Here is a 115,343-nt window from a genome sequence, read left to right on the forward strand (position 1 = left end):
GTGCGTGGCCTCTCCGTGCTCGCCGTCGGCACGCTCGGCGGGCGCGAGATCGGCTACGGCTCGGACCTCGACGTCCTCTTCCTCTTCGACCCGGAGAAGGCCCCTCCTGGCGCGGATCCCGACGCGTTTTTCGCCCGCTCGGCGCGCCGCGTGATCCGCTTGATCTCGATCCTGCACCCGGCCGGGCCCGGCTACGAGCTCGACACGCGCCTCCGGCCCTCGGGCAACCAGGGCTTGCTCGTCACGTCGATCGACGCCTTCGCGCGCTACCACGCGAAGGGGCCGGACACGCCGCACGTCGAGGCCGCGGCCTGGGAGCGCCTCGCGCTCTTGCGCGCGCGCGCCGTCGCGGGGGACGTCGAGCTCGGGGCGCGGGCGATCGAGATCGCGCACGCGGCGGCCTACGCGATGCCGGGTGATCCCGCGCGTGTCGCCGAGGAACTCCGCCGGCTCCGGGGTCGCATGGAGCAAGAGCTCTCGCTGGAGCGGCGCGGCCGGTACGACCTCAAGCTCGGGCGCGGCGGGCTCTTCGAGATCGAGCTTTGCGTGCAGTTCTTGCAGATGCTCAGCGGCGTGGATCCGGGCGTTCGCACGACGGAGACGGCGCTCGCGATCGAGGCGCTCGCGGCGTCGGGCAAGCTCACGCCGGAGCAGGCCGAGGCGCTGCGGGATGGATATGCGTTCCTGCGCAAGCTCGGCGGCCGCATCCGTATCGTGCACGCCGACGCGTCGCACCTGCTCGAAGAGAGCGCGCCGGGTCTCTGGCCTCTGGCGCGGCGGATGGGCATTCGTGATCGCCCGGGCGCGCAGGCCGCCGGGGAGCTGCTCGCGCGGTACCGAGAGGTGACGGGCCGCGTGCGCGAGGTCTACGAGGTCGTGCTGCGCGGGAGCTAGCGCGGCAGCCGAGGAGCGGCTCCGCATCGCTCCGCTCGCTTCCGCGGCGGTCGGGTCGCCGCTCCGGTTTGTTCCCATCGCCTCCGCGGCGGTCGGGGGGCCGCTCCGTACATTACGGAGCGCCTCCGCGGCAGTCGGGACGCCGCTCCGTTATTTACGGAGCGCCTCCGCGGCGGCCGGGGGGCCGCTCTGCTTCGTGCGGATCGCCTCCCCGGAGGTCGCTCGGGGGCCGATCCGTATCGTTCGGGCTTGCGGACGAGATACTCTCCCGTCGATGGGTCTCGTCTACCTCTTCTCCCTGGTCGTGGGCTTGGGCATCTTGCTCGTGCAGATCGCCTCGGGGGGCAAGGGCGACGCCGATGGCGGTGACGGGCACGACGCGGGCGAAGGCGGGGGCAAGGATCTCGCGAAGGACGTCTCCGGCAAGGCGCTCGCCACGACGTCCGCGGGCACCGGCGCGAGCGACCTCGTGGCCTTTTTCCTCTCGCTCCGGTTCTGGGTGTTCACGTTGCTCGGCTTCGGCATGTCGGGCTCGCTGCTGCACTTCTTCGCGCTCGCGGGGCCCGTCGTGATCTTCGTGCTCGCGGCCGGCTCCGGCCTCTCGTCGGGCCTCTTCGCGCAGCTCGCGTTTCGTTTTGTGGCCCAAGGTTCGGCGTCGACGTCGGCGGACGTCAACCACGCCGGCGGCTCGGTCGGGCGTGTGCTCGTGCCCGTCGGCAAGGACAAGGTCGGCAAGATTCGTATCGTCTTGAAGGGTCAGAGCGTCGACCTGCTCGCCCGCAGCGACGGCGAGGACATCGCGCGCGGCGACCACGTCCTCGTGGAGGACGTGGAAGGGGACGTGGCGCGCGTGTCGCGGCGCCCCTCCGAGCTCGCGTAGCCGGAGGCTGAAATCGCGTGATCGCGTGTCCGATCACGCACCGGGCGTGCCGGCTTGCCTGCTACGCTCGCCGCATGGGGTATCATCATCTCGGCAGTGTCCTCTTCGCGTCCATCGACGCGCAGCGGCGCACGCGCCCTTCGACCGACGTGGCCTCGGGTGTGGGGACGCCCGACCTCGATCAAGCCGTCTTCGTGCTGCTCGCCGCGGGCGGCATCATCCTGCTCTTCGGGATCTTCGTGGCGATCCTGCGGCAGTTCTTGTTCATCTGCCGGCCGAACGAGATCCTGGTCTTCAGCGGCCGCAAGCACGTCCTGCCCGACGGCACCGTGAGCGGCTACAAGATCCTGCACGGCGGCCGCGGCTTCCGCGTGCCCTTCCTCGAGAGCGTGGCCCGCATGGACATGCGGCTCTTCCCCGTCGAGGTCCAGGTGCACAACGCGTACTCGAAGGGCGGCATCCCGCTCAGCGTGCACGCGATCGCGAACGTGAAGATCGCGAGCAACGACACCGCCGTGCGGAACGCCGTCGAGCGTTTCCTCGGCACCACGCCCACGCAGATCGCCATCGCCGCGCAGCAGACGCTCGAAGGCGTGCTCCGCGAGGTCATCTCCCAGCTCACGCCCGAGGAGGTGAACGAGGATCGGCTGAAGTTCGCCGAGACGCTCGTGGAGAACGCGCGCGACGACTTCGACAAGCTGGGGCTCGAGCTCGACGTGCTCAAGGTCCAGCACGTCTCCGATGATCAGCACTACCTCGCGAACCTCGGCCGCGGCCGGATCGCGACGATGCTGCGCGACGCGGCGAACGCCGAGAACGCGGCGAACCAGGCCGTGGCCGAGGCGCAGGCGGCGGCGCGGCAGGGGGCCGAGACGGCGGCGAAGCGCGCCGAGACGGTGATCGTGCAGAGCCGCAACAACTACCGCGCCGAAGGCGCGAAGCTCGAAGCAGAGGCCAAGCAGATCGAGAACGAGGCCGAGATCGCGGCCGAGACCGAGCGCGCCGTGGCCGAGCAGGAGCTGCAGGCGCTACGCGCCGAGCTCGAAAAGCTCCGCCTCAACTGCGACGTCATCCTGCCGGCCGAGGCGAACCGCAAGGCGCAGGAGCTCAAGGCGCGCGGCGAGGCGGCGCCCACGGTGGAGAACGGCAAGGCGACAGCCGAGGCGCTCCGCCTCGTGGCGCAGGAGTGGGCGGCCGCGGGGCAGCTCGCGAAGGACGCGTACGTGCTCCAGCAGCTCCGGCAGCTCGTCACGGCCGCGGCGGCGCGCGTGGCGCAGACGCAGATCGGTGAGGTCAACGTGGTGGCGGGCAACGACGTCGAGGCCTTCAGCGCGCTCGTCGCGGCGTACCCGGCCGCGGTGACGCGGGTCCTTCAGGAGACGGGGCGCGCGATGGGCATCGACATCCAGCAGATCCTCGGATCGCACGGGAGGGCTTCGTGATCCCGATCATCATGGTCCTCGGCCTCACCGCGCTCGTCGTGGTGGGCTTCGTCGTCTACACGCTGAAGAACCTGCTGCTCGTGAGCTCGCCGAACGAGGTGCTCATCCTCTCGGGCGGGTCGCATCAGGTGGGCTCGCGCGCGGTCGGTTATCGCTCCGTGCGTGGCGGCCGCGCCGTGCGCATCCCGCTGCTCGAGCGCGTCGACCGCATGGATCTCAACAACATCCCGGTCGACATCTCCGTGAAGGGCGCCTACTCGAAGGGCGGCATCCCGCTCAACGTGCAAGGCGTCGCGCACGTAAAACTCCCCGGCGAGGAGCCGCGGCTCTCGAACGCGGTCGAGCGCTTCCTCGGCAAGTCGCGCGACGAGATCGCGGCGATCGCGCGCGAGACGCTGGAAGGCAACGTCCGCGGCGTGCTCGCGCAGCTCACGCCCGAGCAGGTGAACCAGGACAAGACCGCGTTCGCCGACAAGCTGCTCGAAGAGGCAGAGCACGACATGCAGCGCATGGGCCTCGTGCTCGACACGCTGAAGATCCAGAACGTCGCCGACGACGCAAACTACCTGAACTCGATCGGCCGCATGCGCGGCGCGAGCGTCCGCATGGATGCGAGCATCGTCGAGGCCAGGACGCAGGCCGAGTCGGCCGAGCAGAAGGCCGAGAACTGGGCGAAGAGCGAGGTCGCCAAGATCGACGCGGACCTCGCGATCGCGCGGCAGGAGACGCAGAAGCGCGTCAAGGACGCGTTGAGCCGTCGCGAGGCCATGATCCAGGAGGCGAAGGGCCAAGTCCTCGCGCAGATCGCGCAGGTCAAGGCGGAGATCAACCGCCAGAAGGCCCGCGCGCTCCAGGTCGAGCGGCAGCTCCAGGCCGACGTGATCCAGCCGCACGACGCCGAGCGGCGGAACCTCGAAGAGCAAGCGCGCGGCGAAGCAGCGAAGATCATCGAGCTCGGCAAGGCCGAGGCCGAGGCGTTGCACCGCATCGTCGACGAGATCCGCAAGGCCGGGCCAGGCGCGCTGGAGATCCTCGCACTCCAGCAGATGATGCCGCTCCTGCCGCACATCGCAGGCGCCCGCACGCCGACGAAGATCGGCACGCTCTCGGTGCTCCCGTCAGGCGACGACGCCTCGCTCGCACGCAAGGCGATCGCCGTGACCGAGCAGATCCGCGCGGCCACAGGGCTCGATCTCACGGACGTCGCGCGCCGTCTCGGCACGAGCGCGCCTGCACCCGCGCTCGCAGCCCCGTCCGCGCAGCCGCCCCAGCAGGTCCCCTCGCGAAGCACGCCTCCGCCCCGCCCGCCGCGCGCCTGATCCCCCCCGCAGCCGTTGCGCCGGGGCGCTGCCCCGGACCCCGCGGGGGGCTGTCCGCCCCCTCGACCCCGGACCAGGCACGGCCTGGACCGGTGATGGAAGAACTGCGCGATGCGCAGTTCTTCCAACGGGTCGGTGGCAAGACCATCGAGGTGGGTTCCAAGCTGGCAACGGGTACGTTGCTGGTTGAACCCGCAACGCTGCGGTCTCTGCTGACAAGGTCGTCGCTGGTCTTGACCCTGGCTGTTCGATGAACTGCGCATCGCGCAGTTCATCGACCTGGGTCCAGCGCCTCGCTGGTCCGGGTCCCGGGGCGGACAGCCCCGGGTGGGGCCTGGGGCAAAGCCCCAGCGCAACGCCTCCACGAAGAGACCCTTCCGCGTTGCTGCGCGTTCCGAAACCATGCAACCTGCGGCGCATGCAGGCAGTGGAGCCCGGTCGTGTCGTCTCGAAGGTTCGATCGCTCGACGAGCTCGTCGGCGCGCATCCCGAGTCGCTCCGCCGCATCTATGCGGCCGGGAGCGCCCTCGATCCCTCGTCCATCGGGGAAGGCCGCGGCCGCGTCCTCGCGCTCGTCGCGGCGCCCGGCGCGTTCCTCGCGGTCCGGAGCCTCGTTCGCCTTCTCGCGACGGATCTCTTGCCGTGGGAGGGCAAGGCCATCGAGAGCGAGATCGGGTGGAACCTCCTCAAGGGGGGCCGCCGCGTCGCGCCGTTCCGCGTCGAGCGCGCCGAGTCGTCGCTCGATGGCGGGCCGACGCTCGTGTTCCGGTACGACGATCCTGCGCAGGGGCACGCGTGGCCCGTGCGAGCGCTCCGCGACGAGCTGCGCTCCATCACGCCCGGTCTCGGCATCGGCCCGGTGATCTTCGATCAGGGCGGCGCGCCGCGCGTGATCGCGTGGTGGGGGCTCTCGTTCTCCCGGTAGCTAGAAGTCCCAGTCGAAGCCCAAGCGTCCGCCGCCTTTGATCACGGTGACCGTCCCGCGCACGTCGTTCGCCGGGTAAAGCTCGGCGGAGAGGTGCAGGCCGGCCCACGGCATGATGCGGCGGATGCGCAACGTCGAGACGCCGATCGACACGCCCACGCGGCCGCCGGCGCTCGGCCTTAGATCCGACTGCGTGAGGAACGCGACGGGGGCGAGCTCCAGGTCGAACTGCCACGTCTCGCGCACGTGGCGCACGATGAGCGGCACGGCGCCGATGAACTCGAGCGGGATGTTCGTCGCCTCTTCGCTCTGCTCGATGATGGCCCAGCCGCCGAACTCCAGGCCGAAGAGCATCGACCATTGGTGGGAGAAGCCGCGGCCGAGGAGCAGCCGCCCGCCGGCGCCTGCGCCGGGGAGGAACGTGCCTTCCGTTCGTCGCAGCAGAAAGATCCCGTCGGTTTCGAGGTTCAGCGTGAAGCGATAGGCGTCCGTCTGCACGCCGCGGAACGCGGGGCTCGGCGTGATCCAGAACGGGCACTCGGCGGGCGCGCGCTGGAGCGCCTCGGTGAGCAGCGCGTGCACCCGCGTGGCTGCGAGCAGATCCGAGAGCCCGCTGAGCTTCCCGCCGTTCTTCCGATACGCCTCGGTGATCGACCCGCCGAGGGACTCCACCGTGCGCGCCTGCCTCGCGAGCGCGGCGAGCCGCACCTTCTCCGGCGTGCCGCAGACGCTCTCCAGCGCGTCCGGCATCATCGTCTCGAACTCGTACCGATCGATCTTCCAGCCCGCGTTGGCCTTCGACTCGACGATCTTCACGAGGTCGTGGAGGAGCGCGGACTCCGCGCGGGAAGGCGGCTCGGCCGCGGCGTTTCCCGCGTGGAGAAGCGAGACGAAGAGGGAAAACGCCGCGGCGATGCGGGCAGGCAGGGCCGGCACCACTAGAAGCAGGTGCCCTGGCCGCAGTTCGAGCCGAGGCAGACGAGGAGCTGCACGGCTTGCGGGCTGTTCACGCACTGGAAGAAGCACGGGCCCGGGCTTGATCCGCCGGCCACGCACGTGAGGAAGCACTGCACGTTGTTCTGGCAGGTGGGGTTGTTGATGCAGTTCTGGAGCTGGTTGCAGCAGCTCTGGGCCACGCAGTTGCCGCACACGCTGCCGTCCGACGGGCAGGCTGGCGCGCCGCAGACGCCGTTCGTGCACTGCCCGGAGCAGCACGCGGCGCCGTTCATGCACATGCTGCCGTCGGGCTGGCACTGCGGCGGGCCGCAAACGCCGTCCGAGCAGAGGCCCGAGCAGCAATCGCTCGGCACGTTGCAGGGAACGCCGTCCATCTGGCAGACGGGTTTGCCGCAGACGCCGTTCGTGCAGACGCCCGTGCAGCAGTCGCCGGCCGTCATGCAGGCGTTGCCGTCGGGCTGGCACTTGGGCGGGCCGCAGACGCCGTCCGAGCAGAGGCCCGTGCAGCACTCGCCGGCGCCCGCGCACATCTGGCCGTCGGCCTTGCAGACCGGCGGACCGCAGACGCCGTTCGAGCACTGGTTCGTGCAGCACTCGCCGGCGATCATGCAGGGCACGCCGTTCGGCTTGCAGGCCGGCGGACCACAGACGCCGCTCGAACATTGCCCGGAGCAGCACTCGGCGCCGGTCTGGCAGAGCTTGCCGTCGGGCGCGCAGACGAGCGGGCCGCAGGTCCCGTTCGCGTTGCAGACCTGCGAGCAGCACGAATCCCCCGACATGCAGGGCAGGCCATCCTCCGTGCACTCGCCGCATTTCAGCCCGCAGACCGAGTCCACGGCGTTCACGCAGAGCCCGTCCCAGATCCCGTTGCAGCAGAACGGGTCGAGCTGGCAGATCGACGCGGCGCAAGGCCCGCAGCCGGGATCGAGCGCGGTTCCGACTACGCAGACGTCGTGCGTGCAGGGCTTGCCGAGGCAAACGCCGTTCGAGCAGAGGCCGGAGCAGCACTCGTCGGGCGAGCTGCACATGAGGCCGTTGCCCGTGCACTGCCCGATGCCGCAGACCCCGTTGCTGCACGAGCCGTTGCAGCAATCGAAGCTCGACATGCAGCCCCCGCCGTCGGGCACGCACTGGTTGAACCCGCACACGCCGCCGTTGCAGGCGGCGCTGCAACACTGGACGTTGTCGAAGCAGGACGAGCCGTCGGGCAGGCACGTGTCGCTGCAGAGGCCCTCGAAGCAGCCGCCGCTGCAGCACTGGCTGCCTTCGCTGCAGCTCGCGTTGTTCGGCAAACACGGGCCGAACCCGCAGACGCCGTTTTGACAGATGCCGTTGCAGCATTCGAGCCCCGAGACGCAGCCGAAGCCGTCGGGGGAACACGTGGTGAAGCCGCAGCGCTCGTTCGCGCAGATGCCGGCGCAGCACTCGCTCGGGTCCGTGCAAGGCGCCTGGTCGGGCAGGCAGGTCGACGGGCCGCAAACGCCGTTCTGGCAGGTGCCGCTGCAACAGGGGCTCCCGTCCTGGCAGGGGACCCCGTCTTCGAGGCAGGGAATGCCTCCGCCCTGGCCGCCCTGGCCGCCCTGGCCGTCCTCGCCTTGTCCTGGCCCGAGCAGCTCCGCCCGCCCCCCGCATCCGAGGGCCACGAGCGACAGCACGAACCAAAGCATCCTTATGGAATAAGTGCCCCGCGACATCGCCCGAGAGCGTATCACAGGCGCTGTCCTGGACGCCCAATTCGCCGCTGGATCGCGCCGTTCACGGAGTGCTTGCATCGAGCGCGCGTGAGCGACCCGACGATCGAGCGCGCGGGCGGAGCGACGCGGGCATGCGTGGACCAGGCTGGACGTGCGGGGAACGTGCTTGGCGGCCGCGCAGTTCGTCGGGCAGAAAGAGCCTCCCTTGGATCGGATCTGCTACACTTCCGAGGTGTCGCTGAAGATCGACCAGGACCACGGCCGTTTTCGCCAGATCGTCCGCGGGAGGATCCGGCAGAACCTGCGCAAGTACATCTCGCAAGGCGAGCTCGTCGGGCGCAAGGGCAAGGATCTCGTATCGATCCCGATCCCGCATATCGACATCCCGCGGTTCCGGTACGGGGACAAGCAGCGGGGGGGCGTGGGGCAGGGGGATGGCAATCCCGGCGACCCGATCCACGGCGGGGACGAGAAGCAGCCCGGGCAAGGGCAAGCTGGCAGCGACGCGGGGGATCACATCCTCGAGGTCGACGTCACGCTCGACGAGCTGGCGGCCATCCTGGGCGAAGAGCTCGAACTGCCGGACATCCAGGACAAGGGCAAGAACAAGATCTCGAATGCGCACGATCGGTATTCGGGGATCCGGCGCGTCGGCCCCGAGTCCTTGCGCCATTTCAAGCGCACGTACCGCGAGGCGCTGAAGCGCATGATCGCGAGCGGCACATTCCAGCACGACAAACCCGTCGTGGTGCCCGTCCCGGACGACAAACGATATCGATCGTGGAAGACGGTCACCGAGCCCGTCGCGAACGCGGTCATCATTTACATGATGGACGTCTCGGGCTCGATGGGCGACGAGCAGAAGGAGATCGTTCGTATCGAGTCGTTCTGGATCGACGCGTGGCTGACGAAGCAATACAAAGGGCTCGAATCGCGGTTCATCATTCACGACGCGGTCGCGCGCGAGGTCGATCGGGATACGTTTTTCCACACGCGCGAGTCGGGCGGCACGATGATCTCGAGCGCGTACAAGCTCTGCTCGCAGATCATCGACGCCGATTATCCGCCGGACGAGTGGAACATCTATCCGTTCCATTTCTCGGACGGGGACAACTGGTCGATGGATGACACGCTCGCGTGCGTGGACGTCCTGAAGAACAAGGTTTTGCCGCGCGCGAACATGTTCGCGTACGGCCAGGTGGAGAGCCCGTACGGCTCGGGCCAGTTCATCAAGGATCTGCGCGAGCATTTCGGGCGGGATGAGCGCGTCGTCACGAGCGAGATCCGGGACAAGGACGGGATCGTGGGGAGCATCAAGGATTTCCTGGGCAAGGGGAAGTGAGAGGGGGCGTAGAGGCGAGATGAGCAAGTTTGCGCTGAACACCGCGCTCCCCCGCTACCTGCGGGCCGAGCAGGAGCGCGTCGAGGCCGTTGCGCGCGAGTATGGCCTCGACTTCTTCCCCGTGATCTTCGAGATCCTGACGTACGACCAGATGAACGAGATCGCCGCGTACGGCGGTTTCCCGAGCCGGTATCCGCACTGGCGGTACGGCATGGAGTACGAGCAGCTCTCGAAGAGCTACGAATATGGCCTCTCGAAGATCTACGAGATGGTCATCAACAACAACCCCTCGTACGCCTATTTGCTCGAAGGGAACTCGCTCACGGATCAGAAGCTCGTGATGGCCCACGTGTATGCACACGTGGACTTCTTCAAGAACAACTTCTGCTTCCGCTCGACCGACCTTGATCAAAAGGGAAACATCATCGATCCGGTGCGCAAGACGAGCCCCTACGATCCTGATCGGCGCTGGATCGACAAGATGGCGAACCACGGTTCGCGCGTCGCGCGGCACATCGAGCGGCACGGCATCAACAAGGTCGAGGATTTCATCGATCGATGCCTCTCGCTGGAGAACCTCATCGACCCGTGGCAGCCGTTTTCGGGCCGCGGCACGACGAAGAAGGGCGACGAGGAGGAGGACGAGAAGCCGATCGAGGTGCCGCGGCTCCGGGCGAAGGAATACATGGAATCCTTCATCAACCCGGAGGAGTACATCGAGGCCAAGAAGAAGCAGCTCGCGAAGGACAAACCCGAGCGCAAGGTCCCCGAGCGGCCGGAGCGGGACGTGCTCGGCTTTTTGCTCGATCACGCGCCTCTGGAGCGCTGGGAGCGCGACGTTCTGGAGGTCATCCGCGACGAGGCCCTTTATTTCGTGCCGCAGCGCCAGACCAAGATCATGAACGAGGGGTGGGCGGCGTACTGGCATTCGAAGATCCTCACGGAGAAGATCCTCGATGCCTCGGAGATCATCGATTACGCCGACAACAACGCGGGCGTGATGGCCACGGCGCCGGGCCGGCTGAACCCGTACAAGGTCGGGGTCGAGCTTTTCCGGTACATCGAGGACCGCTGGAACAAGGGGCGCTTCGGCCGCGAGTGGGAGGAGTGCAACGACCTCGACGCGAAGCGGAGTTGGGACATGCGCCTCGGCCTCGGCCGCCAGAAGATCTTCCAGGTCCGCGCGCTCTACAATGACGTCACGTTCATCGACGAGTTCTTGACCCCCGATTTCGTGCTGGAGCAGAAGCTCTACACGTTCGGTTTTTCGGGGCGAAACGATCGGTTCGAGATCGAGAGCCGTCAGTTCCGCGACGTGAAGGAGAAGCTCCTCTTTTCGCTCACGAACTTCGGCGATCCCTACATCCGCGTGATCGACGCGAACCACCAGAACCGCGGCGAGCTGCTCCTCGAGCACCAGCACGGCGGCGTGGACCTCCGGGCCGATTACGCGCGCGAGACGCTCGTCTCGCTCGTCCGCTGCTGGAAACGACCCGTGTCCGTGGCGACGCGGCTCGACAACAAGCCCGTGCTCCTGCGTTACGACGGCAAAGAGCATTCGATGACCCCGTACAAGTTGTGATGAAGATCCGAAGATGCCGCGGCGGCGTGATCACGCTCGTGATCCTCGCCGCCTGCGGCCCCGCCACGCCGCCCCCTCTGCCGCCTCCCGAGCCGTTGCCGCCTGTCGCTTTGGGAAGCGCTTCCGGAGTCGCTTCCGCACCCACGTCCGCACCCACGCCCGCGCCTGCACCCACGCCCGCGCCCGCGGCGCCGCCTCCGGGCTCCGGCGTCCCGCTCGACGCGCCCATTTCCAGCGAGGAGGCCCCGCAGCCGCCGCCGGCGAAGCTCGCGCGCGGGACGGGGACGCCCGCGGACAAGGCGCTCGCCGAGGGCGACGAGGCGCACGCGCGGGGGGATTTTTCAGCGGCGGAGAAGGCGTACAAGAAGGCGAAGACGCTCGCGCCGAAGGATCCCGCGCCGATCGTCGGCCTCGTCCGCACGCGCCTCTCCGCCGAGGACGCGCCCGTCGATTACGGCGCCGCGCCCACGCACCCCGGATTGATCCAGGCGGTGAAGGACCTCGAAGGCATCCTTCAAAAAGAGCCCTCCTACGCGCCCGCGCACCTCGAGCTCGGCCGCGCGCACCTCGTCCTCGGCCGCGCGGAGGCCGCGCTCGCCGCCTTGCGCAAGGCCACCGAGCTCGCGCCGAACGACGCCGAGGCGCACTCCGCGCTCGGGGTCGGGCTCGTCGCCACGGGGCAACTCGACCCGGCGGTCCGCGAGCTCGAACGCGCCGCCGAAATCGAGCCCGGCGTGGCCGAACGACAGACGAACCTCGGCACCGCGCTGCTCGCGCTCGGCCGTCGGGAGCAGGCTGTCCGCGCGTACGAGCGCGCGGCGCGCCTCGCGCCGAACGACGCCCGCGTGCAGAACGACCTCGGCACCGCGCTGCTCACCCTGAACGACACGGATCGCGCGATCCGGTGCCTGGAGACGGCCGTCGCGCGGGATCCGCGTCGCGCCACGTACCGTTCGAACCTCGGGTATGCGACGGCGCAGAAGGGCGACCTCGAACGCGCGAAGGTCATCTACCGCGAGGCGCTCGCGCTCGATCCGGCGCTCGTGAGCGCGTGGGTGAACCTCGGCAATGCCCTCGCCAAGCAGCGCAAGCTCGCGGAGGCGCGCGAGGCGTACGAAAAAGCCCAGGCCCTCGATCCCGAGGATCCGCGCGTCAAGGCCGTGCTCCTCGAGCTCTCGGCGATCGAAAAAGGCAGCGGCGCCGGTTCGCCGGACAAACGCTGACGGGGGGGTTTGGGGGCACAGCTCCGCTTGCGGAGCTGTGCCCCCAACGTCGAAGGCTCAACCCTCGCAGGCTTTTTTCGTCACGGCGTGGCGGTATTCGAACATCTTTTCGAGCTTCCGTCGCGCGAACGCGCCGCCGAACAGGGCGCCGAGCGGGCCGAGCGGCAGCGCGTACTCGATATGGTCGATGAGGAACGTCCCGCCTTCTCCGTCCGGCTCCATCGTGTGCGTGTGAACCCACCGGGCGAACGGTCCTTCGATCACCGTATCCTGGAACATCCGCCCGGGTTCGAATGCCGTGTGAACGGCCACGAGGCGCTGCTTCACTGGCCCGATGTACGTCTCGATCACGGTCCGCGCGCCCTTCTCCAGGCCTCCGCTCCGTTCGAGGACGCGGGCATGTTCCCACGGCGGCAGGAGGAGGTTCAGCGCGTCCGGGCGCTCGTGGAAGGCGAAGACCACCTCGGGCGGGGCTTGGATCCGGGTACGTTTCTCGAAGACGGGCACGATGCTGGCCTATAAGCTGGATTTGGCCGGTGGCAAAGGCTTGACCCGCGGGGGGTTTGGCGCTTGGATGGCCCGCGTCCTGGAAGACCGAGCATGAGCATCGACGCCGACGACATCGTGGCCGTGGGCGGCAGCTTGGAGCCGCGTGTGCTCGTCGAGGCGTACCGGCGCGGGGTTTTTCCCTGGCCGATCGACGGGCTTGAGGTCCTGCCCTGGTTTTGCCCGAAAGAACGGGCGGTCCTCGATTTCTCCTTCCTCCACCTCTCGCGCAGCCTCCGCCGCGAGCTCCGGAAGACCCCGCTCCGCTGCACGGTGAACCGAGGATTCGACGCGGTCATCGAGCGTTGCGCCGAGGTCCCGCGGCCTGGGCAGGATGGCACGTGGATCACGGAGGAGCTCATGGACGCCTACAAGGAGATGCACCGGCTCGGCTTCGCGCACAGCGTCGAGGTATGGGACGCGGAGGACGTGCTCGTGGGGGGCATTTATGGCGTCTGCGTCGAGGGGTATTTCTCCGCGGAGAGCATGTTTCACCTCACGCCGAATGCGTCGAAGATCGCGCTTTTGTATCTCGTGGATCACCTCCGCGAGGCGGGCTGCGATTGGATCGACATCCAGGTGATGACGCCGCACATGAAGGCGCTCGGCGCCATCGTCCTCACCCGCAAGCAGTTCCTCGATCGGCTCGCCCGGACGCGGGCGCAGGGGCTTCGTCCGTTCGGGTCGTGAGCGCGCTTGCTAAAACTCCACCCTTGACAAGTGGCCGCTCCGCGAATATTTCGTACACGAAACATCCGTGGCGGCCTCCCTCCCTCCCGACACCAAGCCCGAGGTGGATGCGATCGTCGAGACGATCATCTACCTCTATACCGAGTCGCGCCGCCTGACGAAGGGCCTGGCGGCGCAGTTTGGGCTCACAGGCCCGCAGCTCACCGTCATCAAGCTCTTGCAGGAGCTCGGCGATCTGTCCTTGTCGTCCCTGTCCGAGCGCATCCGCGCGCAGAACAGCACGGTGACGGGGATCATCGACCGCATGGAGCGCGAGGGGCTCGTCAAGCGCGAGCGCTCGACCACGGATCGGCGCGTCGTTTACATCCGGCTGAGCGAAAAGGGCCAGAAGCTCGCGCGTGAGATTCAGGTCGAGCCCATGGAGATCTTCCGGAGCGCGCTCACGGATCTGTCGCAGAGCGATCTCGAACATTTGCTCCGGGTCCTGACCAAGCTGCAAAAGCGCGTCGTCTCGCACGTCGAGGGCCGCGTATCCGAGGCGCAAGGCGCTCCCCGCGCGGGAGAGGAGGAGGACAAGCCATGAAATCGTTCACAGGCGAGACCAAGAAGCCCGGCGTGCGTGATCCCGACATCTGTGTCGTCACCTGCGCCGTCACGGGCGTCCTCGCCAATCGCAGGCAAAACCCGGGCATCCCGTACACGCCGGCGGAGATCGCCGACGAATGCAAGCGGGCCTATGACGCGGGCGCCTCGGTCGTGCACATCCACGCCCGCAACGACGACGGCGGCCCGACGTTCTCCCCGGCCGTCTTCGCACGCATCAAGGAGGAAGTCCGGGCTCGCTGTCCGATCATCCTCAATTTCTCGACGGGCACGATCCTCGACGACGTGACCGATCAATGCACGTACGTCCGCGAGAGCAAGCCCGAGATCGCTGCCCTCAACATGGGCACGATGAACTACGCGAAGTACTCGCCCAAGCGCAAGCAATTCGATTTCGACATGGTGTTTCCGAACACCTATTCGAAGATCATCAAGCTCTTGGAGGTGATGAACGAGGTCGGCGTGAAGCCCGAGCTCGAGTGCTTCGACACGGGGCACACGAACGGGATCGCGCCGCTGCTCGACATGGGCGTGCTCCGGCCGCCGCTCCAGTTCTCGTTCATCATGAACGTGCTCGGCGGCATTCCGGGGCACGTCGAGTCGCTCCAGCTCCAGACGAAGATCATGCCTGCCGGATCGGAGTGGGAGGTCATCGGGATCAGCCACGGCGCCTGGCGTATGATCGCCGCGGCGCTCGTGCTCGGCGGCAACATCCGCTGCGGGCTCGAAGATCATCTTTATCTGCCGAACGGCGAGATGGCGACCTCGAACGGCCCGCTCGTCGAGACCGCGGTGCGCCTCGTGCGCGACGTGGGCCGGCGGCCGGCGACGGTCGAGGAGGCCCGGGAGATCCTCTCGCTCGGAGCACCCCGATGATGACGCGCGCGTATGGATTCCTGGAGGTCGCGCCGAAGGAAAACGGCGCCCTCTGGATCTCCCTGAAGAACCCGCCCAAGAAAAACGCCATTGGCCCGGCCATGGTGAACGAGCTGCTCTGGGCGCTCGAAGACGCGGCGAACGACGATTCGGTGCGCTCGATCGTCCTGACCGGCGCGGGCGACGCGTTCTGCGCGGGCGGTGATTTCACGCAGATGAGCTCGTCCGGTCCCTCGGCGGAGTTGCCGCCGAAGGGGGATTATGCCGATCTCCTGCTCGCGCTCACGGGTTCGCCGAAGCCGCTCGTCGCGCGGGTGAACGGGGTCGCGATGGGCGGCGGCGTCGGGCTCGTGGCAGCTTGCCATTTCGCGGTCGCCGCGCGTGGGGTCAAGCTCGGCACGCCCGAGATCAACCGGGGCCTCTTCCCGATGATGATCATGGCCGTGCTCGCGCGCGTCGTGCCGCAGCGGCGCCTGCTCGAAATGATGCTCTTCGGCGACAAACTCGACGCCGACGAGGCAGCGGCGATCGGCCTCGTCGGAAAGGCCGTCGACGCGGACGGGCTCGACGCCGAGGTCGCGCGGATCACGGGGCAGATCGCGCAGAAGAGCCCGATCACCGTGAAGCTCGGGCTCGAAGCGTTCGCGGCGCAGGCCGATCTCTCGCTCGAACAAGCCTTGCCGTTTCTGCGCGAGCGGCTCGGCGCCGTGCTCTCGACGGACGACGCGCGGGAAGGCCTGATGGCGTTCCTGGAAAAACGCACCCCCAAATGGACGGGTAAATGACCCATGGACATGCGTGAGCTCTTGAAGGACCTCGAGGCCCGGCGCGCCGAGGTGCGCAAGATGGGCGGCGAGGACAAGGTCGCCAAGCAACATTCGCGCGGCAAGCTGACCGCCCGCGAGAGGCTCGCCGCGTTCTTCGACGACGGCGTCCATTTCGAGGTCGGCATGCACGGTACGCAGATGGGCCTCGCCGCGGGCGACGGCAAGGATCGGCCGGCCGCCGACGCCGTCGTCTGCGCCTTCGGCAAGGTCGACGGCCGCATGGTCTGCGCCGCCGCCTACGATTTCACGGTCAAAGGCGGCAGCATCGGGCATACCGGCGAGGAAAAGGTCACGCGCCTCCGCCAGATGGCCCTGCGCGGCCGCTGGCCCATCGTGTGGTTCATCGATTCGGCCGGCGCGCGTATCGACCCGGGAGCGAGCCACCCGGACTCGATTTCGCTCTTCGCGGGCAGCGGCCACCTCTTCCGCGAGCAGGTCATCATGAGCGGCGTCGTCCCGCAGGTCGCGGCCATGGTCGGCCCCGGCGCCGCGGGCACGGCCTACATCCCGGGCCTCGCCGATTTCGTGCCGATGGTGAAGGACATCGGCTCGATGGCCCTCGGCGGCCCGCCGCTCGTCAAGGCCATGACCGGCGAGGACATCTCCGAGCAGGAGCTCGGCGGCTCGAAGATCCATTCCACGAAGAGCGGCGTCGGCGACGGCGAATACAAAAACGACGCCGACTGCATCGCGGCCATCAAAAGATACCTCTCGTTCTTCCCGTCCCATTGCGAGGAAGAGCCGCCGCGCATCGCCGCCACGGATCCCACGGATCGGCGCGAGGAATCGCTGCTCGACCTGCTCCCCGAGAACCCGCGCAAGGCGTACGACATGTACAAGCTCATCGCGGCGATCGTGGACCACGGCGAGTATTTCGACATCAAGCCCCGCTTCGCGCGGCAGATCATCACCTGCCTCGCGCGTATCGGCGGCCAGAGCGTCGGCATCGTGGCGAACCAGCCCAATCACATGGGCGGCGTGCTCGACGTCGACTCCTCGGACAAGGCCGCGCGGTTCATGCAGATCTGCGACGCCTTCAACATCCCGCTCGTGTTCCTCCAGGACGTACCCGGCTTCATGATCGGGTCGAAGGTCGAGCACGAGGGCATCATCCGGCACGGCGCGAAGATGCTGCACGTGATGAGCGCCGCGACCGTCCCCAAGGTCACGGTCGTCGTGCGCAAGGCGTATGGCGCCGGTTATTACGTGATGTGCGGTCGCGCCTACGAGCCGGATCTCATTGTCGGATGGCCGACCGGCGAGATCAGCGTGATGGGCCCCGAGGGCATGCTCGGCATCGCCGCGCGCAAGCTCTTCGGCGACGCGCCGCCGCCGCCGGAGCTCAAGCAGCAGATGGTCGACATGCTCCAGAAGAACATCGACATCATGAAGGTCGCTGGCTGGGGCCTCATCGACGACGTCATCGATCCTCGGGACACGCGGCGCGCCGTCGCGTGGGGCCTCGAGCTCGCGCGGCACAAGCGCATCGAGCGGCCCTTCAAGAAGCGCGGCATCATCCCCGTCTGAACCCCCGCACCCCCTCGATCCTGCGCCGCGTTTCCGTCCTCGGACCGACAACCATGTCGTTCGGGTGCAAACGTTGCGGGCTTCTCGTCGGGGCGCTGCCGATGCATCACGGACACCACGCGCTTGGCGTCCCCGCAACAAATACTGTCGGTACGCGCCCGACCCATGCTAGGGTGAAACGTCGGCGCAGATCTTGGATAGAGGTCTTCGCTGCTGGTGGTCGCCGAAGCATCTCTCCGCCCGGATAACAGGGCTGGCCGTGAGGAAACGATGAACAACGAGCAGAAGCTTCTGGTCCAGAAGACCTTCGAGATGGTCGCTCCGATCGCGGACGTGGCCGCCGGACTGTTTTATGGTCGGCTCTTCGAGGTCGATCCGTCACTCAAGCCCCTCTTCCGGGGCGACATGAAGGACCAGGGCAAGAAGCTCATGTCCACGCTGAAGGTCGCGGTTCAGGCGCTCGATCGTCTCGATGCGCTGATCCCGACCGTCCAGGCGCTCGGTCGCCGCCACCTCGCGTACGGTGTTCGCGACGATCACTACGACACGGTCGGCGCGGCGCTCCTGTGGACGCTGGAAAAGGGCCTCGGCGAGGCGTTCACGCCCGAGGTCAAGGAAGCGTGGGCCACGGTCTACGGCATCCTCGCGAAGGTCATGAAAGACGCGGCGAACGAGGTCGCGCCGCTCTCGCTCCGCACGCCGCTCTCGCGTCGCGGCAGCGCGCACCGCCTGCCTGCGGTCAAGCGTCCCTCGTACCGCCCGCCGATGGGCCGCCCGTCCATGCCGCCCGGCTCGCGCATGCCGGCCTCGATTCAGGCGCTCTACGGCGGCGCGAGCTCGCAGTCGGCGCCCTCCTCGAAGAGCGGCGCGTCGCCGAGCACCCGCCTGCCCCGCATCTCGAACCCGCCCACGATCTCCTGAGTTCGCGCGCGTCTCGTCTCCGCGCCCATGCCGCCTTTGCCTTGCGCGGCGTGGGCCTCGCCGTCGGCCTTCTCGCCCTCATGAACCTCGCGGGCGAGGCCGTGCGGCCTCCCTTCGATTCCACACACACCTGGCTCGGCGACGCGGATCTTCCGCGGCCGATCTTCCGCGCCCTGGAGCTTGTCTCGGCCGTCACGCTCCTCTGGCATGCGGCGCGGCCGATCCGCCCGGCGTGGGCGCGCCTTGGCGGGGCGATCGTCCTCGGGATCGGGGCCCTGCTCGCCGCGCTCGACGTCGCCACGTTTTACGGCGTCCTCGCGCGCGGCGCGATCCACGGCCCGGCGTTTGTCCCGGCTTCCCTGGTCGTCCTGGTTTGTCTCGGCGCGCTCGCAGCGAACGTCGCGACGGATCGCACAGAGCGTCCTCGATGGACGCTCGGGCGCGCGGCCGTGTGTGCGGCCGTGACGGCGGCGAGCTTCGTGGCCATGCCGCTCCTGCTCATGGTCACCCTAGGGCCGACGCGGTACGAGCGTCGTGCGGATTGCGCGATCGTGCTCGGAGCGCGTGTGTGGGACGACGGCACGCCTTCGCTCGCGCTCTCGGATCGTGTGGACGAGGCGATTTGGCTGCACCAGCAGGGCCTCGTGCGGGCGATCGTGATGAGCGGCGCCATCGACGAGCACAATGGGATTTCGGAGCCCGCGGTGATGCGCGCGCGTGCTGTCGCGGCGGGCGTGCCGGAGGCCTCCGTGATCCTCGACGAAGAGGGCGTCACGTCCTCGTGGACGGCGCGGAACGGGGCGCTCTTGATGCGCCGCCACGGGTTTTCGCGGGCGATCGCGGTGACGCATTATTATCACGAGCCGCGCGTGAAGATGCTCTTCGAGCGCGCGGGCGTGGCGGTGTACACGGTGCCCGCGCGCATGAGCCGGCGCCTCTTGAAAGAGCCGTGGTTCATCGTCCGCGAGGTCCTCGCGTACTGGCATTCGTTTCTCTTTCAGTGAGCCGCTCGCCCTCGCGCGAAAGGACCCGCGTGACGCCGCGCGCGCCGGTATGGTACGACGAGCGGCAACAGCCCACGGGGATCGGGGGATGGTCTCGCGGGGCTCGCGAGGGGCGTCATCGACACGGCAAAACTCACCCCCGGCACGGTCCTCGGGCAGAAGTACCAGATCATCAAGCGCCTCGGCGCCGGTGGGATGGGGGAGGTCCTGCTCGCGAGTGATCTCGCCCTCGACCGGTTCGTCGCGATCAAGATCCTGCGCCCCGAGCTCTCCACGCTCCTCGAGACCGACGCGCGCTTCCGCCGCGAAGCGCGCCTGCTCGCCCGCCTGAGCCACCCGAACGTCGTCGTCGTCCACGCCTTCGGCAGCGCCTCGGCCGAGCTCCACTACATCGTCATGGAGTACGTGCGCGGCGAGTCGCTCGACGAGCGCCTGCGCCGCGTGGGACGCCTCGAACCCTCGCTCGTCGGCCACGTGATGGCCCAGGTCGGCAGCGCCGTCGCCGAGGCCCACCGCAGCGGGATCGTCCATCGGGATCTCAAGCCTGGCAACGTCCTGCTCACGACCCTCGCGGGGGACGCGTGTTTCGTGAAGGTCGTCGACTTCGGCGTGGCCAAGGCGTTTGGCCTCGAGGGTGGCCCGGAGCTCGCGGTCGACGGCCAGGTGAGCGGCACGCCCGCGTACATGGCACCCGAGCAGATCGAGGCGAACGACATCGACGGGCGCGCCGACATCTATGCGCTCGGCATCATGGCCTGCGAGCTGCTCACGGGCGCGCGGCCCTTCGACGAGTCCGGCGGCCTCGCCCGCCTCTTCGCCGTCCGCCTCGAAGGCACCCTGACCTTGCCTTCGCGCCTCCGCCCCGACCTCGGCCTCTCCGCGGGCATCGACGCCGTCATCGGCCGTGCGCTCCGGAATCACCCCGGCGAGCGTTACCAGACCGTCGAGCACTTCACGCACGAGCTGCTCCGCGAGCTCCGAGCCTTCGGCGCGGGCGCGGCGACCCTCGCCGATCGCGCCCCGAGCGCGCCGTCGCCTGCGCCGATCGAGCTCTCCGAGACGATCGTCGTCGGCGCCGACGGGACCCTCGGGCCCCTGCCGGGCGTGACCTCGCTCCTCTCTGACGCGTCGCGGCCCTTCCCCACGGCCGTCGGCTCGGGCGCGTGGGCGCCTCGCGAGGCCAAGGACGCGCGCTCGGTCCGCAGCGCCACGGTCCTCTACGTCGACCTCTCGCTCGGCGCGCTCGACGCCTCGGTCGATCTGGAAGAGCACCTCGATTGCCTCGCCGTCGTCGGCGCGCGCCTCGAACAGGTCCTCGCGCGTCACGGCGGCGAGCCCATCGGCCCTTTTACCGATCGCGCGCTTTGCCTCTTCGGGCCCGAGGGCGCCGCCGAGAACGACGCCGAGCGCGCCCTCGACGCTGCCCTCTCGCTGCGCGCGGCCCTCGGCGCGCTCTCCTCCGACCCCACGTTCCCGCCCTCGTTTCGTCTCGGCGTGCGCCTCGGCATCGACGCCGGCCGCGTCGTCTCCACGCAGCCGCGTGGCAGCGGCGTACCCTTCGTCTCGGGCGCGCCGGTCTTCGAAGCGCGTAGCCTCGCGCGCGCCGCATCATCCGGCGAGATTGTCGCGACGCACGCCGTCTTGCGCCGCGTCCGTGGCCTCTACGAAACCACGAGCGCGGGCGCCGAGGTCCCCGGCCGTCGCGTCGTGTCGAAGAAATCAACCGCGTACCTCGGCACGAACGAGATCCATGGCGTCCGCATCTCGCTCATCGGGCGCGACGAAGAGCTCTCCGTCTTGCGCGCCGTCCTCGCGCGGGCCCACATGGAGCGACAGCCCGAGGTCCTCGTCGTCACGGGGCCTGCGGGCGTCGGCAAGAGCCGGCTCTGCATGGCCCTCGTCGAGGAGCTCGAAGAGCGCGAGGGCGAGACGTACTACTTCGAGATGGGCCGCTCGACCCCGGCGGGGCAAGGCGTCCCGTACGAGCCGTTTCTCCAGGCCATCCGCCACCGCGCGCGTGTCGTCGACGACGACGGCCCCGAGCAGGTCCGCGCCAAGCTCGACCATTACCTCCGCCGCTACTGCGCCGTCGATCCCACGACGCTCGGCGAGGCCGAGATCGAGCTCGGCCGCAGGCTCGGCGAGCTCCTCGGCGTGGGCGGCGGCGGCGACGCGAGCGCCGAGCGGGACGCCGTCGCCGGCGACGAGGCCCAGAAAAAAGTCCTCTTCGACGCCGTCGCCGAGGCCTACCGCAGGCTCGCGACGCGCACGCCGCTGCTCTTCTTGCTCGAAGATTTCGAGTGGGCCACGGCCACCACGAAGGCGCTCCTCGGCCACGTCATCGAGCGCCTCGCGGGCGTGCCCGCGCTCTTCGTCCTCGTGAGCCGCGCCGAGGGCACCGCCGCGCCGGATCTCTCGTTTTTGCGGGATGCCTCGGGTGTCGTCACGATCCCCGTCGAGCCGCTCGAACACGAGGCGTGCGAGGCCCTCCTCCGGCACGTCCTCCGCGCGCTCATCGACGTGCCTGCGGGGCTCGTGCGGCAGATCGCGGCGCTCGCGGGCGGCGTGCCGCTGATCGTCGAGGAGACCGTGCACCAGCTCGTCGACGAGGGCGTGCTCGTCGTCGGCGAGGGCACGTGGCGGCTCTCCTCGTCGCGGGCGGCGAGCGTGCGCCTGCCCGAGACGCTCGAACAGCTCCTCCTCGGCCGCCTCGATCGGCTCGAACCGCGGCTCAGCGAGGCCGTCGAGGCCGCGGCCGTCGCGGGCCGGAGGTTCTGGCCCTCGCTGCTCGGCGAGCTGCTCGAAGGGCGCTTCGAGCCGCGCTCGCTCGCCGATCTCGTGCGCCGCGGCATCTTCGCACAGCGCCGCGACGCGATGCTGGCCGGCGAGCTCGATTATGCCTTCACGCAGGCGGCCTTGCAGGAGGTCGCGCAGCGGCGCGTGCCCAAGGCGCGGCGCCGCGCGCTCCACCGGGCCGCGGCGCTCTGGCTCGAACGCGCCACGGGCGGCTCCCCCGGCCCGCACGACGACCTCATCGGCCACCATTTTCGCGAGGCCGGCGAGCTCGCCCTCGCCCTGCCGTACAAGCGCCGCGCCGCCGAGCGCGCCATGCGCACCCACGCGATCGAGGAGGCCGTGCGGATGCTCGAAGCGTCCCGCGAGATCCTCCTCGAAATGCCCGCCTCGGCCATGGACGCGCCCGCGCGGCTCGGCGAGCTGCTCTCCCTCGCGGGTTGCCTCGCGCACGAGCTCGTGCTCGCGGGCAGCCTCGCGCGCGCCATCGAGGTCGCCGACGACGCGCTCGCCCGCGCCGGAGGCCTCGGCGACCACGCCGACGAAAAGGCCCGCGTCGCCATCGAAAAGGGCTGGGCGCTCCAGCACCTCAGCCGGTATGCCGACGCGCGGGAATCGTTTGTCCTCGCCGAACAATGGCTCGGCGAGGACGAGAGCTTGCTCGCGCTCCGCGCGCTCACGGGCGCGATGGGGGCGAGCGTTCACCTCGGCGATCATCGCGCCTCTGCCGACCACCTCCGCCGCGTGCTCGAATCCCACGAAAAAGGCGACGCCGCCGCGCGCACGCAGGAATGGGAGCGCGCCCTCTCCTCGGCCTACCGCGTCCTCGGCAACGGATATCTGCACACGGGCCGGTATGACGAGGGCGAACCGACCTACCAGCGGGCCATCGATCGCGCCATCGCGGCGAACGCGCCCGTCGAGGCCGTCGACGCCTACAATGGGCTCGCGGCGCTCCATTACTTCCGCGGCCGCCTCGATCTGGCCGAGTCCACCTGGCGGGAGGCGCTCGAACAAACCGAGCGCTGGGACCTCGTCCAGCACCGCTCGATCATCCTGAGCAACGTCGGCGAGCTCGAGCTCGCGCGCGGCGACGCCCGCGCGGCCATTCGCACGCTCTCGCGGGCCGAGGTGCTGCACGAGCGCCTCGGCTCCTTGCGCGGCCTCGCCGAGGCGCACCGCGCGCTCGCCGAATGCCACCTCGTCACGGGCGAGCTCGACGCGGCGAAGGGGCACGCCGAGCGCTGCATCGAGCTCGCCGACCGCGTCAGCTCGCCTTACATGCGGGGAACGGCGCGCCGCACGATGGCGCGAGTGCTCCACGCGCGCGCGAAGGGCGACGAAGCCGCGCGCGCCGAGGCGAGCCGTTTCCTCGACGAGAGCATTTCCATCTTCGAATCGGCGAACATGAACAAGCTCGCCGAGGAGACGCGGGCGCTCGCCGCATCGTTATCGGGTTGATCGCGAGGGGAGGCGGGCGCGCGTCGTCGACGGCGCCCGCCGGGGTGGGCTCAGAGCTCGGAGGGGTCGCTGAGGATGGGGATCACCGGAGGGTCGACGGAAATATCGCCCTTGTTGTCCCCGTAATCGAACGCTCCGTTCACGTTCTGCACGATGATGGCGCCCGAGGTGTTCTTCTCGAACGTGTTGTTCGTCAAGACGCAGGTCGACGCGGACCCGTCGAAGAGCGCGCCCACGCGCGCGTTGCCCGCGAACGTGTTGAGGTCGACGTGCGCGCTCGCGCCGGCGTACACGCCGAGCCCGTCGCCGATCTTGACGGGGACCCCGTTCACCTTGATATCCCCCGCGATCGTCCCGTTGATGCTCTGGTTCTGCACGATGATCGCGCGGGCCCCGGACGTCACGCCAATCCCGAGGAAATGGTTCGCCTCGATCCGGTTCTGCTCGATCCGGATGCCCACGCTCTGGTCGTCGTTCGGCGCGGTGCCGGCCTTCGATTGCACCCAGATCCCCGCGCCGCGCGTGGTGTCGTCGGCATTGCCGATTACATCGTTTTGCACGATGATCCCGCGCACGCGCTCGCCCGAGAACACGATCCCGGCCCGGTCGTTGCCCTCGATCATGTTCGTGCTCTCGGGAAACTCGCCGCCGATCTCCACGTAGGATTCGCCCATCACGCCGTCGCCGAGCACCCGGATGCCATCCGCCACCCCTCCGGGGGCGCGGCTCTTCGTGTGTTTCACCTGGTTCTGCACGATGATGGCGCGCGAGCCGAGGATCGAGATGCCCGCCGAGACATTCTCGCGGATCTCGTTTCCGACGAGCGACACCTCGTCGCGCGCGTTTTGCACCCAGATCCCCGCGAGGGCGCCGCTCTGCACGATGATGCTGCGCTCGACCTGCGCCGACGCCGCATTGACGTGTACACCCGCGCCCTCGGATTGCACGATGATCGTCCGCTGGACGATGATGCTGGCGTTGTCCGACGCCATCACCCCGTGGCCGTCCTCGTTCACCGCGACCGCGCCCTCGATGCGTGAGGCCTGGATCGCGGCGCTGCCATTCTTCCGCACCCAGATCCCCGCGCCTTCGGGCCTTTGCACGATGATCCCGCGCAGGGCCACGCCCTCGGCCTCCACCGTGATCGCGTACGGCGAGGGCGCTTGCACGATGATGCTCGCATTCTCCGGCTCGCCTTCCGTGTTCGCGCCGAGCACGTCCAACGTCTTCGTGATGCTCAGGTTCTCCGCGTACGTCCCGGCGTCGACGAGCACCGCGCCGCCCTGGGCCGAGGCGTCGATGCCCTGCTGGATCGACGCGAAGGGCCGCTCGCTCGAGCCGTCCCCGTCCCGCGCGCCGCAGGTCGCGGACACGTAGACCACGCTGCTCGCGTTTTTGGGCGCGTTCGCGTACGTCCCGCAGTCCGCCGTGGCGTTCGAACCCCCGCAGCCCGCGATCGGCAGCGCGGCGAGCAAGGCAGCCAGAGATGCGAAATGCAATCGATTCGTCATGGTCGTTCTCCCTTTCACGGCGTATCGAAGGTCTCGTGGGGCACGGGGGGACTGGCCTGGCCGCCGCCGGAGCCGCCCACGTCGACGAACGTGGTATCGCCCGTGGCCGTGGCGCAGTCCTCCTGGGAGCAGCCCACGGCCATCCCCACGACGCCGCACAAAAGCAAATCCGTACGCATCCACGCGTCACGCATGCGCCGAACCTCAACGAAGGAAATAAGCAGGCACCGGACTATAAATGCGAACGCCCCGTACCACAAGGCGGCTTCCCGATCCTCGGCACGTTTTCGCTCGAATTACACTTTCGTCGCAACCGCGGGCGCCGGGGCGGCCTGCGCCTCGCCGCGCGCCTCGCCCAGGATCGCCGCGCCCACCTTCGCCGCTTCTTTCGCCGGGCACCCGAGCCATCCCGCGAGCCTTCCCGCCGGCGGAAGGCCCCCCTCCGCCTCGATCGCCGCGAGCACCTTTTCGACCACGTCTGCCCGCACCGCGCGAGGCCCGAAGACCGGATATCCCAGGGCCGTATGGAGCGGCGCGTCCGCGGGGCGCGTGACCGGCACCGACACCACGCTCGGCCCCGGCGCTTGTGGCGCCTTCGCCCCTGCGAATGCCGAAACGAGCGCGCTGCGCCGCAAAAGTGCCCCGCCCTTGAGCATCGCCGGCACATAGAGCACCCGCGCGCCCACCACGATGCCCGCCGCCGCGAGTTTGTCTCGGTCCTCCAGCGCGAGCTCGGCGATCTGCGCCGCTGCGTCCTCGGCCCGCGCCGTCCCGAGCCCCTGTTCGAGCTGATAAAGGATCCCGCGCGCCGCGGCCCCGAGCCCGCGCGGCGCGTGCGCCCGCAGCGGCGCACAGAGCTCCTCCACGAGGTCTCGCGCGAACGCCACGAGCCGCCGCGTGATGCGCGTCTGCGCCCCCGCGCCGAGCTCCAGCACGGGCGCGAGCTTCACGTCCGGCAAAAGCAGGCTCGATCCCCGCACGAGCCGCCCGAGCTCGCGCCCGTCCTCGAACGTGATGCGCCCCGACGCATCCACCTCGATCGACACGTGCCGCGCCGCGACGACCGCCTCCACCCAGCGCGCCTCGTCCGAGGACGCGCCGTCTGCCTCGCGTGCCTGCGGCGCCCGGAGCGCCGCGAGCTTTCCAAATGGATTCGCCTTGTCCATCGCGCGAAGCTCTGCCCGCGTCGGCGGCGCCTTGCGCGTATTGCCCGGCGACCGCGCCTTGCTCCCGCCGCCGCTCTTTTCGACGAACCGCTGCACCAGCCGCTCGTGCAGCGCGTCGCTCAGCCGATCCTCGATCGCCGCGGTCCGCTCCTGCCACGTCGCCGGATCCTTCACCCAGCGGCCTTGGTGCGACACGTACGTCCACGTCCGGATGGCCGAGATGCGCGCGATGAGCGTATCGATGTCCCCGGCCGGCTCATCGATCTCCCGCACGCGCTCATCCATCCACGCCTCGTCGAGCCACGCCCGTGGCCCCGCGAGGTGGGCAAAAATCTCCGCGAGCAGCGCGACGTGGGATTCGAAGAGCAGCTTGCGGTAATCGGGGATCCGACAGACCTCCCAAAGCAGCTCGACCGCCTCCCGCCCCTGCGCCCGCGCCCGGATCGCCGGGTCCTGGGCCATTCGCGCGAGCGCCGCCGCGTCCTCGGCGCTCTCCTGCAGCAAGAGTGAGCGCCGCCCCGGCGAGCGCCTGAGCGAGGCGAGCAGGCCGTCGATCGAGCTCGTATCGAGATCGGCGTTCCGCCAGACGAGCCGCCGCACCGCGGGGAACCGGTGCCCCTCCACGGCGTTCGCGAGGCCCTGCGGCAGCGTGAGGGGCGCGAGGGTGCCGAACGATCCATCACTCGTGTAGCGCCCGGCGCGCCCGGCGATTTGCCCGATCTCCGCGGCTTCGAGGTCCCGCACGTCGCGGCCGTCGAACTTGCGCAGCGCCGCGAACGCCACGTGTTTCACGTCGAGGTTCAGCCCCATCCCGATGGCGTCGGTCGCGACGATGTACTCGACCTCGCCCGACTGAAACATGGCCACCTGCGCATTACGTGTGCGCGGCGAGAGCGCCCCGAGCACCACGGCCGCGCCGCCGCGCGTGGCCCGCAGCCGCTCGGCCACCTCGTAGACCTCCTGCATGGAAAACGCGACGATCGCGCTCCTCTGCGGCAGCCGCGCGAGCTTCTCGGCCCCCGCGAACGCGAGCCGGCTGAGCCGCGGGAACGTTTGAATTCGCGCCGCGGGCAAAAGCTCGGCGATCAGGGGCTGCATCGACGCGGCCCCCATGAACCAGGTCTCCTTCGTGCCGCGGGCATCGAGCAGGCGCTCGGTGAACACGTGCCCGCGCTGCGGATGCGCGGCGATCTGGATCTCGTCGACCGCGACGAACTCGACGTCGAGGTTCCGCGGCATGGCCTCGACCGTGCAGACCCAATACTGCGCGCCGCGCGGGATGCGCTTCTCCTCGCCCGTCACGAGCGCGACACGCTGCTCGCCGAGGCGCGCGGTGATGCGATCGTACACCTCGCGCGCGAGGAGCCGGAGCGGCAGGCCGATCATCCCGGACTCATGCTCCAGCATGCGCTCGACGGCCCGGTGCGTTTTGCCGGTGTTCGTCGGGCCGAGCACGGCCGTGACCGCGGAGCCAATCATCGCGGGGCGAGCGTAGCGCGGACGGCGGAAGGCGCACGCGGGGAGCGGAGGCGGGAGTGGGAGCGGCAGGGGGAGCGGGAGCGGAAGCGGCAAGCGGCAAGCGGGACCTGTTTGGGGACCGCTCCCGCGGCTCCCGCCGACCCGGTTACCATCATGGGACGCCCGGTTCCCGGGCGCATCGTGAGCCCCCTGGCTGGTTTTCCGTTGCCCCCCAGCCGATGGTCCTGCGATTCAGTACACCGTGCAAGCAAGGACGAGACTCCGCTCGGCTATGCGGGGCGTCCTGGTGTGGGGCTTCGGTGGGGCATGGATGACGGGCGCGTGCGGGTCGCCTCTCGATCCGGGACCTCTCAAGTCGTGCCCGGCTCCAGCCGACACCCCGACCGACACGAAGGCCGAATGTGCGGCGACGATGCCCGATCCGTGCGTGCGTTACCGCATCCAGCTCGTCGGCGATCGGATGAACGCGGCGCTGCGCGCCAAGTACGTCGCCGCGTTTGGGGATGCTTGCTACGTGTCCGAGGCAAACACGTTCGATTGCTGGTACAAGACGTGGGAGAAAGCGTGTGAAGATGCCGCGCTGATTGGCGAGGTATCGGGAAATGCACCGTACGACAGGGGGTACAAGTGCCAGCCTGACGGCGTAGGGAACTACTGGCTCCAAATTGGCTCGGATGTGGCGAACAGGACCTGGATCTTCTTTGACAATGCGCCGCGACAAACGCCGCTCGTCGAGGTCGACGGGGTGCCGGTGGAGGTGAGCGGGCCGTATCGCGACTTGCCCGAGCCGCCCACGGTCGGACCGGGGCATAAGTTCAACAACTGTGACAGCGGCGTGCTCGGCGCCGATGGCAAGCCGCTCTTGCAGCACAGGTATATCCTCCAGGTCAACCGCAAAGCGCATGGCGGCGAGATCCACTCCGATCTCGCGGGCTTCAAGTGGACTTGCACCGTGTACAACGCGAACTGCGAGGAAGTGTCCGCAGAGTGCGAGGAGCCGCTCGTGCTCCACGATCCAGCCGCTGACCAGGCGCCCTTTGACCCGGGCGCGAGCGCAGAGGTGAACCACGTCGTGCCCAGGAAGGACCAGCGCAGTTGCGACTGGGGCACGAACTCGAACAAGAACGCCGCGGTCATATCTCAGAAGCTCAACCGGTATCTCTCGAACACCAACCCGCCGGTCGAGGAGGTAAAACGGGTCAACGCCGCGAAATCCTACACGCCGTGACGCGCACACGTTGACGCCCGGACAAACCTGGTCTAGGCGAGGCACATGGTCCTACGCAACCATCCCCGCGGACGCCTCGCCTTTGACCGCGACTCCATCGTGCGCGCCGCGCTGCGCGCCTACGTGGAAGCCCGCGTGGAAAGACTGGGGAGCGGTCTGTGGTTTCCCGTCTGCGACTACTCGACCTGGACGGGAGACGTGCATCGAGGAGCCCTGCGGACCGACAGCGGATGTGGCGACGAAGATATCGTGGCCTGGACCGAGGCGGGCGTCGTCGGTCTCGCGTACGAGCTCGGGTGGGGTCCGGTCGAGCGGTTCAAGCTGCCACGCGACGCGATAACCCACGGCCCTGAGGACGTGCGCGGGGCCGTGCCGGGCCTTCCCGCCGAGCTGGAGCCCGCGCTCGTGATAGCCACCAGCATGCTCAGCGATGGAAACCATTTGGAGAAGCTAGCGAGCATCGGCTTTTGGCTCTATGGCGATCGTGTCGGGGGCACGCTCTTCGACGACCCGAAAGGCCCGGGCGCCGAGCGACTCGTCCCCTGGGGCATGCTCCAAAACGGTCGCCTCCCCTTCTGCTTACTTGGGGAACTTGCCGCGAAAGCAGCAGAGCGCGCCCGAACGACCGACGCACCCATCCACGCGATCATCGACGCAGTGGTCGATCGGCGATTGCAGGGCCCCACGGAATTCACGACCGACGAGCTCGCGACGCTCCTCGCCAAGCCGCCCGATCCGAAGCAACTGCTCGCCATTCAACGGCGCCTGCAAGAGGTAGGCATCACCTGGCCCGGCTCGCCCGAGCTTCCCCCCGAGGAGCTGCCGCCGGGACCACGCCTCAACCCCTTCACGAAAACGCCCATGCCGGAGCCGAAGCGTTCCGACAAGTGACGGCGCAAGCTCCGCGGATCAACAACCCTCGACGCAAAGCGAAAGCGGCGGCGGAAACCGGAGCGGAAGCGGCAGCGGATGCGCCCGACATTCGGCCGCGTCAGTCCTCGACGACGCGGATGGGCAGCCACTGGAACCCGGTCACGCCTGCGTCCTTGAAGATGCGCCAGACCTTGGGGGTGACGACGAAGTACGGTTGCCACAAGACGGCCGTCTTCAGGTCACCGTTCCATCGAACGTACCCGAAATGCTCCCACATGCGGTTCACGTCCTTTGCCCCTTCGAGGTCCCGGGCGCGGTAGACGAAACGCTCGGGGCTCGTCGTGTCGATCTTGCCGCGCTTGCAGGTCTTGCACGCGCTCTCGAAGTCGATCCCGGTCGAGCGCGGCGACAATGGGGGCAGGGTGTGCGACGCCCACATCTGCTTCCAGATGAGCTCGATCAGCGCCTCGTTCGGCTGGTACGCGTGCACGCTCCGGAGGGAGAGCCCGGTGAGATGGGCGCGCGCGAGCGCCTCGGCGAGCGGCGGATCGACGATGATCTCGCTGTAGCTGGACACGGCGCGATACTGGCCGAGCCCCACCATGCTTGGACCTGCGCCGTCGAGCATGTAAGCACCGGTCTGCCGCATCCCCGCGCCGCACGCCGGGCAGGCATTGGAGAGATCGTACTCGGTGTAGAAGCGGGGGCCTCCGATGACGTGGTTGTCCGCAAGCGCCTGCATGACGATCAAGGGCGCGGCATCATATTCCTCGTCCGTGTATTCGTCCCAGCGGTGCTCTTGCCAGTCGAGCTTGTACGCGAGGAGGAGCTTTTGCAGGAGCGGCAGGCGGGAGTCCTCCGCGTCCAGGATGACTTTGACCAGGATCTGATTCATGGCCTTGTGGTCGTATACGGTGACGACGTCAGGCCCGCAGCCCGCCGGAGAGAGCACCGTCTGCTCTCCCCCTGGGATACGATGGCCATAAAAAAGAATGCGTGCCTTGGTCCTCATCGTTGTTCCTGTCCCCTCGGCGGTGCCCGACTTACTCCCCGAAATAATGAGCGATCGCCTTGAGCCAGTGGGGGTGCTCGACGGCGTAGGCTTTCTTGTATGCCTCCCACAACAACTTCCGCTTATCTCCTGGGATATGTGCCGTGAATTCCTTTAATGTGTTCGTCACCACGGTGTGCGCCTCGCTCGAAAGGATCACGGCTGGCCCATCCAGCGCATCGAGGCCGATCTCCATCATCTTCTTGACCTCGTAGATATGGTGTGCCTGCCAGGCCCGCTCATACCCCAGCGTGAACTTCTGCATCACCCGGAACGGCCCGATCACCCCCGCCTCCGCGAGCGCCTGCGTCAGCGCCTCTCCATACTCCTTCGCCAGGTACTCCGCCGCATCCTCCGACAGCTCACGCACGTCCTTGAGAACGAGCTTCTCCCCCGCCTTGCTCGCCTCGGCCGCCGCCTTCATGAACTTGTTCCCCAGCGCCATCGCGACCGGCGAGAACATCACCGCCGCGGCCGCCGCCTGAAGCCTCGGGTCGTTTGGCCCGTCGGCATTCATCCCGCCGACGATCCCGTATTCCTTGCCGTCGGCCCGATGGAGGTCCTCGTTCATTTGCAGGTTGAAGATCGCCCCCGCGATCACCACCTGCTCCAGGATCGCCCCCGCCCGCGTCTTCTTCGGCCGCGCCGGGCAACCTTCCTGCGTCTGCTCGCACGACGTGACGCTGAGCGGCTTCCGGTCCGCCGTGTCCACGAGCTGCGGGAGCGCGCCGCCTCGATCCACGAGCCCGTGCTCCTTGTCCTCCCACTTCGCCTCTCGCTGCGGGAGGATCGGCTCGCTCGATAAGACGCCTTCCCGCGGCAAGACCGGATCCTTCTGCTTGGCCGGGGCCGAAGCACGCGGCGGCGGCGGGCCCTCCTTTGGCTGCGGGACGTGATGCTTCTCGACGCGCTTCTCGACGCTGTCCTCGTCCCCGCCGCGCTCGCCAGGCGCTTTGCTCGCGCTCCCGTCGTCCGCTTTTTTCTCCTTCGGCGGCTCCTTCGCCGGCGCCGGCTTCGGTCGCGGCGGCGGCGGCGGGCATTTCAGCAAGTTGTACGGGATCGGTAGGACACGGACGCTCTCTGGCGGCGCATGGGGGTCGTAGATGAAGGTGGCGCGCCCCTCGACCTTCCGCGTGAACTCCACCCGGCTGCGCGTCGTCCACACCTGTGCCGACCCATTCTCATAGGCCCACACCGTCATGCCGGGCGGGACGTCCGGCGGCTTGACGCAGACCCGGAACTCCAGCGCATGCGCGGGCGAGGCGCAGAAGAGGAGAAGGGGCAGCGGCAGCAGGAACGAGGTGAAGACACCACGGCGCATGGAGTTCCCGCGCGGAGGGTATCGGCCCCTCCGGCCTGACGGCAAGCTTCGTCCTATGAATGCCGAGGAATGCACCGAGCCGCTGCGCCAGGGGATGTCTCCCCTCTCCGTCGCCTGAATTCTCCCATCTGCGGTGGACGAGCAGGTTTCGGCGCGCGCGGGTGTTCGAACGTTGGAAGGGTCGCGGGAGAGCGTGACGCGAGGGTGTTCGAACGTTCGATCAGGCACGCGTCACGGTGACGCGCGGGTGTTCGAACGTTGGGAGAGCCGCTGGAGACGGTGACGCGTGGGTGTTCGAGCGTTTCAACGGGCGCCGGTCACGGTGACGCGAGGGTGTTCGAAGCTTCGGAGACCCCCAGGAGAGCGTGACGCGAGGGTGTTCGAACGTTTGGAGACCCTCGCGTCACGATGACGCGCGGGGGTCGGGACGTTTGAAGACGCGAGGGCAACGGTGGATGCGGGAGACTTGCGTCCGGTCGCACGTTTTCGGTGTCCTGACGCGCATGCGTCACCGTGGGCCGCTGACCACGCCCCGCGCGCGGGCTTAGGTTCTTCCGCGCCGGAGGGTGCACATGCGGCCGGGGGACGTCATCGACGGTCGGTTCGTCATCGAGCGGATGGCCGGCTCGGGGGGAATGGGCTCGGTCTTCCAGGCGCACGACCGCCTCTCCAGCGGGCCGGTGGCCATCAAGGTGCTGCATGACCAGGAGCCTCGCGATATCGCGCGCTTCGAGAGGGAAGCGCGTGTCCTCGCGGGGCTCGATCATCCGGGCATCGTCCGGTATGTCACGCACGGCGTCACCAGCGCGGGCGAGCCCTTTCTCGCCATGGAATGGCTCGCCGGAGAGGACCTCGGCGCGAGGCTTTTGCGCGGCAGGCTGACGGTTTCGGAGAGCGTCTCCGCGATCCGCGCGGTCGCCGAGGCGCTCGCGACGGCGCATGCGCGCGGCGTCGTGCACCGCGATATCAAGCCGAGCAACGTTTTCCTCGTGGACGGCGCGCTCGAACACGTCAAATTGCTCGATTTCGGCCTCGCGCGTATGGGGCTCTCGCCCCGCTTCACCCGGACGGGCGTCGTCCTCGGGACCCCCAGCTACATGGCGCCCGAGCAGGCGCGTGGAGCCCCCTCGCTCGACGCGCGCGTCGATGTGTTTGCGCTCGGCGCCGTCCTCTTCGAATGCCTGGCCGGGCGGCCTGCATTCGCCGGGGAGCACGTGATGGCCATTCTGGCGAAGGTGTTGCTCGAAGAACCGCCCTTGTTGCGGGATCTCCGGCCCGAGGTGCCGGTGCGCCTCGAAGCGCTGGTCGCGTGCATGCTCGCGAAGGATCCGGCCGATCGGCTCGCCGATGCCGGCGAGGTCGCGGAGGCGCTCGCCCACCTCGACACCGGCAAGGCGTGGTCGTGGATGGCGGATGCGCCGCCCGCCGAAGCCCTGACGCGGAGCGAGCAGCGCTTGCTCGGCATCGTCGCCGTGGGCCCGCCGAGCGAGGAGGCCGCGGCCATGGGCGAGACGCTCGCCGCGAGCTACACGAGCGCGCGCCGAAAGGCGCTCGAATCGGCCGCAGCGCCCTTCGGCGCGCGGATCGAATGGCTGGCGGACGGCTCGATGCTCTTGGTCTTCATGAATGCCGCGAGCGCCTCGGATGCCGCGGCGCGGGCCGCGCGGTGCGCCCTTTCGCTTCGGCTGCGCGCGCCGGATACGCCGATTGCGGTCGCCACCGGCCTCGGCGAGCTCGAAGAAAAGCTGCCGGTCGGGCAGGTCCTCGATCGGGCCGCCGCGTTCTTGCGCACGGCGGGGCGCCGCGTGCTCGTCGACGAGGTGACGCAGGGGCTGCTCGACGTACGGTTTGTCGTGGTGCGCGGGCCGGACGGGTTCGAACTCCACCGCGAGGAGGCGATCAGCGAAGCTGCGCGTACGTTGCTCGGAAAGCCGAGCCCCTTCGTGGGGCGCGGACGCGAGGTGCGCGCGCTCCTCGACCTGCTCGACGAAGCCGTCGGCGAGCGTGTCGCGCGCGTGGCGCTCGTGACGGGGCCGCCCGGAATCGGCAAATCCCGCCTACGCCAGGAGTTCGTCCGCGCCGTCGGACAGCGCCAGGGAGCGGTCGACGTGTGGGTCGGGCGTGGTGATGCGATGAGCAAAGGCTCGGCGTTTTCCCTGGTCGGTTCGGCGTTGCGGTATGCGGCGGCGATCGCGGGGCACGAGCCGATCGAGGCGCGCAGGCGCAAGCTCACCGAGCGGATCGCGCGCCACGTGGCCGAGCCCGAGGTCCGTTCCGTGGCCGCATTTCTCGGCGAGATGACGGGCACGCCTTTCCCGGACGCCGAGAGCGCGAAGCTCCGCGCCGCGCGTCGCGACGCGCGGCTCATGGCCGATCAGATTCAGGCGGCCTGGAGGCAATTCATGGCCGCCGAATGTGGCGCGCACCCGGTCTTGCTCGTCCTCGAAGACCTGCATTGGGGTGATCTTCCCTCGGTGAAGCTCGTCGACGCGGCGCTCCGGGACCTCGCGGGCAGGCCGCTCGTCGTGGCTGCCTTCGGTCGACCCGAGGTGCATGACGTCTTTCCGAGGGTATGGGCCGAGCGGGGGGTGACCGAGATTCGCCTCGGAGAGCTGACGCCACGGGCCGCCGAGGAGCTCGCCCGGAGCGCGCTCGGCGACGCGGCCGATCCTCGGACGATCGCGCAGATCGTGAAGCGCGCCGCGGGGCATCCGTTTTTCCTCGAAGAGCTGATCCGCGCGGTCGCCGAGGACCGCGCCGAGCAATTGCCGGAGACCGTGCTGGCCATGGTCGAGGCGCGCCTCGCCGCGCTCCCGGCCGACGCGCGGCGCGTGCTGCGCGCGGCGAGCGTGTTCGGGGATGTTTTCTGGTGCGGCGGGGTGGAGCACCTCCTCGGCAGGGGCGCCGAGGCGCGGAGTGTGCACGATTGGCTCGACATGCTCGTCACGCGCGAAGTCCTGCAGCAGAGCGAGACGAGCCAATTTCCTGGAGAGGAGCAGTCTTCGTTTCGGCATTCGCTGCTGCGGGAGGGCGCTTATGCGATGCTGACGGAGTCCGACCGCGCCCTCGGGCATCGGCTCGCGGGGGAGTGGCTCGTGCAATGGGGGGAGGGCGACGCGTTGCGCTTGGCCGAGCATTTCGAGCGGGGGAGGAGTCCAGAGCGCGCGGCGGAATGGTATCTCGCGGCGGCGCGGCAGATGCTCCAGGCCAAGGATCTGCGCGGAGCGATTGCCTGCGCAGAGCGTGGCCTCGACTGCGGAGCCTCGGGTGAGCTGCGCGCATGGCTCCTGTTCGTCCGCTGCGAAGCATATGGGTGGAGAGGGGGCTGGGTTTCGGTCGGTATGGGCATGGAGGAGATCCTGCGCCTGACCACGCCGCGCACGCCGCTCTGGACCACGGCCATGGCGTGGAAGCTCGCGAGCGCGCATGCGCTCGAAGCGTCCAACGTGCGCAGGGACGACGTGCTTTCGCTCGTCGACCTGGAGCCGGACCCGGAGAGCTTGCGGCAAATCATGAATGCCCTCGGGCTCGCCTGGGAAACCTTGATTCAGCAGGGCGTGCGTGACCTCGCCCAGCTCTGCGCGGCGCGGATGGAGCAGCTCAGCAGCTCCATCGCGGCGCACGATCCTGCGGTTTGGGGCAGGCTCTACGAGGCTCGAAGCGTGATGCGTTACTTCGAGGGAGATCGATGGGGAACCCTGGAGGCTGCAAGAGCTGCCGTGGCGAGCTACGAGGAGGTCGGCGAGCGGCAGCATATGGCGTGGGCCCGCCTGTTTGTCGCCGTGGGCTACTTGTGCCTCGGGGCGTACGCGCGCGCGGTCCAGGAAGTGCGCGACGTGCTCCAGGGGGACGAGGAGGCAACCACCTATGCGGTATGGGGAAGGTGGGTTTGGGCCTGTGCGCTCGCGGAGCAGGGGGCCCTGGACGATGCTCGCGCGCTGCTCCGGAGCGTGCTGGACTCCGAGTACGCGCCCAGCAACCAGTATTTGCTGGGCATCGTCCGAGCGGCGCAGGCCTCCGTCCTTCTGCGCTCCGGGGATCTCGACGCGGCGGAGCGCGAAGCGCGCGCGGCGAGCGAGCTCCTCCCGGGCACCACTCCATGGCGCGTGCAGGCGATGATGAACCTCGCGAGGGTGCTCCTCCAGCAGGGGCGCGCGGACGAGGCGCTGGTCGCGATCCAGGAGGCGGCGGCGCTGCGCGACGCGAGCGGCTTGAGCGGACCCTTCGAGTTCTTCGTGTGCCTTACCCACGTTGAAGCGCTGCACGCGACGGGCGCTCACGCCCGCGCGCGGACCATGCTGTTCGAGACGCGCGACCTCTTGCTCTCGCGCGCCGCAACGATCGAGGACCCCGAGCTACGCCGGAGCTTCGTCGAGAACGTCCCCGAGAATGCGCGCATCCTCGCCTTGGCTGCCGCCTGGGAGCAGGCCGCCGCGTAGCATCGGAAGGCGCGCTCGAAGCAAATCGCGTAAGGTGCCGCCTCGTGACGGATACGCCACGTTTGCCACGGCGCGTCGAGCTCGCGCAATTCCTCCGCACGCGTCGCGCGCGCCTTCGCCCGGCGGACGTGGGTTTGCCGGAGGGCGCGCGGCGGCGTACGCCGGGGCTCCGTCGTGAAGAGGTCGCTCGTCTCGCGGACGTCGGCGTGAGTTGGTACACCTGGCTCGAACAGGGGCGGGACATCCACGTGTCGGAGCCGTTGCTGGAGCGGCTCGCGCTTGCCCTTCGCCTCTCGCCGACGGAGCGCGCGCACCTCTTTGACCTCGCGCACGGCAGGCCGGCCGCGCGTCCGGCGATTCCACCCGACGTGGTGAGCGGCACGCTCCAGCGGGTGCTCGATGGGTATCCCTTTCCGGCAATGGTCTTCACGAGCCGGTGGGACATTCTCGCCTGGAATGAGGCGGCGGTGATCCTCTTCGGAGACCTCGGCGCGCTCCCCGTCGAGCAGCGCAATGGGCTCTGGTCGATGTTCATGAACCCCGAGCGGCGCGCGCGCATGCCGGGCTGGGAAAAGGACGCGCGGCGCGCCGTGGCGAGCTTTCGCCTCGACGCCGCGCGCGCCGCCGATCGGACCGAATTCGACGCGCTCGCGGCGGAGCTCTCCCAGGTCAGCCCGGAGTTTTCGCGCTTCTGGGGCGAACACGACGTGGCCGAGGTCTCCGAAGGGTTGAAGGTGTTCGTCCTCCCGGACGTCGGCGTGATCGAATTCGAGCACGTCACGCTCCTGCACGCCGACCCCGACGGTCACGTGCTCCGCGTCTCGTTTTATTCGCCGCGCCCCGGCGAGAGCACCACGCGCGCGGAAAAGCTGTTCCGGCGCGTCACGTGGTGAACGTCACGCCGGTCCACGTTTCGCTTTGCGTCCACAGCCGCTCGGCGAGGTCCCGATCCATCGCCCACGGCCGCACGCCACGTCGCTCGGAGGAATCGGCGGGCACCGGCGCGGCGATGTCGACGTCCTCGCAATAGACGCCGCCCATGCCTTCGAGCCGTGGGCTCGTCGCGCACCAGACGCTCGTCGCGGCCCCCTGCTCCGCGCTCTTCAAGGTCGATACGGCGCTGAAATGGTCGACGGCCGTGCGGACCTCCTCGTCGGACATGTGTCGCATGAGCTCGGTGACGATGCCGCCCGGGTGGACCGAAAACGCGCGGACACGATGGGTCTCGCCGCGCGCGTCGAGCGCGAGCGCGAAGAGCGCGTTCGCCGTCTTCGATTGGCCGTAGGCGATCCATTTGTCATAAGGCCGCCGCTCGAAAAACGGATCCTCGAAGTCGACCCCGGAATACGCGTGCCCTCCCGAGGACAACGAGATGACGCGCGCGCCCCGGGCCTTTTGCAGCGCGGGCCAGAGCCGCAGCGTGAGCTGGAAGTGGCCGAGGTGGTTCGTGGCGAGCTGGGATTCGAACCCGCGCGTGTCCCTCGTGAGCGGCGTCGCCATGATCCCCGCGTTGTTCACGAGCCTGTGGACGGGGCGGCCGGACGCCGAGAATCGCGCGGCGAACGCGTCCACCGATGCCGGATCCCCGAGGTCGAGGGGCTCGACTTCCACGCGCTCCAAGCCCGCGAGCGCGGCGCGCGCTTTGTCGGGTGTTCGCGCCGGAACGATCACCGTCGCGCCCGCGGCCACGAGCGCGCGTGTGGTCTCGAGCCCGATGCCCGCGTATCCGCCCGTGACCACGGCGATGGCTCCTTCGAGCCTCGTGTCGCCGATCACCTCGCGCGCCGTCGTCTGCGCGCCAAACCCAGAATCCAAGGGCCTTTGATTCGTCGTCATGGCCCAGGCATAACGCCTGGGCCGCCGCCCCAAAAGAGCGTGAATTCATCCTAGGACTCACACCACCAGGATGAGACCGACGAGGCGCGCGAGCTTCGATGTCACCGCACAACGAACGGATCCCGATCCGCCCCGCTCACGAACACCGAGAGCCCCGGCAGCGCGCCGGCGATTCGCTCCCGGATCCGCGGCAGCACGGCCCGCTCGCTGTTCGAATGCAGCGCGCACACGACCGTCATGCCGAGCTTCGCGGCCCGCAGCGCGTCGTGGTGCCGCATTTCGCCCGTCAGGTAAAGCTCCGCCCCCTGGGAGAGCGCGTCCTCGACCATGGCGCCCGCGGCGCCTGCGCTCGCCGCCACCGTGCGCACCTTCCCCGTCGTCGGCCCTGCCACGAGCAAGGCCTCGATTCCGAGGCCCCGCTTGATGCGCTCCAAAAGCTCGTCGCGCGGCACCTCCGCTTCGAGCTCGCCGATACGCCCGAGCCCGAGCGATTCGCCCTCCGGCGCCGGCCCGCTTTTCGCGCCCGCCGCGCGCATGGGCCGGCGCGCGGGCAGGCTGCGGCCGAGGCCGAGGAGGTCGGCCAGGAAATCGTTCGTCCCGCCCTCGGCCACGTCGAGCGCCGTGTGCGGCGAGTAAATGGCGATCCCGTCCCGGATCGCCTCGAAGATCGGCCCCGGCGAGACCACCCGCTTCATCGCCTCGAAGATCGGCGGGTGGTACGAATACACGAGCGTGACGCCCTTCTCCCGCGCCTCGGCCGCCACGCCGGCCGTGTAATCGATGCAGAGCAGCGCCGCGCGGACCTCCGCGGCCGGATCCCCGACGAGCAAGCCCACGTTGTCCCAGCCCTCGGCGAACCGGAGAGGGGCGATCGATTCCAGCACGGGGAGGACGTCGGAGAGGCGCATGAGGTCTGCTCTTATCACAAAGCCCGTCCCCGCCGCGCCGATTTGCGCTACCAGAGGGCCATGCCCGCGGCGCCTCCCGCTCGTATCGTCGTCTACGCCTCCGATCATGGCTTCGGTCATGCCGCCCGCATGCTCGCGCTCGCGTCGCGCCTCGCCGAGGACGGCGCCTCCGTCACGCTCTGCGCCGGCGCCGCGGCGCCCATGATCCGCGCCGCCTTGCCCTTGCTCCCGGCGCCCGTCGACGTCGTGGTCGCCTCGCTCGATCCCGGCCTCGCCCCGCGCGCGGGCGCCCTCGACTTCGACCTCGACCGCTCCCGCGAGGCCCTCGCCGCGTGGCGCGCGGATCTGCCGCGCCTCGTCGCGATCGAGGCCGAGCGCCTCGTGTCCCTCGGCGCCGCGCTCGTCGTCGCCGACGTCCCTGCCGCCGCGATCCTCGCGGCGGAGCGCGCGGGCGTGCCCGCCGTCGTTTGCTCGAACTTCACCTGGCTCGACATGTACGCCGGTCGATTCGGCAGCGAGCTCGACGAGATTCTCGCGGACGCCTATGCCCGCGCGCGCGTCGGGTATCGCCTTCGCCTCGGCGCAATGCCGCTCGCCGGCCTCTCGACCCTGCACGACATCGACGGCGTCCTCGCGCGCCGCCCGCGCCGGGATCGCGCGAGGGTTCGCCGCGAGCTCGGCGTCGCCGAAGGGGACCTTCTCCTCGGCCTCGGCCTCGGCGGCAGCCTCGACGCCGTCCTTTACGACGTCCTCTCCGCCGCCGCGCCTGCCTCGGGCGTTCGGCTCCTCGCGCCCTCCCACGCCGCCGATTCGCCGCAGCGCGGCCCGCTCGTCCATTTCCCTGCCATCACGCCCGACCCGCAGAGTTATTTCGGCGCTTGTGATCTCGTCCTCGCGAAGGCCGGGTATTCGACGCTCGCCGAGGCCGCGCTCGCCGGCGTGCCGCTCGCCGTCTTTCCGCTGCACGAGAGCCCCGAGTCGGTGCGCCTCGCCCTCGACGTCGAGGCGCTCGGCCTCGGCGTTCGGCTCGCGGACGAGGCGGACGCGCGCGTTGCGTTATCGCGCCCCGAGGTCCTCTTCGACGCCGCGCGTCGTGCGTGCCGCGGGCCCTTGCCCGACGCGGCCCCGGCCCTTGCCGCGCTGCTCCGTGCGCGTTTGCCCTGAGAATTCACCAAAAGGGGGTTTTCATCTCGGCGAGGCGTGTGTAAACTCCCGGCCATTCTTCGCGAAGCGGGAGGACTCTTCCATGGGATACGACATTGCGCAGGTGGCCCGGAACTACGAGCAGATGCAAGGCCGGGAGATTTCGTACTCCGAGATGAAGTGCAACCAGTTCGTCGTCGCGGTGCTGCGGGCTTCGGTGAACCCGAAGTTCCCTTACATGCTGGCGAACGACTTCGGCAGTTCGCCCTACTTCCAGAAGGTGACCGAGCCCCAGGCCGGTGATCTCGTCCACTGGCCGGGGCACATCGGTATCGTGCTCGACCCGGATCAGGGCACGTTCATCGGCTCGCAGACCTCGACGGGCGTGGCCGAGGCGAACTACAAGAAGGGCTACTGGAACGGCTCGTACGGCGGCAAGAAGCCGGACGCGTTCCTGCGGTATACCGGCTTCTGACCCTCGCATGACGCGCCCCCGACTCGACGCCGATCTCCACAAGATGGTAGGCGATGTCCGCGCGGGGCACCCCGTCTCCGATCGCGCCTTCGATCAGCTCTTCCCCGAGCCCATCCGGCGCGTCTCGTCGCGCTTCTGGACCCCCCTCGTCGTCGCGCGCAAGGTGAGCCGCCTTCTCGCCGAGGCAGGCGGCCCCGTGCTCGACGTCGGCGCGGGCGTGGGCAAGCTCTGCATTGCGGGCGCGCTCACGACCGACGCGGTGTTCCATGGAATCGAGCACCGCGCGGCCCTCGTCGAGACCGCGAGGGAGGTGATCGACGCGCTCGGGCTCGCAGGCCGCGCCGAGGTGCGGCCGGGCACGCTCGCCGATATCGATTGGGATGCGTATCGGGCGTACTATTTTTGCAACCCATTCGAGGAAAACATCTTCCCCGAGGCGAGGCGGCTCGACGACGCGATTCCGCTGACCGAGGCGCGCTTTCGCGAGGACACGGCGCGGGTGGAGGCGGCGCTCGACGTTTTGCCGGTGGGCACGCGGATCGTGACGTTCCACGGGCTCGGGGCGCGGGTGCCGGCGACGTACCGGAAATATCCCGAAAGGACGGCGGGGACGGCGTTCCTCAATCTGTGGATCAAGGTCGACGCAGGGAGCGCAGGCGGGGAGGGGACGTTCGACGGCTGGATTGCGGGGCGGTGATGAGGACGCGGGCGCGGGGCCGCGCCATGGTACGATCCCGCGGTGATTCTCGCCCGCAAGCTCGCCATCGCCCTCATCCTGGGCGTTTTCGCGGTCGTCGCCGTGCACGCCTACACCCGCGTGCGGCGGCTGATCACGCTCTTCGAGACGGACATTCGCCACGACTCGCACGTCTATGGCCGTGTCCTCGCCGCGGCCGTCGCCGAGATGGTTCACGCCGACGGGCGCGAGCGCGCCCGGGCCGTCGTGCAGCTCGCCAACCAGCGCGAGAACCATGTCCGCATTCGCTGGGTCTCGCTCGACGTGCCCGCGGACAGCGCCGACGCCCCCGCCGCGCCCCGCGCCGAGCTCGATTCCGTCGCGCGGGGCGAGGAGGTCGTGCTCAGGCTCCCGCACCTCGACGACGTGCACGAGGAGCACCTCGTCACGTTCGTGCCCGTGGTCGCGGAGGGCGGCGGATCCCTCGGCGCCATCGAGCTCGCGGAGTCGCTGGCGGGCGAGAAGCAATACGTGCGGACGGCGCTGTTCAACACGTTCCTCGCGAACCTCGCGGTCGCGCTCGTGTGCGGGCTCATCGCCACGGGGCTCGGCGTATGGTTCGTCGGCCGGCCGATGCAGAGCCTCATCGCGCAGGCGCGCCGCGTCGGCGCCGGCGACCTCTCCGCGCGCCTCGCGCTCTCCCAGCGCGACGAGATCGGCCAGCTCGCGCACGAGATGAACCTCATGTGCGACCGCCTCGCGGAGGCCAACGCGCGCGCGGCGCGGGAGACGGACGCGCGGATCAGCGCGCTCGAGCAGCTCCGCCACGCCGATCGCCTCGCGACGGTGGGCAAGCTCGGCGCGGGCATCGCGCACGAGCTCGGGGCGCCGCTCCAGGTCATTTCGGGCCGCGCGCGCATGCTCTGCGAGGACGGGACGAGCCCCGAGGAGGTCGAGAGGAACGCGCGCACCATCGCCGAACAAGCCGATCGCATCATCCGCATCGTGCGCCAGCTCCTCGATTTTGCGCGCCGGCGAGGCGCCGAGAAGTCGCGCCTCGACCTCCGCGCCATCACGCGGCGAACCGTGTCGCTCCTCAAGCCGCTCGCCGACAAGCGGACGGTGTCGATCGAGATCGAGACCGGCGAAGCGCCCATCGAGGCGGACGCCGACGCCGAGCAGATCCAGCAGGCGCTGACGAACCTGGTGGTCAACGGCATCCAGGCCATGAAAGCGGGCGGGCGGCTCTGCGTGAAGGTTTACGAAGAACACGCGGCGCCCCCCGGCGACATCGGCGGGGACGAGGCCACGTACGCTTGTATCGAGGTCGTCGACGAGGGCGAGGGGATGCCGCCCGACGTCGTGGCCCATATTTTCGAGCCCTTCTTCACGACCAAGGACGTGGGCGAGGGGACCGGGCTCGGGCTCTCGGTCTCCTATGGCATCGTGCGGGAGCACGAGGGGTTCATCCGCGTCGACAGCGAGGCGGGCCAAGGCAGCCGGTTTCGCGTATACCTGCCCTTGTGCCGCCGAGCATCCCCGGGCGTGTCCTGATCATCGACGACGAGCCCGACGTCTGCGATCTGCTGGACGCAGGGCTCAAGAAGCGCGGGTTTTCCACGTCGTACCGGACGAGCGGCGAGGAGGGGCTCGACCTGCTCGCGACCGAAGATTTCGACGTGGTTGTGGCCGACCTGCAAATGAAGGGAATGACCGGCCTCACCCTGTGCGAGCGGATCGTGGGGACGCGGCCGGACGTGCCCGTCATCGTGATCACCGCGTTCGGCAGCCTCGACACGGCGATCGCGGCCATCCGCGCGGGCGCGTACGATTTCCTCCCCAAACCCTTCGAGCTGGAAGTGCTGCGCATCGCGGTGGAGCGGGCGGTGCGGCATCGGGCGCTGCGCGACGAGGTGAGGCGGCTCAGGCGCGCGGCGGCGGAGGCGCGCGAGTTCGAGGAGATGGTCGGGGCGAGCGCGGCGATGAAGCGGGCGACGGACCTGCTCGAGCGGGTGGCCGATCTCGACACGTCGGTGCTGATCACGGGCGAGAGCGGCACGGGCAAGGAGCTCGCGGCGCGCGCCCTGCATCGGCGCAGTGCGCGGCGCAGCGGGCCGTTCGTCGCGATCAACTGCGCGGCGATGCCCGAGGCGTTGCTCGAAAGTGAGCTCTTTGGCCACGTCCGCGGCGCCTTCACCGATGCGCGCGCGGCGCGCACGGGCCTCTTTCAAAAGGCGCACGGGGGGACCCTCTTCCTCGACGAGATCGGCGACATGCCGATCGGCCTGCAGCCGAAGCTCCTGCGGGCCCTGCAGGAGAGGACCGTGCGGCCCATCGGTGGCGATGACGAGGTGGCCGTGGACGTGCGCATCGTGTCGGCCACGAACCGGGATCTCGAAGCCGCCGTGGAGGAGCGCCGATTCCGGGAGGACCTCTATTATCGAATCCACGTCGTCCAGGTGGAGATGCCGCCGCTGCGCTCGCGCGGCACGGACATCTTGCTGCTCGCGCAGCGGTTCGTGGAGAAGTTCGCCGCGACGACCGGGCGCCGCGTCACGGGGCTGTCCCCCGCGGCGGCCGACAAGCTCATGGGGTATGCGTGGCCGGGCAACGTCCGCGAGCTCTCCAATTGCATCGAGCGCGCCGTCGCCCTCGCCACGTACGAGCAGATTGGCGCGGAGGATCTGCCCGAGAAGATCCGCGCCCACGAGGCCAAGCACGTGGTGGTGGCCACGGACGATCCCGCCGAGCTTTTGCCGCTCGAAGACGTGGAGCGCCGGTACATCCTGCGGGTCCTCGAAGCGGTGCGCGGCAACAAGACGCGGGCGGCGGAGCTCCTGAAGCTCGATCGCGCCACGCTGTACCGCAAGCTGGCGCGGTACGGCACGAGCGACTGAGGCGCCTCCGTCGCAGAATGCAACAGCGCCGCGAAACACGGCGCTCGCCGCGCGCGGTCGGCTCCCGATCCCGGTCGATTTCGGCGCGGATCCGCCTGGCGCGCCCCTTGCAATTCCCGAGCGCAATGGCGCGACGCACATCGAGCGCGGCGTGGGACCTCGCGGCTGGCGGAGACGATCCGCGACGTCGAGAGCCCTTGCGCGTGGTCCTCGCCGAGGACGACCTGGAGGTGCGCCTCTTCCTCGCGCAGGCCCTGCGCAAGGACGGGCATACGGTGATCGAGATCGAGAACGGGACGCAGCTCCTCGATTTTTTGCGCGCGGTATCGCAGGGCGCGCTCGACGAGAGCCCGCCCGACGTGATCGTCTCGGATATCCGCATGCCCGGCAAGAGCGGGCTCGACGTGCTCGCGTCCATGCGCGAGGTCGGGTGGCGCACGCCTTTCGTGCTGACGACGGCGTTCGGCGACGCGGCCACGCACGCACGCGCGCGGGCCGCCGGCGCCTTCGCGGTGTTCGACAAACCCTTTGATGTCGATGACCTGCGCACGGTCGTGCTCAACGCCGGCCGGCGTCCGGGCGCGGTCGGCTCGACATCCGGATGAATTCCTGCCCCAGGAGGTATGCTCATGCGAGATCGATCCCGTTGCATTCTTGTCGTTTCGATCGCGGCGGCGCTTGCCCTGTTCGTTTCGGGCTGCGGTTCGGATCCGGCGAGCCGGGCGAAGACGGCGTCCGGTCGCGACGGCAATGAGGCCGGCGCGACCGCGCAGGCGGCGGGCGGGTCCGCATCGAAGGGAAGCGCCGCCGCGGACGCGAGCTCGGTCCATATCGACGACCGCATCGTGAAGGCTTGCGGCAACATCCCCAAGGCGCATTTCGCCTTCGACTCCTCGTACATTCAATCCGACGCCGCGTCGTCGCTCGACGCGCTCGCGCGCTGCTTTTCCAGCGGGAACCTCGCCGGCAAAGGCATGCGCGTCGTGGGCCACGCCGACGCGCGCGGGGAGACCGAATACAACTTCGGGCTCGGGCACAAGCGCGCGAGCAGCGTGGCGAGCTTCCTCGGCAAGAAAGGGGTCGAGGCGTCGCGCCTGCAAACCTCGTCCCGAGGCGAGCTCGAGGCGTCGGGCGGCGACGAGGAGGGGTGGGCGCGCGATCGTCGCGTCGACATTTACCTTGCGGATTGAGGGGTATGCGCGCGCTCCCTCCCGCGGCCGTTCCGGGTTTGCGTGCTCGCTCCCTCGCGATCACGCTCTGCGCCTCCGTGGCCGTCCATGGAGGCGCCCTGCTCCTCGTGTGCGCGGAGCGTCCAGCGTCGCCCGGCGCCGCGCCGGTCCTCGATGTCGAGGAGGTCGAGCCGAGCCCGACGGTCGATGTGGATCCCACGCCCGATCTCGCGCCCGCGCTCAAGCTCGGGGGGACGTGGGACCGCACCAAGCTCCCGGACCGCTGGGTGAAGCAAGTTCCGCAAGCGCGCGCAGCGGCGGCGGCGGCCTCCCCCGCGGAGGACACGAACCGGGGCGAGGACGGGCCGGCGCCGCACGTGTCGGAGGCCGACGCCGGGGCGCGGATTCCGCCCCCCGACGCCGAGCTCGCAAAACAAATCGAGACGCCGATTCCCGACTCTGCCGAGACGCCGCTCGCCAACGTCCCCGTGAAGGGACACGCAGACGGCATTGCGGACGGCACCGAGACGGACCCGCTCGAGGCCCGCGCCGTGGACATCTACCGGGACCGGATCCGCGTGTGGTTCAGCCAGCGCTTCCGGGTCTCCGGTTCGGGGCTCGGCCCCGACGAGATCACGCGCTACCGCGTCGCCGCCACGATCGAGGTCTCGAGCGGCCGCACGGTCACGAATTACGTGATCACGCCGAGCGGCCACGCGGCGTTCGACGCCGCCGCGCGCGCCGCGCTCGAGGGCGCGAGGGGAAAGGAGATCCCCCCTCCGCCGGAGAACTACCCGAACATCGTCCAGCACCGGATCTCGCTCACCTTCACCTGCACGCCGGAGCGATGCGATTGATGCGCGCCCTCCATCGGCTCTCCGTGGGCGCTGCGCTGCTCGTTGCCGGCGCTTCGCTCGCCCGCGCCGCGGACGCTCCCGCGGTCGACGTCCCGCCGAACGCGGGGGACGTGCTCGGTACGATCGTGGTCGTGGCCGGCGCGTCGCGCCCGCTCCCGCGTGTCGCGGTCGTCCCGTCCCTCGCGTCGGACATCGAGGACGTGACCCTGCACGCCGTGACGCGCCGCGACCTCGATCTCTGCGGGGAGTTCGAGCTCTTGCCCGCGAGCGAGGCGCCGGAGGAGGCGCTCCTCGCGACGGCGGTGGACGTGCGGCCCTGGGCGAACAAGCGTGTCGAAGCGCTGATCCAGGTAAGCGCGCGCCGGGGGGAGGGGCAGGATCGCGTGGAGATCACCGGGCGCGTGTACCTCGTGGCGCGCGGCCCGACGCCGGTCTTCGCGCGACGGTTCCTCGTGCCGGCGGGGGATCTCCGGGCCGAATCCCATCGGCTCGTGGACCTCTTGATCGGCGCATTGACGGGCAAGAATGGCGGGTTCGGGAGCCACCTGGCGTTCGTCGCCGGCACGGGCAAGCTCCGCCAGGTGTACACCATGGACGCGGATGGTCATGGCGCCGCGGCCGTATCGCCCGCGGAGGCGATTGCGCTCGCGCCGGCGTTCGGGAAAAACGAGGAGCTTTTCTGGTCGTCCAGCGTGGACCACGGCGAGTATCAGCTCCGCGCCGCGAGCGGCCGTACGATCCCGCTGCCCGTCCGAGGTTCGGTGTACGGGCTCGCGTTCTCCCGGGATCGATCGCAGGTCGTGGTCTCGATCGGGGTGGAGGGCACGATCAAGTTGTTCGCGGGGCCCGATTTCGAGCACCTCACGCCCGCCTCCGGCGTCGGCATGGCGTTGCGGCCAACCTTCACGCCGAGCGGCAAACTGGCCTTCGCGGGCGAGGGCCGTTATGGACAGCGGATCTACGTGGACGGCAAGCCCATCACCCCCGAGGGCCTCTTCGCCTCGGCGCCGACGTTCTGCAATCACCCGGACGGCGTGCGCGTGGTGTTCGCCGTGGGCAACGGCAAGGACACCGATCTGGTGGCGTCGGGCGAGCGTGGGGGGGACCTGGTGCGGCTCACGCAGGGGCAGGGGCGAAATGGCTATCCCGCCTGCAGCCCCGACGGCCGCCTTCTGGCTTTTTTTTCGACGCGCACCTCGGGCGAGGGTCCTGGGCTCTATCTCATGCGCCTCGACGGCGGGCGGTCGAAGCGAATCTCGACGCTCGTCGGCGATTCGTTGCGATGGGAGTCGCTTCCACCCGGGCGAGCGATCGAGGTCGACGCGAAGGTTCCATGAAAGACGAGGGTATGAAGAAGAGGATTGTCAGGGCGATGGTCTTGGGAGCGCTCGCCGCCTTCGGCAGCGCGTGCGCGGAGGGTTCGCCTCCCGACGGCGACGGGGGAGCGGGCCAAGGCGGCCAGGGCGGCAGCGCGTCCTGCCGGAAGGCCGACGATTGCTCGCCCCCGGCGAACCCGTGCGAGGCAGCGATCTGCGAGGACGGCGCGTGCGCAGCCGCGCCCGTACCGGCCGGCACGCCCACGCCCGAGCAGAAGCCGGGCGATTGCGTGGTCCAGCAATGCGACGGGGCAGGGGAGGTGATCCCGGTCGCCGAGAACAGCGACGTGCCGGTCGACGGCAACCCGTGTACGAGTGACGTCTGCACCAGCGGCATTGGCTCGAACCCGCCCGTCGCGACGGGCACGGCCTGCGGCGACGCCGGATCGATCTGCGATGGCAACGGCGCCTGCGTCGAGTGCCTCACCGCGGCCGATTGCCCGGGGTCGGACACCACGTGCCAGTCCCGCACCTGCGTGATGGGGGGGTGCGGCGTCGACAATGCGGCCGCGGGGACGCCCCTTCCCTCGCAGATGCCCGGCGATTGCACGAAGACGGTCTGCGACGGCTCCGGCGGCACCTCGCCCGAGGTCGACGACAGCGACGTGCCCGTCGACGGGAATGCATGCACGGCCGACGTCTGCGCCGCCGGTTCGCCTTCCAACCCGCCGCTCGCCCTCGACGCGGCGTGCAACCAGAGCGGCGGCAAGGTCTGCAACGGCGCTGGCCTGTGCGTCCAGTGCAATGCCGGCGCGCAATGCCCGAGCGGCGTTTGCGCGGCCGGGGTTTGCAAGGCCGCGAGCTGCGCCGACGGCGTCGAGAACGGGTCCGAGACGGACGTCGATTGCGGCGGCGCCGGGTGTCCGCCCTGCGGGGTGGGCGAGAGCTGCCTCGTACCGGCCGATTGCCACGGCGGCCTCTGCACCGCCGGCCTTTGCCAGCCGCCGGCCGTGGTGGCAACGTCGCCTGCCGACGCGGCGACCGGCGCGCCGGTGACCTCCACGGTGGCGGTCACGTTCAGCGGGGCCATGGATCCGGCCACGCTCACCGCGCAGACCACGGTCGGACCCTGCACCGGCGCGGTCCAGGTCTCGACCGATGGATTCGCCACCTGCCTCGGCTTCGCCGCGGCGCTGCCCGTGATGTCCGGCAATGGCGCCGTGGCCACGTGGACCCCGTCTCCGGCGCTCTCCTATGGCACGACGTACCGCGTTCGTGTCGCCGCGACGGCCAAGGGGACCGATGGAACGGCGCTCGCGGCGGCGTATACCTCGAGCGTCGGCTTCGGCACCGCCACGCCGCCGACCTCCGCTCCTTGCTCGAGCTCCGTGGTGATAAGCCAGATCTACGGCGGCGGCGGGAACTCCGGCGCCACGTACAAGAATGATTTCATCGAGCTCCACAACCGCGGCGGCACCTCGGTGAACCTCGCCGGTTGGTCGGTGCAATATGCGAGCGCGACAGGGACGACGTGGCTCGTGACGAACCTGAGCGGCACCCTCGCGCCGGGCGGTTATTACCTGGTGCAGCAGGCCGGCGGGTCGAGCGGCATGGCCATGCCGGCGTCCGACGCGACGGGCACCACGAACATGAGCGCCTCGGCGGGCAAGATCGCCCTCGTCAACGCCACCGCCGCGCTCAGCGGCGGCTGCCCCAGCGGCGCGAAGATCCTGGATTTCGTGGGGTATGGGACCACGGCGACCTGCTTCAAAGGGAGCGGCGTGGCCCCGGGGGCGTCGAGCGCCGCGCAATCGACCCAGCGCCTCGCCGCCGCGTGCACCGACACCGGCGACAACAAGGCCGACTTCGCGACGGCCTCGGTCGCGCCGCGGAATTCGACGACCATGGCGAGCGCCTGCGCCTGCGCGGGCGACATCACGGCCAATGAATCGGACCAGCCGTACGAGCTCGATTTCTGCAACGTACAGAGCCCGGTCTCGCTGACGGTCTCCGCAGCGGCGATGACGCCCGTGATCTACGGCCGGGCGTACGAGGCGGGCGTGACCGAGGCCGCCGACGCGAGCGCGGCGTTGAAGGTCGAGGTGGGCTTCGGCCCGGCCAACATCAACCCCACCACGCAGAGCGGATGGCAGTTCTTCCCGGCCACCTACAATGCGCAGGTCGGCAACGACGACGAATACAAGGGCTCGTTCCTCGCGCCCGCCCTTCCAGGCGCGTACCGGTATGCCTACCGCATGACCCTCGACGGGACGCGGTGGACCTATTGTGATCTGAACGGCGCAGGCTCGGGCGCGGGGCTCTCCTTCGAGGTCACCCAACTGCCGGCGCTGACCGTCGTGCCGTGACGCGGCTCGGCCGGCGGAGATCGCCGGCAAACCTCATCCGCGCCGCGCGAGCGCCCACGCGACACCTGCCTGCATCGTCGACAGCGTCACGATCCCTTCCAGGCGGGCATCCATTTCGATCATGGCCTGCGCCATCGCCGCTTTCACGCCGGTGAGCACCACACGCGCGCCGAGCAGCCGCACGGCCCCGGCGGCGTCGACGAGCAGGCGCACCACGTCGTCGTCGATTGCGGTGACACCCGTCACGTCGAGCAGCACCACGGCGGCCTGGCGCTCGGAGACACCATGGAGCAATGAATCGAGCGCTTGCGCGGCGCGGGCTCCGTCGATGCGGCCGATGAGGGGCATCGCGAGGACCCGCTCGGCGAGCGGGAGGAGCGGCGCGCCGAGCTCGCGTAATGTCGCGGCTTGGGCTTGTCGTTCCTCCTCCAGGCGTTCGGCGCGGCGCACGCCGGTGACGTCCCAGTAGATGCCCATCGAGCCGGTGACCGCGCCCTCCGCGTCCCGCACGGCGACCTTTTTGACCTCCACATAACGCGATCCCTCGGAGGTAGGCGCCTTGTGCTCCTCGACGTCCTTGAGGGTCACGCCCGTCTCGACCACGCGCCGGTCGTCGGCGTCGTATTTTTCCGCGAGCGCGCGCGGGTAATAATCGAATACCGTCTTGCCGAGCGCCTCGTCGAGCCCGGATCCGACGCTCGCGAGCAGGGCCGCGTTGGCCCATACGCAACGTCCTTCGCGGTCCTTGTGGTAAAGGCTGAGCGGCAGCTCGTCGGCGAGCGTGCGGAAAAAACGCAGCTCCTCCTCGAGCGCCCGCACCTTCTCTTCGAGCGCCCGCACCAGCGCGCGGTCCTCTTCCGATCCCCCTCCAGGTCCTCCGGCCGCGTCAACCATCTCTTCGGAACCACTCATAGAACTGCCACCCGTAGCCCCTGTCGCACGCATCCGTCCGGATTGGAAGAGGAAACGACGGGGCGTGCGCGGTCCGACGCGCGCGTCGCGCAGGGTTTTCCCGGGTTGGGGCGAGGAGGGAGACGGCTCGACGCGGGTGTCCGTCTCGCCGGAGGGGATGTTCGGCTTGCTCCGCGTGCGAAATCGTTACTCGGTGCGCTTGACGAGCCGGGCCGGGTTTCCCGCCACGACCCAGCCCGGCGGCACGTCCTTCGTGACGACGCTGCCCGCGCCGACCACGACCCTGTCGCCGATGGTCACGCCCGGCAGGACAATGGCGCCGCCGCCGAGCCAGACGTCGTCGCCGATCCGCACGGGCCGCGCGAGCTCGCGCCCCGACGATCGCAGCGCCGCATCGAGCGGGTGCGTCGCGGCATAGATGTGCACGCCCGGCCCGAAAAGGACGCGGTGGCCGATATCGATGCGGTTGCAATCGAGCAGCACGCAGCCGAAGTTCATGTAGAGCCCGTCGCCGGCGTGGATATGCACGCCGTAATCGCAGCGGAAGGGCGGCTCGAGGAACGCGCCGCCGCCGAGCGTGCCGAAGAGCGCCTCCAGGATCTCGCGCCTGCGCGCGGGCTCGTCCTCGGGCACCTCGTCGTAGGCGCGGCAGAGGCGGCGCGCGCGGGTGCGGGCGCTCGTGAGTTCGGGGTCGTCGGGTCGGTAGAGCTCCCCGGCCAGCATTCGGTCGCGCTCGGACATGGGGGGATTCCTTGGCGCCGCGGTCGAAAGCCGTCAAGCGGCGGCGTCGCCACGCGAGGGCAGGGACCTTTCGGCCCGTCCGGCCTCTTTATGGAGGGGGCGCGCGCTCAGCCCGCCGCGGCTTTTTGCAGCGCGGCGATGTCGAGCTTCTTCATGCCGAGCATGGCCATCGTGGCGCGGCGCGCTCGGTTCGGATCGGGATCGGAGAGCAGCTCGACGAGCTGCGTGGGTACCACCTGCCAGGACACGCCGAAGCGGTCCCGAAGCCAGCCGCATTGCTGGGCCTTCGGATCGCCGCCCTCGCCGAGGCCATTCCAGTAGTGGTCCACCTCCGCCTGCGTCTGGCAATGGACGACGAACGAAATCGCCCCGCTGAACGTGAACTGCGGGCCGCCGTTGATGGCGGTGAAATCCTGCCCGTCGAGCTGGAAGGCCATCGTCATGACCGACCCCTCCGCCCGGCCGGAGGCCTGCGCGCTTTCCTTGTTGTAGCGGGTGGTCGTCACGATCCGGGAGTTCGGGAAGATCGAGGTGTAAAACGCGACGGCCTCCTCGGCCTGCGTGTCGAACCAGAGAAACGGCGTGATGCGCTGAAACCTGTTTTGCATGGTCCTTAGACCCGAGGCCGAGCACAAACTCATCGGTCCCTCGCGTCGAAATTGTGCGGCATGAAGCTGTTGCCCAGGGCACGGTCGAGGCTGCCGGAACGGATGGAGATGCAACCATGTTGCATCTGATAAGTTGGTGATGTAGTAAGTCCACCATGCGCGACACGATCAAGCTCGTCTCGTCGGCGGGCACCGGGTATTGCTACTACACGACGAAAAACAAGCGGACGACGACCGAGAAGCTCCAGATCAAGAAGTACGATCCGATCGCCCGCAAGCACGTCGTGTTCGTCGAGGGGAAGATCTCCAAGGGCGGCGCGAAATGAACGACGTGGCCCCGTTGGCATCCGATCGCCGTCTCCCCGTCACGGTGCTCTCCGGCTTCCTCGGCGCCGGAAAAACGACGCTCCTCAATCACGTGCTCGAGAACCGCGAAGGCAAGCGGGTCGCGGTGATCGTGAACGACATGAGCGAGGTCAACATCGACGCCGAGCTCGTGCGGGGCGGCAGCGCCGCGCTCAGCCGCACCGAAGAGCGCCTCGTCGAGATGACAAACGGTTGCATCTGCTGCACGCTGCGCGAGGACCTCCTCCTCGAAGTGCAGAAGCTCGCGCGCGAGGGGCGCTTCGAGTACCTGCTCATCGAGTCGACGGGGATCAGCGAGCCCTTGCCCGTGGCCGAGACGTTCGGCTTCGAGGACGACACCGGCGCGCGCCTCGCGGACGTGGCGCGGCTCGACACGATGGTGACGGTGGTCGACGCCTACAATTTCTCGAAGGATTTCGCCGCAGCCGAGGACCTCGTGGACCGGGGCGTCGCGGCGTCCGCGGAGGACGATCGCAGCGTCGTCGATCTGCTCGTGGATCAGGTGGAGTTCTGCGATGTGATCGTGCTGAACAAGGCGGATCTCGTCGCCGAACCGGAGCTCGGGAAGCTCGAAGCCACGCTGCACCGATTGAACCCGCGGGCGCGAATCGTGCGGGCGAGGTTCGGGGACGTGCCGATCGATACGATCATGGGCACGGGCCTGTTCGACCTCGAAAAGGCGAGGGAGGCCCCGGGCTGGATGGCGGAGCTGCGCGGCGAGCACATCCCGGAGACGGAGGAATATGGGCTCGGCAGCTTCGTGTTTCGCGCGCGGCGCCCCTTGCATCCGGCGCGGTTTTACAAGCTCCTCCACGAGGTGTGGCCGGGCGTGATCCGATCGAAGGGGTTTTTCTGGCTCGCGACGCGGCCCGATTGGGTGGCCGAGTGGTCCCAAGCGGGAGGCGCGTGCCGGTTCGGCGTCGTGGGGAAATGGTGGGCCGCGCAAGCGAAGGAGGAATGGCCGGAGGACGAGGACGCGCGGCAAAGGATCGAGGCGGATTGGGATCCTGCGTTCGGCGATCGCCGGCAGGAGATCGTGATCATCGGGACCGAGGAGCGCGAGGGAATGCGGGCGCGGCTCGAAGCGTGCCTGCTCTCGGACGAGGAAATGGCGCGCGGCCCCGAGGGCGTTTTGCGATGCGAGGACCCGTTCCCGCCCTGGAATCTGGCCGAGGGCGACGAGGACGAGGACACGCCGCCCGGCGATCCGCGCGTCGCGTCGATGTGGACGCGCCATTGACCTAGCGCCCCGTCCTTTGCCCTCACGACGCGGAGACCGAGAACGTCATGCTCGTCTCCTGCGACCGCCCGTCGGGCCCGTGACCGTCCGACCCGCCGCGAGCAGCGCGCCTGGGGGTGAGATGGGCCACGTCTTGGCCCTCCGGAACGGGTGACGGACCGTCAGCGGGATGTGGCAGGTCATGGCCAGCGCGTGCTACGCCTCGGGCGGCACGCAGCCGACCTCGATGGCCCGGCCCTCCCTCACGCGAGCGACCGACGGAACGGAAAGACTTCTCATGACGCCCCCCACGCTGCCGATTTTCGAGTTCATCCTCAAGAACTACAAGAACTTCAATGCGCGCGCGACGCGTGACGCGTTGATCGCCTACATTCGGCACATCGAGAGCGGCGGGAGGATGTTCTGGGCCCTCGCGGGGGCCATGTCGTCGGCGCAGCTCGGCATCACGCTCGCGCCTGCCATCCGCGCGGGGCTCATCCACGGCTTCTCCGTGACGGGGGCGAACCTCGAAGAGTCGCTTTTCCGGCTCGTCGCGCACGCGAGCTACAAGGATTTCCCGGACTACCGCTACTTCACGAAAGAGGACGACACGAAGATCCTCGAGGACCGCATGCGCCGGGTCACCGACACGAGCATCCCCGAGGACGAGGCGTTCCGCGCCGTCGAGAAGTACCTCGTGCCCATGTGGAAACACGCGAGCACGGCCGGCGAGCGGCGTTTCTGGCACGAATACTTCTACGACCTCATCCAGCGCATCGACCCGTCGCTCCACGAAGGCGACCCGGACGCGTGCTGGTTGCTCGCCGCCGCGAAACACAAGCTCCCGATCGTGGTCCCTGGCTACGAGGATTCGACGTTCGGCAACATCTTCGCCTCCCACGTCAAGTTCGGCGAGTGCAACGCGAGCATCGTCAAATCCGGCATCGAGTACATGGCCGCGTTCTACGACCAGTATCGTGAGCTCTCGGCCGGGGCGGGCGTGGGCTTCTTCCAGATCGGCGGCGGCATCGCCGGGGACTTCCCCATCTGCGTCGTGCCGTCGATCAAGTACGACCTCGAAGAGCCCGTGAAGCCCTGGGCGTACTTCTGCCAGATCTCGGATTCGACGACGTCGTACGGCTCGTACTCGGGGGCGACGCCGAACGAGAAGATTACCTGGGACAAGCTCACGAAGGAGACGCCCATGTTCGTGATCGAGTCGGACGCGACGATCGTGGCGCCCCTCCTCCTCAGCGCGCTCCTCGAATACAAGCAGCACCCGGAGGCGGCGATCGCGCTCCTGTCGAAGCTCTCGTAGGAGACAACGCGCCATGTCCGAAGCGACCCTTTCGGCGTGGGGGCGACTTGCCCTGCCGGGCTTCGAGCTCCTCGGGGAAGACCTCGAATCCCTCTCGCGTGGCACCACGCTTTCCAGGGGCATGGGTCGCTCGTACGGCGACTCGTCGCTGCCTGCCCTTGGCACCGACAGGGTCGTGTCCACGCGGCTCGCGAACCGGATCCTCGCCTTCGACGCGCAGACGGGCGTCGTGCGCGCGGAGGCGGGGCTCAGCCTCGTCGAGCTCAATCGATTGTTCATGCCGCGCGGCTTTTTCCCGCCCGTCACGCCGGGCACCAAATTCGTCACGCTCGGCGGGATGGTCGCGAGCGACGTGCACGGCAAGAACCATCATTGCGAAGGCTGCTTCGGCGCGCATGTTCGCTCCTTGCGCATGCGCCTCGCCGACGACAGCATCGTCACGTGCTCGCGCACGGAGCTGCCTGATCTCTTCCACGCGACCGTCGGCGGCATGGGCTTGCTCGGGCATATCCTCGAGGTCGAGTTCACGCTGCACCGCATTGCGAGTCCGTGGATCTTCATGGAAAGCGAGCGCGTGCGCGACATCGACGAGTTCCTCGCCGCCCTCGGCCGCGCCGCGCCCCGGTGGCCCATGACCATGGGCTGGATCGATTGCCTCCAGCGAGGGCGATCGATGGGCCGTGGCATCCTCATGGCCGGCCGCTGGGCCGAGCCGCACGAGGCCCCCAAGGAGCCGCCGCGCGCGGGCCCCGAGCTGACGTTCCCGGTCGAGCTGCCCAACTGGGCGCTCAACCCGACGACGGCGAGCCTCTTCAACATGGCTTATTATTGGCGACACACGCAGCAACGCGTGGAGACGCTCGTCGCGCCGGAGCCGTTTTTCTACCCGCTCGACGCGATCTTGCAATGGAACCGCGCGTATGGCCCGCGGGGGTTTACGCAGTATCAATGCGTCCTGCCGCGCGCGGGCGGGCCGGCGGCCGTGCGTGCGTTCATGGAGCTCTTGACGCGGCTCGGCGGCGCGTCGCCGCTTTGCGTGATCAAGGACTGCGGGCCCGAAGGCGAGGGGCTGCTCTCGTTCCCGCTCGAAGGGACGTCGATCGCCGTGGACATGGCGGTCTCGCCGGACATCCAGCGGATCGTCGATCAACTGAACGAGTTCGTCATCGAGGTGGGCGGGCGGATCTACCTGACGAAGGATCGTTTCACGCGGCCGGAGCATTTTCGCGCGATGGAGCCGCGGCTCGAACGTTTCCTCGCGGCGCGCGAGAAATGGGATCCGCACAGGCGCCTGCGGAGCGCGCAGTCCGTGCGGCTTTTTGGAGATCGGGCATGAAGGCGGTCGTTCTCGGTGGCACGGCAGGCATGGGGCGCGCGGTCGCGCGCAGGCTCGTGGAGCGGGGGGACGAGGTCTTCCTGATGGGGCGCGACGCGGGCGACCTCGCCCGGAGCGCGGCCGATCTCGAAGCGCGGCAATCGAAGAGCGCCCGCGTGGGGTACGCCTTGTGCGACCTGGAAAAACCCGAAGGCTTCGCGGCGGCGCTCGACGAGGCCGACCGGGCGCTCGGCGGGTTCGATACGGTCGTGGTCACGGCGGGCATGTTCGCGACCCAGGATGCGCTGGAGGCGGACGTCGAGCTCACGCGCCGCGTCCTCACGGTCAACTACACGAATACCGTCGTCTTCTGCGAGCACGCGCGCAAACGGCTCCTCGCACGGGGCGGCGGCCAGCTCACCGTGTTCTCGTCCGTGGCGGGGGATCGGGGACGCAAGCCGGTCGCGCTCTACGGATCGAGCAAGGCCGGCCTCTCGCATTACCTCGAATCGCTCGATCACAAGTTTCACGCGAAGGGGCTCTCCGTCCTTTGCGTCAAACCCGGATTCGTCAAGACCGGCATGACGGCGGGGCTCAAGCCGCCGCCGTTCGCCGGGGAGCCGGAGGCGGTCGCGAACCACGTCGTGGGCGCGATGGTCGCGCGCAAGCCGCTCGTGTACGCGCCCTCGATATGGGCGCTCGTGATGCTCGTGATTCGCTTTTTGCCGCGCTTCGTGATGCGCAAGATCGGCTTCTGAGCCGCGTCCTCAGCGCCCGGAGAGGAACGGGAGCTTCTGGAACAGGGCCTCGGGCGTGCGCCGCACGAGGGGCATGATGAGCCCCCAGCGCGCGGGGACGTACGCCTCGGGGGTCCCGTCGTCCATCGCGCGCACGATGTCCTTCGCCACGGCGGCGGGTTTGCTGAAGAGAAGCGTCTTTTCGTGGTCCCGCGTCATCGGCGTGTCGACCGGGCCGAGCTTCAGCGTCGTCACGGTCACGCCGGAAGCATAAAGCCGCGTGCGGAGCCCTTGCAGGTATACGTGGAGCGCTCCTTTGGCCGCGCCATAGGTGTAGTTGCGGGGGCGCCCGCGGTCGCCGGCGACCGAGGTGATGACGCCGATCCGCCCCTTCCGGCCGGCCTCCATGTGATTCGCCAGCGGGATGAGCAGCGAGACGACGCTCGTGAAGTTCGTCCGGAGGATGGACTCTGCTTCGTCGAAGGAGCGCTCGCTGGCGAGCTGATCGCCGAGGTCGCCGTGCGCGATGAGCGCGACATCCACCTGGCCGAGCGTCGCAATCGACTCCGTGAGGACACGCTCGTTCGCGCCGAGCTCCCCGAAATCGGCCGTCGCCGTGGAGACGGTCGCCCCCGCGCATCGCGCCGCCACCGCGGCGAGTTTTTCGGGGTTGCGCCCCACGAGATGAAGACGATCGCCGCGGCTCGCGTGAATCTGCGCGACCTCCGCGGCGACCGCGGACGTGGCACCGAGGATCAAGACACGTGTCATGGGGCTTCTCTCTAGAGCATCCACCGGCTCGATGCTCGGAAGATCGCGCAGCGCGGTTCCCCTCATTCCCCGAAATGCGGGTCTTCCGGATGCGGGTTCGAGAAACGCGCGTCGACGAGAAACGCCTCGTCCGTGAGCGCGCCGAGGAACGCGAGGACATCCTGCCGCTGCTCGGCGCTCAAGGGGGTCCCACTCAACCCCGCTGATTTGTGCGGATTTTTGCGACCATCCCCCGCGTAGGGTCCCGCCTCGATCACGCGCCCTCCCTCCACGTACACGGTGAGCACGTCCTCCAGCGTCGCGACGCTGCCGTCGTGCATGTACGGGCCGGTCACGGCGATGTTGCGCAGCGTGGGCGTGCGGAACTTCCCGCGGTCCGAGAGGTTCTTCGTGTGCTCGTAGAGGCCCTGGTTGCCCTCGGGATACGCGCCCGTGCCCCCCACGTTGTAGAGGCCGATGTTCGCGAACACGACCTCGTCGAAGGGCGCGTCCACGTGCTTCACGGGGCCGGACAGGTTGAATCCATCGTGGCAATGGTGGCAAAGGGCGCCGCCGACGTGATCACGCGTGATGTACATGCCCCGGCGCTCCGCCGGTCCGAGCGCGGCGTCGTCGCCTGCGCGATAGCGGTCCCACGCGGACATACCCGAGACGAGCGTGCGCTCGAAGCTCGCGAGGGCCTTCCCGACATGCACGAACGTGTACGTCGCCGTGTCCGGGAAGGCCCGCGCGAAGGCCTCGCGATACCGCGCGTCCGCGAGCAGCCGCGCGAGGGCCGCCTCGCGGCGTGGCTCGTCCACGAGCCCCATCTCGACGATGGGCGCGCCGTGCCCGAACAGGGGCCCCTCCATCTGTGCCTCCAGCGCCTTCGTCCCCGGATCGGCCCAGTTGAGCCGCGGGGCGTACACGACATTGGCGAGCGTCGGCGCATTCCGCGGATGCGCGTCCCCTTCCAGGCCGACCGGCGTCGTGCGTCCATCGCTGAAGGCCAGCGCTTGCTGGTGGCATGTCGCGCACGAGAGGCTCTCGTCGGCGGAGAGTCGTTTGTCGTAAAACAACATACGACCGAGCGCGACCTTGGCCGCGCTCATCGGGTTGTCCGCGGGCACGAGCGGCGCCGGGAAACCCGGCGGAAGATCCCACACCCAGGGCGCCTCGGCGGGGCGATCGGCGGAGGGCTTGCACCCGAGCGCGCCCGCGCTGAGGAGGAGCGCCATCGACGCGCGCCGCGCCGCGGGCGGGCTCACCTCGCCTTGCTCTTTTCGACGCGGAACACGCCCTGCGTCCCCTGCGGCCTGCCGGTCGTGTAATCGAGGCCGACGTTCGGGTAGAACGTCCCGCAACGCTCGGCGCCGATTTGTGGCCCCAGGTCCCCCGCGTTCAGCGGGCCATAACAGTCGATGCGGCCCCCGTCGCTCAGATCGGCGTGCGCGCCCGGCGTCCCCGGCGTCGTGTAGCCGCGGAACATCGCGTCGACATCCACGACGATCCGATCTTTCGCCGGATCGAACCCTCCCGACTGCGCGAGGCGGATCGTCGGTCGATTGGGTTTGTTGCATGCATCCGCGGACGCGGGGATCTCGCCCCCGTTCGTCACGTTGTTGCAGACGCTCCGGAAGACGAGCAGGTTGTGGTCCTTGTCCCCCGTCGCCCCCGTCGTGTCGGAATAGAAGCTCACGCGCACGAACTGCCGCCCGTCCGCCGCGCCGTGGTCCATGCCCGTCGTGTTCAGCGGGCTCTTCGAATCGGCGGTCTCCAGGTGGTTCAGGGCGACGGGCACGCCGAGCGTGAATTCGACGCCGTCGTACGGGCCCGCCTCGGCCGGCACCCCGCGCAAGACGCGGTTCGTATCGGGGGTCTTGCTCTTGCCAAAGATGACGTACGAGCACGCCGCCGTCGCATCCTCGAAATCGAGCAGCGCGACATTCTGGAATTGCCAGGTTTTGTCCTGATCGAGGGTCACCGGGATCGCCCGGTCGCCCTTCAACAGGCGCACCTCGTGCACATACAAGCGGAGATCCCCGGGGGTGACGTCGGTCAGGCCGGCGACGTGCAAGCCCTTTGCGCCGCAGACGTAGGGCGTCCCTTCGGCGTCGACGGCATCGAACTGGAGCGTCACCGGGCTGGGCCCGGGGGTGCTCGGCGGCGCCGGGTCGGACGAGGAGCAGCCGACGGCGAGGCAAAGAACGACGAGGGGACGGAATGCGAGGGACATCGGCGCGCCTCCTGCCGTGATCATCCTGGAACCCATTGGGGATTGCCGGTGAAGAGACCTTGCACGAAGCCGATCTCGTAGGCGAGCAATGCGCCGAAGGCCAGGCTCGACACGCCCGCGGCGAGCCCGAGGCCGCGGTGGAGCCGCTCGAAGCGCCGCGCCACGTACGCGAACGGGATCGCCAGGGCGGTCGTGATGAGCAACATGCCGGCGATGGTCCCGGCGCCGAAGACGACGAGGTAGACGAGCGCCCACCCCGGATCGTGAATCGTCCCCACCACGAGCAAGGCCACGGCGGCCGAGCCGGCCATTCCATGCACCACGCCCACGACGAGCGGCCGGACGAACCGATAGGCGCCGAAGCGCCCGAGCCGGCGATCGAGGCCGAAGAGCACGGCATGGGCGCGCTCGTGCCCGGAATCCGGGGCGGCGGCGTCGTGGTCGCGCGTCTGCCGCACGATCCGCGCGAGGCTCAGGCCGCCGAGCAACATCAGCATCAGCGCGACGGAGAACTCCATCGTCAGGCCCACGCGCGGCGGGACCACGATGCCGAAGAGGACGATGGCGCCTCCGACGAGGAGGATCGTCAGGGTATGGCCGAGGCCCCAGATCGCGCCGAGCGGGGCGGCGGCGCGCAACGTACGCTCCCGGCTGACGATCGTGGTCACCGCCACGACATGGTCCGGATCGGTTGCGTGCCGCATGCCGAGGAAAAAACCCAGCAAGAGGAGCGAGAGGACGGAGACCACGGACACACCCACAGAGCGACCGGGGAGGGGTTCCCAGCGGTCTCGGGTCGATCGTGGCCGCCGGGGACGCTCTTTCGAACCGGCGAGCGCCGGACCGCCATCGAGGCGTCAGAGCGGCTTGCCAAACGGGTGTAGCACGAAGAACCGCGTTCGTGTCAAGGAGCGTTGGGTTTGCGATGCTCCGCGGGGGTCGCCACGCGTCGACCCCCTCGGTACACGAGGACGTGCGAGGGTCGCCACGCGTCGACCCCTTCGGTACACGAGGACGTGCGGGGGTCGCCACGCGTCGACCCCCTCGGAGCACGAGGACGTGGGGGTGTCGCCACGCGTCGACTCCCTCGGTACACGAGGACGTGTGTAGGGGTCACCACGCGTCGACCCCCTCGGTACACGAGGACGTGCGGGGGTCGCCACGCGTCGACCCCCTCGGTACACGAGGACGTGCGGGGGTCGCCACGCGTCGACCCCCTCGGTACACGAGGACGTGTGTAGGGGGTGCCACGCGTCGACCCCCTCGGTACACGTGGATCGGGTGACCCTGGACGCCCCCGACCCGTTCCGGCTAGGCTCACGCCCCGTGACGGCACGCCGCGCACCCGCGAACTCCATGCAGGCCCTCGGGCCTCGCCGTGTGTTCGTGTTGCTCCTCGTCGCCGTCGTCGCGCTCGCCGTGTTCTTCTCGGGCCGGAGCTACTACTTCTGTGTCGCGGTCCAGGAGGTCGTCGAGCACGCCTGTGCGTCCGACGACTGCGACGCCGCCGGGCACGGCGAGGACACGCAGGGGCCGAGCTTCGGCGAAGGGTGCTGCGAGGAACATCAGGTCGGCGAGCTTCCGCGCGCGGACACGCGCCTCGAGCTCCCGCATGTCCCTCCGGCGCCGTTCACGACCCTCCCGGACGAGGTAGCGCCGGTTGGGTCCGTCGCCCGGCGCGCCCCCCCGTTCCTTGTGTCAGCGCCGCGGATCGTCGCGCATCCCGTGCTCCCTCGCGCGGGGCCATGCTCCTCGGCGGAGCGCTGCATCGCCCTTCAAGTCTTCCGCTGCTGATCGGAGCCCCGGCCCCGCCGGAGATGGCTCCATCGATCGATCGCCTCCGCGCGTGAACCGCGTTCTCGCGGCGCGTGGCGACGTGTCCGCAGTTGGCAAAGACGACCCTGAAGAGGCTCCTCGATGATGCATCGTTCCCTGATCGTTTCGCTCCTCGCCGTCCTCTCCCTCGCCGCCCCCGCGTGCTCCAAGGACGCCGGTTCAACTACCAAGCCCGAGCCGGCCGCGGCGCAATCTGCAAAACAAGATGGCGCCCACGCGCCGAGCACCGTGAAGCCCGGCTCGCACGAGGACTGGTGCGGGGAGCACGCGGTCCCCGAATCGCAGTGCACCCGGTGCAACCCCGACCTCATCCCCGCCTTCAAGGCCACGGGCGATTGGTGCGCCGAGCACAGCCTCCCGGAGTCGCAGTGCTTGAAGTGCAACCCGGGCCTGAAGATCGTTCGACCGCCCAAGGGGAGCTGAAATGCGTCCCCTCCTGTTCGCCGCCCTGGCGCTCCTTCTGGGGCTCGCCGGGTGCGGTCGAGATCCGAAGGCGAAGGAGTCGCCCGCGGCCCCTGCGAGCCCCACGCAGAAGGCCGCGGCGGCGCCGGACGGCGAAGGGAAGCTCTGCGAGCACGGCGTGCTCGACGTGGTTTGCCCCAAATGCCACCCGAAGCTCGCGGCCGTGTTCCAGGCGAAGGGCGATTGGTGCGCCGAGCACGGCTTTCCAGCGTCCTTTTGCCCCACCTGCCACCCAGAGCGCGGCGGGCGCCCCGGCGTCGACGTGAGCGGCAAGGGCGGCGGGAACAACGCCCCCGAGAAGGACGCGCCGGCCGACGGGACCCGGGTGCGGTTCAAGACGAAGGAGACGGCGCGGCTCGCCGGGATCCAGACGGTGAAGGCCGAAGAACGGAAGAACGCGGGGGGCCTCGTCGTCACGGCGCGGCTCGCGTACGACGCCACGCGGCTCGCGCACATCAATGCGCGGGCGGCCGGCGTCGTGCGGGCGATGAAGGTCGACATCGGCGCGCAGGTCAAAACGAAGGACCCGCTCGCCGTTATCGAGAGCGCGGAGGTCGGGGCGGATCGGTCGAAGCTCCAGGCCGCGCGGGCGCGCGTCTCCATCGCGCAGAAGAACCACGAGCGGGTCGCGGCGCTCCGGACGTCGGGCTTCAGCGCCGACAAGGACGTGCTCGCAGCGGAGCAGGAGCTCGAAGCCGCCAAGGCCGAGCAGGCGGGGCTCGCCACGGCGCTCTCCATCCTCGGAGCCGGCGGTGGTTCGGGCGGTTCGTACACGCTCACCTCGCCGATCGACGGCGTCGTGACCCAGCGGAGCGCCACCGTGGGCAAGCATGTCGGGCTCGAAGAGATGCTCTTCGAGGTCGTCGACACGTCCGCGATGTGGGCGGAGCTCGACGTCCCCGAGGCCGAACTCTCGGCGGTCGCCGTCGGGCAATCCGTGACGCTCGACGTCGACGGGCTCGCGGGGCGCATGTTCCGCGGAAAGATCACATATCTGAGCCCGCAGATCGATCTCGCGACGCGCACCGTGCGGGCGCGTGTTCCGCTGGAGAATGCCGACGGCGCCCTGCGGGCCAACATGTTCGGGCGGGCTCGGATCGAGCTCGGCGCGGCGCGCGCGAGCGTCACCGTCCCTGACGCGGCCGTGCAGCGCGCGAAGGACGTGCACCTCGTCTTCGTGAGGCTCGCGGAGGACGAATACGAGGCGCGGCGCGTCGAGCTGGGGGTTCGTGAGGGCAACCTCGTCGAGATCCGCAAAGGCGCGCGTCCCGGCGAGGACGTCGTCACGACGGGCAGCTTCCTGCTCAAGACCGAGACGTTGAAGGAGAGCATCGGCGCTGGCTGCTGCGCCGCCGATTGAGCGCGATGCTGAGCCGCATCATCACGTGGTCGCTCGGCCACCGCCTCATCGTCATCCTTGCGACGGTCGCCGTCGCGGTCCTGGGGGCGATCTCCTTCCGCCGCCTGCCGCTCGACGCGTTCCCCGACACGACGCCGGTGCAGGTGCAGATCAATTCTGTGGCGCCCGCGCTCGCGCCGCTCGAAATCGAGCGGCAGATCACGGCGCCGATCGAGCAGGCCCTCGCGGGGCTCCCCGGGCTCGACGAGGTGCGCTCGATCTCGCGGTTCGGTCTGTCGCAGGTGACCGTCGTCTTCGAGGACGGGACGGACATTTATCTCGCGCGGCAGGTCGCCATGGAGCGGCTGCAAAGCGTCTCGCTGCCGCCGCAGATCGAGCGGCCGACCCTCGGGCCTGTCGCGACGGGCCTCGGCGAGGTCTTCCATTACATCGTATCGGGCGAGGGCAAGAGCCTGAGCGAGCTGCGCACCGCACACGACTGGATCGTCAAGCCGCAGCTCCGCTCGGTCCGTGGCGTCGCCGAGGTGAATGCCTGGGGCGGCGACGAGCGGCAGATCCACGTGGTCGTGGATCCGAAGGACCTCCAGCGGCGGGGTCTCACGCTCCTCGATCTCGCCGAGGCCATCGAGCACAACAACACGAATGTCGGCGGCGGCAGCCTCGATCGCGCCGGCGAAGCGACGCTCGTCCAGGGGATCGCGATTGCGACGCGCCCGAGCGACATCGAGGACATGGTGATCACGGCGCACGAAGGCGTGCCCGTGCGCGTCCGCGACGTGGCGAAGGTCGTCGAAGGGCGCGAGATCCGGCGCGGCGCGGTGACGGCGGACGGCGAAGGCGAGGTCGTCCTCGGCCTCGGCTTCATGCGCATGGGCGAGAACAGCCATGACGTGACGAGCCGGCTGAAGGTGCGGCTCGACGAGATCAAAAAGAGCCTGCCGCCGGGGATCGAGGTCGAGACCGTCTACGACCGCACGGATCTCGTTGATCACGTGCTGCGCACGGTCCGGACGAACCTGCTCGAAGGCGCGCTCCTCGTCCTCGCGGTCCTCTTCGTGTTTCTGGGCAACCTGCGCGCGGGGCTCGTCGTCGCGTCGGCGATCCCGCTCTCGATGCTCTTTGCGTCGAGCCTGATGCTTCGTTTTGGCATCGCGGGCAGCCTGATGAGCCTCGGCGCGATCGACTTCGGCCTCGTCGTCGACAGCTCCGTGATCATGGTGGAGAACGCGACGCAGCGGCTCGCGGAGGACAAGGGCGCGCGAACGACGATCGAGGTCGTGCGCGACGCGGCGCTCGAGGTGCGCAAACCGACGATGTTCGGCGAGCTCATCCTCATGATTGTCTATCTGCCGATCCTTTTCCTCGAAGGCGTCGAGGGAAAGCTCTTCCGGCCGATGGCGCTGACCGTGATCTTCGCGCTCGCGGGCTCGATGTTGCTCTCGCTCACGCTGATGCCGGTGCTGGCGAGCTTGCTCCTGCCGCGCCGAATGGAAGCGCGGGAGGGCCTCGTGGTGCGAGCGCTCGCGCGTGTCTATCGCCCCGCGCTGCATTTTGCGCTGCGCCGTCGCAGGCTCGTCGTGGCCATCGCCGTGGCGATGCTGGGCGGGGCCGTCGGGGTCGCCACGCAGCTCGGCTCGGCGTTCGTCCCGCGCTTGAACGAAGGCGCCATCGTGATCAACACGATCCGGCTCGCGGGCGTCTCCGTGGAGGAATCGACGCGTTACGGCCTCCAGATCGAGAAGACGTTGCGCGAAAAATTCCCCGACGAGATCACGCGCGTCTGGACACGCACGGGCACGGCGGAGGTGGCCACGGATCCGATGGGGATCGAGCTCTCGGACGTGTTCGTCACGCTCACGCCGCGGGAGCAATGGAAGCGCGGCGCGACGCAGGACGAGCTCGTGCGCGCCATGCAAGGCGAACTCGAACATCTGCCCGGCATGCGCATGGTGTTCACGCAGCCCATCGAAATGCGGGTGAACGAGATGGTCGCCGGGGTTCGATCGGACGTCGGGGTCAAGCTCTTCGGGGAAGACTTCGAGCTCCTGAAGGAGAAGGCGCGCGAGATCGAGGCGATCCTGAAGGCCATTCCGGGCGCCGCCGACGTCGTGACGGAGCAGGTCACGGGGCAACCGCTGCTCCAGATCGAGGTGGATCGCGCGGCCATTGCGCGCCACGGGATCCCGGCGCACGAGGTGCTCGACGTCGTCGCGTCGCTCGGGACGCGTGAGGTCGGAGCGATGCAGGAGGGCGAGAAGCGGTTTCCGATCACGCTGCGGCTCGACGATCGTTATCGGACCGACGTCGAAGCCGTCGGACGTATCCTGATCACGGCTGCCCATGGCACGCAGCTCCCTCTTTCGAGCGTGGCGCACCTGCGCCTCGTCGAGGGGCCTTCCACGATCCACAGGGAATGGGCCAAGCGGCGGATCGTCGTGCAGGCGAACGTGCGAGGCCGGGACGTCGGCTCGTTCGTCGCGGAGGCGAGCGCGCGCATCGACGAGAAGGTCGTCCTGCCCTCCGGTTCTTACGTGCGGTATGGAGGCCAGTTCGAGCACCTCGAACGGGCGCAGGAGCGGCTGCTCATCGTCGTACCGGTCGCGCTCGTGCTGATCTTCGCGTTGCTCTATTTCACCTATGGGCGTGTCCTCGACGCGGCGCGGGTCTTCACGGGGGTTCCGTTCGCGGCCATCGGCGGGATCGTCGCGTTGTGGTTGCGCGGGCTTCCGTTCAGCATCTCGGCCGGCGTGGGATTCGTGGCCCTGTCCGGGGTCTCGGTCCTCGCGGACATGGTGCTCGTCTCGACCGTGCGGCAGCTCCTCGGCACCGGAATGCCAATACGCGACGCGGTCGAGCAGGCCGCAGAGCGCAGGCTTCGTCCGGTCCTCATGACCGCCCTCGTCGCGAGCCTCGGCTTTTTGCCGATGGCCATCAACACCGGGATCGGCGCCGAGGTGCAGCGCCCACTCGCGACGGTCGTCATCGGCGGGGTCCTCTCCTCGACGCTCCTCACGCTCCTCGTCCTGCCGGCGCTCTACGTCATGTTCGGCGCGGGCAAACCCCTGGCTGCCGAGGCGTCCGCGTCGACATGAGCCCCGCCGCTCGGAGCCTTCGCCGGAGCCCTTGCGTGGCTACTTCGAGGATGTTAGAAGTAGCCGCGTGACCTCGAAGCTCGAACGTCACGCGCAGCAGCTCAGCGCGCTTGGTCACCCCGTTCGCCTCCAGATCCTGCGCTTTGTGGTGCAGGGGGGCGACGGGGGCACGGCGGCGGGGGAGATCCAGGCGCATGTCGATGTGCCTGCATCGACGCTGAGCCATCACCTGAAGCGGCTCGTGGAGGCGGGCCTCCTGACGACCCGCCTCGAGAGCACGTTCCACTATTACGCTGCCGACTATGCCGCGCTCCGCGACCTCACGGACTACGTATGGGAGGATTGCTGCAAGCGCGGGAGTGGCGCGAAGGGCTGCTGCTGAGCGGCCCCTTTTTTGCGCCCTTGTTCGACTTTTTTGGAAGGAGAATGCGATGAACGTCGTCAAGCCCCACGTCTCCCTGAACGTCACCAACATCGATCGGTCCGTCGCCTTCTACGAGAAGGCGTTCGGCGTCGCCGCGACGAAGCGGCGTCCGGGGTATGCGAAGTTCGACCTGGAGACGCCGTCGCTGAACCTGACGATGCAGGAGGCCCCGCGCACGGGCGTGAACGCCAGCCATTTCGGCGTCCAGGTCGCGATGACCGAGGACGTCATCGAGGCAAAGACGCGCTTCGAGGCCCTGGGGCTCGCGACCTTCACGGAGGAGGACACGTCCTGCTGTTACGCGGTGCAGGACAAGGTCTGGATCGAGGATCCGGACGGCAACTCGTGGGAGGTCTTCGTCGTGAAGGGCGACGCGGCAGTCATGGGCGATTCGCCTGCCCTGAAGACGGACGCGAGCGCGTGCTGTACGCCCGTCGCGCTCTCGCGAAAACCAGCGGCCGAGGCGTCGGCGTCACCGTGCTGCTCCCCGAAGTCGGCCGATGAGGGTTGACCTGCCCCGCCGCGCTGTTGCGGAAGGGCTCGGGACGGCGCTCCTGCTGGCCACCGTGGTCGGCTCGGGCATCATGGGTGAGAGGTTGGCAGGCGGGAACGTCGCCATGGCCCTGCTCGCCAATACGATCGCCACAGGGGCCGGGCTCGTCGCGTTGATCCTGACGTTCGGCCCCACCTCGGGCGCGCACTTCAATCCGGCGGTCACACTGGCGGACGCGACGCAGGGGGGCCTTCCGTGGCGCGAGGTCCCGGCGTACATCCTCGCGCAGGTCGGGGGCGCGTTTGTCGGGGTGATCGTCGCCCACGTCATGTTCGGCGAGGCGGTGCTCTCGGCGTCGGAGCACGCCCGCGGGGGGCTCGCACAACTCGTGAGCGAGTTCGTGGCGACCTTCGGGCTGATGGCGGTGATATGGGGATGCGCCCGGCGACGAACGGCAGCCGTGCCGTTCGCCGTCGGCGCGTACATCACGGCCGCCTACTGGTTCACATCGTCCACGTCGTTCGCGAACCCAGCCGTGACGATGGCGAGGGCCGCCAGCAACACGTTTGCGGGGATTCGCCCCGTGGACGTGCCCGGGTTTGTCATCGCTCAACTCCTCGGGGCTGCGGCCGCTACGGTCGCGTTCCGGTGGCTCGTGCCAGCGCTCCCTGCCGTCGCCGATCGTGTGATCGATCGGCGCGAGGAAGTGTGACTCCTTGAAGACCGTCCTTTTCGCGTGCGTGCACAACGCCGGCCGCTCCCAGATGGCCGCGGCCTGGCTCGACGTTCTGGCCGACCCGTCGAAGGTGCGCGCCATCTCGGCGGGCACGGCGCCGGCCGCGCGTGTCCACCCGGAGGTCGTCGAGGCCCTGGCCGAGGTGGGCATCGATGTCTCGCAGGGAAAACCCAGGTTCCTTTCGGAAGAGCTCGCCAGCACGGCCTCGATGTTGATCACGATGGGCTGCGGCGAGGCGTGCCCCGTCGTGCCTGGGCTGCGTCGTGACGACTGGCCCGTCGAAGACCCGAAGGGCAAGCCCGCCCCGCGCGTGCGAGAGATCCGCGACGACATCCGCCGGCGTGTCGAGGCCCTGATCGCCGAGGAGGGGTGGGAGCGCTCCTCGGGGGTCGCCCTCCCGCCCTCGAGCGGATCACGGAGATGAGGGGGCGTCCTTCGCGCGGCAGCGCGGGCCTCCTCGTCGAGGAGGGGCTGGGGGCAGACGCCGCGGTGTCATGCGCGGCCGAGCCGCATCCCCAGGGCCGCCAGCGGCATGGACCCGAGCGCGAGCGCGACGGCCATGCCGCCCACAGCGCCGAGCCCCATTCCCATGCATCCGAGGGTGCCCATCAACCCCGCCATCACGGACGCGGAGAGCGCGAATCTTTGCCGTCCATCACTCTCGCTTGCCGCCCGTAAACCAACGGCGATTCCTGCAACGAGTCCCGCGCTCGTGCATACCGGCAAGCATAACGGCGAGCACATGCCCGCCATGCAACAATGCCCCGTCGCGCGCAGCACGAGCGGCGCCACGAGCGGGATGGCCCCGGCCAGGAGCCCCGGCCGCACGGCACGCCCGACCGCGCCGCCGCGCCAGAGGAGCGCCACCGCGAATCCCCCGAGCACCACGCCGACGCCCATTGTCCAGGCGCTCTCCGCGCTGCCGCCCACGAGCGCGAGCGCCACCACCGGCGCGAGAGAAACGAGGATTTTCGCCGCGGAGCGTAGCCTGCCGATCTCGTACGCGCGCCTCGCACGCGCGGCGAGGTCTCGTTCACCCCGTCCCATGTTTGACCCTCCACGCATCGCGTAGCCGCCGCATCGCGCGCTCCACCCGCTTTCGAAACGTCGCGCCCTCGGGCCGCTCATCGGCGAGCACCTGCTGCAATGTCTCGACATCCTCGGCGCCCAGCGTCCCCAGCGCTTCGAAAGCAGCCTCCTGCAAATCCAGCGCGATCACGCGCTCCTCGGGGGTTGCTTCCTCCGTGCGGGTTCGCGGGCCGAGCTCCTCGATCCCACCCAGCTCCTCCCGGCGCCGACGCGCCTTCTGTCGCAACGTCCTGCACTCGTACGCCACGATTCCCAGGATCCAGGCGCGCGCGTCGCGCGTCGCGTCGAACTCGGACGCGCGGGAAAACACCTTGATCAAGGCCGCTTGTGCGGCGTCCTCGGCGTCCGCCTCGTTCGGCATCGCCCGCCCGGCGAACCGCCGGAGGACGGGCCAGATCGCTGCATAGACCGGCTCGAACGCGCTCCGATCCCCATCGGCGAGGCGAACCATCGCCTTGTGCAGTTGCTCGCGTTCGTCCCGGTCCATCACCTGGTGTTGTTTCCGTCCTCCGGCGACGCTTGGCGCCCGTCAGTGCCCGCAGGGGCAGCCCGCGCCGCACGGGCACGCGGTCCCGCACGGGCAGGGCGCCGCGTCCGCGAGGGCGGCGACCGGCATGGCCATCAGCGACAGGGTGGTGACGATGCGCACGAGGGTATTCTTGAAGGTCTTCATGTCTTTCTCGTTTCCTCCGCCCGGCGCTCTTGAGCGCGGTGATCGGGATAGGCGCGAGCCGGCCTTCGCGTGACCGGAAGGCGGATCTTTTTTTTGGGGCACGCGCGTCGCCGCGGAAACGGCGCGGACGGTCGTGGCCCCTCGCGCGTCCTCGTTGCAGCCCGTCACGCCAAGGAGTAACGTCGGGCAGGCGAGTGAAGACGGCCACCCGGAGTCGCAGACGGTTCTCCAGGGGATCCCGCGCCATGCGGATCCTCCTCGTGGCCATCCGTCTGTTCGTGGCCCTCACCGCCTTCCAGATGACCGGGTTGCCGCACTTCGCCGTGGACGCGGTGGCCGCGATCCAGGACGGCGACACCCCGGTCCACAGGGACGACGACTGTCCGAACGAGAAGGACGGTCGCGAGTGCCCCCCGGGCTGCCCCGACTGCCACTGCGCGCACCTGATGGGCGCGCTCCCGCCGCTCGTTTCGCCCTACCTGCTGGAGCTCCCGAGCGGCGCGGACCTCATGCTCGCGCCCTACGAAGCGACGGCGCCCCCGCGGCCCGACCCCTCCGCCATCTACCGACCCCCCAGACCGATCCGCGCCTGATTCGGTGAACCCGTAAACGCGGGGTGGCTGCGCGCGTCTGCCGTTGGAGGCATGCGCGCCTGCGCACCCTTCTCCCGGGAACCGCTTCGCGCGCCGTCTTGCGCGCGCGGCGGAGGAGTTTGGGTCGTGAAACGGACGCGATGTATCGCGGTGGCCGCCGTGGCCATTGCCTGTTTGTCTCTTTCCATGGAAGCACGCGCGGGCTCGTCGACATGCTCGACGACCCTCACCCGCGCCAACCTGATCCGGTGCGCGCTCGACGCGAGCCTTGCCTCGAAGGCCGAGCGCCAGGGCCTCGAAGCGGCGAAGGGCCGGCAAGAAGCCGCGAGCCCGCTATTGCCCTCGAACCCCGTGCTGGCCTTGTCGGGCGCACGGCGCGAGGCCGCCGGTCAGGGGCCCGTCCTCAACTGGTACGCCACGCTCTCGCAGGAGATCGAGATCGCAGGGCAGCGCGGCGCGCGGAGACGGGCCGCAGACGCCGAGAGGGAAGCGCAGGAGAAGGCTATCGCGGTGACGGACCGCGAGGTCGCGGCTGCGGCATGGCGGGCCTATTTCGAGGTGATCGCCGCCCGCGAGGAGGTGCGCCTCGGCGAGATGCTCGAAGCGCTCACGGGGAAGGTGGCGGTCGCGACGCGCGCCGCGGCGGACAAGGGCCTCGTGTCCGGGATCGACGCGGACGTGGCCGACGTCGCGCACGCGCTCCGCGTCCAGGAGCGGCTCCGCGCGGCTCGACGCGAAGAGCAGGCGAAGGCCGCGCTCCTCTCCTCGATGGGCTTCGAGCCGCGGCGCGAGCTGTCCGTCGAGGGCGAGCTCGTCCCGATCGCGGGCGTCGAGGCGTTCGCGGCGAAACACGACCCGCGCGCCGTCGACGATCGACCCGAGGTCCAGGCCCTCGAAGCTTCGGGGCGGGCCTACGAGGCGCGGGCGTCGATGTACCGGCGCGCCCGCGTCCCGAACGCGACGGTCTCGGTGTTCGCGCAGAACGACGGCTTCAACGAGCGTGTGTTCGGCGTGGGCCTGTCCCTGCCGATCCCGCTGCCGCAGCCCGTGGGCCGCACCTTCGCGGGCGAGATCGCCGAGTCCGAGGCGCTGTCGAGGCGCTCCCAGACCGAAGCGGACCGAACACGCCGCGCGCTCCGGCTCGATCTCACGAACGCCCTCGCGGCGTACGCCTCCCTGCGCGCGCAAAACGAGCTCTTCGCCGCGGACCAACTCGGACGCGCCGAGCAAAGCCTCCGCGCGATCGCGTCGGAGATCGAGGCCGGCCGCCTCGGGGCCCGCGACGCCCTCGTCTCGCAGCAAGCCCTCGTGGACCTGCTGCGCGCGGGCTTCGACACCCGGAAAAACCTAGCGCTCGGCTCGGTCGATCTCGCGCTGGCCTCCGGCTTCCCGCTCGAGCGAGGTGCACCGTGAGGAAGAGAGCGCATGTCCTCGGTCTCTCGCTCGTGCTGGCCGCGTCCGGCTGCGGAAAGCGCGGGCCGGACGAGGACCAGAAGAAGGACGATCACGCGAAGGAGGCTCCCTCGGCGGCTGCCTCCGCGCACGGAGCCAAGGAAGGGGAGCACGGCGAGCACGGCGAGCACGGCGAGCACGAGGAGCTGCCTCGACGGGTGAACCTGTCGCCTGCGGTGATCACCGACGCCCGCATTCGCACCGCGCCCGTCCGCACGGGGACCCTGGCCATCACGATCGCATTGCCCGGCGCGATCGCCGCAGATCCCGATCGGTCGGCGCGCATTTCCTCTCCCGCGGAAGGAAAGATCGAAGAGGTCCATTTCAAGGAAGGCGCGGCCGTCAAGAAGGGGGACGTCCTCGTGGTGGTGCGTGTCCCCGAGCTCGGCAAGGTGCGCGGCGCGCAAGCTGCGGCGCAGGCCAAGGCCAAGGCGGCGCGCGAGAACGTGACGCGGCTGAAGGCGCTCCTCGACAAGCGGCTCACCTCCGAGCAAGCGCTCATCGACGCGGAGGCCGATGCCCGCGCGCTCTCGGCCGAGGCCGCGGCGCTCGGCGCAGAGCTCGCGGCCCTGGGCGCGGGGACTCCGCGAGGGGCGCCTTTCCTGCTCACGCTGCGCGCGCCGCTCGACGGCACGATCCTCTCGCGCGACGCCGTCGTGGGCCAGCCGGTGTCCGCCGAGCACGTCCTCGGCAGCATCGCGGATCTGCGGGAAGTATGGTTCCTCGGCCGCGTCTTCGAAAAAGACCTCGGGCGGCTGCGCGTCGGGGCCGGGGCCGAGGTGGAGCTCAATGCGTACCCGACCACGCGGTTTTCGGGCTCGCTCGAATACATCGGCCAGCAAATCGATCCCGTCGCCCGGACCGTGACGGCGCGTATTCACCTGCAGAACCGCGACGACATGCTGCGGATCGGGCTCTTCGGCACGGCCTACGTGGCGACGGGGGGCGAGCAGGCCCGCGCGCCGCGCCTGCTCGTGCCGCGCTCGGCGGTCACCGAGATCGGGCAAAAGTCCGTGGTCTTCGTGAAGCTCCCCGAGGAAGGGGCGTTCGAGATGCACGACGTCGTGCTCGGGGATTCCGCGCTCGGCACGGTCGAAGTGCTCTCCGGCCTCGGCGAAGGGGAAGAGGTCGTCGTCGAGGGGGTGTTCACGCTGAAGAGCATGGTCCTCAAGGGGACACTCGACGAGGAGGGACATCACTGATGGCCTTCCTCTCTGCGATCGTCGCCTGGTCCTTGCGCAATCGGGGGATCGTCCTCGTCGCGACCCTCCTGTTCGCCCTGTTCGGCATCCGCTCGGCCACACAACTCCCGATCGACGCCGTTCCCGACGTCACCAACATCCAGGTGCAGGTGATCACGACGGCGCCTGCGCTCTCGCCGGTCGAGGTCGAGCAATACGTGTCGGTCCCGGTCGAGCGGGCCATGGCCGGCATTCCGAACACGACCGAGATCCGCTCGATCTCCAAGTATGGTTTGTCCGTCGTGACGATCGTCTTCCGCGACGGCACGGACATCTACTTCGCGCGGCAGCTCGTGAACGAGCGCATGCGCGAGGCGCAGGAGGCCGTCCCCGAGGCATACGGCATGCCCGAGATGGGGCCCATCAGCAGCGGCCTCGGCGAGATCTATCAATTCACCGTCCGCAACGACAAGCTCACGCTCATGCAGCTCGAAGAGCTGCTCGACTGGCAGATCGCCCCCGCGCTCCGCACCGTCCCCGGGATCGTCGAGGTGAACAGCTTCGGCGGCGAGGACAAGCAGTACCAGATCGTCCTCGACCCGAAGCGGCTCCAGGCGGCCGGGATCTCGGTCGCGCAGGTGATCGAGGCGCTCGAGAAATCGAACGCCAACGCGGGCGGCGGGTACATCGAGCACAACCGCGAGCAGTTCGTCATCGGCTCCGATGGGCTCGTAAAAGACCTCGACGATCTGCGCCGCGTCGTCATCGGCGCGACGTCGGACGGCGTGCCGATCACGATGGACACGGTGGCCGACGTGCAATTCGGCCCGCGCCTGCGCAGGGGCGCGGCGTCGAAGAACGGCGAGGGCGAGGTCGTCGTCGGCGTGACGATGATGTTGCTCGGGGAAAACTCCCGCACCGTCACGCAGGCCGTCAAGGAGCGGCTCGCGGCGATCCAGCCGTCGCTCCCCGAAGGCACGCGGGTCGAGCCGTTTTACGACCGCTCCGTGCTCGTGAGCCGCACGATCAAGACCGTCGCGACGAACCTCGTCGAGGGCGCGCTCCTGGTCATCGGGATCCTGTTTCTCCTCCTCGGGGATCTCCGTGCGGGCCTCGTCGTCGCCCTCGTCATCCCCTTGTCGATGCTCTTCGCGATCACCGTCATGAACGCGGCCGGGTTGTCCGGGAACCTGATGAGCCTCGGCGCGATCGATTTCGGGCTCATCGTCGACGGCGCCGTGATCATCGTGGAGAACGCCGTCCGGCGATTGTCGGATCGGCAAATGGAGATCGGGCGCGCGCTCACCGAGGACGAGCGCGTGGACACCGTCCGCGAGGCCACGCTCGAAGTGCGATCGGCCAGCGTCTTCGGGGAAGCGATCATCGCCATCGTGTACCTGCCGATCCTCGCGCTCACGGGGATCGAGGGAAAACTCTTTCACCCCATGGCGCTCACCGTGCTGCTCGCATTGCTCGGGGCGTTCCTCCTCTCGCTCACGTTCGTCCCCGTCCTCGCGAGCTTCTTGATTCGCCCGACGAAGGGCGACCACGAGACGTGGCTCTTGCGGAAAGCGCACGCGCTCTACGTCCCGCTGCTGCGGCGGGCGATGCGGCGGCGCTGGGTCCCGCTTACGGCCGGCGTGCTCTCGCTCGCGGCGGCGGCCGCCGTCTTCACGCGGGTCGGCGCCGAGTTCGTGCCGCAGCTCGACGAGGGGGATCTGCTCGTCGAGGCGAGGCGTTTGCCCGGGATCGCGCTCAGCGAGTCCGTCGCGACGGACCTCCGTTTGCAGAAGGCGGTCAAAGAGGTCCCGGAGGTCGATTACGTCGTCAGCCGTACGGGGGCGCCGGAGCTCGCCGTCGATCCGATGGGCGTCGAGCAATCCGACGTCTACGTCGGCCTCAAGCCTCGGGACACGTGGAGGCCGGGCATCACGAAGGAGGAGATCGCCAAGGAGATCTCGGAGGCTGTCGAGCACAAAGTGCCCGAGGTGGCGGGCGGCGTCTCGCAGCCCATTCAAATGCGCACGAACGAGCTCGTCGCGGGCGTGCGCTCGGACGTGGCCGTGCTCTTGTATGGGCCCGAGCTCGACGAGCTACGCGCCCAGGGCGATCGTGTGGCCGCGATCGTCCGCGCAATCCCCGGCGCGGAGGACGTCCGGGTGGAGCAGGTCGCGGGGCTCTCGTACCTGCGCGTCATTCCCGATCGCGCGAAGCTCGCGCGGTATGGCCTGACGGTCGCCGACGTCAACCAGATCGTCGAGACGTTGTCCGTGGGGCACTCGACGGGCGAGGTGATGGAGGGCGAGCGCCGCTTCGGAATCGTGGTGAAGTCCGGCCACGGCTTCAACGGGGAGCTCGACGCGCTGCGCGCCTTGCCTTTGCGATCGGTCAGCGGGCAGATCGTGCCGCTCGGAGACGTCGCCGAGCTGAAGTTCCTCACGGGCCCGGCGCAGGTCAGCCGCGAGAATCAATCCCGGCGCCTGACCGTGGAGTTCAACGTCCGAGGCCGGGACCTGCTCTCCGTCGTGGCGGAGGCGCAGGCAGCGGTAGGGAAAGGCGTGCGGCTGCCGACGGGATACCGCGCGGTCTGGGGCGGTCAGTTCGAGCATTACGAGGAAGCAAAGGCGCGCCTCTCCCTCGTCGTGCCGCTCGCGCTCGCGCTCATCCTGTTCTTGCTCTGGTTCGCGTTCCGCTCCACGCGGGCCGCAGGGCTGATCTTCCTCGGCGTGCCGTTCGCGATCGTCGGCGGCATCTTCGCGCTCTGGCTCCGCGGGATCCCGTTTTCGATCTCGGCGGGCGTCGGCTTCATCGCGCTGTTCGGCGTGGCCGTGCTGAATGGCCTCGTCCTGGTGTCGTTCGCGCGGCATCTGGAAGAGCAGGGCATGGGCCACGCGGAGGCCATCGAGCATGCGGCGGAGCTCCGCCTCCGGCCGGTCCTCATGACGGCCCTCGTCGCGTCGCTCGGATTCGTGCCGATGGCGATATCAACGGCGCCGGGCAGCGAGGTGCAGCGGCCCCTCGCGACGGTGGTGATCGGCGGGCTCCTCACGGCGACGCTGCTCACGCTGCTCGTGTTGCCCGTCGTGTATGCGTGGCTCGGAAAGGAACGTGGGGCAGGCCGGCCCCCGGCGAGCCCCGTGGAAGAAAACGGGTCGCATCGGCCGTCAGAAGCGCCTCCGCCCGAAGCCCGGGACGAATCGGCCCACCTGAAGACAGTATTCGGCGTATCGAGGGCCGTGCGTGCGGTATAGATAGGGCTCCTCGACGACACGCACCTGCAATTCCACCGCCACGAACAGGCAAAGCAGGGACACGAGCGCGAGCACGTTGGGGAGGACCAGCGCGATTCCGGTTCCCGTGACCAGCATGCACGAGAAGATCGGGTTCCGCACGATCCGAAACGGGCCTTCGATCACGAGCTCCGTGCGCTCGGTATCCCGGACGCCGATACGCCAGGACTTGCCCATCGCGACCTGGGAGCCGTACGTGGCGACGGTCCCGACGACGGCCAAGCCGGCGGCGCTCCAGGTGGCCCAGCGCGGGAGCTCGACGAGGCTCTTTACGAGCCCGGCGAGCTCCAGGACCGGCGCAAGCGCGGCCAGCCCGAGCGCGAGCGCGAAGAGCACGCCGCCAAACCAGGATGCCGATCCGGGGGGCCCGGAAATGCCTTGGAAACCCGTCGTCCCGGTGGCGCGCAGGTGCTGCACGGTCCGGATCCCGAAAGCGATCGCCATATAGACGACGAAAATGACCAGGGCGACGAGCGCAGGTTGCATGATTGCCCCTAGGGTCGACGCTCCTTCGGGCGAGCGTCAAGGGGAATCAAGGCGCCGCCGCTCTTGCGCCACGCGTGCCTCGGGCGCGCTTCTATCGCGAACGATACGTCGAAACGAACGTGATCAACCGCTCGATCGTGTCTGCTTTCGGCGCATCGATGAGGAAGACCTCGCGATCCTCCCACGTGACCGGGACACCAATCGCCTTCGACATCTGGACGTCGAAGTCGTGATACGGCCCCATGTCTCTGCGGTCGTCGACGTCGGACGGGGGCATGAATTCGAAGGCGACGCGGAGGGTGCCGTCCGCCATCACCTCGATTTGGGGCTCGCCATTCGCGTCGAACCCGGACAGTTGGAGGGTCCTCACCGTGTCCATGCAGCTTCCAGCCTCCCGGCGGGAGCCGTCGCACGAACCATTGCCGGTTTACAAGAGGAAAAATCGCGCGACCGTGGGCATCACGCCCCGCGTCCCTCGCGCGGCATCCACCGCGGCAAACACACGCAGAGATGCGCGCCGCGCTCCCGGTCGACGAAGAGCACCCGCCCGCCGTGCGCCCGAGCGATCTGCGACACGAGCGCGAGCCCGAGCCCCGCGCCGGGGCCGGCGCCGATCCCCCGCTGAAACGGCTCGAAGAGGCGCGCCCGCTCGCTCGCCGGAACGCCCGGCCCCTCGTCGATCACGTCGAGCACGACGTCGCCCTCGCGCTCGTCCAGCACCACCCGCACGGGCCCGCGGCCCCCGTGGAGGAGGGCGTTGCTCACCACGTTGTCGCAAAGCACGGCGAGGAGCGATTCATCGCCGCGCACGAGGGCCGGCGCACGCGGCTCGCACGAGAGCCGCGCGCTCAGATCGGCCGGGAGGCGCTGCTTTCGCTCCTCCAGCAAATCGCCGAGCTCCACCGCGTCATGGCGCATCGCCTCCGCGGCGCCCACCCGGGCGAACATGAGCAAGCGCTCCACGAGCGCCGCAATCCGCGCGGTGGTCGCGCGCAGGCCTTCGATCCGATCGAGCTCCGGCGCCGGCAGCGACCCCTCCGTGAGCAGCTCGAGCTCGCCCGAGAGCGTCGTGAGCGGCGTGCGCAGCTCGTGGGCCGCGCCGGCGGCGAAGAGGCGGGCCGCGCGCAGCGCCTCGGCGCGCCGGTCGAGCAGGGCGCGCAGGGTCGTTCGGAGGGCGTCGATCTCACGCACCCCCTCGTCCGCGCCGAGGTCGACGGCCTCGTCCATCGGCGCCGCGCCGAGCCGTGTTTCGAGCCGCGCGAGGGGCCCCACGGCCCATCGGGCGAGCCTGCGGCTCGTGAGCGCGCCGATGAGCGCCGCGACCACGACGGCCGAGAGCGCGATCACGCCCATCGCCCGCCCGCCCAGGCTCGGCACTTCGTTCGCCGCGATGACGGTCGCAAAGGCCCCACGCGTGGCGACGCAAAGACGCAGCTCGACGGCCCCGCTTTCCGTCGAGCACCCTTCGCCCCGCAGCGGCAGGCTCGCGTCCCCGCCGACGTGCGCGCCGTCGCGTCGCACCGCGAGCCGCAACCCCGCCGGCGCGAGCTCGTGCCGCTCCTCCTCGATGAGCCGGGCGAGCGCGTCCTCCGCCGGGTGTTTCTCCACCTCCGCGAGGATCTCCAGCGCCTCGTCGCGCAGGCGTCGATCGTCGGCCCGCACCACCGCGGCCTCGGCGAGCGTGACCGCGCTCGCGGCCGCGAGCAATCCGCCGCCCACGGCGGAGAGCGCCGCCACGATCGCCACGCGCCCGACGAGCGTGCCCGAGCGCGGCTCAGTCGACGACGAGTGCATACCCATGTCCCCGCATCGTTCGCACCACGCCCTCGCCGAGCTTGCGCCGGATCCTCGCGATGAGGACTTCGAGGCTCGCCGTCGCGTCTGCCTCGCCGCCCCAAACGAGCTCCAGGATCTCCCCGCGCGAAACGAAGCGCCCGGCCCGCGCGGCGAGCAATTCGAGCAGCGACCACTCGCGCGCCGTGAGCGGCACCTCGGTGCTGGCCCGCTCGGCGCGCCGCGCGCGGAAGTCGAGCCGCGCCTCGCCCGAGCGCACCACGAGGGGGCGGAGCGCGGGGCCACGGCGCCCGAGGGCGCGCACGCGGGCGCGAAGCTCGGAGACGGCGAAGGGTTTGCCGAGGAAATCGTCGGCCCCCGCGTCGAGCCCCGCGACCCGCTCGGCGACCGACGCGTGCGCCGTCAGGAGCAGCACGGGCGTCGAGGTGCCTTCCTGCCGGAGCTCGCGGCAAAGGTCGATGCCCGAGCCATCGGGCAGCGCGACATCGAGCACGATGACATCCATCCCGCTCGTCGCGAGCCGCTCCCGCGCCTCGCCCGCCGTTGCCGCGACCGCGACCTCGTGCCCCTCGCCGCGCAGGCTTCGCAGGAGCAGATCCCGCACCTCGGCGTGGTCGTCGACGATCAAGAGCCGCATCTTCGGCACTCGTAGCACGCGCGCCCGCGGACGGGACGAGCGGGATCCGGGCCGTTCAGGTTGGGTTCAGGCGAGCGTGGTTTGCTCGCGGGCATGTCACGTTTCTCCCTCGCTTGCCTGCTTTTGCTGGGCAGCGTGTCTCTCGGCTGCGCGGCGACCTCGCCGTATGACCGCGCCTGGGTGGGCCAGGAGCTCCAGCGCGAAACGGGCCACGCGCTCGGGGATCCGGCAGAGGCCCCCTCGCTCCCACCCGGGCTCCGCGACGCCTCCGCGCTCGGCGAGGACGACGTGGTCGCCCTCGCGCTCTGGAACAGCCCTTCGTTCGCCGCGGAGCTCGCGCAGCTCGGCGCGTCGCGGGCCGATCTCGCCGACGCGGGGGCGCTGCCGAACCCCACGCTCTCCCTCCTGCTGCCGATCGGACCACGGCAACTCGAGCTGAGCGTCCTCGCCCCGATCGCCGCGCTCGTGCAGCGCCCCTTCCGGGTGAAAGCGGCCAAGCTCGACGTCGAGCGCGCCGCGCGTGGGCTTTTGCAGCGCGGCCTCGACCTCGTCCGCGACGCGCGCCTCGCCTGGATCGACGTCGAGGCGGCCAAGGCCCGCGCCGCCGCACGGCAGGACCTCCTCCAGACGTGGCAGAACGTCGCGAAGGTCGCACGCGCGCGGCACGAGGCCGGGGACGCGCCTGCGTTCGAGGCGGCCGCGGCTGAAGCCGACGCGACCGACGCCGAGGACCAGAACGAGCGGGCCGTCACGGAGGTCGCGGCGGCCGTGCAGCGCCTCCGGCTCGTCGTGGGCCTTGCAGGCGGTGCCCTCGGGCAGCACCTCGGCACCCGCGCGGCGCCGCTCGACGAACGCGCGCCGGCCGAGGCGCCGGCCCTCGTCGACCTCGCCCTCGCCGCGCGGCCCGACGTGCGCGCCACGGAGATCGCCGTCGAGGCGGCCGGCGAGCGCATCGGCTGGGAGAAGTCCCGGATCTTCACCTTGCTCGGGAGGTTCGACCTCAAACCGATCGGCCCGCAAGGCGGCGCGCCGCTCCTGCCCCTGCCCGGGGTGCAGATGGATGTGCCGATCTTCAACTGGAACCCGGGCGGCATCGGCCGCGCCGAGGCCGAGCTCGCCGCGGCGACCCTCCGCTACCGGCTCGCGCAGCAGGGTGTCGCGACGGACATCCGCCTCTCGCGCCTCCAGCTCGTGCAGGCCCTCGCGTCGTTACGCCGCTTCCGCGAGCGTGTCCTGCCGCTGCTCGAAAAGGCCGCGGGCGTCACCTTCCGCGCGTTCGAGGCCGGCGCCGAGCCTTACCTCGCGGTGCTCGAAGCGACGCGCCGGCAAAGGGACGCGCGCCTTCGCTTGATCGACCTCGAAGCCGAGGTGCGCCGCGCGCGCGCGAACCTCGATCGCCACGTGGGGATGAACCATGCAACGCGCTGATCGACACCGGAACACCGTGCTCCTCGGGGCCCTCGTGCTCGTCGCCTCGTGCGGGCGGAGCGGGAGCCCGACCTCTTCGACCCAGCCTCCCGCCAAGGCCACGCCGCGCCCCGCCGAGACGGACCTCGCGACGGTCACGCTCTTGCCCGAGGCGGAGACGCGGCTCGGCATCGAGCTCTCTCCCGTGGAGCAACGCGCGCTGCCGCAGACGATCACGGTCGCCGGCGAGGTCATGGTCCCGACGGGCGGGGCCGTGCTGCTCGTGGCCCCGTTCTCGGCGACGGTCTCGGCGGAGGGCGACGGCGTGCCGAAGGCCGGCGCGGCCGTCAAACGTGGACAGGTCCTCCTGCGCCTCGCGCCCTTCGCGCCGCCCGATCGCGACGTCCGCGCGCAGGCCGAGAAGGCCGTGTCCATCGCCGAGGCGCAGCTCGAGACCGTCAAGGTCCGCGTCGAGCGCCTGGAGAAGCTCCTCCCCGAAGGCGGGGCGAGCGAGAAGCAGGTCGAGGAGGCGCGCGCGGAGCGTGCCGTGCTCGAGGCCGAGCTCGTGGCCGCGAAAAAACGTGTCGACACGATCCGCAGGGCGCCGCTCGGGGCCGACGTCTCGATCCCGCTGCGCGCGCCGCGGGACGGCGTCCTCCGCACCATCTCGGTGGCGCCGGGGCAACTCGTCGCGGCGGGCGCGCCGCTCTTCGAGATCCTCGGCGCGCCGTCGTTCTGGGTGCGGGCCGCGGTCTACGCGGGCGACGCCGCGCGTGTCCCGGCCGACGCCTCCGCCCGCGTCGCCACGCTCGGCGCGGCCGCGTCGCCGGAGGCCTCCGTGAACGCGCTCCCCGTGCCCGCGCCGCCGTCGGCGGATCCCGTGAGCGCCACCGTGGACCTCTTCTACGAACTCCCCGAGGGCACGACGCGCCGCCCCGGCGAGCGTGTCACCGTCGAGCTCCCGACCTCCCGCAACGACGGATCCCTCGTGGTCCCGTGGTCCTCGGTCCTCTTCGACGCCGTCGGCGGCGCGTGGGTCTACGTGCAAAAGACCGAACACGCCTACGAGCGACGACGCGTCGATCTCGCCCGCGTCGATGGCGATCTCGCCGTGCTCGCGCGTGGCCCCTCGCCGGGCGTGCCGGTCGTCCGCGTGGGCGCCGCCGAGCTCTTCGGCATCGAATTCGGGGTGGGGAAATGATGCGCGCCCTCGTGGAGACGTGCCTCCGCCGGCGCGTCGTCGTCCTTTGCCTCGCGATGGTGCTCTTGGTCCTCGGCATCCAGCGCGTGCGGCGGATCCCCGTCGACGTCTTCCCCGAGTTCGCGCCGCCGCGCGTGGAGGTGCAGACCGAGGCGCCGGGGCTCTCCAGCCAGGAGGTCGAAGAGCTCGTCACGACCCCGATCGAGCGGGCGCTCGAAGGCGTGCCGTTCACCGGCGCCCTCCGCTCGAAGTCCGTCTCCGGCCTCTCCTCCGTGGTCCTGCTCTTCGATCAGGACGCGGACATCCTCCAGGTGCGCCAGCTCGTGCAGGAGCGGCTCTCGCGGGTCGGCCCGCAGCTCCCCGCCGTCTCGCGCCCGCCCGTCCTGATGCCGCCGCTCTCGTCGACGAGCCGCATCATGAAGATCGGCCTCACCTCGAAGGCGAAGGATCAAGCGGACCTCACGGACCTCGCGCGCTGGGTCGTGCGGCCGCGGCTGCTCGCGGTCCCGGGCGTCGCGAACGTGGCGATCTGGGGAGAGCGGCCACGCCAGCTCCAGGTGGTCGTGGATCCGGCGAAGCTCCAGACGAGCGGCGTTCGCCTCTCCGAGGTGCTGCAAGTCGCGCGGGATGCCGTCGTCCCGGCGAGCGGCGGTTTCGTCGATACCCCGCAGCAGCGGCTCGGCGTCACGCTCCATCCCGGCGCCGTGACGGCGGGCGAGCTCGAACAGGCGTCGATCCCGCGGCCCAAGCTCGGCGCGATCCCGCTCGGGCACGTGGCCACGGTGCAAGAAGGCGCGCCGCCGGCCATCGGGGACGCGGTCGTCAACGATCAGCCGGGCCTCTTGCTCATCGTGGAGAAGCAGCCCTGGGGCAACACACTTGCGGTCACGCGTGGCGTGGAAGCCGCGCTCGAAGCGCTCGCGCCCGGCTTGCCGGACGTCGAGGTCGACCCCGCGATCTTCCGCCCGGCGAGCTTCGTCGAGCGCGCGCTCCACAACCTCGGCGAGGCGCTTTTCCTCGGCTGCGTGCTCGTCATCCTCGTCCTCGGCGCGTTCCTCTACGACGTGCGCACGGCCTTCATCAGCGTCGTCGCGATCCCGGCCTCGCTGCTCGCCGCCGCCGTCGCGATGAACGCCGTGATCGGCACGATCGACACGATGACCCTCGCGGGCCTCGCCGTGGCGCTCGGCGAGGTCGTCGACGACGCCATCATCGACGTGGAAAACGTCCTGCGGCGGCTCGATCTGGAGCGGCAGAGCGCCTCACCGCGGCCCGCGATCGTGGTCGTGCTCGAAGCCTCCCTCGAGGTGCGCGGCGCCGTCGTCCACGCCACGGCGATCGTCATCCTCGTCTTCTTGCCCGTGTTTTTCCTGGATGGCCTCGCGGGCGCCTTCTTCCGCCCCCTCGCGGGCGCCTACGTCCTCGCGATCCTCGCCTCGCTCGCCGTCGCGCTCACCGTCACGCCTGCGATGTGCCTCGTGCTGCTGCCGCGGCAGGCCGGCAAGCACCGGGAGTCCCCCGTGGCCCGGGTCGTCCGGAGCGCCTTGATGCCCGCGGTCGCGTGGGTCGTGGGCCGGCCCCGGGTCGCGCTCGCGGCGACGGCCGGGATGATGCTCGCCGCGACGATCTCGATGCCCTTCCTCGGCGAATCGTTCCTGCCGGACTTCAAGGAGAACGACTTCCTCATGCACTGGGTCGCGAAGCCCGGAACGTCGCTGGAGGAGCTTCAGCGCACGTCCGTGCGGGCGAGCAAGGAGCTTCGTGCGATCGAGGGCGTGCGCCACTTCGGCGCGCACCTCGGGCGCGCCGAGGCCGCGGACGAGGTCGTCGGGACGAATTTTGCCGAGCTGTGGATCAGCGTCGACCCGGCGGTCGACCTCGCGAAGACGACCGACGCCGTGCAGCGCGTCGTCGACCGATATCCCGGCCTCCAGCGCGACGTGCAGACCTACCTCCACGAGCGCATGAAGGAGGTGCTGAGCGGCGGCCACGGCTCGATCGTGGTCCGCATCCAGGGCTACGAGCTCGACCTGCTCCGGGACGAAGCGGCGAGGGTCGCGCGGGAGCTCTCCGGCATCGAGGGCACGACGAACGTGAAGGTCGAGCCGCAGGTCCTCGTGCCGCAGATCGACGTGCGCCTTCGGGCGGACGCGCTCGCGCGGGCAGGGCTCGGCGCGGCCGACGTGCAAAGCGTCTTGCGGACGGTCCTCCAGGGCACGCGCGTGGGCGAGGTCGCCGTGGGCGGCATGCTCCGCGAGGTGGTCGTCGTCGGCGAGCCGCGGCTACGAACGGACGTCGCGGCCCTGAAAGACCTCGCCGTGGTATCCCTCGGCGGCGCCCAGGCGCGGCTCGGCGACCTCGCGGACATCCACATCGTCGGGGCGCCGAACGTCGTGCAACACGAGCGCGGCGCGCGGCGGATCGACGTCTCTTGCGACGCGGCGGGCCACGACCTCGGCGCGGTCGCGCGGAACGTCGAGGCCACGATCGCCTCGCTGCCGATGGCGCCCGGTCATCACGCCGAGGTGCTCGGCGAGTATGCCGCGAGGAACGAGGCGCGTGGCCGCCTCGGGCTCCTCGCGGGCGTCGCATTGCTGGGCATCCTGCTCGTGCTCCACATCGAGTTCCAGACGGCGCGGCTCACGCTCCTCGTCTTCGCGACCCTCCCCCTCGCGCTCGTGGGCGGGGTCGTCGCCGTGCTCATCACCTGCGGCGTCGTCTCGCTCGGCTCCCTCGTCGGGTTCGTCACGGTGCTCGGGATCGCCGCGCGAAATGGCGTGATGCTGGTGAGCCATTTCCTGCACCTCGAACGCGAGGAGGGCGTGCCCTTTGGCGTCGCGCTCGTGCTGCGCGGCGTGGAGGAGCGGCTGACGCCCATCGCGATGACCGCGCTCGCCACGGGCCTCGCGCTCGTCCCGCTCGTCGTTGGCGGGGCCCGGCCAGGGCAGGAGATCGAGCAACCCATGGCCGTGGTGATCCTCGGCGGGCTCGTGAGCTCGACGTTGCTCAACGTCTTCGCCGTCCCGTGCGCGTACCTCCTCCTGCGAGGCGAGCGCTCAGCCCCCCGCGCCGCAGAATGAGCTCTTCCCGAGCGGCGGGAAGGACTCCCCGGGCTTCCAGTCGAGCACGCAGAGCAAAAGCTCGGGATCACACTTCACCTTGAAATTCGGGTGAATGCCGGAGCCAAAGGGCCGCCCCGCCGAGGGATCGGCGTTCGCGCAGCAGCGCGTGTCGTCGGGCATCCCCGTCGCTTGGCCCATGGCGTCCACCGCTTCGCAGCCGGCGATGGGAAACAGGGCGCTCGCGACGTACGTCGTCGTGCACGTCTCTGGATTGCCCGTCGCCGGATCCTCGGCGCTGCGGGTGATGGTCACCTCGCCCGTCGCGGCGTTCCCCGACGTCGCGAACGTCATGTACACGCGCACGTCCCGCCATTCGTAGGCGAGGCGTGTCTCGGGGTAGATGGCCGGATTGCCGTCCGCGTCCGTGTAGGCCGTCTCCGGGATGTGCTGCTCGGCGACCGAGAGGCCCGAGGCCGCGCAGAGATCGTCTGCGTCCGGTCGTGCGGCATAATCACCCAGCGAATACTGCTTGTGATTCGAATCGGGATCCGTCGCGCTCGCCGTGTTCTTCGCGTCGTCCGCGAGCACGCCCATCGCATGCGCCTGGATCGCGACCGTCGCCTGGGTGGCGTCGATCTCCCGGTCGTCTCCCTTCGGCGGGTTGTACACGGACATGCCGACCCGCTCCCCGGGGAGCTTGAGGCAATCGCTGCCGGCGTCCTTGGGGTAGTATTTCACGATATAGGCGCTGCTCGCGACCTCGCAGAGCAGCGGCGGCTGCTCGCAGGACGTGCCGAACGCGGCCGTGAACAGAAGCGCAAGGGCCCCGAGGGCGATCGACTTGGGGGGGTTCGGGCGAATCATGCTTCGTCTCCTCATCCTCGTTCCGCGATCAGAAGGTCAACCGGACGCCCATGCGGATCGTCCTCGGGGCCTGGTAGGAGGTGGGGCTGCCGTAGTTGGGGTTTCGATTCGCGGGATCGAAGGGCGAGCCGTCCTCGAAATTCACGAGCTTGTACCCACAACCCGCGCTCGCCGCGCAGGCCGATTCGCCCTTCTCGGGCAGATCCTCCGTCGATCCTCCGTCGATGGGCCGCACGTTCGCGTACGTGAAGGATTCGTCGCGGCTGGTCTCGGCCTGGAAGTTGAACAGGTTGAACACGTCCACGTTCACGGAGAGCGTGCTGTCCTTGCTGATCTTGTAGCCGACGGCGAGGTTCGAATCGACGCTGTGGACCCAGGGCAGGTTGCCGCCCGCGCCCCGCGGCAAAATGAACGCGGCGCCCCGTCCATAAAAAGGATGCGCGCCGAGGACATCGAGCGGCTCCCCCGACGTGCCGGTGTAGCTCACCCCGAGGTTGACGCGGATGTTCTTCGGGAGCGCGAACTCCTTGGCGCCGTAGAGCTTGACGGAATGGCGCCGATCGCCAGGGAGCGGGCCATCCCGGTTCGGCAGGAGCGAGAGCAGGTCGAAGTCGCTGAGGGTATGCGGGGACGGCCAGGACCCCGAGGCGAGCCCGGGGTAGTTGCCGCGGAGATACGACGCCGTGTAGCTCGCCAGCGCGAGCCACCCCTCGGAGAACGACTTCTGGAAGAACACGGTCACGGCGTCGTAATCGCGCCGCGCCTCGGGGAAGTCGGACGCGGCGCCGTGCCCGGGGTTGCCCACGAAGAACGACGTCCCTTCGTCGCGGCTCATGTTCTCGATGACGCGGTGGATCGACCGGTGCGTGTAGGTTGCGCCCACACGCGCATCGTCGAAGACCTGGTACTCGCCGCCTGCCGTGATCTCGTCCATCGATTGCGCCTCGAGCTCCGGATCCACCGGCGCACGGTCGCCGTAATAAAAGCCCCATTGACGGTTGGGCGAGGAGGGCGCCCCGAACGTGAGCCGGTTCTTCGGGTCGAGGCACGCCTCGACCTTCGCGGGATCGGTGGGGTCACAGACGGAGTTCGGCACGACGGACAGGGTGAAGGGCCGCTGGACGAACAGGCCTTCGGCCATGCCGAGGGGCACGTTCTCGTAATACCGCGCGTAGCTCGCGAAGATCTTCGACCGCCCCTGGCCGGTGGGATCGTAAATGGCTCCCACGCGGGGCGACCATTGGTTGGGGAGCACCATGCCCACCCCCTCGCTGCTCGACATCATCTGCGCGTCGTAGCGCAAGCCTGCATTCACCGTGAACCGGTCGAGGAACGTGAAGCTATCCTGCACGAACCCGCCGACGATGGTCGAATGCGTCGTGGGGGATTGCAGCTTCGGGACGTACACGTTGTCCGGGCTCGTCAGGTTTCCGATACGCCACACCTGCCACGCGGAGCCATCGTACGTCTCGGAGAACCACACGTCCCCGGTGTTCGCCCGCGCGAACAGGCTGTTCGACACCTCGACGTCGATCCCCGCCTTGATGACGTGTTGCCCGAACGCGTTCAGCAGGTACGTGACGACCGAGCGCCCCTGGAAACGGTTCGTGATGGACTCGTTGACGTTCCCGGGCCCCCCCGTCAGGTAGGCGCGCACCGGGCAGTAGATGACGTTCGTCGATCCCTTGGGCTCGCAACCACTGCCCGCCGGGAGATTCTCGAAATCCGCGATGGTATGCGGCGCGCCTCGCGTCCACGAGACGCCGGGGACGTTGTCGAGCCCCTGGCCGCTCCCGATCCCCGCCCCGTCGACCGGCAGGCGGTTGGAGTACGCGTGATGGTATCCGACCGTCGTGTCGATCAGGAGCCTCTTGTTCAGGAAGGCCGACGAGAGCTTGAGCGAGACCGTATTGATCCGCTGCTCTTCCCGCCGCCCGAAGGCCGCGTATTCGCCCTCCAGCAAGTTCGTGTTGATCGTCGTCATCTGGCCCGAGACCCCATTGAGCGAGATCCGACCGTCCCCCCCCGACCACGTGGGCGAGCCGAACACGGACAACGTCAACGTATTCGACGGGTTGATGAGCCACGTCAGCTTGCCGATGTACTGCAACGTCTCTTTCGACGCGACGTAGTTGCGCGTCCCGCCCTCGATGGGGTCGGTGACCTGAAAGCCGTATTCGTCGCGGAGGCTGATGGGGTTGCCGGCCGCGTCGAGCTTCAAGGATCCGTCGGCGTTCGTCTCGTACCGCAAGCGGTTCAGCGAACGCACGACGTCGAGGTCCTGGAGGGCCACGTTCAAGCCCGCGTAGAACCAGAGGCGATCCTTCATGAGGGGTCCACCGAGCTCGAACCCGAAGTCGCGCATCGCGCCGAGCTTTTGATCGACGCCGACCACCGTGCCCTCCGCGCGCACGGGCTTTCGGCGCCCCTCGAACGCGCCCGGCGTGAAGCTGCCGAAGATCGATCCATGGAATTCGTTGCCGCCCGACTTCGTGACGACGTCGAACACGCCGCCGGTCGTGCGGCCGTATTCCGGCATGTAGCCGCCCGTGGCGACGTTGACTTCCCGGACGAATTCGAGCGAAAGCGGCGTGTCGTTGATGCCGTCCGAGGCGCTGCCCACGGAGACGCCGTCGATCTGGAATCGATTCTCGGGGGCCGACGAGCCGTTGATGGAAAAGCCGAGGGGGGTCGGCTGCGCGCCGGGCGCGAGCGCTGCGAGGCTTTCGAACGATCGCACGGCCGAGGCGCGACCTCCCGGCGGGGCCACCGCGAGGCGATGCGAAAGATTCGAATCGACGATCACGCCGGTCGTCGTCGACCCGATGTCGATCACCGGGGGCCTCGCGAGGAGCAAGATCTCCTCGTGCAGCTCGCCCGGCATGAGCTCCAGATTGGCGCGGAGCGTGGTGTTCGTGCGGAGCGTGATTCCGCCGCGCCCGAGGGGCTTGTAGTTCGCCCCGTCGAGCCGGATCGTGTAGTCGCCCGGCGGGAGCTGCGGGACGCGATAGTTGCCGGCTGCGTCGGTCACGACGATCTGCTCGCCTTGCAGCGCGGGGGACGTCACCGTCACGACGACGTCGGCGAGGGGCTTGCGCGTCTCTGCATCGATCACCGTGCCGGTCAGGACCGAGTTTCCGGCGGCGAAGGCGGAAGAGGCCAGCAGACCCAAGGAACAGGCTGCGGCCAGGGAGAACCATCGGATTCTAGAGGTCAAGCGCATGATCATTCGATGTCCGCTGCTGGGCGTTTCCAAGACGATCCTCCAGGCGCAAGGCAACCCTCGTACCACGCCCGATTCTCCTTCAAGTGCCGTTGGGCGAGGCGAGCCGGTGGGCGTGGGGTGTCGCAGCCGTGTCACACGCGCGTGACACTGGTACGACACCGTGACAGGCCCGCCATGACGACCGTCGCGCGTGTGTGACAGGTCGAGCCGATGCCGTGCGTGATGCGCAGCTCCGCGCACAGGCCAAAACGAGAGCGCCAACGACCTTGCCGGCCAAGGCAGCGACGTTGACATCATGGCCGGCAACGCTGTCCGTGCGTGGGCGGACCTCGAACACGTGTCCTCGGCCGTCGACGGCGCGTGTTCGGCGGCGCGACATAGGTTTCCCGCGGGCGACCTCCCCGAGGGGCGCGGCCCGCCTCCTGACCTTGGGCTGGACCCTGGCGTGTCGTCCTCTGTGACAAGGACCCTCGAGGGTTCCCGGGGGATGTCCGGCGGCTCGCCAAGGACCCTGGGCTGCCTCCGGCCCGTGTCCCGAGGCTCGACCTTCCCCCGGGAACACGCCACGCCCCTTGTTCGGCGGCGAGACACGCGCCCTGTCGCGCCGATGCCCCTGGATCCGCTCCGTGCCTGATTGCCTTGCGGCGTGCACGTGGTTGTCGCGGCGCCGAACAGACGACGACGAGGGCCGATGTCCCCTGTCGAGCATGCGCGGGGGCAAGGGCCGCGGCTCGCCGCTCGGGTGTAGGCCGGCGACGGGCACCGCCAGCACTCGAACCCCCCCGCGCAGCGGCCTTGACGAGCAGGCTCCTCTCCGGTCTTCCCCTGTCCCTTCGAGGAACTGCGCATCGCGCAGTTCCTCGACCCCGGGTCCAGCGCCTCGCTGGTCCGGGTCCAGGGGTGGACAACCCCTGGTGGGGCCTGGGGCAACGCCCCAGCGCGGCTCCTCTGACCCCCAAACCCCGTTGAACCCCCCTGCTGCCGCTGCCAGAGTCCCCGCGATGCCCCCGGAAGCCACTGCCCCCGATGCTGCCCTCGCGGCGGAGGGCCTCGTCAAGCATTATGGCCCCACGATCGCCGTTGCTGGCCTCGACCTCCAGGTTCGTCCTGGGGAGGTCGTCGGCTTGCTTGGCCCGAACGGGGCGGGCAAGACGACTGCGCTGCGTATGCTTGCTGGCATCCTCCGGCCCACGCGGGGGCGCGTCCGGATTGGCGGCATCGACATGGCCGAGCGGCCGCTCGAAGCCAAGGCCCTCATCGGCTTCCTCTCTGGCGACACGCAGCTCTACCAGCGCCTCTCGCCGCGCGAGACCTTGCAGTATTTTGGCCGCCTCCACGGCTTGCCCGAGGCGGCGTTGACCACGCGTATCGACGAGCTCGTGCGGGACCTCGAAATGGCCTCGTTTGCTGATCGCCCCTCGGCCACGCTCTCGGCGGGGCAAAAGCAGCGCGCCAACATTGCGCGTGCCTTCCTCCACGCGCCCTCCGTCCTCATCCTCGACGAGCCTACGAATGCGCTCGACGTCCTCTCCGGCCGCTTCATCGTCGAATCCATCCGCAAGGAGCGCGCGAAGGGCCGCGCCATTCTTTTCTCCACCCACATCATGAGCGAAGCTGAATACCTCTGCGATCGGATCGCCCTCATTCATGAAGGCCGTATCGTCGACGAGGGCGAGGTCCCGGACCTCTGCGCGCGCGCCGGCGACGCGAAGAACCTCACGGATGCCTTCCTCTACCACGTCGAGCGTGGCGCTCCCCGCGTGGACGGCGCCTCGCCGGGAGGTGCGGCGTGAGGCTCTCCATCGTCCTCGTCATTCTGCGCAAGGAGCTGCTCGAAACGCTCCGGGATCGCCGCACGTTCGTGAGCCTCGTCCTCTTGCCGATGATGCTCTACCCGCTCTTCGCGCTCCTCATGAGCCGGATGGCGGGCGCCGAAATGGATGCGCTCGAAGCGCGCCCCTCGAAGATCGCCGTCTGGGGCGAGCTCTCGCCCGACGTCTCCGCCGCGCTCGCGGCGGGCGAGAACAAACTCGACATCATGCCGTGGCACGGCGTCCCCGCGCCGCTCCGCCGGGACCTCGAAGCTGGCGCCATTGCGCCGCCCGTGCCCGCGCCCCCGCGCCCGCCCGGCCCGCCCCGCAAGGGCGCGAACGCCGAGGCCGCGGGCGCCGAGGCGAAGGCTGATACGAAAACACGCGACGCGGACCGGCCCGATGCGGCGGTCGCGCTCGCTGCCCGCGCGCTCGTCGGCGCCCGCGAGGTGCACGCCGTGCTCGTCCCCTGGCGGGGGTTTTCCGAGGACGTCCGCGCCGGCAAGGCCGCCCGTGTCACCCTTTATTACGACTCCGTGTGGGGCGACTCCGACTTCGCGGCCGATCGCCTCGATTACGCGCTTGCCCGCGCCCGCGACGGCTTGCTCGTCGCCCGCGAGGGCGAAAAGGCTTTGCCCAAGGGGTTTACCTCCGGGCTCGAGGTCGTCTCGCGCAACGTCGCGCCCGACGAGCGGCGGGTCGGCAAGGTCCTCGGCACGATCATGCCGATGATGTTGATCCTCATGTCGCTCCTCGGCGGGTTTCTTCGCGCGGCCGACATGACGGCCGGCGAAAAGGAGCGCGGCACCATGCAGACGCTCCTCTGCGCGCCGCTCCTGCCCATCGAGATCATCACCGGCAAGTTCCTCGCCGTCTCCGTCGTCTCCCTCTTCACGGCCCTCGTCAACGTCGCGAGCCTCGGCCTCACGCTGCGCCGCATCCTCCCCGGCGAGATGGACGTGCCGTTCTCGGCGCACGTGCTCACGTTTGCGCTCCTCGTCCCGGTCACGCTCCTCTTTTCGGCGCTCTTTCTGGCCGTCGCGGCCTTCGCCCGTGATTTCAAGGACGCGCAGAACCTGCTCACGCCCGTCTATCTGCCCGTCATGCTCCTCTCGATGGTCACGTCCTTGCCCGGGATGGAGCTCTCCGTCGCGACCTCGTTCGTCCCGGTCCTCAACGTCGCGCTGCTCATCAAGGCGATTTACCTCGGCGACGTCGCGCCCGATCTCGTCCTCTTCACGATCGGCTCGTCCACCTTGTTCGCTGCGCTCACGCTCGTCTTCGCCGCGCGTGTCTTCGAGCGCGAGGACGTCCTGCTCGGCGGCCGCGGCTCTTTCCGCGCCGTCTTCTCGTTCGAGCGGCAAAAGGGCGGGATCCCGAGCCTCGGCTTTTCCCTCGGCGCCTTCGCCGTCGTCCTCGTCGTGATGTTTTATGCGAGCTTCCTCGTCGAGAAGACGACGAACAAAACCGCGCAGCTCGCCGCCACCCAGCTCGGCCTGTTTTTCCTGCCCGCGCTCGCCGCCATCGCCGCGTCGGGCGCCTCGATGCGCGAGACGCTTGGCCTTCGCTTTCCGCGCCCGCGCGCCCTCGTCGGCGCTGTCCTCGCGGGCCTCTCCGGGGGCGCCGCTGTCGCGGCGATCGCGACCCGCCTCGTGCCCGTCCCCCCGGAGTTCGCGGACAAGCTCGGCGACGCCCTCCTGCTCGACGGCCAGCCGCTCTGGGTGCTGCTGATCGTCATCGCCGTCCTGCCCGCGCTTTGCGAGGAGACGCTCTTCCGTGGCCTGCTCTTTTCAGGCCTCACGCGCGCCGGGTTCGGCGTCGCGCTCGTCGCCTCGTCGCTCCTCTTTGGCCTCGCGCACGGCTCGATCTATCGGCTGCTCCCCACGTTCTCGCTCGGCCTCTTGCTCGGTTATGCCCGGCACGAGACGCGGTCGCTCCTGCCCGGCATCCTCGTGCACGGGATCAACAATGCCCTCGCGATCACGATCCTCGCCGTGCGGCCGCCGTGGCTGGAGAAGCTCATGCAAAACGATCAGGTGCCCGTCGGGCTCGGGGTCGCCGCGGCGCTCGTGCTCGCGCTCGGCGTGGTTCTGATGCGTGAGCCGCGCAAAGCCGACGCGCGCGGCTGATTCACGCGCCCGGGGCCACCTTCGGCGGCTCGGCCGGGGCGCCTTCCTCGTTGTTTCCGCGCGCGACGAAGCTCCCGAAGGCAGCCGCCGTGAAGAACATGATCAGGCTGTAGATGGCCGGCGGAACGGCCATCGTTGAATTGTTGAGCAGCGTGGGCGCCGAGGCGATCGCGATCGCCAGGGTCCCGTTGTGGATCCCGATCTCCATGCCGATCGCGGTCGCTTGCCGCTTCGGCAGCCGCGCGAGCAGGGGGACGAGGTAGCCGAGGCCCATGCTGGCCAGGTTGAACACGAGCGCCGCGAGGCCGACCTGCTTGAAATACGTCACCAGGTTCGCCCGCTCTTTCAGCACGGCCGCGGCGATGATGAGCAGGAGGAACACGGCCGAGGTGATCTTCACCGGCGTCTGGAGCCGATCCGAGAACGCCGGGCGTTTCGCGCGGATGAGCATCCCGATCCCCACGGGGACGAGCACCACGGCGAAGACCTGGATCACCTTGTCGAACTGGAGGGGAATGCTCTTTTCGGTCCCGAGGAACGCCACGAGCGAGAGGTTCACGATGAACGGGAGCGTGAACAGGCTGAGGAGGGAGTTCGTCGCGGTCAGCGTGATGTTCAGCGCGACGTCGCCTTTCGCGAGGTGGCTGAAGAGGTTCGCCGTCGCGCCGCCCGGCGAGGCGGCGAGCAGCATGAGCCCGACGGCGAGCTCGGGCGGGAGCCCGAAGCCCTTCGCGATGCCGTAGCAGGCGAGCGGCAAGAGCAGCGTCTGGCAGACGAGCCCCACGAAGACGGCCCGCGGATACACGAGCACGCGGCGGAAATCCGCGGGTGTGAGCCCGAGCCCGAGCCCGAGCATGATGACGCCGAGCGCGAGCGGCATGAACACGGCCGTGAAGACATTCGATTGCATGGAGGTTCATGAGGGTCGCACGAACGCCGTCATCGACTCAACGGTGAGCAGGCCTGCCCCGGACACGTCGGCTTGCGTTTCGGCCGGGGTTGTAGGAGTACATGAAGGCGGAACCATGGCAGAGGAACGAACGGCTGTGGGGGGAGATGTCGCCGCGCTCGAAGCGGAGATCGCGGCGTTGCGACGCGAAAATGCTTCGCTGAAGGCGCAGGTCGTCGCGCTCGAGGGCGCGCTCATGGACGTGCGCGTGGATGCGCCGCCGCCCCGGATGGCCACGATGCGCGCGGCCGTGGCCGAGCGTGCGGACAACGATCGGAGGCGCCTGCTCCACGCGGTCCTCGACCATTCGCCGAGCGTCGTCTTCGTGAAGGACCCGGAGGGACGGTACCTCCTCGTGAATCGTGAAGCCGAGCATCGCTTCGGCCGGACACGCAAGGAGCTGCTCGGCCGGAGCGACGGCGATTTCTTCCCGCCGGAGGCCGCGCGGGCCATGCGCGAGAAGGACGTGGAGGTTGCTCGTCGCGGCGAGCCCCTTCAATTCGAGGAGGCGATCGTGTTCGGCGATGAGGTCCGGCATTTCCACACGATCAAATTCCCCATCCTGAACAACTTCGGCGCGCTCATGGGCGTCTGCGGCATCGCCACGGACATCACCGAGCAAAAGCGCAAGGAGGAGGAGCGCCTGGTCCTGCGCGAGCAGGTGATCGCCGCGCAGCAAGAGGCGCTGCGCGAGCTCTCCACGCCCCTCGTCCCGATCGCCGAGGGCGTCGTGGCCATGCCGATCGTCGGCAGCGTCGACCAGGCGCGCGCCGAGCGGATCATGGGCACGCTGCTCGACGGCATCGGCCATCACGGCGCGCACGCGGTGATCCTCGACATCACGGGGGTGCGCACCGTCGACACGAACGTCGCGAGCGCCATCGTCTCGGCGGCCCGCGCGGTGCGGCTCCTCGGCGCGCGCGTGATCGTCACGGGCGTGCGGCCCGAGGTCGCGCGGACCTTGATCGAGATCGGCACCGATCTCGAAGGAATCGTCATGCGGGGCAATCTGCAGAGCGGCATTGCGTTCGCGCTCCGCCGGTAGCACGTAGGTACGGCCGCGACGGCTCGCCCGGCCCGCGCTCGCAGGGGCCGGCGGCTCGCTCCTTTGCCAGGGCAGAATCCACACGGGACGGCAATGGCATCCTTCTTGGTTGCCTCTCGCCCGCGCCCGCGGCAAGCCCCGTGAAATTCCCGACGAAACGTGCGGACTGGCTGCTCTTCCTGGTCATGCTCCTGCCGATCGGCCTGAGCATCTGGCTAGGCTTGTCCCAGATCGACACGATTCACCGCCGCCAGGCCGCGGCGACCCTCCAGACGGTGCTCGCAGCGACCCGTGAGGCTCTGGTGACGTGGGAGCGGCACACGGCGACCACCGCGAGGAGCTGGGCGAGCGAGGTGGGCATCCGGCGCGCCATCCTCGCGCAAGTGAAGGTCCGGAGCGAGGGCGGGTCCCTCCACGAGAGCCCGCACCTCGGGGAGCTGCGGCGCTTGCTGCGGGACGTCGTGCAGCAGAAACAATTCATGGGCTTCGACGTCATCGCCACGGACGGCATTGAAATCGCCTCCGATCACGGAGACGTCGTCGGGACGAACACGCTGAGCCGCCTGGACCCGCTCAGCGTCACCACGGCGCTTCGTGGCTCGACCGTCATCGGAGCGCCGTTCGTCATGCACAACAAAGCCCTCGACACCGACGTCCCGACGATGCTGGCCGTGACGCCCGTGCGCGACGAGGAGGGGACGATCGTGGCGGCGCTCGCCTTCCGCCTCGATCCCACCGGAGAGTTCTCGCGCATCACGAGATCGGGCCGGGTCGGCGAGACGGGTGAGACCTATGCATTCGACCGTCACGGGCGCCTCATGACGGAGAGCCGGTTCGAGCCGACGCTCCGCGACATTGGCTTGCTCGCGGTCGGCGAGCGCTCGAGCCACGCCATCGAGCTGCGTGATCCGGGCGGCGACATGCTCCGCGGCTTCCGCCCCGGCGTGCCCCGGTCGGAGCAGCCCTTGACGAAAATGGCCCATAGCGCCGTCGCCGGAAAGTCCGGGCTCGACATCGACGGCTACCGCGATTATCGCGGCGTGGAGGTGATCGGGGCCTGGATATGGGATTCGGAGCTCCGGCTCGGCATCGCGACCGAGGTCGACAAGGCAGAAGCCTACAGCGCCCTCGCCGCGACGCGCAGGGTCGTCCTTCGGACGTTCCTCGTCGGGCTCTGCATCACGTTCATATTGACCCTCCTTTTGCAGCACCGGGCGAAGGCCCTCGTCCGCGGATTGGCGCGGGAACGGGAGCTTCGGAGCGAGCTCGAGGAGCGCGTCGGCCGTCTCCAGCGGGTGGAGGGGGAGCTCAAGACCGCGGTGCACGTGCGGGAAGACTTCCTGCGGTTCGCGTCGCACGAGCTCCGCACGCCGCTCACGAGCCTGCGGCTCCTTTACGAATACATGCTTCGATCCCGCCCCGAGGACGCGACGCCCGTGATGAGCCCGGCGGACGTCAACCGATTCTTGAAGGTCTCGACGCGCGAGCTGTACCGGATGACGCAGGTCATCAACAACATGTTCGTCCTGTCGAGCGTCGCCGCGGGCAACGCGGTGCTGAACCTCGAGCACGTGGATCTCGACGAGCTCGTGCGGAACGTCGCTCGGAAGATGCAGGCGGAGGTCGCGGCCGAGGGGTGCACCGTGGAGATCCAGAGCGAGGGCCCCGTGGTGGGCCACTGGGACCGCGCGCACCTGGAGCAGGTCTTCGTGAACCTGCTGTCGAATGCGGCGCGGTTCGGCAGCAAGCAGCCGATCACGATATCGATCGGCAAAGAAACGGGCTTCGCGTTCGTCGCGGTGCGGGATCGCGGCGTCGGCATCCCGAAGGAGGACCAGGAGAGGATGTTCGAGCCGTTCCGGCGGAGGCAGGACGCGCACGCCGGGCTCGGCGCGGGGCTCTTCGTTTGCCGCGCGATCGTCGAAGCGCACAAGGGCACGATCTCCGTCTCGAGCGAGAAGGGCCAAGGCGCGATCTTCCGCGTGCAGCTCCCGCTGCCACCGGGGACCGAGCAGGCGTAACGCGCCGAACGGGTCGGCGCTCTAGAACTGGACGGGCAATCGCTTCTTCGCGTGCAGGAGGAGCAGCATCGAGCTCGGCTCGAGGTCCCCGCGCGGGACGGCCAATTTCATCCGCGGCAGGCGCCGGAGCAGCGTCTCCACGGCGATCACCGCCTCCAGGCGCGCGAGCGGGGCGCCGAGGCAGAAATGGATCCCGTAGCCGAAGGCGATGTGCTTGTTCGGCTTTCGCCCCACGTCGAAGCGGTCGGCGTCCGGGAATCGTGATTCGTCGCGATCGGCCGAGAGCAGCGACGCCAGCACGAGATCGTTTTTCCGGATCGTCACCCCGCCGATCTCCACGTCCTCCAGGGCGAAGCGGTACGTCGTCGTCTCCACCGGCCCGCAATACCGCAGCATCTCCTCCACGGCCGATTCGAGGAGCGAGGGATCGGCGACGAGGCGCTCGCGCTCGTCGGGGTGATCCATCAGCGCGAGCATGCCGTTCGTGATGAGATTGACCGTGGTCTCGTGGCCCGCGACGAGCAGGAGGAAGAGCATGCCCACGAGCTCCTGCGTGCTCAGCCGATCGCCGCCTTCCTCGGCCGCGACGAGCCCGCTCACGAGATCGTCCCTCGGCTCGGCCCGCCGGCGCTCGATGAGCGCCATGAAGTACTGGAAGAATTCGAAGCCGGTGGCGCGCAGGTGCGCGAGCTGCTCGTCGGTGTCCGCGGGCGTGAAGAGCGTCGTGGTCCAGCGCCGGAAATCGTCCTGATCCGAGGCGGGCACGCCGAGCAGCTCGGCGATGACCGTGACGGGCAGGGGATACGAGAACTGGGAGACGAGGTCCATCCCGCTCGCATCCCGCGCGACGGCGGCCGAGACGAGGTCTTCCGCGATCGTGGAGATGCGGGCTCGGAGGCCCTCGACGATCTGCGGCGTGAAGGCCTTGGCCACGAGGGATCGCAGCCGGGAATGGTCCGGCGGATCGGCGCTCAGCATGTGCTTGCCGAGAACATCGAATTCGCCCGACATGCGCAGGCGATTTCGCTCCTCGGGAGGCAATTTCGTGAAATCCTTGCCGAAGCGCGGATCCCGCAGCATGTCGGAGCAATCCGTGTACCGCGTGAGCAGCCAGAAAGGCACCTTGCGATAAGGTTCGAGGATCTGCACGGCGGGCTCTTCGGCCCGGAGGCGCTTGTAGATGGGATGAGGGTCCTTGCGGCCCTCCAGGGTGAACAAAGGGTGCATCGACGAAGCATGGTCGGGGGGCGTGAAAGGGGCAAGCAAGGGCACATGTTATGCGCGCTGCCCGACGTGTGACGTTTGGTACGCTTGGCTTCGCGAGCGACCACGCTCATGGCTGGCGGCGCGAAAAAGGTGCTCTCATGGTACGTGCCCCGCCCGCGCTTTACGCCTCCGCCCCGTTTCCGTAGTCTCGGCGCATGGGCCGCCTCGAGACGAATGGGTACTACGCGCTCGGGGTCCCCTTTTACCTCGCGATCGTCGCCCTGGAGATAGCGCTCTCGCGGCGGAAGGGGAGGCAGGTCTACGGGTTCGCCGACACGCTCGGGAGCTTCTCGGCGGGGCTCGGCGAGATCGTCCTTGGCCTCTTCCTCGGCCCCCTGCTGCTCGGCCTCTACGATTTCGCGTACGACGATCTCGCGCTCGTGCGCTGGCCCGAGGGCTCGATCGTCCCCTGGATCCTCGCGTTCGCGCTCGGCGACCTCGGGTATTACTGGTACCACCGCGCCGGCCATTCCGTGGCCGCGTTGTGGGCGATTCACGGCGTCCATCACCAGTCCGAGCATTTCAACGTCTCGGTCGCCACGCGCCACCCCTGGTTCTCCGACACCTATGCGTTCCTTTTTTACGCGCCGATCCCCATGCTCGGCGTGCCGCCAAAGCATTTCTTCGTGGCGATCTCGATCATCTCGTTTTACGCGCTCACTGTCCATTCCCGCGTCTTCCACCGGCCGGGCCTGTGGTTCCTGGTCACGCCGGCGACGCACATCGTGCATCATTCGAAGAACCGGCGGTATCTGAACAAGAACTTCGGCGCGATGTTCACGGTGTGGGACCGGATGTTCGGCACGCACGTGGAGGTCGATCCGGCCGATCCGCCGGTCCTCGGCACGCCGTTCGGCTACCAGACGCACGACGGCGCGCGGGCGCAAGGGGTGTTTTTCCGCGACCTCGTCGCTGTCGCGCGGCAGGCGAAGACGTTCGGCGACAAGGTGCGGACCTTCGTCCGCCACCCCGGCTGGACCCCCGCGGGCATCGTTTTTCCGCGCCACGCGCCCGCGCGGGCCGACGCGGACATTCCCACGCGCACGAAGGTGTATGCTGCGCTCGCGTTCGCCGCGACGCTTGCATTCGCGCTGCACCTGCTCTGGCTGCGCGAGCGGCATCCGTTCTGGCAGCTCGCGGCCGGGGCGCTCGTCGTCCTGTGGGGCCTGTCCACGATCGGCGGGCTGCTCGACGGGCGCGACGGCGCGGCCAAGCGGGAGGGTGTGCGTGTGGCTGCGACGGCCGCGCTCGGCCTCGTCATCGCGTTCAGCTCGTCCGCATCCTAGTGCCGAGATCGAAGAGGCTGCGCGCCGAGCCACCCTGGCCGAGCGCCTGGTTGATGCCTCGGCACGCGGTCCAGCATTGCTGGCATCGCGCGATCTCGGCCTGCTTGTCCTGCAGACGCCGATAAAGATCGCCGAGGCTCGCCTCGCGCACGTTGCCCACGCTCTCGTGGATGCGCTCGATGCAGGGCGAGACGTTGCCCACGTGATCGATGTTGAACCCGGTCTTGCCCGCGCTGCACGTGGGCATCTCGCCCTGCGTGAGGAAGGCGTCGATGCGCGCGAAATACTCGCGGAAGTACCGGAGGTGCGGGTACCGCTCCCATAACGCGAGCACGTGCTCGGACACGCCCACGGGCGGCATCTTGTCGGGGCCCTCCTTGCCGCGGCGATACCCCGCGATGCTGAGGAGCGTGAGCTGATGGCCGACCCCGCGCGCCTCGCTTTGCCGGAGCAAGCTTTCCAGGTCGCGCCAGTTGTCCTCCATCAGCACCGTCATCACGTGCACCTGCTTGCCCCCGCGCGGCGCCGTGTCGCGCAGGAGGTCGACCGCCTTCCAGGCGCGATCCGTGGTGCCCGCGAGCCTGCGTTTCCCGTCGTGCCGGCTCGCCTCGGGGTAATCGATGGATACGTTGCCATGCACGAGCCCCGCGTCCCAGAGCGCCTTCGCTTTGTCCTCCGTCACGAACCAGCCGTTCGTGAAGAGCGCGGTGATGTGTTTCTCCGAGAGGATTCGCACGATCTCCACGATGTCCGGCCGCGCGAGCGGCTCGCCGCCCTCGACCGAGATCACGAACGTGCCGAGCTCCGCGAGCTCGGCCGCGACGCGGCGGTATTCGGCGAGCGAGAGCTCTTGCTTCGGCGGCGCGGGGTTCGGCCAGAAATCGCAGAAGCTGCATTCCATGTTGCAGCGGTTCGTGACCTGGATCAGGCACGAAAACGGGCGCCTGCGGAGGAGCGTGGTGGTGAACGCGGCCTCTTTTTTCCACGTGGCGAAGCTCATCCGAACCTCCATCCGCCCGCGAACTGCTTGCCGAGCCGCTCTGTCGCGTCGCGCACGATCGGGGCCACGTCGCGGTATTCGTCGAGGAGCGCGCCGATCCGATCCACGACACGGTCGATCTCGGCGTCCGTCACCGTGAGCGGCGGTTCGAGCTTGAGCACGTTCCATTGCTGGCTCGCGGGCTGCGCCACGATGCCGTGTTCGAGCAGCCGCACGCTCAGCCATTGCCCGAAGATGCGGCGCGAGACCGCCTCCACGAGGCCCGGCAAGGCCCGGTGCAAGAGCCCGCCTTTTTCGGTCGGCCCGAGCTCGATCCCCACGAAGAGCCCGCGGCCCCGTACCTCGCGCACGAGCGGGTGCTTGCCGATGCGATCCCGCAAGGCATGGAGCATCCGCTCGCCTTTCTCCCGGCTCGCGCGGACGAGTTCTTCCTCGTCGAGGATCGCGAGGATCGCCCCGGCCGTGCGGCAGGCAAAGGCATTGCCCGCGTACGTCGAGCCGTGCAGATCGAAGCGCTCCGCGGTGCCGAATGCGCGCTGGCACAGGTCCTTCGTCGTGAGCGTGGCGGAGATCGGCACCATACCGCCGCCGAGGGCCTTGCCGAGCACGAGGACGTCCGGGAAAAAACCTTCGGCCTCGCAAGCGAAGAGCGAGCCGGTGCGGCCGAGGCCGGTCTGCACCTCGTCGAGGAGGAGCAGCGCGCCGCGCTTTCGGCAAAGCTCCTGCGCGGCGCGCAGGTACCCCTTCGGCGGCACGATCATGCCGCCCTCGGCCTGGATCGGCTCGACGAGGAAGGCTGCGGCGCGGGTCTTGCCGAGGGCCTCGTCGAGCGCGTCGAGATCCCCGAACGGCACTTCCTGGCAGGCGGGCAAGAGCGGTTCGAAGAGCTCACGCATGCGCGGGATGCCGGACGTCGACAGCGTGCCGAGGTTCAGCCCGTGATAGCCATTCTTGCAATACACGAGCGTCTTTCTCCCGGTCGCGGCGCGCGCGAGCTTGAGCGCGGCCTCCACGGCCTCGGCGCCGGTGCATGAGAAGAGGCACATCGTGAGCGGGCCGGCGCGGCGCGCGAGCTCGGCCGCGAGTTCAGCCGCGTGGACGGGCGGGCCGACGTGCACGAGGTTCGGCACGTCGTCCGCGAGGAACGTGGCCATGTGCGCCCGGAGCTTCGGGTGGTTGTGCCCGAGGTTGTGGGCGCCGAAGCCCGCGAGGAAATCGAGGTATTCGCGCCCCTCGTGGTCCCACAACGTCGTGCCCTTCGCGCGGACGAACACGCGGCCGTAGCCAAAGGCGCCGAGGAGCTTTACGAAGGCGGGATTGATGTGCTCCGCGTACTTGGCGACCGCGGGGTGGGAGGAAGGGGAGGGGGGCATCCGCGGGCGATTGTCGCTCCCGGACGCGGCGCGACGCAAGCGCCGATCAGGTCAGGTGGCCGGCCTTCGGCTTGAGCAGGGGCGGAAGATCCGTCTCGCCGAGCCGCTGCCGCAGGTTCACCTCGATCAAACGCGAGAGGCCCGAGAGCGGCAGGTCGTTCGCGTCCATGCCGAAGGGATTTTCGATCTCGTCGCCGATCGCGTCGAGGCCGTAGAACGCATACGCCACGATCCCGACGACGACCGGCGTGAACACCCCGACCGTCTTCACGATCCCGAACGGGAGCGCGAAGCAATAAATGGCGACGAGCTGGTGAATGAGCGAGGTGTACGAGAGCGGGATCGGCGTGCTCTTGATGCGCTCGCAGCCGCCCTGGAGGTCGGTCAGGACGGTGAGGCTCTGCTCCAGCACGGGCAGGTGGTAGGAGTGAATCCAGCCGCGCTGCCAGGCGTCGCGCAGGCGGAAGGCGGCCGATTGGAGGATCGCCGTGGGCCGGTTCAGCTCGGGCCGCAATGCCTCGATCTCGGCCGCCGCGAGGAAGGGCTCGAGCTCCTCCAGCCGATCCTGATCGCGGAGGTGCAGCCGGAGCGCGTGCGTGTAGCCGATGATGCGATAGACCATCTCCCGGCGGAACGCCGCGACGGCCTCGCTCTCGTCGGAGCGATCGGCCGGCGCGTTCACGAGCGTGAGGATCTGGCGCGTGATCGTGCGGGTCGTGTTGACGAGGCCGCCCCAGAGCTTGCGGCCTTCCCAGAAACGGTCGTAACTCGTGTTGTTTCGGAAGCCGAGGAAGATGCTGAGCGCGAGGCCGATGAGCGTGAACGGGATCGTCGTGAGGTCCGGGTGGAAAAACCGGACGTTCAAGTCGATCACGGTCACCACGACGGCGAGCAGCGTGGTGAGGGCCATGCGGCCACGGATCCGCTGCATCGCCGTCCCGCGGTACTTGAGGAGCAGGCGCAGCCAGGAGTAGCGTTTTTCCGTCACCATCATGGGGCACGATCCCGCGAGGAGCGGCCGCCCTTACCACGATGCGGTTGGTGCACCAACGGCAATCAGGCGTGGCCGAGCGGCCGGGCGGCGGCGGCGAGCGCGGCGTCGATGAGCCGCTTTTCGGAGGCGTCGAGGACGCGGCGCAACGTCGCGATACGCCCCGGGAGCTCGCCGAGCACGGCCGGGAGCTTGTCCACGGGGCCGAGTTCGCGCAGGGAGGCCTCCGCCGCGTCGATCCGCGCCCGCGCCGCGGCGTGCGCCTCCTCCGCGGCGCCGAGGAGCGGCATCTGCCACGTCGATCCGGCCGCCTTCTCCGCGCGGCCGAGCCAGAGCTTGGCGGCTTCGAGGTGCTGCCCGGCGTCCCGGATCGCCGAGATGATCGCGTCGAGGTAATGGGTCATGGCAGCCGCACCTCGGCCAGTCTACACGGGAACGAGGGCCCGCGCTCGCTCGCCGGGGCGCCTCGACGTGGCGCGGTCCGCGCGGCGCTGATATCCCCTGCTTCATGACGGACGAACGGCGCTCCTTGCCGCTCGCGCGCCCGAGCCGGTATTCGACCGAGGTCTTCGTCGGCATCGCGGAGGGCGAGAGCCAGGCGCTCGCGCCGCTCGTCGCAGAGGGCCCGGCGCGCGCCATCGAAGCTGCGCGGATCGCGAGCGAGCGCGCCGAGGTGCTCACGGCGGCCGCACACGCGCACGAGCCGCCCGACGCGCCGATCGCGTGCCGTCGAGGCTGCTCGACGTGTTGCCAGGCCAAGGTGCTCGTCGTGGCGCCCGAGGTTCTTCGTCTCGTCGCGCACCTCCGCGCCACGTGTTCGCCCGAGGATCTCGCGGCCCTGCTCGGTCGTGTGCAGGAGGCCGACGCCCGGACGCGGGGGCTCTCGCGCGCCGCGCGGGCCGAGGCGCACGTGCCTTGCCCGCTGCTCGACGCGGACGGCGGTTGCGGCGTGCATGTGGTGCGGCCGCTCGTGTGCCGGAGCTGGTCGTCGTACGACGCGGGCGCGTGTGAGCGGTACTGGGAGGCGCCCGCGGGGAAACAGACGCCGCCGCAATGGGCGATCGGCTACGAGCTCGCGCAAGCCGTGCTCGCAGGGCTCGGCAAGGCGTGCTTCGACGTGGGCCGGGACGGGACGCCGCTGGAGCTCATCGCGGCGCTCAGGATCACGCTCGAAAGGCCCACGGCGGGCGAGCGCTGGCACAAGCGGCTGCCCGTGTTCTCGGCGGCGAGGGACGCCGAATGGATCGAGGCGAACGTGCGCCCCGGTTCCTCAGGAAAAACCGTGCCGTAACGCCGAGGCGGCGTCGCGGATGAGGCGTGAGGTCTCCTCGCGGCAGGCGCGCGCGAAGCCTCCGGTGAGCACGAAGCCGTGGATCATCGATTCGTGGCAGACGTGCCGCGCCGGGACGCCCGCGGCCGTGAGGCGCTCGACGTACGCGGCGCCCTCGTCCCGCAGCGGATCGAAGCCCGCCGTGAACACGAGCGCCGGCGGCGCGCCCTCGACGCTCGGCGCGAGGAGCGGCGAGGCGTCGGGGTGGCGGCGCAGCGCCAGATCGGCGCCGAAATAATGATCGTAATACCAGTCGATCATCGCCTTCGTGAGCATCCAGCCGTTCGCATACACCGCGTGCGAGCGGTGCGCGCAGGTCGCGTCGAGCGCGGGATAGAGGAGCACCTGCAGCGCGGGCCGATGGGCCTCGCCGCGCGTTTTGAGCGAGACGACGGCGGAGAGGTTGCCGCCCGCGCTGTCGCCCATGACCGCGATCTGCGCCGGATCGACGCCAAAATCGGCAGCGCGTGCGGCGACGTCGCGGAAGGCAGCGGCGGCGTCGTCCACGGCCGCGGGGAAGCGATGTTCGGGCGCGAGGCGATAGTCGACGGCGAGGACGCGCACGCGGCCCTCGACGGCGAGCTGCCGGCAAAACGTGTCGTGCGTGTCGAGGTCGCCCGTGACGAACCCGCCGCCGTGGAAGAAGAGCACGCACGGCGAAGGCGCGGCGAGGCCCTCCGGCACGTACGTGCGGGCCGGGATCGGGCCGGCGTCGCCGCGCAGGTGCGTGGGCGCCACGGAGACGCCTTCGAGGCGCGGGATCTCCACCATGCTGACCGACTCGGCGAGGCGCGCGCGCGCCTCGGCCGGCGCGAAGCGGCGAAGGTCGCTCGATTTCAGGAGGTCGTCGAGCGCGAGCATCAGCGCGACGTCGGGATCGACGGTGCAGCCCTCGACCGGCCGCGCCCGAAAGCCGTGGAGGCGCGCGGAAAACCCTTTCGAGCTGCGAACGGCGTCCGCGAGGGTACGGGCGACCTGGACGCGGACGCGGGCCAGCGGAGAGAGCATCATCGCGGCCGATGGTAGCGGCGGCCGCGGCGGCTGTCATCACGGGCCGGACGCGTGGACGCCCTTTCCGGCCCGCGATACGCTCGGGATTGGACGAAGGTCATGCGAGACGGCCGCGCTGCGCTTCGAGGTTCTCTGTTCGTCGTGCTCGCGCTCGCGTCGGCGTGCAGCAAGCACGCGCCTGCGCCGGAAGAGCGTTCCGCGGCTGCGACGACGGCGCCACATTCTTTTCCAGGCCCCTGGACCGACCTCACCCCCGATCGCGCGTTCGTCCGGGCGCGCGCCGAGGGCAAGCTCGTGTTCCTGTACTGGGGCGCGGCCTGGTGCCCGCCGTGCAACGATCTGAAAGCGGAGGTGTTTTCGAAGCCCCGTTTCGCCGAGATGATGCGCGATTTCGTGCCCGTTCACCTCGACGGCGACACGGAGGACGCACAACACGCGGGCGAGGCGCTCTCCGTGTCCGCCTATCCGACGATCCTGGTCCTCGGCCCCGAGCGCGAGGAGCTCTTGCGCTTGAACGGGAGCGTCGACATCGACGAGCTCGATCGCGCGCTCGGCGCGGTGCGCGGCAAGGCGCAGAGCTTCCGGGCGGCGGCCGCGCGCCTCGACGAGGGCAAGCCGAGCGCGGAGGATTGCAGCACGCTCGCCCACGCGGCGTGGGAGCTGCTTCCCGAGGCGACGTGGAGCCGGGCGCGGATCCTCACGGTGTTGCGCAAGGCGATCGAGGTTTGTCCCTCCACCATGAACCGCGAGCGCGCCCTGCTCGCAGGCACGCTCCTCGGGCTCGCCGCGTCGCTCCGCCACGACCCGACGCTCGCCGAGGCGACACGCGCCGCCCAGGCGAGCGCCGTTTCGTACCTCGATCTCATTTTTTCGAACGCCGAGACCACGTGGGCCGCGCGTGCGCTCGTCAATCACCGTGCCGAAGCGCTCGCGGCCTGGCTCGCCCCCGATCCGAAGGACGCGGCCTATCTCGCGTGGAAAACAAAATGGCTCGCGGCCGCGGCGTCGCTCCGATCCCGCGAGGGCGCTTCCGTCGACGTGCGGCTCGCGGCCGTGGCGCCCGCGATCGATTTTTTCCGGCACGAAAACCCGAGCAGCCCTGTGCCCGAGCCGCTCCGGGCCGACGTCCTCGCCGCCGCGCAGCGCGCCGATCACGAGGCGAAGACCGCAGACGAGCGGTATTCGGTCGTCTCGACGGCGTCGTACCTCCTGCGGCGCGTGGGCGCGCACGACGAAGCGCGGAAGATGCTGAAGGCGGAGGCCGAGCGCTCGGACACGCCGCATTACTGGTACTCGATGATCTCGGCGCTGGAGAAGGAGCTCGGGCGCATCGAGGAGGCGCGGGCCTCTTCGCAGAAGGCCCGCGAGGGCGCGGGCGGGCGCGCGACGCGGCTCCAGTGGATCACGAACGACATCGTCTTTCACGCACAGCTCGAAGGCCCGCCGCCGCGCGCCTACCTCGTGGCCCAGGCCGAGGCGTTCTACGAGCTCGCTTTCTCGCTCCCGGACGGGTTTCAGGGGAGAAATAGGACGCGCGCCGAGCAAGTCGCATCCGCGCTCGCCGTGCTGAAGGACGACCCCGATTCCGTGAAGCTCGTGTCGCGTCTCCACGAGCGGTGCTCGTCGCTCCCCGCAGACGCCGCCGAGCGCTGCCGGAGCTGCCTGCCGCGCTGAGGTTCGCGCGGGAAGAGCCTCACTGGATGACGATCTGAATGCCGTACGGGCTCGGGTCTCCGGCGAGGGAGCCGCCGCGCATGCGCACGAAGTACGTGCCCGCGGCGAGGTTCTGCGCGAGCGCGGCCCCGCAGTTGCCGATGATGTCATCGCCCGTGGCGAGCACGGTCGTGCCATCGGGCGCGAGGATGTCGACGATCGTGTCGAGCGTCTTCGCCGCGCAGGCATTCGTGCCTTGATCGGTCGTGGTCGCCGTGAGGCTCGAAGCGGGGCCGGAGAGGACCACGGACACCACGTCGACGTCCCCGAGCGGCGTGAGCACCCCGTTCCATGGCGCCACGAAGGCGTTGGCGGTCGCGGGGGTGTCGTTCGGCTCGGTCTCCGTGATTTCGATCGAGCAGGTCGGGCTGCACCCGTCGCCCGCATCCGTATTGCCGTCGTCGCAGGCCTCGGCGGGGGTCTTCTGGCCGTCGCCGCAGACGTCGGCGACCTGGTCGATGCGCAATCGATACAAGAACGTGGGGCTCGGCGCGGCGCCCGAGGCCACGACGCGCGCGAAATAAGACCCGGGCGCGAGGCTCGGCAGGACGGCGCGCGAGCAAGCTCCCTCCCCGGCGTCGTCGTCACTCGCGAGGACGGTCGCCCCGTCCGCTCCGCGGACTTCGAGGATCGTGTCGATCACGCCCGTGGCGCAGCCGCCGTCGCCGACGTCGAGGATCCGCGCGATCACGCTCGTGTTCGCGGCCGCGACGGTGAAGGAGACGAAATCGACGTCCCCTTCGGGCGCGATTTTCGCCGGGAAGGGGTCTTTGTACGGGCTCGCCTGGTCCGGGGTGTCATTCGGCTCGATCTCGCCGAGCTCCACGGTGCATTCCGGCGAGCAACCATCCCCGGCCTCGGTATTCCCGTCGTCGCACTCCTCGCCGGAATCGAGCGCGTCATCGCCGCAGACGGGCGCGGGCTTGCCGCCCGCTCCGCCTTGCCCGCCGCCGCCGCCTTGCCCGCCGATTCCACCGCCGCCGCCCTCTCCACCTTGCCCGCCTGCGCCCCCGGGCCCTGCGCTGGAGGACGTGCTGCTCGACGAGCCATTGCTGCGCGGCGGGAGCCCCGCGCCCTCGCCGCACGCGGCGAGGGCCGTCCCGAGGAGACCCAATACGAGGATCGATCGTTTCATTCGGAGTCCGGGCAGGAGTAACTGAGATCCCAGCTCTTCACGATGGCCGCCGCGCTCTTGTTCGACGCGGGATTCAAGGTGATCGAGAGCTCGAGGTGGCGCTGCCGGGCGTCGCCCGCGCCCAGTTTGTCGAAGAGGGAGAGCGGGCACGGCGCCGGGCCGCTCATCAGGCAGACCTGCGTGTTGGGCGAGGCCTGCGCGGTCGCGACGTTCTTGTAGGCCGCGGCGGCGAGGCCCGCTTGGGTGGTCGCCGTGCGCGCCTTGAACACCACGTTCGTATCGGCGGCCGTGAGCGTGTCGTATGCGAGGAAGCCCCATTGCACCGTGGAGCCCTGCGGGCAAACCGCCTCGTACTTGTACGTGAACGTCGCGGGATCATAGCCGCCGGGGCAGCCGAGATCGACGGAGAGCTTGGCGCCCGCGTCGTTCAGGACCGTCTGGCAGGTCGAGGGGCAGAGCTTGAGCTGGGCCGGGTTCGCCGGGTCGTCGTAATACCAGCCCGCCCCGCAGCCCGCCGCGGAGGCCAGGTTGGCGAGGACGACCGGCGCGCCGGCGCTCGGCGTGAACGTGACCTTCGCGGCGCTCGGATCGTAGACGCCGCCGTTCGGCACGACGAAATCACACGAGAGGGTGTCGCCCTTGATCTGGATCAGCGCCGAGAGCAGCTCGTTTTCGACGTTCCCGCCGGGCGCGACGAAAAAGCCTTTTTTCGTGCCGCCCTTCGTCGCGATCAGGTTCATGAACGTCTGGGCCGCGCCCTGGATGCCGATCGCGTACGTCTTGATGCCCTTCGTCGAGAATGCAGTGCCCGCGAGGTCGGAGATGTCCGTCTCGCTTTCGTTGCAGCCGACCGGATCTCCATCGGTCGCGAAGACCACGATGGCGTCCTCGTTGGGGTTCGCATTCTTGTAATTGATGGCCCATTGCGTCGCGCCCGAGAGCGCGGGGTACATGGGCGTGTTGCCGTTCGGCGATTTCGCGTCCAGCGCGTCGACGAGCTTTTTCTCCTGGGTGTCCGTCGGCGCGGATTGGAGCGTCAGGACGCCGACGTCGACGAGCGGCGATCGGCAGGCCGTGGCGCTGCACGTGGTGTCGTTGCAGCCCGAGACCGGCGCGTTGTCGGGCCAGAACCGGAGCGCGACGCCGAGACCCGCCGAGCCGGGATCCTGGACGAACTTCTTCAGCGCCTTCACGGTCGCCGACCAGCGCGTCTCGCCGCCGCCGATGTTCGTGGTCATCGAGCCGGAGCGGTCGAGGGCGATGAACATGTTCACGCGCTTGACCGTCGCGGTCGTCGTGTTCGAGCAGCTCGGCGAGCCGCAGGCGACGTTCGGCGCGAACGACGCCCAGTTGTCGAGGCACTGGCATTCGTTGAGCTGCGTGTAGCCGCCGTAGCTCGGCGGATTCACCATGATCTCGCGCTTCGTGGCGCTGAGGCCGCAGCTCGCCGCGGGCACGTTGATGCACTTGCCGGGGGGAATGGGGCTCGGCGTCACGCAGCTCTGGACACCGGCGAGCGCCTGGTTCGGGCTGCACTTGCCGAACTGGCCGGAGCCCGCGGCGTAATGGATGAGCTTCACGCCCGCGGGGACCGTGGCGTTTCCGTGGTTGCACACCGGCACCGAGCCGCTGCAGGGGACGCCGATCGAAAGATCGTAGCCGGCGCAGTCCGGATCGGTTTGGCCGGGCAACCAAGGCACGCAGTCGCCCTTCACCGGGCAACCCTGGCCGCAGAGCGTCTTCACGCGGTCGACGCAGAGGTTCGTCCAGGCGACGTTGCAACAATCGGGCAGCTCCTGGCAGATCGTGGCGACGCACGAGTCGCACGCTGCGTCGAGCTTCTCGCCCGAGTCGCACTTGTTGTGGGAGCAAGGCGGATCCTGGTAGCACTTCGCGCCGCAAACGGTGTCGACCATGCCCACGCAGGCAGAGTCCCACTCGAACGGCCCGCACGATTTGCCGCACACGCTGCCGACCTTGTCCACGCAGGACGCGGTCCAGGTCGACGGGTCGCAGGTTTTGCCGCACAAGGCGGGGACCTTGTCGACGCACCGCTGCGTCCAGCCCGCGGTGCACGAGTTCCCGCAGACGGTCGCGACCTTGTCCACGCAGGACGACGTCCATTTCGGCGAAGGACACCTGTCGTTCTGCTGGCAGACCGACCCGACGAGGTTCACGCAGGCCGCGCTCCACGTGCCGGTGCAGCAGCTCGGCTGTGCGGCGCACACCGCGGCCACGCAAGGATCGCAGGCCGTGTTGAGCTTGCTGCCGGTGACGCAGTAATCGTGCGTGCAGGCGACCGTGCCGGGCGTGAAATCGCAACACTTCGGCTCGGCGGCGCAGATCTGCGCCACGCACGAATGGCAGCCCGGGACGAGCGGATTGCCCGTCGAGCAATACCCGTGCGCGCACGTGCCGGTCGTGCCCAGGTTGCAGCATTTCGGATCGTCGGCGCAGACGGTCGCCGCGCACGGATCACACGCCGTCGTGAGCGAGCCCCCCGTCTTGCAATAGTCGTGGCTGCAGGAGCCCCACGCCGGCAGGCCGCAGCACCTCGGATCGGCGTCGCAGATCGAGCTGACGCACGGATCGCAGCCGTCCGTGAGCTTCGCGCCGACCTCACAATAATCGTGCGCGCACGTCCCGCCGTACGTCGTCTCGCAGCAGGTCGGGTCGATGGCGCAGATGTCGTCCACGCAGGGATCGCAGCCAACCCCGAGCGGAGCGCCGACGGCGCATTTGTTGTGGTTGCACGTGCCGAACACCGGCGCCGAGCAGTATTGGTTGAACTGGCAGTCCACGCCCTCGGCGCAAGGCTGGGCCACGCCTTGCGCGGCGAGGTCGGCCGGATAATTGCCGAGATCCCCGGTCTGCCACGTGAAGATGGGCGTCTGCGCGAACGGCTTGAGGCCGCCGGGCGGGTCCTCGTCGAAGACCTGGCACGAGGGATCACAGGGATTGTTCGCGCAATCGGCGAGGACGTTGTTGCTGCCCGGAGGAGCGGGTTTTTCGCTGGAAGCGCCGCCCGGGGCGAAGGGAGCCTTGTCCTCCTGGCACGGGCTCCACGCGCCATTCTGGCAGACGTGGACGCCTTTGAAGCACGACTTCACACCATTGTGCTCCCCGAGCTGCACGGTGCACGTCTTCTTCTGTCCCTCCTGACAGACGGCAGGCGCGCCCCCCGATCCCCCGCCGCTTCCGCCCTGGCCGCTGCCGCCCTCTCCTGCGCCCCCGGCGCCATTGTCCGACCCCCGCGGTGGCAAATCGTCAATTCCCTGACTGCAACCCACGAGCAGGAAAAGAAAAGGCACCACGAAGAGGGAGAGAAGCCCCCGGGATGATGAGGTTCTCGTCGGTCCGGAACCATAAGCCATGAGTGAGCGCCTCCAGTCCAACCTTCCATGATGCATGAAGGCAGTCTGAGATCAAGGCGTTTTGGTCACTGGAGTTATCGGCCTGGTTTCTGACGTTACCAGGGCGCCCCAGCGCGCGGGCCCTCACGCGCCGAGCGTCGTGACGAGCTGCGGCAAAAGCTCGCCGAGGCGCGCATCCACGCACAAAGCCGCGTGTTCGTCGCCCCGCGTCGGGCCGAGGTTCACAATGGCCACGGGCACGCCGCGCTCGCTCGCCCGACGCACGAACCGATACCCCGAGAACACCGTGAGCGACGAGCCCACGACGAGCAGCGCTTCGGCCTCGTCGAAGAGCGCCCATGCGGCGTCGGTGACGCGCGCCGGCACGTTCTCCCCAAAAAAGACGACGTCGGGCTTGAGCGTGCCGCCGCAGCCGAGACAAACGGGGACGTGGAAATCGGCGAAGGCCTCGTGGTCGAGGTCAGCGTCGCCGTCGGGCGCGAGGGCCGTGCCCCACCTGTAGAAAGAAGGGTTTTCCGCGATCAGGCGCTCCTGCAAAGCGGCGCGCGGCTCAATCTCGCCGCAGCCGAGGCAACGCACGCGGGCGAGCGCGCCGTGCAGCTCGATCACGTGCTCGCTGCCCGCGGCCTGGTGCAGCCCGTCGACGTTCTGCGTGATCGTGCCCGCGAGCCGGCCCGCCCGTTCGAGCGCGGCGAGCGCTTCGTGCGCCGGGTTCGGCCGGGCCGCGGCGATCCTCGGCCAGCCGTTCATGCTGCGCGCCCAGTACCGCGCCCGCGACGCAGGTTCGTGCAGGAACTGGCGCGCTTGCATCGGATTGCGGGCGCGGCGCGCCGTCTCGGGGCCCCGATAATCGGGGATGCCCGACTCCGTGCTCATGCCCGCGCCGGCGAGCGCGACGATACGCCGGCCTTCGAGCAGCCGAGCGAGGCGCGAGGCGGGGGCGAGGTCTTCCGCTTCGGCGCTGGAAGAGGCGGAGAGCGACGAGGTCACGCCCGAGCGTAGCGCACGCGCCTTTGCGAGGCTTGTGGAGGGCGGGCGCGTGGATAAGATCCCGCTTGGCCATGGCGAACGACCCGAAGCGAAGGCGAGACGACACGGACTCCGATCTCGCCGTGGAGCAAAAGCGCAAGGTCGAGAAGGCGAAGCGCTGGCAGGTCGTCTTCCACAACGACAACTACACGACGAAATGGTTCGTGGTCGACGTCCTCGTCCGCTTCTTCCACATGGATGAGACGTCGGCGCTGAGCTTCATGCTCGTCGTGCACAGCACGGGCCGCGGCGTGGCCGGCGTTTACACGAAGGACGTGGCCGAGACGAAGGCGAAGCTCGTCCTGGAGCACGCGCGCGAGTACGGGATGCCGCTCCGGCTCACGGTCGAGCCGGACGACGATTGAAGCACCCGCTCAGGGCGCGTCGTCGCGTTTCCCGAGCACGAACGGGACGACCTCCGCCTCGACCTCGTCGAAGTGCCAGAGATCGTTGTGGTGCGCGCCTGCGACGGCGATGAATCGACCGCGCGGCAGGCGCGCTACGAGCTTCTTGCCGAGCTCCACGGGGATGAGCTCGTCGTTGGTGCCGTGCACGACGAGGACGGGCACCTTCACGCCCGCGGCGCGCGCGGCCGAGTCGAATCGATCCTGCAGGAGGAGCCGCACCGGCAAAAACGGGAAGATGCGCGCGCCCACGTCGGGCAAAGACGTGAACGGGCAGAGCAAGAGGACCCGCGCGCCGTGGCCCCGCGCGGCCATCTCCATCGCCACGCCCGTGCCGAGCGATTGTCCCGCGAGCACGAGGTCGCCCCGCTTGATCCCCCGCTGCTCCACGAGGTGCCCGATCCCGCGCTCGGCCGCGTCGAAGAGCGCCTTCTCGCTCGGCTCGCCGAGGCCGCGCGCGAGCCCGTAGCCGGGATACTCGATCGCCGCGAACCCCGCGCCCGCGCGCGCGAAGAGATCCGCGAGCCACGCGCTGTCGGCGATCTGCTCGCCGTTTCCGTGGAAATACACGACCACGGGTCCACGCACCGGCGGCGGCCGGAAGAGCATGGGCGTGCCGCCGTCGATCCGGAGGAGCTCGAAGGTGCCGGCGGGCGTGCGGCCCACCGTGGGCGCGGGGAAGACGATGCGGCGCTGGGCCGCGTACAGGAGCCAGCAGAGCAGCAGGTAGAGCGCGACGATCGTTCCGAGGACGATGGCCATCACGCGACGCGCCCGGCGGGGTTTGGGGCCTTTTCGAGCGACATCGGTCCCCTCGGCCACGGGAGGCGCGCCTATTTTCCGCCGCCGAAGAGGAGCGCGCCGCCGAGGATCGATTCGAGCGCGCCGCCCACGGACCCCACGAGGTCCCCGACCTTGCCGAGCGCCGCGCCCGCCGCGCCCGCGACCTTGTCCACCGCGGCGCCTGCCTTGTCGGCGGCCTTCTCCGCGGCGCCGAGGGTTTTTTCGAGCGTCTTGTCGACCGCGCCCGTCACCTTGTCGAGCGTGCCCGTCACGGCGCCCGTCGCCTTGTCGATCGTGCCCGTGACCGCGCCCGTCGCCTTGTCGAGCGCCTTTGCGTACTTCGCTTCTGCCTTGTCGAGCGTCTTGTCGATCGCGCCCGTGACCTTGTCGAGCGCCGTGTTCACCTTCGTGTCGACCTTGTCGAGCGTCGCGTTCGCCTTGCCCTGGGCTTTGTCGAGCGCCTTGTCGACCTTCGCTTGCGCCTTGTCGAGCGTCTTCGACACCACGCCCGTGACCTTGTCGGCCGCCGCCGAGACCTTCTCCGCGCCCTCGACGAGCGCCGCGCCGAGCTCGTTCATCCGCTCGATCGCGCCCGTCTTCGTGAGCACCGCGCCGAGCACGACCGCGCCGAGCGACCCCGCGAGATCGTTCAGCGACACCGGCTTCGGCGCCGCGGCCGCGCCGCCCACGACGACGGTCTTCACTCCGTCGCAGACCGTCGCCCCGCAGCTCGTCTTGTCGCCGACCCGCACGAGCTGCATCCCGTGCACGAGCACGCTCGGGCTCCCCGCGACGATGGGCTGCGCCACGTGCGGCCCGCACGGCTGGGGCAGGGAAGGGGCGAGCACCGCCATCTGGCCCGGCCCGAGCATCACGTCCGCCGCGCCCGTGGCCACGACGCCCGTTGTCAGGATCG

The 115,343-nt window shown here is 69.3% G+C and carries 97 protein-coding genes (2 of these 97 cut by a window edge); 59 read left to right on the forward strand and 38 right to left on the reverse strand.

All coding sequences use genetic code 11. The features are described from left to right. From glnE to QHF89_RS08125, 6 genes are all read left to right on the forward strand, one after another. Positions 1–894, forward strand: partial view of a bifunctional [glutamate--ammonia ligase]-adenylyl-L-tyrosine phosphorylase/[glutamate--ammonia-ligase] adenylyltransferase gene (gene glnE, locus QHF89_RS08100; RefSeq protein WP_136967544.1) — the final stretch only. The gene continues 2,082 nt to the left of window position 1, outside the view; only the last 894 of its 2,976 coding nucleotides appear in the window; the start codon falls outside the window, past its left edge; it ends in the stop codon at positions 892–894. A gap of 274 nt (positions 895–1,168) precedes the next feature. Continuing rightward, complete coding sequence (locus QHF89_RS08105) at positions 1,169–1,774, forward strand: NfeD family protein (protein ID WP_136967545.1); 606 nt, start codon at positions 1,169–1,171, stop codon at positions 1,772–1,774. Between the two features lie 74 nt (positions 1,775–1,848). Next, positions 1,849–3,216, forward strand: coding sequence for a flotillin family protein (locus QHF89_RS08110; RefSeq protein WP_136967546.1), 1,368 nt, complete (start codon positions 1,849–1,851; stop codon positions 3,214–3,216). Then, entirely contained in the window at positions 3,213–4,535 is a 1,323-nt protein-coding gene (locus QHF89_RS08115) for a flotillin family protein (RefSeq protein WP_136967547.1), read from the forward strand. The genes QHF89_RS08110 and QHF89_RS08115 overlap by 4 nt, the downstream gene beginning before the upstream one ends. 95 nt (positions 4,536–4,630) lie before the next feature. Continuing rightward, positions 4,631–4,789 carry a hypothetical protein gene (locus QHF89_RS08120; RefSeq protein ID WP_284720221.1) on the forward strand — a complete coding sequence of 53 codons (159 nt, stop codon included), beginning with the start codon at positions 4,631–4,633 and terminating at the stop codon, positions 4,787–4,789. Between the two features lie 164 nt (positions 4,790–4,953). Next, on the forward strand, positions 4,954–5,460 hold the full coding sequence (locus QHF89_RS08125; protein WP_136928343.1) for a hypothetical protein: 507 nt from the start codon (positions 4,954–4,956) through the stop codon (positions 5,458–5,460). On the opposite strand, the gene QHF89_RS08130 is transcribed toward QHF89_RS08125, so the two are convergent. Together QHF89_RS08130 and QHF89_RS08135 are read right to left on the reverse strand one after the other, a co-directional pair. Then, entirely contained in the window at positions 5,461–6,396 is a 936-nt protein-coding gene (locus tag QHF89_RS08130; protein ID WP_136967548.1) for a hypothetical protein, read from the reverse strand. A 2-nt stretch (positions 6,397–6,398) separates the two neighbouring features. Continuing rightward, positions 6,399–8,084: a hypothetical protein gene (locus tag QHF89_RS08135; RefSeq protein ID WP_136967549.1), complete on the reverse strand. Its 1,686-nt coding sequence runs from the start codon at positions 8,082–8,084 to the stop codon at positions 6,399–6,401. 259 nt (positions 8,085–8,343) lie between these two features. On the opposite strand from QHF89_RS08135, the gene QHF89_RS08140 reads away from it, so the two are divergent. The 3 genes from QHF89_RS08140 to QHF89_RS08150 are packed head-to-tail and all read left to right on the forward strand — an operon-like array spanning position 8,344 to position 12,258. Then, positions 8,344–9,453 carry a DUF444 family protein gene (locus QHF89_RS08140; protein ID WP_136928340.1) on the forward strand — a complete coding sequence of 370 codons (1,110 nt, stop codon included), beginning with the start codon at positions 8,344–8,346 and terminating at the stop codon, positions 9,451–9,453. Between the two features lie 19 nt (positions 9,454–9,472). After that, positions 9,473–11,035: a SpoVR family protein gene (locus QHF89_RS08145; RefSeq protein ID WP_136967550.1), complete on the forward strand. Its 1,563-nt coding sequence runs from the start codon at positions 9,473–9,475 to the stop codon at positions 11,033–11,035. Continuing rightward, positions 11,035–12,258, forward strand: coding sequence for a tetratricopeptide repeat protein (locus QHF89_RS08150; RefSeq protein ID WP_136967551.1), 1,224 nt, complete (start codon positions 11,035–11,037; stop codon positions 12,256–12,258). Before QHF89_RS08145 ends, QHF89_RS08150 begins: the two co-directional genes overlap by 1 nt. 57 nt (positions 12,259–12,315) lie before the next feature. Here QHF89_RS08150 and QHF89_RS08155 read toward each other — a convergent pair whose 3' ends face one another. Then, on the reverse strand, positions 12,316–12,765 hold the full coding sequence (locus QHF89_RS08155; protein WP_136967552.1) for an SRPBCC family protein: 450 nt from the start codon (positions 12,763–12,765) through the stop codon (positions 12,316–12,318). Positions 12,766–12,858: 93 nt separating this feature from the next. Between QHF89_RS08155 and aat the strand changes: the two genes are divergently transcribed. From aat to QHF89_RS08195, 8 genes are all read left to right on the forward strand, one after another. Further along, positions 12,859–13,494 (forward strand): leucyl/phenylalanyl-tRNA--protein transferase, encoded by a 636-nt coding sequence (aat, locus tag QHF89_RS08160; protein WP_136967553.1) that lies wholly within the window; start codon positions 12,859–12,861, stop codon positions 13,492–13,494. A 67-nt stretch (positions 13,495–13,561) separates the two neighbouring features. Beyond that, positions 13,562–14,077 (forward strand): MarR family winged helix-turn-helix transcriptional regulator, encoded by a 516-nt coding sequence (locus QHF89_RS08165; RefSeq protein ID WP_136928335.1) that lies wholly within the window; start codon positions 13,562–13,564, stop codon positions 14,075–14,077. Then, positions 14,074–14,973, forward strand: coding sequence for a beta-keto acid cleavage family enzyme (locus QHF89_RS08170; protein ID WP_136928334.1), 900 nt, complete (start codon positions 14,074–14,076; stop codon positions 14,971–14,973). Before QHF89_RS08165 ends, QHF89_RS08170 begins: the two co-directional genes overlap by 4 nt. Beyond that, complete coding sequence (locus tag QHF89_RS08175; RefSeq protein ID WP_136967554.1) at positions 14,970–15,758, forward strand: enoyl-CoA hydratase/isomerase family protein; 789 nt, start codon at positions 14,970–14,972, stop codon at positions 15,756–15,758. The genes QHF89_RS08170 and QHF89_RS08175 overlap by 4 nt, the downstream gene beginning before the upstream one ends. Positions 15,759–15,767: 9 nt before the next feature. Then, positions 15,768–17,327: an acyl-CoA carboxylase subunit beta gene (locus QHF89_RS08180; protein ID WP_284720222.1), complete on the forward strand. Its 1,560-nt coding sequence runs from the start codon at positions 15,768–15,770 to the stop codon at positions 17,325–17,327. Between the two features lie 270 nt (positions 17,328–17,597). Further along, positions 17,598–18,248 carry a globin family protein gene (locus tag QHF89_RS08185; protein ID WP_136928331.1) on the forward strand — a complete coding sequence of 217 codons (651 nt, stop codon included), beginning with the start codon at positions 17,598–17,600 and terminating at the stop codon, positions 18,246–18,248. A gap of 50 nt (positions 18,249–18,298) precedes the next feature. Further along, entirely contained in the window at positions 18,299–19,252 is a 954-nt protein-coding gene (locus tag QHF89_RS08190) for a YdcF family protein (RefSeq protein WP_136967556.1), read from the forward strand. Between the two features lie 171 nt (positions 19,253–19,423). Then, the gene (locus tag QHF89_RS08195; protein ID WP_284720284.1) at positions 19,424–23,506 is read left to right on the forward strand and encodes a serine/threonine-protein kinase; all 4,083 of its coding nucleotides are present in this window, start codon (positions 19,424–19,426) and stop codon (positions 23,504–23,506) included. Between the two features lie 50 nt (positions 23,507–23,556). Here QHF89_RS08195 and QHF89_RS08200 read toward each other — a convergent pair whose 3' ends face one another. The 3 genes from QHF89_RS08200 to QHF89_RS08210 all read right to left on the reverse strand — a co-directional run bounded on the left by QHF89_RS08200 (position 23,557) and on the right by QHF89_RS08210 (position 27,662). After that, positions 23,557–25,017: a right-handed parallel beta-helix repeat-containing protein gene (locus QHF89_RS08200; RefSeq protein ID WP_136967558.1), complete on the reverse strand. Its 1,461-nt coding sequence runs from the start codon at positions 25,015–25,017 to the stop codon at positions 23,557–23,559. A gap of 14 nt (positions 25,018–25,031) precedes the next feature. Next, positions 25,032–25,211 carry a hypothetical protein gene (locus QHF89_RS08205; protein ID WP_136967559.1) on the reverse strand — a complete coding sequence of 60 codons (180 nt, stop codon included), beginning with the start codon at positions 25,209–25,211 and terminating at the stop codon, positions 25,032–25,034. 102 nt (positions 25,212–25,313) lie between these two features. After that, a complete protein-coding gene (locus tag QHF89_RS08210; protein ID WP_136967560.1) occupies positions 25,314–27,662 on the reverse strand; it encodes a helicase-related protein in 2,349 nt (782 codons plus the stop codon). A 412-nt stretch (positions 27,663–28,074) separates the two neighbouring features. Between QHF89_RS08210 and QHF89_RS08215 the strand changes: the two genes are divergently transcribed. Beyond that, a complete protein-coding gene (locus QHF89_RS08215; RefSeq protein WP_136967561.1) occupies positions 28,075–28,890 on the forward strand; it encodes a hypothetical protein in 816 nt (271 codons plus the stop codon). A 45-nt stretch (positions 28,891–28,935) separates the two neighbouring features. Next, a complete protein-coding gene (locus tag QHF89_RS08220; protein WP_136967562.1) occupies positions 28,936–29,781 on the forward strand; it encodes a hypothetical protein in 846 nt (281 codons plus the stop codon). Between the two features lie 100 nt (positions 29,782–29,881). Here the strand turns inward: QHF89_RS08220 and QHF89_RS08225 are convergent, their stop codons facing one another. Both QHF89_RS08225 and QHF89_RS08230 read right to left on the reverse strand, forming a co-directional pair. Beyond that, the gene (locus QHF89_RS08225) at positions 29,882–30,775 is read right to left on the reverse strand and encodes a hypothetical protein (RefSeq protein ID WP_136967563.1); all 894 of its coding nucleotides are present in this window, start codon (positions 30,773–30,775) and stop codon (positions 29,882–29,884) included. 31 nt (positions 30,776–30,806) lie between these two features. Further along, on the reverse strand, positions 30,807–32,135 hold the full coding sequence (locus tag QHF89_RS08230; RefSeq protein WP_136967564.1) for a hypothetical protein: 1,329 nt from the start codon (positions 32,133–32,135) through the stop codon (positions 30,807–30,809). Positions 32,136–32,707: 572 nt separating this feature from the next. Here QHF89_RS08230 and QHF89_RS08235 point away from each other — a divergent pair. Together QHF89_RS08235 and QHF89_RS08240 are read left to right on the forward strand one after the other, a co-directional pair. Continuing rightward, the gene (locus tag QHF89_RS08235) at positions 32,708–36,574 is read left to right on the forward strand and encodes a serine/threonine-protein kinase (RefSeq protein WP_136967565.1); all 3,867 of its coding nucleotides are present in this window, start codon (positions 32,708–32,710) and stop codon (positions 36,572–36,574) included. Positions 36,575–36,618: 44 nt separating this feature from the next. Further along, the gene (locus tag QHF89_RS08240) at positions 36,619–37,467 is read left to right on the forward strand and encodes a helix-turn-helix transcriptional regulator (protein ID WP_284720223.1); all 849 of its coding nucleotides are present in this window, start codon (positions 36,619–36,621) and stop codon (positions 37,465–37,467) included. On the opposite strand, the gene QHF89_RS08245 is transcribed toward QHF89_RS08240, so the two are convergent. Together QHF89_RS08245 and QHF89_RS08250 are read right to left on the reverse strand one after the other, a co-directional pair. Continuing rightward, positions 37,457–38,410: an oxidoreductase gene (locus tag QHF89_RS08245; protein ID WP_136967567.1), complete on the reverse strand. Its 954-nt coding sequence runs from the start codon at positions 38,408–38,410 to the stop codon at positions 37,457–37,459. The two genes, QHF89_RS08240 and QHF89_RS08245, sit on opposite strands and share 11 nt — an antisense overlap. A 101-nt stretch (positions 38,411–38,511) precedes the next feature. Then, positions 38,512–39,318: a Nif3-like dinuclear metal center hexameric protein gene (locus tag QHF89_RS08250; RefSeq protein ID WP_136967568.1), complete on the reverse strand. Its 807-nt coding sequence runs from the start codon at positions 39,316–39,318 to the stop codon at positions 38,512–38,514. Between the two features lie 60 nt (positions 39,319–39,378). Between QHF89_RS08250 and QHF89_RS08255 the strand changes: the two genes are divergently transcribed. From QHF89_RS08255 to QHF89_RS08300, 10 genes are all read left to right on the forward strand, one after another. Continuing rightward, the gene (locus QHF89_RS08255; RefSeq protein ID WP_136967569.1) at positions 39,379–40,482 is read left to right on the forward strand and encodes a glycosyltransferase; all 1,104 of its coding nucleotides are present in this window, start codon (positions 39,379–39,381) and stop codon (positions 40,480–40,482) included. Between the two features lie 82 nt (positions 40,483–40,564). Then, a complete protein-coding gene (locus QHF89_RS08260; RefSeq protein ID WP_136928316.1) occupies positions 40,565–40,936 on the forward strand; it encodes an NlpC/P60 family protein in 372 nt (123 codons plus the stop codon). A gap of 7 nt (positions 40,937–40,943) precedes the next feature. Then, positions 40,944–41,633: an O-methyltransferase gene (locus tag QHF89_RS08265; protein ID WP_136928315.1), complete on the forward strand. Its 690-nt coding sequence runs from the start codon at positions 40,944–40,946 to the stop codon at positions 41,631–41,633. 42 nt (positions 41,634–41,675) lie between these two features. Continuing rightward, positions 41,676–43,166: a sensor histidine kinase gene (locus QHF89_RS08270; RefSeq protein WP_136967570.1), complete on the forward strand. Its 1,491-nt coding sequence runs from the start codon at positions 41,676–41,678 to the stop codon at positions 43,164–43,166. After that, positions 43,148–44,509, forward strand: a complete 1,362-nt coding sequence (locus QHF89_RS08275; protein WP_136967703.1) for a sigma 54-interacting transcriptional regulator — start codon at positions 43,148–43,150, stop codon at positions 44,507–44,509. The genes QHF89_RS08270 and QHF89_RS08275 overlap by 19 nt, the downstream gene beginning before the upstream one ends. Positions 44,510–44,634: 125 nt before the next feature. Further along, the gene (locus QHF89_RS08280; protein WP_284720225.1) at positions 44,635–45,114 is read left to right on the forward strand and encodes a response regulator; all 480 of its coding nucleotides are present in this window, start codon (positions 44,635–44,637) and stop codon (positions 45,112–45,114) included. A gap of 24 nt (positions 45,115–45,138) precedes the next feature. Continuing rightward, positions 45,139–45,699, forward strand: a complete 561-nt coding sequence (locus QHF89_RS08285) for an OmpA family protein (RefSeq protein WP_284720226.1) — start codon at positions 45,139–45,141, stop codon at positions 45,697–45,699. 5 nt (positions 45,700–45,704) lie between these two features. Then, the gene (locus QHF89_RS08290) at positions 45,705–46,535 is read left to right on the forward strand and encodes a TonB C-terminal domain-containing protein (RefSeq protein ID WP_136967573.1); all 831 of its coding nucleotides are present in this window, start codon (positions 45,705–45,707) and stop codon (positions 46,533–46,535) included. Then, positions 46,535–47,872 carry a tolB protein gene (locus tag QHF89_RS08295; protein ID WP_284720227.1) on the forward strand — a complete coding sequence of 446 codons (1,338 nt, stop codon included), beginning with the start codon at positions 46,535–46,537 and terminating at the stop codon, positions 47,870–47,872. Before QHF89_RS08290 ends, QHF89_RS08295 begins: the two co-directional genes overlap by 1 nt. Before the next feature lie 11 nt (positions 47,873–47,883). Next, positions 47,884–50,217: a lamin tail domain-containing protein gene (locus QHF89_RS08300; RefSeq protein WP_284720228.1), complete on the forward strand. Its 2,334-nt coding sequence runs from the start codon at positions 47,884–47,886 to the stop codon at positions 50,215–50,217. Between the two features lie 33 nt (positions 50,218–50,250). Here QHF89_RS08300 and QHF89_RS08305 read toward each other — a convergent pair whose 3' ends face one another. The 3 genes from QHF89_RS08305 to QHF89_RS08315 all read right to left on the reverse strand — a co-directional run bounded on the left by QHF89_RS08305 (position 50,251) and on the right by QHF89_RS08315 (position 52,478). Next, entirely contained in the window at positions 50,251–51,111 is an 861-nt protein-coding gene (locus QHF89_RS08305) for a PAS domain-containing protein (protein ID WP_284720229.1), read from the reverse strand. Between the two features lie 204 nt (positions 51,112–51,315). Beyond that, positions 51,316–51,870: a sugar O-acetyltransferase gene (locus QHF89_RS08310; protein WP_136967577.1), complete on the reverse strand. Its 555-nt coding sequence runs from the start codon at positions 51,868–51,870 to the stop codon at positions 51,316–51,318. A gap of 107 nt (positions 51,871–51,977) precedes the next feature. Beyond that, positions 51,978–52,478, reverse strand: coding sequence for a VOC family protein (locus QHF89_RS08315; protein ID WP_136967578.1), 501 nt, complete (start codon positions 52,476–52,478; stop codon positions 51,978–51,980). A gap of 155 nt (positions 52,479–52,633) precedes the next feature. Between QHF89_RS08315 and rpmG the strand changes: the two genes are divergently transcribed. The 5 genes from rpmG to QHF89_RS08340 all read left to right on the forward strand — a co-directional run bounded on the left by rpmG (position 52,634) and on the right by QHF89_RS08340 (position 57,454). Next, positions 52,634–52,804, forward strand: coding sequence for a 50S ribosomal protein L33 (rpmG, locus tag QHF89_RS08320; RefSeq protein WP_136928309.1), 171 nt, complete (start codon positions 52,634–52,636; stop codon positions 52,802–52,804). Then, on the forward strand, positions 52,801–54,084 hold the full coding sequence (zigA, locus tag QHF89_RS08325) for a zinc metallochaperone GTPase ZigA (RefSeq protein WP_136967579.1): 1,284 nt from the start codon (positions 52,801–52,803) through the stop codon (positions 54,082–54,084). The genes rpmG and zigA overlap by 4 nt, the downstream gene beginning before the upstream one ends. Positions 54,085–54,361: 277 nt before the next feature. Next, on the forward strand, positions 54,362–55,381 hold the full coding sequence (locus QHF89_RS08330) for a deoxyhypusine synthase family protein (protein WP_136967580.1): 1,020 nt from the start codon (positions 54,362–54,364) through the stop codon (positions 55,379–55,381). 13 nt (positions 55,382–55,394) lie between these two features. Then, on the forward strand, positions 55,395–56,717 hold the full coding sequence (locus tag QHF89_RS08335; RefSeq protein ID WP_136967581.1) for an FAD-binding oxidoreductase: 1,323 nt from the start codon (positions 55,395–55,397) through the stop codon (positions 56,715–56,717). Continuing rightward, on the forward strand, positions 56,714–57,454 hold the full coding sequence (locus QHF89_RS08340) for an SDR family NAD(P)-dependent oxidoreductase (RefSeq protein ID WP_284720231.1): 741 nt from the start codon (positions 56,714–56,716) through the stop codon (positions 57,452–57,454). Before QHF89_RS08335 ends, QHF89_RS08340 begins: the two co-directional genes overlap by 4 nt. Positions 57,455–57,463: 9 nt before the next feature. On the opposite strand, the gene QHF89_RS08345 is transcribed toward QHF89_RS08340, so the two are convergent. The 4 genes from QHF89_RS08345 to QHF89_RS08360 all read right to left on the reverse strand — a co-directional run bounded on the left by QHF89_RS08345 (position 57,464) and on the right by QHF89_RS08360 (position 61,168). After that, on the reverse strand, positions 57,464–58,204 hold the full coding sequence (locus tag QHF89_RS08345) for an SDR family NAD(P)-dependent oxidoreductase (protein WP_136967583.1): 741 nt from the start codon (positions 58,202–58,204) through the stop codon (positions 57,464–57,466). Positions 58,205–58,266: 62 nt separating this feature from the next. Then, positions 58,267–59,451 (reverse strand): methanobactin export MATE transporter MbnM, encoded by a 1,185-nt coding sequence (locus QHF89_RS08350; RefSeq protein ID WP_284720232.1) that lies wholly within the window; start codon positions 59,449–59,451, stop codon positions 58,267–58,269. Next, a complete protein-coding gene (locus tag QHF89_RS08355; RefSeq protein ID WP_284720233.1) occupies positions 59,448–60,419 on the reverse strand; it encodes an MbnP family protein in 972 nt (323 codons plus the stop codon). The genes QHF89_RS08350 and QHF89_RS08355 overlap by 4 nt, the downstream gene beginning before the upstream one ends. A 20-nt stretch (positions 60,420–60,439) precedes the next feature. Next, positions 60,440–61,168 (reverse strand): HoxN/HupN/NixA family nickel/cobalt transporter, encoded by a 729-nt coding sequence (locus tag QHF89_RS08360; protein WP_284720234.1) that lies wholly within the window; start codon positions 61,166–61,168, stop codon positions 60,440–60,442. 577 nt (positions 61,169–61,745) lie between these two features. On the opposite strand from QHF89_RS08360, the gene QHF89_RS08365 reads away from it, so the two are divergent. From QHF89_RS08365 to QHF89_RS08400, 8 genes are all read left to right on the forward strand, one after another. Beyond that, positions 61,746–62,213, forward strand: coding sequence for a hypothetical protein (locus QHF89_RS08365; protein ID WP_136967585.1), 468 nt, complete (start codon positions 61,746–61,748; stop codon positions 62,211–62,213). A 123-nt stretch (positions 62,214–62,336) separates the two neighbouring features. Beyond that, on the forward strand, positions 62,337–62,678 hold the full coding sequence (locus QHF89_RS08370; RefSeq protein WP_284720235.1) for a hypothetical protein: 342 nt from the start codon (positions 62,337–62,339) through the stop codon (positions 62,676–62,678). 1 nt (position 62,679) lies between these two features. Further along, positions 62,680–64,077, forward strand: coding sequence for an efflux RND transporter periplasmic adaptor subunit (locus QHF89_RS08375; RefSeq protein ID WP_136967586.1), 1,398 nt, complete (start codon positions 62,680–62,682; stop codon positions 64,075–64,077). A 5-nt stretch (positions 64,078–64,082) separates the two neighbouring features. Then, entirely contained in the window at positions 64,083–67,169 is a 3,087-nt protein-coding gene (locus QHF89_RS08380) for a CusA/CzcA family heavy metal efflux RND transporter (RefSeq protein ID WP_136967587.1), read from the forward strand. A 67-nt stretch (positions 67,170–67,236) separates the two neighbouring features. Continuing rightward, the gene (locus tag QHF89_RS08385) at positions 67,237–67,551 is read left to right on the forward strand and encodes an ArsR/SmtB family transcription factor (protein WP_136967588.1); all 315 of its coding nucleotides are present in this window, start codon (positions 67,237–67,239) and stop codon (positions 67,549–67,551) included. Positions 67,552–67,600: 49 nt separating this feature from the next. Then, positions 67,601–68,104 (forward strand): ArsI/CadI family heavy metal resistance metalloenzyme, encoded by a 504-nt coding sequence (locus QHF89_RS08390; protein ID WP_136967589.1) that lies wholly within the window; start codon positions 67,601–67,603, stop codon positions 68,102–68,104. Further along, entirely contained in the window at positions 68,094–68,798 is a 705-nt protein-coding gene (locus QHF89_RS08395) for an MIP/aquaporin family protein (protein WP_136967590.1), read from the forward strand. Before QHF89_RS08390 ends, QHF89_RS08395 begins: the two co-directional genes overlap by 11 nt. A 4-nt stretch (positions 68,799–68,802) precedes the next feature. Continuing rightward, complete coding sequence (locus QHF89_RS08400; RefSeq protein ID WP_136928296.1) at positions 68,803–69,246, forward strand: arsenate reductase/protein-tyrosine-phosphatase family protein; 444 nt, start codon at positions 68,803–68,805, stop codon at positions 69,244–69,246. Between the two features lie 68 nt (positions 69,247–69,314). Here QHF89_RS08400 and QHF89_RS08405 read toward each other — a convergent pair whose 3' ends face one another. From QHF89_RS08405 to QHF89_RS08415, 3 genes are read right to left on the reverse strand one after another with little or no spacing between them, the layout of a single operon-like run. Beyond that, positions 69,315–69,869: a hypothetical protein gene (locus QHF89_RS08405; protein WP_136967591.1), complete on the reverse strand. Its 555-nt coding sequence runs from the start codon at positions 69,867–69,869 to the stop codon at positions 69,315–69,317. Further along, on the reverse strand, positions 69,856–70,398 hold the full coding sequence (locus QHF89_RS08410) for an RNA polymerase sigma factor (RefSeq protein WP_136967592.1): 543 nt from the start codon (positions 70,396–70,398) through the stop codon (positions 69,856–69,858). Before QHF89_RS08410 ends, QHF89_RS08405 begins: the two co-directional genes overlap by 14 nt. A gap of 42 nt (positions 70,399–70,440) precedes the next feature. After that, entirely contained in the window at positions 70,441–70,584 is a 144-nt protein-coding gene (locus tag QHF89_RS08415; RefSeq protein WP_284720236.1) for a hypothetical protein, read from the reverse strand. 245 nt (positions 70,585–70,829) lie between these two features. Here QHF89_RS08415 and QHF89_RS08420 point away from each other — a divergent pair, with 245 nt between their 5' ends. From QHF89_RS08420 to QHF89_RS08435, 4 genes are all read left to right on the forward strand, one after another. Then, complete coding sequence (locus QHF89_RS08420; RefSeq protein WP_136967593.1) at positions 70,830–71,177, forward strand: hypothetical protein; 348 nt, start codon at positions 70,830–70,832, stop codon at positions 71,175–71,177. A gap of 126 nt (positions 71,178–71,303) precedes the next feature. After that, positions 71,304–72,590, forward strand: coding sequence for a TolC family protein (locus QHF89_RS08425; protein WP_284720237.1), 1,287 nt, complete (start codon positions 71,304–71,306; stop codon positions 72,588–72,590). Beyond that, on the forward strand, positions 72,587–73,831 hold the full coding sequence (locus QHF89_RS08430; RefSeq protein ID WP_136967595.1) for an efflux RND transporter periplasmic adaptor subunit: 1,245 nt from the start codon (positions 72,587–72,589) through the stop codon (positions 73,829–73,831). Before QHF89_RS08425 ends, QHF89_RS08430 begins: the two co-directional genes overlap by 4 nt. Then, entirely contained in the window at positions 73,831–77,061 is a 3,231-nt protein-coding gene (locus QHF89_RS08435; protein WP_136967596.1) for a CusA/CzcA family heavy metal efflux RND transporter, read from the forward strand. Before QHF89_RS08430 ends, QHF89_RS08435 begins: the two co-directional genes overlap by 1 nt. Here the strand turns inward: QHF89_RS08435 and QHF89_RS08440 are convergent. The 4 genes from QHF89_RS08440 to QHF89_RS08455 all read right to left on the reverse strand — a co-directional run bounded on the left by QHF89_RS08440 (position 76,975) and on the right by QHF89_RS08455 (position 80,017). Then, positions 76,975–77,586: a methyltransferase family protein gene (locus QHF89_RS08440; protein ID WP_136967597.1), complete on the reverse strand. Its 612-nt coding sequence runs from the start codon at positions 77,584–77,586 to the stop codon at positions 76,975–76,977. The two genes, QHF89_RS08435 and QHF89_RS08440, sit on opposite strands and share 87 nt — an antisense overlap. 91 nt (positions 77,587–77,677) lie before the next feature. Further along, positions 77,678–77,956 carry a hypothetical protein gene (locus QHF89_RS08445; RefSeq protein ID WP_136967598.1) on the reverse strand — a complete coding sequence of 93 codons (279 nt, stop codon included), beginning with the start codon at positions 77,954–77,956 and terminating at the stop codon, positions 77,678–77,680. Positions 77,957–78,045: 89 nt separating this feature from the next. Next, a complete protein-coding gene (locus tag QHF89_RS08450; RefSeq protein ID WP_136967599.1) occupies positions 78,046–79,386 on the reverse strand; it encodes a sensor histidine kinase in 1,341 nt (446 codons plus the stop codon). Further along, the gene (locus QHF89_RS08455; RefSeq protein WP_136967600.1) at positions 79,361–80,017 is read right to left on the reverse strand and encodes a response regulator transcription factor; all 657 of its coding nucleotides are present in this window, start codon (positions 80,015–80,017) and stop codon (positions 79,361–79,363) included. The genes QHF89_RS08450 and QHF89_RS08455 overlap by 26 nt, the downstream gene beginning before the upstream one ends. A 93-nt stretch (positions 80,018–80,110) precedes the next feature. Between QHF89_RS08455 and QHF89_RS08460 the strand changes: the two genes are divergently transcribed. The 3 genes from QHF89_RS08460 to QHF89_RS08470 are packed head-to-tail and all read left to right on the forward strand — an operon-like array spanning position 80,111 to position 85,705. Further along, a complete protein-coding gene (locus QHF89_RS08460; protein WP_136967601.1) occupies positions 80,111–81,445 on the forward strand; it encodes a TolC family protein in 1,335 nt (444 codons plus the stop codon). After that, the gene (locus QHF89_RS08465) at positions 81,432–82,625 is read left to right on the forward strand and encodes an efflux RND transporter periplasmic adaptor subunit (RefSeq protein WP_136967602.1); all 1,194 of its coding nucleotides are present in this window, start codon (positions 81,432–81,434) and stop codon (positions 82,623–82,625) included. Before QHF89_RS08460 ends, QHF89_RS08465 begins: the two co-directional genes overlap by 14 nt. Further along, positions 82,622–85,705 carry an efflux RND transporter permease subunit gene (locus QHF89_RS08470; RefSeq protein ID WP_284720238.1) on the forward strand — a complete coding sequence of 1,028 codons (3,084 nt, stop codon included), beginning with the start codon at positions 82,622–82,624 and terminating at the stop codon, positions 85,703–85,705. The genes QHF89_RS08465 and QHF89_RS08470 overlap by 4 nt, the downstream gene beginning before the upstream one ends. Here QHF89_RS08470 and QHF89_RS08475 read toward each other — a convergent pair. Further along, positions 85,682–86,551, reverse strand: a complete 870-nt coding sequence (locus QHF89_RS08475) for a hypothetical protein (protein WP_136967603.1) — start codon at positions 86,549–86,551, stop codon at positions 85,682–85,684. The two genes, QHF89_RS08470 and QHF89_RS08475, sit on opposite strands and share 24 nt — an antisense overlap. A gap of 28 nt (positions 86,552–86,579) precedes the next feature. After that, on the reverse strand, positions 86,580–89,768 hold the full coding sequence (locus QHF89_RS08480; RefSeq protein ID WP_284720239.1) for a TonB-dependent receptor domain-containing protein: 3,189 nt from the start codon (positions 89,766–89,768) through the stop codon (positions 86,580–86,582). 1,010 nt (positions 89,769–90,778) lie between these two features. Here QHF89_RS08480 and QHF89_RS08485 point away from each other — a divergent pair. Both QHF89_RS08485 and QHF89_RS08490 read left to right on the forward strand, forming a co-directional pair. After that, positions 90,779–91,570: an ABC transporter ATP-binding protein gene (locus QHF89_RS08485; protein WP_136967605.1), complete on the forward strand. Its 792-nt coding sequence runs from the start codon at positions 90,779–90,781 to the stop codon at positions 91,568–91,570. Continuing rightward, positions 91,567–93,717: an ABC transporter permease subunit/CPBP intramembrane protease gene (locus QHF89_RS08490; protein ID WP_136967606.1), complete on the forward strand. Its 2,151-nt coding sequence runs from the start codon at positions 91,567–91,569 to the stop codon at positions 93,715–93,717. The genes QHF89_RS08485 and QHF89_RS08490 overlap by 4 nt, the downstream gene beginning before the upstream one ends. Before the next feature lies 1 nt (position 93,718). On the opposite strand, the gene QHF89_RS08495 is transcribed toward QHF89_RS08490, so the two are convergent. Beyond that, on the reverse strand, positions 93,719–94,627 hold the full coding sequence (locus QHF89_RS08495) for a bile acid:sodium symporter family protein (protein WP_136967607.1): 909 nt from the start codon (positions 94,625–94,627) through the stop codon (positions 93,719–93,721). Positions 94,628–94,742: 115 nt separating this feature from the next. Between QHF89_RS08495 and QHF89_RS08500 the strand changes: the two genes are divergently transcribed. Beyond that, complete coding sequence (locus tag QHF89_RS08500; protein WP_284720240.1) at positions 94,743–95,711, forward strand: PAS domain-containing protein; 969 nt, start codon at positions 94,743–94,745, stop codon at positions 95,709–95,711. A gap of 140 nt (positions 95,712–95,851) precedes the next feature. Beyond that, positions 95,852–97,732, forward strand: coding sequence for a sensor histidine kinase (locus tag QHF89_RS08505; protein ID WP_136967609.1), 1,881 nt, complete (start codon positions 95,852–95,854; stop codon positions 97,730–97,732). 21 nt (positions 97,733–97,753) lie between these two features. Here QHF89_RS08505 and QHF89_RS08510 read toward each other — a convergent pair whose 3' ends face one another. Then, positions 97,754–98,959 (reverse strand): cytochrome P450 family protein, encoded by a 1,206-nt coding sequence (locus QHF89_RS08510; RefSeq protein WP_136967610.1) that lies wholly within the window; start codon positions 98,957–98,959, stop codon positions 97,754–97,756. Positions 98,960–99,153: 194 nt separating this feature from the next. Here QHF89_RS08510 and QHF89_RS08515 point away from each other — a divergent pair, with 194 nt between their 5' ends. After that, positions 99,154–100,284 (forward strand): sterol desaturase family protein, encoded by a 1,131-nt coding sequence (locus tag QHF89_RS08515; RefSeq protein WP_136967611.1) that lies wholly within the window; start codon positions 99,154–99,156, stop codon positions 100,282–100,284. On the opposite strand, the gene QHF89_RS08520 is transcribed toward QHF89_RS08515, so the two are convergent. The 4 genes from QHF89_RS08520 to QHF89_RS08535 form a co-directional block, all read right to left on the reverse strand. Then, positions 100,265–101,284: a radical SAM/SPASM domain-containing protein gene (locus QHF89_RS08520; protein WP_284720241.1), complete on the reverse strand. Its 1,020-nt coding sequence runs from the start codon at positions 101,282–101,284 to the stop codon at positions 100,265–100,267. The two genes, QHF89_RS08515 and QHF89_RS08520, sit on opposite strands and share 20 nt — an antisense overlap. Then, the gene (locus QHF89_RS08525) at positions 101,281–102,657 is read right to left on the reverse strand and encodes an aspartate aminotransferase family protein (protein ID WP_136967613.1); all 1,377 of its coding nucleotides are present in this window, start codon (positions 102,655–102,657) and stop codon (positions 101,281–101,283) included. The genes QHF89_RS08520 and QHF89_RS08525 overlap by 4 nt, the downstream gene beginning before the upstream one ends. A 46-nt stretch (positions 102,658–102,703) precedes the next feature. After that, the gene (locus tag QHF89_RS08530) at positions 102,704–103,651 is read right to left on the reverse strand and encodes a bestrophin family protein (protein ID WP_284720242.1); all 948 of its coding nucleotides are present in this window, start codon (positions 103,649–103,651) and stop codon (positions 102,704–102,706) included. Positions 103,652–103,713: 62 nt separating this feature from the next. Continuing rightward, positions 103,714–104,052, reverse strand: a complete 339-nt coding sequence (locus QHF89_RS08535) for a hypothetical protein (protein WP_136967614.1) — start codon at positions 104,050–104,052, stop codon at positions 103,714–103,716. 104 nt (positions 104,053–104,156) lie between these two features. Here QHF89_RS08535 and QHF89_RS08540 point away from each other — a divergent pair, with 104 nt between their 5' ends. After that, positions 104,157–104,939, forward strand: a complete 783-nt coding sequence (locus QHF89_RS08540; protein ID WP_136967615.1) for a YkgJ family cysteine cluster protein — start codon at positions 104,157–104,159, stop codon at positions 104,937–104,939. On the opposite strand, the gene QHF89_RS08545 is transcribed toward QHF89_RS08540, so the two are convergent. Beyond that, positions 104,919–105,989 carry an alpha/beta hydrolase gene (locus QHF89_RS08545; protein WP_136967616.1) on the reverse strand — a complete coding sequence of 357 codons (1,071 nt, stop codon included), beginning with the start codon at positions 105,987–105,989 and terminating at the stop codon, positions 104,919–104,921. The genes QHF89_RS08540 and QHF89_RS08545 overlap by 21 nt on opposite strands. A gap of 99 nt (positions 105,990–106,088) precedes the next feature. Between QHF89_RS08545 and QHF89_RS08550 the strand changes: the two genes are divergently transcribed. Further along, positions 106,089–107,663: a thioredoxin family protein gene (locus QHF89_RS08550; RefSeq protein ID WP_136967617.1), complete on the forward strand. Its 1,575-nt coding sequence runs from the start codon at positions 106,089–106,091 to the stop codon at positions 107,661–107,663. 19 nt (positions 107,664–107,682) lie between these two features. Here the strand turns inward: QHF89_RS08550 and QHF89_RS08555 are convergent, their stop codons facing one another. The 3 genes from QHF89_RS08555 to QHF89_RS08565 all read right to left on the reverse strand — a co-directional run bounded on the left by QHF89_RS08555 (position 107,683) and on the right by QHF89_RS08565 (position 113,201). Continuing rightward, positions 107,683–108,837 (reverse strand): DVUA0089 family protein, encoded by a 1,155-nt coding sequence (locus QHF89_RS08555; RefSeq protein WP_136967618.1) that lies wholly within the window; start codon positions 108,835–108,837, stop codon positions 107,683–107,685. Further along, positions 108,834–112,151, reverse strand: a complete 3,318-nt coding sequence (locus QHF89_RS08560) for a vWA domain-containing protein (protein ID WP_284720243.1) — start codon at positions 112,149–112,151, stop codon at positions 108,834–108,836. Before QHF89_RS08560 ends, QHF89_RS08555 begins: the two co-directional genes overlap by 4 nt. 183 nt (positions 112,152–112,334) lie before the next feature. Further along, a complete protein-coding gene (locus tag QHF89_RS08565; protein WP_136967620.1) occupies positions 112,335–113,201 on the reverse strand; it encodes an NAD-dependent protein deacetylase in 867 nt (288 codons plus the stop codon). 71 nt (positions 113,202–113,272) lie between these two features. Between QHF89_RS08565 and QHF89_RS08570 the strand changes: the two genes are divergently transcribed. After that, a complete protein-coding gene (locus QHF89_RS08570) occupies positions 113,273–113,605 on the forward strand; it encodes an ATP-dependent Clp protease adaptor ClpS (protein ID WP_136928272.1) in 333 nt (110 codons plus the stop codon). Positions 113,606–113,614: 9 nt separating this feature from the next. Here the strand turns inward: QHF89_RS08570 and QHF89_RS08575 are convergent, their stop codons facing one another. Both QHF89_RS08575 and QHF89_RS08580 read right to left on the reverse strand, forming a co-directional pair. Next, a complete protein-coding gene (locus QHF89_RS08575) occupies positions 113,615–114,406 on the reverse strand; it encodes an alpha/beta hydrolase (protein ID WP_136967621.1) in 792 nt (263 codons plus the stop codon). A 71-nt stretch (positions 114,407–114,477) separates the two neighbouring features. Beyond that, a protein-coding gene (locus QHF89_RS08580; RefSeq protein ID WP_284720244.1) for a PAAR domain-containing protein crosses the window boundary here: on the reverse strand, positions 114,478–115,343 show its 3' portion. Its footprint extends 211 nt past the window's final position; 866 of the gene's 1,077 nt are visible here — the last part of the coding sequence; its start codon lies beyond the right edge, outside the window; it ends in the stop codon at positions 114,478–114,480.

It is taken from the genome of Polyangium sorediatum (assembly GCF_029946465.1).
Taxonomy (GTDB): Bacteria; Myxococcota_A; Polyangia; order Polyangiales; family Polyangiaceae; genus Polyangium; species Polyangium fumosum.

Bases quoted from the DNA above. Each gene is read 5' to 3' on its own strand.
- QHF89_RS08280 (WP_284720225.1), top strand. From the start codon at position 44,635: ATGGCGCGACGCACATCGAGCGCGGCGTGGGACCTCGCGGCTGGCGGA.
- QHF89_RS08225 (WP_136967563.1), bottom strand. From the start codon at position 30,775: ATGAGGACCAAGGCACGCATTCTTTTTTATGGCCATCGTATCCCAGGG.
- QHF89_RS08260 (WP_136928316.1), top strand. From the start codon at position 40,565: ATGGGATACGACATTGCGCAGGTGGCCCGGAACTACGAGCAGATGCAA.
- QHF89_RS08180 (WP_284720222.1), top strand. From the start codon at position 15,768: ATGCGTGAGCTCTTGAAGGACCTCGAGGCCCGGCGCGCCGAGGTGCGC.
- QHF89_RS08420 (WP_136967593.1), top strand. From the start codon at position 70,830: ATGCGGATCCTCCTCGTGGCCATCCGTCTGTTCGTGGCCCTCACCGCC.
- QHF89_RS08305 (WP_284720229.1), bottom strand. From the start codon at position 51,111: ATGGTTGACGCGGCCGGAGGACCTGGAGGGGGATCGGAAGAGGACCGC.
- QHF89_RS08380 (WP_136967587.1), top strand. From the start codon at position 64,083: ATGCTGAGCCGCATCATCACGTGGTCGCTCGGCCACCGCCTCATCGTC.
- QHF89_RS08250 (WP_136967568.1), bottom strand. From the start codon at position 39,318: ATGCGCCTCTCCGACGTCCTCCCCGTGCTGGAATCGATCGCCCCTCTC.
- QHF89_RS08230 (WP_136967564.1), bottom strand. From the start codon at position 32,135: ATGCGCCGTGGTGTCTTCACCTCGTTCCTGCTGCCGCTGCCCCTTCTC.
- QHF89_RS08185 (WP_136928331.1), top strand. From the start codon at position 17,598: ATGAACAACGAGCAGAAGCTTCTGGTCCAGAAGACCTTCGAGATGGTC.
- QHF89_RS08125 (WP_136928343.1), top strand. From the start codon at position 4,954: ATGCAGGCAGTGGAGCCCGGTCGTGTCGTCTCGAAGGTTCGATCGCTC.
- QHF89_RS08485 (WP_136967605.1), top strand. From the start codon at position 90,779: ATGCCCCCGGAAGCCACTGCCCCCGATGCTGCCCTCGCGGCGGAGGGC.
- QHF89_RS08540 (WP_136967615.1), top strand. From the start codon at position 104,157: ATGACGGACGAACGGCGCTCCTTGCCGCTCGCGCGCCCGAGCCGGTAT.
- QHF89_RS08375 (WP_136967586.1), top strand. From the start codon at position 62,680: ATGCGTCCCCTCCTGTTCGCCGCCCTGGCGCTCCTTCTGGGGCTCGCC.
- QHF89_RS08415 (WP_284720236.1), bottom strand. From the start codon at position 70,584: ATGAAGACCTTCAAGAATACCCTCGTGCGCATCGTCACCACCCTGTCG.
- QHF89_RS08345 (WP_136967583.1), bottom strand. From the start codon at position 58,204: ATGACACGTGTCTTGATCCTCGGTGCCACGTCCGCGGTCGCCGCGGAG.
- QHF89_RS08295 (WP_284720227.1), top strand. From the start codon at position 46,535: ATGCGCGCCCTCCATCGGCTCTCCGTGGGCGCTGCGCTGCTCGTTGCC.
- QHF89_RS08500 (WP_284720240.1), top strand. From the start codon at position 94,743: ATGGCAGAGGAACGAACGGCTGTGGGGGGAGATGTCGCCGCGCTCGAA.
- QHF89_RS08335 (WP_136967581.1), top strand. From the start codon at position 55,395: ATGTCCGAAGCGACCCTTTCGGCGTGGGGGCGACTTGCCCTGCCGGGC.
- QHF89_RS08210 (WP_136967560.1), bottom strand. From the start codon at position 27,662: ATGATTGGCTCCGCGGTCACGGCCGTGCTCGGCCCGACGAACACCGGC.
- QHF89_RS08355 (WP_284720233.1), bottom strand. From the start codon at position 60,419: ATGTCCCTCGCATTCCGTCCCCTCGTCGTTCTTTGCCTCGCCGTCGGC.
- QHF89_RS08545 (WP_136967616.1), bottom strand. From the start codon at position 105,989: ATGATGCTCTCTCCGCTGGCCCGCGTCCGCGTCCAGGTCGCCCGTACC.
- QHF89_RS08150 (WP_136967551.1), top strand. From the start codon at position 11,035: ATGAAGATCCGAAGATGCCGCGGCGGCGTGATCACGCTCGTGATCCTC.
- QHF89_RS08410 (WP_136967592.1), bottom strand. From the start codon at position 70,398: ATGGACCGGGACGAACGCGAGCAACTGCACAAGGCGATGGTTCGCCTC.
- QHF89_RS08530 (WP_284720242.1), bottom strand. From the start codon at position 103,651: ATGATGGTGACGGAAAAACGCTACTCCTGGCTGCGCCTGCTCCTCAAG.
- QHF89_RS08395 (WP_136967590.1), top strand. From the start codon at position 68,094: ATGAGGGTTGACCTGCCCCGCCGCGCTGTTGCGGAAGGGCTCGGGACG.
- QHF89_RS08135 (WP_136967549.1), bottom strand. From the start codon at position 8,084: ATGCTTTGGTTCGTGCTGTCGCTCGTGGCCCTCGGATGCGGGGGGCGG.
- QHF89_RS08245 (WP_136967567.1), bottom strand. From the start codon at position 38,410: ATGACGACGAATCAAAGGCCCTTGGATTCTGGGTTTGGCGCGCAGACG.
- QHF89_RS08105 (WP_136967545.1), top strand. From the start codon at position 1,169: ATGGGTCTCGTCTACCTCTTCTCCCTGGTCGTGGGCTTGGGCATCTTG.
- QHF89_RS08175 (WP_136967554.1), top strand. From the start codon at position 14,970: ATGATGACGCGCGCGTATGGATTCCTGGAGGTCGCGCCGAAGGAAAAC.
- QHF89_RS08525 (WP_136967613.1), bottom strand. From the start codon at position 102,657: ATGCCCCCCTCCCCTTCCTCCCACCCCGCGGTCGCCAAGTACGCGGAG.
- QHF89_RS08535 (WP_136967614.1), bottom strand. From the start codon at position 104,052: ATGACCCATTACCTCGACGCGATCATCTCGGCGATCCGGGACGCCGGG.
- QHF89_RS08220 (WP_136967562.1), top strand. From the start codon at position 28,936: ATGGTCCTACGCAACCATCCCCGCGGACGCCTCGCCTTTGACCGCGAC.
- QHF89_RS08520 (WP_284720241.1), bottom strand. From the start codon at position 101,284: ATGAGCTTCGCCACGTGGAAAAAAGAGGCCGCGTTCACCACCACGCTC.
- QHF89_RS08145 (WP_136967550.1), top strand. From the start codon at position 9,473: ATGAGCAAGTTTGCGCTGAACACCGCGCTCCCCCGCTACCTGCGGGCC.
- QHF89_RS08290 (WP_136967573.1), top strand. From the start codon at position 45,705: ATGCGCGCGCTCCCTCCCGCGGCCGTTCCGGGTTTGCGTGCTCGCTCC.
- QHF89_RS08455 (WP_136967600.1), bottom strand. From the start codon at position 80,017: ATGCGGCTCTTGATCGTCGACGACCACGCCGAGGTGCGGGATCTGCTC.
- QHF89_RS08340 (WP_284720231.1), top strand. From the start codon at position 56,714: ATGAAGGCGGTCGTTCTCGGTGGCACGGCAGGCATGGGGCGCGCGGTC.
- QHF89_RS08170 (WP_136928334.1), top strand. From the start codon at position 14,074: ATGAAATCGTTCACAGGCGAGACCAAGAAGCCCGGCGTGCGTGATCCC.
- QHF89_RS08255 (WP_136967569.1), top strand. From the start codon at position 39,379: ATGCCCGCGGCGCCTCCCGCTCGTATCGTCGTCTACGCCTCCGATCAT.
- QHF89_RS08475 (WP_136967603.1), bottom strand. From the start codon at position 86,551: ATGATTCGCCCGAACCCCCCCAAGTCGATCGCCCTCGGGGCCCTTGCG.
- QHF89_RS08570 (WP_136928272.1), top strand. From the start codon at position 113,273: ATGGCGAACGACCCGAAGCGAAGGCGAGACGACACGGACTCCGATCTC.
- QHF89_RS08285 (WP_284720226.1), top strand. From the start codon at position 45,139: ATGCGAGATCGATCCCGTTGCATTCTTGTCGTTTCGATCGCGGCGGCG.
- QHF89_RS08405 (WP_136967591.1), bottom strand. From the start codon at position 69,869: ATGGGACGGGGTGAACGAGACCTCGCCGCGCGTGCGAGGCGCGCGTAC.
- QHF89_RS08460 (WP_136967601.1), top strand. From the start codon at position 80,111: ATGTCACGTTTCTCCCTCGCTTGCCTGCTTTTGCTGGGCAGCGTGTCT.
- aat (WP_136967553.1), top strand. From the start codon at position 12,859: ATGAGCATCGACGCCGACGACATCGTGGCCGTGGGCGGCAGCTTGGAG.
- QHF89_RS08495 (WP_136967607.1), bottom strand. From the start codon at position 94,627: ATGCAATCGAATGTCTTCACGGCCGTGTTCATGCCGCTCGCGCTCGGC.
- rpmG (WP_136928309.1), top strand. From the start codon at position 52,634: ATGCGCGACACGATCAAGCTCGTCTCGTCGGCGGGCACCGGGTATTGC.
- QHF89_RS08575 (WP_136967621.1), bottom strand. From the start codon at position 114,406: ATGGCCATCGTCCTCGGAACGATCGTCGCGCTCTACCTGCTGCTCTGC.
- QHF89_RS08370 (WP_284720235.1), top strand. From the start codon at position 62,337: ATGATGCATCGTTCCCTGATCGTTTCGCTCCTCGCCGTCCTCTCCCTC.
- QHF89_RS08310 (WP_136967577.1), bottom strand. From the start codon at position 51,870: ATGTCCGAGCGCGACCGAATGCTGGCCGGGGAGCTCTACCGACCCGAC.
- QHF89_RS08450 (WP_136967599.1), bottom strand. From the start codon at position 79,386: ATGGGTATGCACTCGTCGTCGACTGAGCCGCGCTCGGGCACGCTCGTC.
- QHF89_RS08515 (WP_136967611.1), top strand. From the start codon at position 99,154: ATGGGCCGCCTCGAGACGAATGGGTACTACGCGCTCGGGGTCCCCTTT.
- QHF89_RS08390 (WP_136967589.1), top strand. From the start codon at position 67,601: ATGAACGTCGTCAAGCCCCACGTCTCCCTGAACGTCACCAACATCGAT.
- QHF89_RS08235 (WP_136967565.1), top strand. From the start codon at position 32,708: ATGCGGCCGGGGGACGTCATCGACGGTCGGTTCGTCATCGAGCGGATG.
- QHF89_RS08465 (WP_136967602.1), top strand. From the start codon at position 81,432: ATGCAACGCGCTGATCGACACCGGAACACCGTGCTCCTCGGGGCCCTC.
- QHF89_RS08110 (WP_136967546.1), top strand. From the start codon at position 1,849: ATGGGGTATCATCATCTCGGCAGTGTCCTCTTCGCGTCCATCGACGCG.
- zigA (WP_136967579.1), top strand. From the start codon at position 52,801: ATGAACGACGTGGCCCCGTTGGCATCCGATCGCCGTCTCCCCGTCACG.
- QHF89_RS08200 (WP_136967558.1), bottom strand. From the start codon at position 25,017: ATGACGAATCGATTGCATTTCGCATCTCTGGCTGCCTTGCTCGCCGCG.
- QHF89_RS08315 (WP_136967578.1), bottom strand. From the start codon at position 52,478: ATGCAAAACAGGTTTCAGCGCATCACGCCGTTTCTCTGGTTCGACACG.
- QHF89_RS08205 (WP_136967559.1), bottom strand. From the start codon at position 25,211: ATGCGTGACGCGTGGATGCGTACGGATTTGCTTTTGTGCGGCGTCGTG.
- QHF89_RS08265 (WP_136928315.1), top strand. From the start codon at position 40,944: ATGACGCGCCCCCGACTCGACGCCGATCTCCACAAGATGGTAGGCGAT.
- QHF89_RS08555 (WP_136967618.1), bottom strand. From the start codon at position 108,837: ATGAAACGATCGATCCTCGTATTGGGTCTCCTCGGGACGGCCCTCGCC.
- QHF89_RS08435 (WP_136967596.1), top strand. From the start codon at position 73,831: ATGGCCTTCCTCTCTGCGATCGTCGCCTGGTCCTTGCGCAATCGGGGG.
- QHF89_RS08330 (WP_136967580.1), top strand. From the start codon at position 54,362: ATGACGCCCCCCACGCTGCCGATTTTCGAGTTCATCCTCAAGAACTAC.
- QHF89_RS08550 (WP_136967617.1), top strand. From the start codon at position 106,089: ATGCGAGACGGCCGCGCTGCGCTTCGAGGTTCTCTGTTCGTCGTGCTC.
- QHF89_RS08300 (WP_284720228.1), top strand. From the start codon at position 47,884: ATGAAGAAGAGGATTGTCAGGGCGATGGTCTTGGGAGCGCTCGCCGCC.
- QHF89_RS08440 (WP_136967597.1), bottom strand. From the start codon at position 77,586: ATGCAACCTGCGCTCGTCGCCCTGGTCATTTTCGTCGTCTATATGGCG.
- QHF89_RS08510 (WP_136967610.1), bottom strand. From the start codon at position 98,959: ATGCACCCTTTGTTCACCCTGGAGGGCCGCAAGGACCCTCATCCCATC.
- QHF89_RS08470 (WP_284720238.1), top strand. From the start codon at position 82,622: ATGATGCGCGCCCTCGTGGAGACGTGCCTCCGCCGGCGCGTCGTCGTC.
- QHF89_RS08120 (WP_284720221.1), top strand. From the start codon at position 4,631: ATGGAAGAACTGCGCGATGCGCAGTTCTTCCAACGGGTCGGTGGCAAG.
- QHF89_RS08215 (WP_136967561.1), top strand. From the start codon at position 28,075: ATGCCCGATCCGTGCGTGCGTTACCGCATCCAGCTCGTCGGCGATCGG.